Origin of the sequence: Nostoc sp., from assembly GCF_036917615.1 — a bacterium.
In the GTDB taxonomy this organism is placed as follows: Bacteria; Cyanobacteriota; Cyanobacteriia; order Cyanobacteriales; family Nostocaceae; genus Nostoc.
The window spans coordinates 57672-160205 of record NZ_JBALCZ010000040.1; the positions used below are offsets into that span (position 1 = coordinate 57672).

At 42.8% G+C, this 102534-nt stretch carries 82 protein-coding genes and 3 pseudogenes; 52 read left to right on the forward strand and 33 right to left on the reverse strand.

Going from position 1 to position 102534, the window contains the following annotated elements; genetic code table 11:
• Nucleotides 1-159: 159 nt before the first annotated feature.
• The 3 genes from V7K85_RS14160 (at nt 160) to V7K85_RS14170 (ending at nt 2173) form a co-directional block, all read left to right on the forward strand.
• Nucleotides 160-927, forward strand: coding sequence for an aryl-sulfate sulfotransferase (locus V7K85_RS14160; protein WP_334814282.1), 768 nt, complete (start codon nt 160-162; stop codon nt 925-927).
• A complete protein-coding gene (locus V7K85_RS14165; protein ID WP_334814283.1) occupies nt 924-1247 on the forward strand; it encodes a hypothetical protein in 324 nt (107 codons plus the stop codon). The genes V7K85_RS14160 and V7K85_RS14165 overlap by 4 nt, the downstream gene beginning before the upstream one ends.
• Nucleotides 1248-1501: 254 nt before the next feature.
• Nucleotides 1502-2173, forward strand: coding sequence for a glutathione S-transferase family protein (locus V7K85_RS14170; protein ID WP_334814284.1), 672 nt, complete (start codon nt 1502-1504; stop codon nt 2171-2173).
• A gap of 124 nt (nt 2174-2297) precedes the next feature.
• On the opposite strand, the gene V7K85_RS14175 is transcribed toward V7K85_RS14170, so the two are convergent.
• Together V7K85_RS14175 and nrdJ are read right to left on the reverse strand one after the other, a co-directional pair.
• Entirely contained in the window at nt 2298-3317 is a 1020-nt protein-coding gene (locus V7K85_RS14175) for a zinc-dependent alcohol dehydrogenase family protein (protein WP_334814285.1), read from the reverse strand.
• 202 nt (nt 3318-3519) lie between these two features.
• Complete coding sequence (nrdJ, locus tag V7K85_RS14180; RefSeq protein ID WP_334814286.1) at nt 3520-6807, reverse strand: ribonucleoside-triphosphate reductase, adenosylcobalamin-dependent; 3288 nt, start codon at nt 6805-6807, stop codon at nt 3520-3522.
• A 244-nt stretch (nt 6808-7051) separates the two neighbouring features.
• Here nrdJ and V7K85_RS14185 point away from each other — a divergent pair, with 244 nt between their 5' ends.
• From V7K85_RS14185 to V7K85_RS14195, 3 genes are all read left to right on the forward strand, one after another.
• On the forward strand, nt 7052-7561 hold the full coding sequence (locus tag V7K85_RS14185; protein ID WP_334814287.1) for a GNAT family N-acetyltransferase: 510 nt from the start codon (nt 7052-7054) through the stop codon (nt 7559-7561).
• 85 nt (nt 7562-7646) lie between these two features.
• Entirely contained in the window at nt 7647-9233 is a 1587-nt protein-coding gene (locus tag V7K85_RS14190) for a GMC family oxidoreductase (protein ID WP_334814288.1), read from the forward strand.
• A 464-nt stretch (nt 9234-9697) separates the two neighbouring features.
• The gene (locus V7K85_RS14195; protein ID WP_334814356.1) at nt 9698-9958 is read left to right on the forward strand and encodes a tetratricopeptide repeat protein; all 261 of its coding nucleotides are present in this window, start codon (nt 9698-9700) and stop codon (nt 9956-9958) included.
• A gap of 74 nt (nt 9959-10032) precedes the next feature.
• On the opposite strand, the pseudogene V7K85_RS14200 reads toward V7K85_RS14195, so the two are convergent.
• Nucleotides 10033-10161 (reverse strand): annotated as a pseudogene (locus tag V7K85_RS14200) (IS5/IS1182 family transposase); the annotation flags it as partial.
• A gap of 414 nt (nt 10162-10575) precedes the next feature.
• On the opposite strand from V7K85_RS14200, the gene gntT reads away from it, so the two are divergent.
• Entirely contained in the window at nt 10576-11934 is a 1359-nt protein-coding gene (gene gntT, locus V7K85_RS14205; protein ID WP_334814289.1) for a guanitoxin biosynthesis MATE family efflux transporter GntT, read from the forward strand.
• Nucleotides 11935-12274: 340 nt separating this feature from the next.
• Here the strand turns inward: gntT and V7K85_RS14210 are convergent, their stop codons facing one another.
• Nucleotides 12275-13270: an SDR family oxidoreductase gene (locus tag V7K85_RS14210; protein ID WP_334814290.1), complete on the reverse strand. Its 996-nt coding sequence runs from the start codon at nt 13268-13270 to the stop codon at nt 12275-12277.
• Nucleotides 13271-13364: 94 nt separating this feature from the next.
• Here V7K85_RS14210 and V7K85_RS14215 point away from each other — a divergent pair, with 94 nt between their 5' ends.
• Nucleotides 13365-14273, forward strand: coding sequence for an AraC family transcriptional regulator (locus tag V7K85_RS14215; RefSeq protein WP_334814291.1), 909 nt, complete (start codon nt 13365-13367; stop codon nt 14271-14273).
• Nucleotides 14274-14418: 145 nt separating this feature from the next.
• Entirely contained in the window at nt 14419-14679 is a 261-nt protein-coding gene (locus V7K85_RS14220; RefSeq protein WP_334814292.1) for a hypothetical protein, read from the forward strand.
• A 31-nt stretch (nt 14680-14710) separates the two neighbouring features.
• On the opposite strand, the gene V7K85_RS14225 is transcribed toward V7K85_RS14220, so the two are convergent.
• Entirely contained in the window at nt 14711-16111 is a 1401-nt protein-coding gene (locus V7K85_RS14225) for an AtzE family amidohydrolase (RefSeq protein ID WP_334814293.1), read from the reverse strand.
• A gap of 158 nt (nt 16112-16269) precedes the next feature.
• Here V7K85_RS14225 and V7K85_RS14230 point away from each other — a divergent pair, with 158 nt between their 5' ends.
• Nucleotides 16270-18138 (forward strand): bifunctional serine/threonine-protein kinase/formylglycine-generating enzyme family protein, encoded by a 1869-nt coding sequence (locus V7K85_RS14230; protein WP_334814357.1) that lies wholly within the window; start codon nt 16270-16272, stop codon nt 18136-18138.
• A gap of 51 nt (nt 18139-18189) precedes the next feature.
• Here the strand turns inward: V7K85_RS14230 and V7K85_RS14235 are convergent, their stop codons facing one another.
• Together V7K85_RS14235 and V7K85_RS14240 are read right to left on the reverse strand one after the other, a co-directional pair.
• A complete protein-coding gene (locus V7K85_RS14235; protein ID WP_334814294.1) occupies nt 18190-18378 on the reverse strand; it encodes a DUF4089 domain-containing protein in 189 nt (62 codons plus the stop codon).
• Nucleotides 18379-18691: 313 nt separating this feature from the next.
• Nucleotides 18692-19375 (reverse strand): hypothetical protein, encoded by a 684-nt coding sequence (locus V7K85_RS14240; protein ID WP_334814295.1) that lies wholly within the window; start codon nt 19373-19375, stop codon nt 18692-18694.
• 243 nt (nt 19376-19618) lie between these two features.
• On the opposite strand from V7K85_RS14240, the gene V7K85_RS14245 reads away from it, so the two are divergent.
• The 3 genes from V7K85_RS14245 (at nt 19619) to V7K85_RS14255 (ending at nt 23071) form a co-directional block, all read left to right on the forward strand.
• A complete protein-coding gene (locus tag V7K85_RS14245; protein WP_334814296.1) occupies nt 19619-19906 on the forward strand; it encodes a glutaredoxin family protein in 288 nt (95 codons plus the stop codon).
• Nucleotides 19907-19959: 53 nt separating this feature from the next.
• Nucleotides 19960-21459 carry a UDP-N-acetylmuramoyl-L-alanyl-D-glutamate--2,6-diaminopimelate ligase gene (locus tag V7K85_RS14250; protein WP_334814297.1) on the forward strand — a complete coding sequence of 500 codons (1500 nt, stop codon included), beginning with the start codon at nt 19960-19962 and terminating at the stop codon, nt 21457-21459.
• A gap of 175 nt (nt 21460-21634) precedes the next feature.
• Nucleotides 21635-23071 carry a DICT sensory domain-containing protein gene (locus V7K85_RS14255; protein ID WP_334814298.1) on the forward strand — a complete coding sequence of 479 codons (1437 nt, stop codon included), beginning with the start codon at nt 21635-21637 and terminating at the stop codon, nt 23069-23071.
• A 63-nt stretch (nt 23072-23134) separates the two neighbouring features.
• Here the strand turns inward: V7K85_RS14255 and V7K85_RS14260 are convergent, their stop codons facing one another.
• The gene (locus tag V7K85_RS14260) at nt 23135-24616 is read right to left on the reverse strand and encodes a sensor histidine kinase (RefSeq protein ID WP_334814299.1); all 1482 of its coding nucleotides are present in this window, start codon (nt 24614-24616) and stop codon (nt 23135-23137) included.
• Nucleotides 24617-24903: 287 nt separating this feature from the next.
• Here V7K85_RS14260 and V7K85_RS14265 point away from each other — a divergent pair, with 287 nt between their 5' ends.
• Nucleotides 24904-25743, forward strand: coding sequence for an SDR family oxidoreductase (locus V7K85_RS14265; RefSeq protein WP_334814300.1), 840 nt, complete (start codon nt 24904-24906; stop codon nt 25741-25743).
• A gap of 771 nt (nt 25744-26514) precedes the next feature.
• Nucleotides 26515-28419, forward strand: coding sequence for a molecular chaperone DnaK (gene dnaK / locus V7K85_RS14270; protein ID WP_334814301.1), 1905 nt, complete (start codon nt 26515-26517; stop codon nt 28417-28419).
• 174 nt (nt 28420-28593) lie between these two features.
• Here the strand turns inward: dnaK and V7K85_RS14275 are convergent, their stop codons facing one another.
• Nucleotides 28594-29046 (reverse strand): DUF421 domain-containing protein, encoded by a 453-nt coding sequence (locus tag V7K85_RS14275; RefSeq protein WP_334814302.1) that lies wholly within the window; start codon nt 29044-29046, stop codon nt 28594-28596.
• 22 nt (nt 29047-29068) lie between these two features.
• The gene (locus V7K85_RS14280) at nt 29069-29581 is read right to left on the reverse strand and encodes a hypothetical protein (protein ID WP_334814303.1); all 513 of its coding nucleotides are present in this window, start codon (nt 29579-29581) and stop codon (nt 29069-29071) included.
• A 231-nt stretch (nt 29582-29812) separates the two neighbouring features.
• On the opposite strand from V7K85_RS14280, the gene V7K85_RS14285 reads away from it, so the two are divergent.
• Nucleotides 29813-29980: a hypothetical protein gene (locus V7K85_RS14285; RefSeq protein WP_334814304.1), complete on the forward strand. Its 168-nt coding sequence runs from the start codon at nt 29813-29815 to the stop codon at nt 29978-29980.
• A 174-nt stretch (nt 29981-30154) separates the two neighbouring features.
• Here V7K85_RS14285 and V7K85_RS14290 read toward each other — a convergent pair whose 3' ends face one another.
• Complete coding sequence (locus V7K85_RS14290; protein ID WP_334814305.1) at nt 30155-30946, reverse strand: SAM-dependent methyltransferase; 792 nt, start codon at nt 30944-30946, stop codon at nt 30155-30157.
• Nucleotides 30947-31366: 420 nt separating this feature from the next.
• On the opposite strand from V7K85_RS14290, the gene V7K85_RS14295 reads away from it, so the two are divergent.
• Nucleotides 31367-31948 (forward strand): acetoacetate decarboxylase family protein, encoded by a 582-nt coding sequence (locus V7K85_RS14295; protein WP_334814358.1) that lies wholly within the window; start codon nt 31367-31369, stop codon nt 31946-31948.
• A gap of 42 nt (nt 31949-31990) precedes the next feature.
• Here the strand turns inward: V7K85_RS14295 and V7K85_RS14300 are convergent, their stop codons facing one another.
• Nucleotides 31991-33715 (reverse strand): tannase/feruloyl esterase family alpha/beta hydrolase, encoded by a 1725-nt coding sequence (locus V7K85_RS14300; protein WP_334814306.1) that lies wholly within the window; start codon nt 33713-33715, stop codon nt 31991-31993.
• 248 nt (nt 33716-33963) lie between these two features.
• Here V7K85_RS14300 and V7K85_RS14305 point away from each other — a divergent pair.
• Nucleotides 33964-34366 (forward strand): annotated as a pseudogene (locus V7K85_RS14305) (transposase); the annotation flags it as partial.
• Between the two features lie 15 nt (nt 34367-34381).
• Here the strand turns inward: V7K85_RS14305 and V7K85_RS14310 are convergent.
• From V7K85_RS14310 to V7K85_RS14320, 3 genes are all read right to left on the reverse strand, one after another.
• Nucleotides 34382-36268, reverse strand: a complete 1887-nt coding sequence (locus V7K85_RS14310; RefSeq protein ID WP_334814307.1) for an ABC transporter ATP-binding protein — start codon at nt 36266-36268, stop codon at nt 34382-34384.
• Nucleotides 36269-36933: 665 nt separating this feature from the next.
• A complete protein-coding gene (locus V7K85_RS14315) occupies nt 36934-37884 on the reverse strand; it encodes a GUN4 domain-containing protein (RefSeq protein ID WP_334814308.1) in 951 nt (316 codons plus the stop codon).
• 16 nt (nt 37885-37900) lie between these two features.
• Entirely contained in the window at nt 37901-38836 is a 936-nt protein-coding gene (locus V7K85_RS14320; RefSeq protein ID WP_334814309.1) for a CHAT domain-containing protein, read from the reverse strand.
• Nucleotides 38837-39019: 183 nt separating this feature from the next.
• Between V7K85_RS14320 and V7K85_RS14325 the strand changes: the two genes are divergently transcribed.
• The 9 genes from V7K85_RS14325 (at nt 39020) to V7K85_RS14365 (ending at nt 49443) form a co-directional block, all read left to right on the forward strand.
• Entirely contained in the window at nt 39020-39184 is a 165-nt protein-coding gene (locus V7K85_RS14325) for a GNAT family N-acetyltransferase (protein ID WP_334814359.1), read from the forward strand.
• 551 nt (nt 39185-39735) lie between these two features.
• Nucleotides 39736-40758, forward strand: a complete 1023-nt coding sequence (locus V7K85_RS14330) for a tetratricopeptide repeat protein (protein WP_334814310.1) — start codon at nt 39736-39738, stop codon at nt 40756-40758.
• Between the two features lie 364 nt (nt 40759-41122).
• The gene (locus tag V7K85_RS14335; RefSeq protein WP_334814311.1) at nt 41123-41341 is read left to right on the forward strand and encodes a hypothetical protein; all 219 of its coding nucleotides are present in this window, start codon (nt 41123-41125) and stop codon (nt 41339-41341) included.
• Between the two features lie 673 nt (nt 41342-42014).
• On the forward strand, nt 42015-43208 hold the full coding sequence (locus tag V7K85_RS14340) for a pyridoxal phosphate-dependent aminotransferase (RefSeq protein WP_334814312.1): 1194 nt from the start codon (nt 42015-42017) through the stop codon (nt 43206-43208).
• A 99-nt stretch (nt 43209-43307) separates the two neighbouring features.
• Nucleotides 43308-43745, forward strand: coding sequence for a secondary thiamine-phosphate synthase enzyme YjbQ (locus V7K85_RS14345; RefSeq protein WP_334814360.1), 438 nt, complete (start codon nt 43308-43310; stop codon nt 43743-43745).
• 183 nt (nt 43746-43928) lie between these two features.
• Nucleotides 43929-44978 (forward strand): aromatic ring-hydroxylating dioxygenase subunit alpha, encoded by a 1050-nt coding sequence (locus tag V7K85_RS14350; protein ID WP_334814313.1) that lies wholly within the window; start codon nt 43929-43931, stop codon nt 44976-44978.
• A 648-nt stretch (nt 44979-45626) separates the two neighbouring features.
• The gene (locus V7K85_RS14355; RefSeq protein ID WP_334814314.1) at nt 45627-46340 is read left to right on the forward strand and encodes a 2Fe-2S iron-sulfur cluster-binding protein; all 714 of its coding nucleotides are present in this window, start codon (nt 45627-45629) and stop codon (nt 46338-46340) included.
• The gene (locus V7K85_RS14360; RefSeq protein WP_334814315.1) at nt 46337-47332 is read left to right on the forward strand and encodes an FAD binding domain-containing protein; all 996 of its coding nucleotides are present in this window, start codon (nt 46337-46339) and stop codon (nt 47330-47332) included. The genes V7K85_RS14355 and V7K85_RS14360 overlap by 4 nt, the downstream gene beginning before the upstream one ends.
• Nucleotides 47329-49443, forward strand: coding sequence for a xanthine dehydrogenase family protein molybdopterin-binding subunit (locus tag V7K85_RS14365; RefSeq protein ID WP_334814316.1), 2115 nt, complete (start codon nt 47329-47331; stop codon nt 49441-49443). The genes V7K85_RS14360 and V7K85_RS14365 overlap by 4 nt, the downstream gene beginning before the upstream one ends.
• 127 nt (nt 49444-49570) lie before the next feature.
• On the opposite strand, the gene V7K85_RS14370 is transcribed toward V7K85_RS14365, so the two are convergent.
• From V7K85_RS14370 to V7K85_RS14380, 3 genes are all read right to left on the reverse strand, one after another.
• Nucleotides 49571-50248, reverse strand: a complete 678-nt coding sequence (locus V7K85_RS14370) for an SDR family oxidoreductase (RefSeq protein ID WP_334814317.1) — start codon at nt 50246-50248, stop codon at nt 49571-49573.
• Nucleotides 50249-50259: 11 nt separating this feature from the next.
• Complete coding sequence (locus V7K85_RS14375) at nt 50260-50388, reverse strand: hypothetical protein (protein ID WP_334814318.1); 129 nt, start codon at nt 50386-50388, stop codon at nt 50260-50262.
• A 320-nt stretch (nt 50389-50708) separates the two neighbouring features.
• Nucleotides 50709-51227 (reverse strand): hypothetical protein, encoded by a 519-nt coding sequence (locus V7K85_RS14380; protein WP_334814319.1) that lies wholly within the window; start codon nt 51225-51227, stop codon nt 50709-50711.
• 1015 nt (nt 51228-52242) lie between these two features.
• On the opposite strand from V7K85_RS14380, the gene V7K85_RS14385 reads away from it, so the two are divergent.
• Both V7K85_RS14385 and V7K85_RS14390 read left to right on the forward strand, forming a co-directional pair.
• Nucleotides 52243-52638, forward strand: coding sequence for a hypothetical protein (locus tag V7K85_RS14385; RefSeq protein ID WP_334814320.1), 396 nt, complete (start codon nt 52243-52245; stop codon nt 52636-52638).
• A 412-nt stretch (nt 52639-53050) separates the two neighbouring features.
• Nucleotides 53051-54814, forward strand: coding sequence for a WD40 repeat domain-containing protein (locus tag V7K85_RS14390; RefSeq protein WP_334814321.1), 1764 nt, complete (start codon nt 53051-53053; stop codon nt 54812-54814).
• A 540-nt stretch (nt 54815-55354) separates the two neighbouring features.
• Here V7K85_RS14390 and V7K85_RS14395 read toward each other — a convergent pair.
• From V7K85_RS14395 to V7K85_RS14405, 3 genes and pseudogenes are all read right to left on the reverse strand, one after another.
• Nucleotides 55355-55543 (reverse strand): annotated as a pseudogene (locus V7K85_RS14395) (CRISPR-associated endoribonuclease Cas6); the annotation flags it as partial.
• Entirely contained in the window at nt 55533-56153 is a 621-nt protein-coding gene (locus V7K85_RS14400) for a 2OG-Fe(II) oxygenase (RefSeq protein ID WP_334814322.1), read from the reverse strand. The pseudogene V7K85_RS14395 and the gene V7K85_RS14400, both read right to left, overlap by 11 nt.
• A gap of 204 nt (nt 56154-56357) precedes the next feature.
• Nucleotides 56358-56591 carry a DUF433 domain-containing protein gene (locus V7K85_RS14405; RefSeq protein WP_334814323.1) on the reverse strand — a complete coding sequence of 78 codons (234 nt, stop codon included), beginning with the start codon at nt 56589-56591 and terminating at the stop codon, nt 56358-56360.
• A 749-nt stretch (nt 56592-57340) separates the two neighbouring features.
• On the opposite strand from V7K85_RS14405, the gene V7K85_RS14410 reads away from it, so the two are divergent.
• The 3 genes from V7K85_RS14410 to V7K85_RS14420 all read left to right on the forward strand — a co-directional run bounded on the left by V7K85_RS14410 (nt 57341) and on the right by V7K85_RS14420 (nt 60773).
• Nucleotides 57341-58600, forward strand: coding sequence for a phosphotransferase (locus V7K85_RS14410; RefSeq protein ID WP_334814324.1), 1260 nt, complete (start codon nt 57341-57343; stop codon nt 58598-58600).
• Between the two features lie 151 nt (nt 58601-58751).
• Nucleotides 58752-59840: a T3SS effector HopA1 family protein gene (locus tag V7K85_RS14415; RefSeq protein WP_334814325.1), complete on the forward strand. Its 1089-nt coding sequence runs from the start codon at nt 58752-58754 to the stop codon at nt 59838-59840.
• A 603-nt stretch (nt 59841-60443) separates the two neighbouring features.
• A complete protein-coding gene (locus V7K85_RS14420; RefSeq protein ID WP_334814326.1) occupies nt 60444-60773 on the forward strand; it encodes a hypothetical protein in 330 nt (109 codons plus the stop codon).
• A gap of 137 nt (nt 60774-60910) precedes the next feature.
• Here V7K85_RS14420 and xth read toward each other — a convergent pair whose 3' ends face one another.
• Nucleotides 60911-61693, reverse strand: a complete 783-nt coding sequence (gene xth, locus V7K85_RS14425) for an exodeoxyribonuclease III (RefSeq protein ID WP_334814327.1) — start codon at nt 61691-61693, stop codon at nt 60911-60913.
• Between the two features lie 458 nt (nt 61694-62151).
• Here xth and V7K85_RS14430 point away from each other — a divergent pair, with 458 nt between their 5' ends.
• The 3 genes from V7K85_RS14430 to V7K85_RS14440 all read left to right on the forward strand — a co-directional run bounded on the left by V7K85_RS14430 (nt 62152) and on the right by V7K85_RS14440 (nt 64602).
• Nucleotides 62152-63222 (forward strand): glycosyltransferase family 4 protein, encoded by a 1071-nt coding sequence (locus V7K85_RS14430; protein ID WP_334814328.1) that lies wholly within the window; start codon nt 62152-62154, stop codon nt 63220-63222.
• A 55-nt stretch (nt 63223-63277) separates the two neighbouring features.
• On the forward strand, nt 63278-63463 hold the full coding sequence (locus tag V7K85_RS14435) for a hypothetical protein (protein ID WP_273765094.1): 186 nt from the start codon (nt 63278-63280) through the stop codon (nt 63461-63463).
• A 116-nt stretch (nt 63464-63579) separates the two neighbouring features.
• A complete protein-coding gene (locus tag V7K85_RS14440; RefSeq protein WP_334814361.1) occupies nt 63580-64602 on the forward strand; it encodes a zinc-dependent alcohol dehydrogenase in 1023 nt (340 codons plus the stop codon).
• 109 nt (nt 64603-64711) lie between these two features.
• Here the strand turns inward: V7K85_RS14440 and V7K85_RS14445 are convergent, their stop codons facing one another.
• A complete protein-coding gene (locus V7K85_RS14445; RefSeq protein WP_334814329.1) occupies nt 64712-66331 on the reverse strand; it encodes an ArnT family glycosyltransferase in 1620 nt (539 codons plus the stop codon).
• Nucleotides 66332-66953: 622 nt separating this feature from the next.
• On the opposite strand from V7K85_RS14445, the gene V7K85_RS14450 reads away from it, so the two are divergent.
• Complete coding sequence (locus tag V7K85_RS14450) at nt 66954-68138, forward strand: hypothetical protein (RefSeq protein ID WP_334814330.1); 1185 nt, start codon at nt 66954-66956, stop codon at nt 68136-68138.
• Between the two features lie 59 nt (nt 68139-68197).
• On the opposite strand, the gene V7K85_RS14455 is transcribed toward V7K85_RS14450, so the two are convergent.
• The 3 genes from V7K85_RS14455 to V7K85_RS14465 form a co-directional block, all read right to left on the reverse strand.
• Complete coding sequence (locus tag V7K85_RS14455; RefSeq protein ID WP_334814331.1) at nt 68198-68785, reverse strand: hypothetical protein; 588 nt, start codon at nt 68783-68785, stop codon at nt 68198-68200.
• 50 nt (nt 68786-68835) lie between these two features.
• Nucleotides 68836-70152: a recombinase family protein gene (locus V7K85_RS14460; protein WP_334814332.1), complete on the reverse strand. Its 1317-nt coding sequence runs from the start codon at nt 70150-70152 to the stop codon at nt 68836-68838.
• A 106-nt stretch (nt 70153-70258) separates the two neighbouring features.
• Nucleotides 70259-70618, reverse strand: coding sequence for a VOC family protein (locus V7K85_RS14465; protein ID WP_334814333.1), 360 nt, complete (start codon nt 70616-70618; stop codon nt 70259-70261).
• A gap of 141 nt (nt 70619-70759) precedes the next feature.
• Here V7K85_RS14465 and V7K85_RS14470 point away from each other — a divergent pair, with 141 nt between their 5' ends.
• Complete coding sequence (locus V7K85_RS14470; protein ID WP_334814362.1) at nt 70760-71215, forward strand: hypothetical protein; 456 nt, start codon at nt 70760-70762, stop codon at nt 71213-71215.
• A 180-nt stretch (nt 71216-71395) separates the two neighbouring features.
• On the opposite strand, the gene V7K85_RS14475 is transcribed toward V7K85_RS14470, so the two are convergent.
• The 3 genes from V7K85_RS14475 to V7K85_RS14485 all read right to left on the reverse strand — a co-directional run bounded on the left by V7K85_RS14475 (nt 71396) and on the right by V7K85_RS14485 (nt 75181).
• Nucleotides 71396-71800 carry a GFA family protein gene (locus tag V7K85_RS14475; RefSeq protein ID WP_334814334.1) on the reverse strand — a complete coding sequence of 135 codons (405 nt, stop codon included), beginning with the start codon at nt 71798-71800 and terminating at the stop codon, nt 71396-71398.
• 389 nt (nt 71801-72189) lie between these two features.
• A complete protein-coding gene (locus V7K85_RS14480; protein WP_334814335.1) occupies nt 72190-73887 on the reverse strand; it encodes a tetratricopeptide repeat protein in 1698 nt (565 codons plus the stop codon).
• Nucleotides 73838-75181 carry a P-loop NTPase fold protein gene (locus tag V7K85_RS14485; RefSeq protein WP_334814336.1) on the reverse strand — a complete coding sequence of 448 codons (1344 nt, stop codon included), beginning with the start codon at nt 75179-75181 and terminating at the stop codon, nt 73838-73840. The genes V7K85_RS14480 and V7K85_RS14485 overlap by 50 nt, the downstream gene beginning before the upstream one ends.
• Nucleotides 75182-75922: 741 nt before the next feature.
• Between V7K85_RS14485 and V7K85_RS14490 the strand changes: the two genes are divergently transcribed.
• Complete coding sequence (locus tag V7K85_RS14490; RefSeq protein WP_334814337.1) at nt 75923-77827, forward strand: adenylate/guanylate cyclase domain-containing protein; 1905 nt, start codon at nt 75923-75925, stop codon at nt 77825-77827.
• A gap of 171 nt (nt 77828-77998) precedes the next feature.
• Here V7K85_RS14490 and V7K85_RS14495 read toward each other — a convergent pair whose 3' ends face one another.
• Nucleotides 77999-79174, reverse strand: coding sequence for a homospermidine biosynthesis protein (locus V7K85_RS14495; RefSeq protein ID WP_334814338.1), 1176 nt, complete (start codon nt 79172-79174; stop codon nt 77999-78001).
• Between the two features lie 372 nt (nt 79175-79546).
• Between V7K85_RS14495 and V7K85_RS14500 the strand changes: the two genes are divergently transcribed.
• Nucleotides 79547-80431 carry a ParA family protein gene (locus V7K85_RS14500; RefSeq protein WP_334814339.1) on the forward strand — a complete coding sequence of 295 codons (885 nt, stop codon included), beginning with the start codon at nt 79547-79549 and terminating at the stop codon, nt 80429-80431.
• Nucleotides 80432-80660: 229 nt separating this feature from the next.
• Nucleotides 80661-84044 (forward strand): EAL domain-containing protein, encoded by a 3384-nt coding sequence (locus tag V7K85_RS14505; protein ID WP_334814340.1) that lies wholly within the window; start codon nt 80661-80663, stop codon nt 84042-84044.
• Between the two features lie 228 nt (nt 84045-84272).
• Here the strand turns inward: V7K85_RS14505 and V7K85_RS14510 are convergent, their stop codons facing one another.
• Entirely contained in the window at nt 84273-85424 is a 1152-nt protein-coding gene (locus tag V7K85_RS14510; protein WP_334814341.1) for a histidine decarboxylase, read from the reverse strand.
• A gap of 754 nt (nt 85425-86178) precedes the next feature.
• Between V7K85_RS14510 and V7K85_RS14515 the strand changes: the two genes are divergently transcribed.
• Nucleotides 86179-86316, forward strand: a complete 138-nt coding sequence (locus V7K85_RS14515; protein WP_334814342.1) for a hypothetical protein — start codon at nt 86179-86181, stop codon at nt 86314-86316.
• Between the two features lie 38 nt (nt 86317-86354).
• Here the strand turns inward: V7K85_RS14515 and ileS are convergent, their stop codons facing one another.
• Nucleotides 86355-89237: an isoleucine--tRNA ligase gene (gene ileS, locus V7K85_RS14520; protein ID WP_334814343.1), complete on the reverse strand. Its 2883-nt coding sequence runs from the start codon at nt 89235-89237 to the stop codon at nt 86355-86357.
• A 502-nt stretch (nt 89238-89739) separates the two neighbouring features.
• On the opposite strand from ileS, the gene V7K85_RS14525 reads away from it, so the two are divergent.
• The 9 genes from V7K85_RS14525 (at nt 89740) to V7K85_RS14565 (ending at nt 100162) form a co-directional block, all read left to right on the forward strand.
• Complete coding sequence (locus V7K85_RS14525) at nt 89740-91548, forward strand: multicopper oxidase family protein (protein ID WP_334814344.1); 1809 nt, start codon at nt 89740-89742, stop codon at nt 91546-91548.
• A gap of 383 nt (nt 91549-91931) precedes the next feature.
• Nucleotides 91932-92297, forward strand: a complete 366-nt coding sequence (locus V7K85_RS14530; RefSeq protein ID WP_334814363.1) for a Lin0512 family protein — start codon at nt 91932-91934, stop codon at nt 92295-92297.
• 447 nt (nt 92298-92744) lie between these two features.
• Nucleotides 92745-93539, forward strand: a complete 795-nt coding sequence (locus tag V7K85_RS14535) for a DUF3598 family protein (RefSeq protein ID WP_334814345.1) — start codon at nt 92745-92747, stop codon at nt 93537-93539.
• 9 nt (nt 93540-93548) lie between these two features.
• Nucleotides 93549-93743 (forward strand): hypothetical protein, encoded by a 195-nt coding sequence (locus tag V7K85_RS14540; RefSeq protein WP_334814346.1) that lies wholly within the window; start codon nt 93549-93551, stop codon nt 93741-93743.
• Between the two features lie 78 nt (nt 93744-93821).
• Complete coding sequence (locus tag V7K85_RS14545; RefSeq protein ID WP_334814347.1) at nt 93822-95753, forward strand: S9 family peptidase; 1932 nt, start codon at nt 93822-93824, stop codon at nt 95751-95753.
• A gap of 253 nt (nt 95754-96006) precedes the next feature.
• A complete protein-coding gene (locus tag V7K85_RS14550; protein WP_334814348.1) occupies nt 96007-97365 on the forward strand; it encodes an aromatic ring-hydroxylating dioxygenase subunit alpha in 1359 nt (452 codons plus the stop codon).
• 180 nt (nt 97366-97545) lie between these two features.
• Nucleotides 97546-97884 carry a hypothetical protein gene (locus V7K85_RS14555; RefSeq protein WP_334814349.1) on the forward strand — a complete coding sequence of 113 codons (339 nt, stop codon included), beginning with the start codon at nt 97546-97548 and terminating at the stop codon, nt 97882-97884.
• A 405-nt stretch (nt 97885-98289) separates the two neighbouring features.
• Nucleotides 98290-98607 carry a hypothetical protein gene (locus V7K85_RS14560; RefSeq protein ID WP_334814350.1) on the forward strand — a complete coding sequence of 106 codons (318 nt, stop codon included), beginning with the start codon at nt 98290-98292 and terminating at the stop codon, nt 98605-98607.
• A gap of 370 nt (nt 98608-98977) precedes the next feature.
• Nucleotides 98978-100162 (forward strand): AbrB family transcriptional regulator, encoded by a 1185-nt coding sequence (locus tag V7K85_RS14565; RefSeq protein WP_334814351.1) that lies wholly within the window; start codon nt 98978-98980, stop codon nt 100160-100162.
• A gap of 70 nt (nt 100163-100232) precedes the next feature.
• On the opposite strand, the gene V7K85_RS14570 is transcribed toward V7K85_RS14565, so the two are convergent.
• A complete protein-coding gene (locus V7K85_RS14570; protein WP_334814352.1) occupies nt 100233-100598 on the reverse strand; it encodes a hypothetical protein in 366 nt (121 codons plus the stop codon).
• Between the two features lie 219 nt (nt 100599-100817).
• Between V7K85_RS14570 and V7K85_RS14575 the strand changes: the two genes are divergently transcribed.
• Both V7K85_RS14575 and V7K85_RS14580 read left to right on the forward strand, forming a co-directional pair.
• Nucleotides 100818-101087 (forward strand): hypothetical protein, encoded by a 270-nt coding sequence (locus V7K85_RS14575; RefSeq protein WP_334814353.1) that lies wholly within the window; start codon nt 100818-100820, stop codon nt 101085-101087.
• A gap of 110 nt (nt 101088-101197) precedes the next feature.
• On the forward strand, nt 101198-102013 hold the full coding sequence (locus V7K85_RS14580; RefSeq protein WP_334814354.1) for a DUF1838 domain-containing protein: 816 nt from the start codon (nt 101198-101200) through the stop codon (nt 102011-102013).
• The last annotated feature ends 521 nt before the right edge of the window (nt 102014-102534 follow it).

The following is a 102534-nucleotide window of genomic DNA, read 5'->3' on the forward strand; positions in this document are numbered from 1 at the left end:
TTAAAACATCCTCTTAGATTAGGGACTTCCAAATAAAAAAATATCCAAAAAACTCTCTCTTCCTCATTCCTCTGTGTTCTCTGTGTCTCTGTGGTTCGTTTATTTGGGTAATTTATTTCTTATAAATCCCTTAAAAACTAGATATTTAGTAGGTAAGATATGACTTTTACAGCAACATCAGTTGACCAAAATACTATTCGTCGTCGGGGTACTGGTTTAAAGGCTTACAATCCCGAAAAAGCCTTCAAAGGATACACACTTTTTACACCCCTAACAGGTCAAGGTGAAGTCTATCTCCTAAACCTGGAAGGAGAAGTAGTACACCAGTGGAATCTGCCTTATCCACCAGGGTTATACGGTTATCTCTTACCCAATGGCAACCTTTTTTATAACGGTAAGACTCCACCAGAAGAATCATTACGTTTTGCCTTGTGGGCTGCATTCAAAAGTGGGGTTGTTTTAGAGGCAGATCCCAAAGGGAATATTATCTGGGAATATAAGCATCCAGACCACCATCATGATGGACGCAGACTAGCCAATGGCAACACAATTCTACTAGCGATTGAAAAGATACCTCAGTCTTTGGTTAAGAGCATCAAAGGTGGCGTACCAGGTACAGAACCAGATGGTGATATCTATGCGGATGTGCTTTATGAAGTGACTCCAGCAGGTGAAATTGTTTGGACTTGGCACGCCCACGAATACCTCGATCCAGATATATTTACGATCACACCCCAGGATCATCGACATGAATGGACTCATGGGAATACTGTCGGGGAACTCGCCGATGGCAACATTATAGTCAGCTTTCGCAATATCTCTACAGTTGTCATTGTCGATCGCAAAACCGGAGAAATTATCTGGACGTTGGGTGATGACGTGCTAGCACAGCAGCACTTCCCGAACGAATTAGCTAACGGTACTTGATTTTCGACAATGGCGCACATCGCCGTCACATCGCTCTCAATTTCTCCCGTGTGATTGAAGTTAATCGCCAAACAAAAAAGATAGTTTGGGAATACATCAATCCCCACTTTGCATCTCGGAATATTCCAGGTGAGAAATCGCTGGTAACTAGTGGGGAGCAAAATACAGTCTTCCGCGCCTTCCGTTATGCACCTGAAGAAGTGCCCTGGCTTGAGGAGAAGGCAAGGGAGCAGGGGGAGCAGGGGGAGCAGGGGATAAGAAGAATAACCATGCCCAATGCCTTATACCAATTCTGTATGAAGATGCGTCAAACCAAATGAGGAACGAACCGCAAAGGACGCAAAGGACACAAAGAAAGAAAGAAATAAGAAGCTAAGGAAATTTGGCGCAGCCTTATAAAGAAATGGTATTACCTAGTAGTCAAATTTAAAAGTTTGGTTAGTGTCGAGAATTTTTTACGCTACATTCGCTTCAAAAGGATTTTGTGACACTAACAATTTAAGATTTGGGCTTTTGGATGAAAATTCAATTCCCAATGCCGATTAACAAGTGCTATTTACCAAGGAACTTAAACATGGCCCAAATCAAAGTATACAGTGCAGTTGTTTGTCCTTATGCTCACCGTACCCGCTTGGTACTCCAAGAGAAGGGCATTGACTTCGATTTGATTGAGATTGATTTGCAGAATAAGCCTGAAGGGTTTAACAAAGTTTCCCCCTATGGGAAAGTGCCTGCACTAACTCATGGTAATGAGCCAGTTTGGGAGTCAGCAGTTATTAATGAGTATCTCGATGAGGTATTTCCCAATCCACCACTGTTACCCAATAGCTCCCTTGCTAGGGCACAGGCTCGCATTTGGATCGATTTTGCTAACACTAGGTTCGTTCCCGCTTTTTCTACCCTGCTGCGGAGTTCAGATCCCCAAAAACAAGAAGAAGCTAAACAAGAACTATACAAACACCTGGAATTCATTGAAAACGAAGGTTTGGCAAAGCTATCTGGGGAAGGCCCTTACTGGTTTGGTGAATCCATAAGTTTAGTTGATTTCACCTATTTCCCCTGGTTTGAGCGTTGGGCTGCACTGAAGCAGTTTCGCGGGTTTGGAGTGCCAGAGGAATTTACCCGTCTACGCCAGTGGAAACGTGCTTTCAAAGAGCGTGAATCTGTGAAGGCGATCGCTCACTCTAAGGAATTCTACATCGAGCGATATGCTAAATTCGCTGCGCCTACTCTCGCTACTGTTTAAATAACTTTCTTTATCCTCTCGTTCCTTGGCTGCTGCCAAGGAATGGGTTTCTGGAGGCTCCGCCTCTTTAGACTTGAGGCAGCAGCCCACATGAATGCATTCCCACGCAGAGCATGGGAACGAGTTAATTAGGAATTAGGTTGATAACTACTTTACCGAAGTGAGCCGCACTTTTGAGGTAATGATAAGCTTCTCGTACTTCAGTGAAGGGGAAAAGTCGATCAATAATCGGTTTGATTTGATACTCTTGCATTGTCTGATTCATCGCCTCAAATATCTCCCGACTACCAACATAAATGCCCTGAACTGTTAAACTCTTAAAAAGTATTGGCATGGGGTCAATTTCATTTCCTCTGCCTGACAATACGCCAATTAAACTAATACGTCCCCCAATACGGACTGCTTGTAATGATTTTGGCAAAGTACCTGCACCGCCTACCTCAACTACATGATCTACACCCGTGCGATTGGTTAATTGGTAAACTTGCTTTTCCCAATCTGGCGTTGTTTTGTAGTTAATTATTTCGTCAGCACCAAGTTGTCTAGCTCGTGCTAATTTCTGATCACTGCTGGAAGTAATAATCGCTCTAGCACCATGTATCTTGGCAAACTGAAGAGCAAAAATCGAAACTCCCCCAGTACCGAGTAATAAAACACTATCACCTGCGCGAATATTGCCTTTTGTCACCAGTCCATGCCAAGCTGTGACTGCTGCACAGGGCAAAGTTGCTCCTTCAATATATGATAGGTGGTCAGGTAATATCACTAAACCATCTTGGTGTAATAGGACATACTCAGCCAGCATTCCATCGATACCGCCTCCCAGATCGGATTTCATTTTCTCTTTGGTTAAAGAGCCATAAATCCAGTTTTGGAAGAAAGTAGCAGCGACGCGATCGCCTATTTTTACCCGTGTCACACCTTCCCCCACCGCCACAACTTCCCCCGCACCGTCACACAGGGGAATTAACGGATATTTCTGTCCAGCACCGTAAGATCCTTCGGCGACAAGTAGATCACGGTAATTTAGGGATGTTGCTTTGACTTGAATCAGAACTTGTCCCGCAGTTGGTTTTGGTTCAGGGCGATCGACTAATGCCAAGGCATCAATCCCGCCGTTGCTTTGAATTTCGTAAGCTTTCATTGGCGGACTCCTTTTGCTAAAGATCATAGTGTAGAGAAATTTTGTGCTGCTTTTCTCCACCAAAATAATTACCAAGGAGGGGAAAAGGAGAAAGGGGAAATTTGAGTTGATATAAAAAGCGGTGGTTAAATATCATATAAAACCACCGCTTTTTATTGGAATAGATAAATAGTACCTACCCGAAGTTGATAGTCATTTCGCCTTATGAACTTGGTTGCTGATCGGGAAACATACACTTATCAGAGTCACAACCACTAGGCCCAGCCTCTGTCATTTCGCCTGAATCGTAGCGGCTTAAGACTGCACAGAAATCATCTGTTTTACGCCGTGCTTTCACCTCTTGATTCAAGCGATCATAGGTTGGTTTATCTATTGGTTCAAACGGTAAACGTGGAAATGATTGCAAATCGTCAAAACGGGCTAAAAGAGCTGCTGAAATATATCCCTCATCATTCTGGATAGTTTCGTAGATCCGCTGTCCCAAAGGTTCGATTTCATCAGAGCGAAGTTCCAAAGTAGCTGATGTGTTGTGAGTCACATACCAACGTTGAACCTGGAGGACAAAATCAAATTGGGCTAAGACTGAAAACTTAGAAACATCAATTTCATCAGCTGCTGGTAAATCAGCCCAAGGTACAGAAACAGGGATTTCTACTAACCACTCACTCACCCTTTGATCAAAGGGATCGTTGAGCAAATTGCCTTGTTCATCTTTGTCTGATTGAGAGGGAATGACGTTGTAACCATAGTCAATACAAGCTAAGGCTACTGGGTCATTTTTGCCGAAGGTGATCCGGCGAATAAATCTTTGCGCTTTCGGGGGATGCCATCCTGAACTAGCATTAGTTAATAAAGCCTTAGTACCACTAGGTTGGACTGTAGTACAGCGATTTGGACGTTTGAGATTGTGGCGATCGCAGTAATCCCAAACCACCCGATGTACAATATCTTTCCAGGAACTTAGATATTTTTCTTCCTCACGCTTGAAAGCTAATCCTTGTGCAGTAGCTGGTCTTCCTTCTGCCCACCAGCGTAGCCAATCAACACCAAAAGCATGGACAAAGAAATCAAATAAACCTGTAAAAGAAACACCTACAATCGGGTCTAATTCACGGCTATATTGATAGCGTGGTTCCAGGAATTTGTGATTTAAAAGTGCTGCTACAGATAGCGCTCCAGCAGTGAAAGCCTCTTCTTGTTCTTTGTAGTTATATGGGTCGATTTGATTAAGGTGAACCTCAGACAAATTACAGTTCCCAGTTAGGGTATTACCAAATACTCCTTTATGATGTTCCGGTTCATTGAAGCAATAAGTATCGTGCAAACCTGGTAATTCTTCCACACCTCTGACTATTTGCCATTTAGCTTTGTATTTGGCGTCACATCCTTTGCTCACATCCAAACGCTGGCAAGGAATTTGTCCACAGTCAGTAATTTGCAAGTAGTATAAATCTTGACTGCGAACACCATAGTTAGTTACTGACCCTTTATGAGCGCAGAGATTTAAAGAAGAACGGATACCGCATTTAGTTAGTAATAATTGCACTCGATACGCACGTTCGTAATTAGAGATGTAAATCCTAATGCCATTACTATGTGTATTTGTGCCATCGGTATCTGCTAAACCAGCGATAAAGTGCAAAATTGCTTGGCGATTCCAACTAGCAATTACATTCAGTGATTCTGGATTTGTTTTTAAACTTTTTAAAAATTCTCCGGAAAAACCTAAGTCTGTTACATCTGTAAAAGTCGGTAAGCAGTCATAGTTTCTTTCAGGATACTTACTTCCGATTACAGATAAAGCTGCTTTCTGTTCATATCTAATTTTGGCATTACCATTTTGGTCTGTAGTTCCATCTCCTACAGCTATTCCCAAAGTATAGGCATAACTTGGATTGATATTTAATCCATCTTCGTACTGAATAGTAAAAGGCTTAGTATGAATGTCATATCTACTAACATCCATCAAATCCTTGGTTTGTACTTCTTTGTATTCTTTACCAAATCTATCTTTCACAAAGAAGCGATGATACTCGGTTGCATCTAAGTAAGTACCATCTGCAAATTTAACTCGATACAGCTTGCGATCGCTACCAGTTTTAAAAGGTGTTACTTGGCTCCATTTTTGACCATTCCAAATCTCAATTTCACCTCCGATAACATCTTTGATTTTATGTATTCCATCTCTAGTGATGAGTAAGGTATCACCACTCACACAGTGGAAGTTAGCACCGATGATTTCTCCGCATGGATTTAAAGCATATCGCTGCAAACGATGTTCTAGCTCATTAGCGTCAAGATTTGGAAAACGTTCTTTTAACCACTGTTGTGCTGTTCCTTGTTCATAGGCTTTCAAGAAATCAATTTTTAAGTTAGCAGTTGGCAGCAAATCAATGTTTGATCGCGCTACAGCTTCACCAGCCCATTGAATCGCTCCCTCACCGCTATAATATTGTTTGCGGACGGCACCAATACATTCTTCTAAGGTTGGCTTGCGGTGAAAAACTCTGGTATGATTTGCCATCCTGAGTGCATCGCGTTCTGGATCAATTCGCCAGTTGCCACTTTCATCTTGCTGCCATAAGTTATCTTTGGCATCGGCGAACAAACTATCTTCACTAGAACCTTGCCTCATGCCAGCTGAACGCCTAATGTTGCCGGCAACAATTGTGACAGCACCTTGATCGATTAATAGACAACATTCAACTGAATTTAATTGTCGTCCTAAAGCTTTATTAAGAATAGATGCACAACCCTGATAAAGTCCAGGCAACTTTACAGGATTAGCAACTCCTCCAAAGCCGTTAAGTGTTTCTCCTGCTTTGCGGACATCGCTGATATCGACTAATACTTGTACAGACGCAAAATTTTGCGTCTCTACCTTGACAAATTGTTGATCAGTGGAGAGTTCCAACAGGGTTTGATATGATTCAACCCAACCTTCACGGCTATCTCCAACGTGAATAGTGACATTATTGCCTTCTATATGAGTTTCAGTATATTCACGCCGCTGGTGTTGAGGAGTGCTGCCAATTTCACCTTGTACGGTGACATTCAGTCGATTACGGATGGGGGGTAACTGATTAATAAATTGTGATTCTAGGACGGCTCCAGTGCCACAGCCCATCATTGCCAAATCCATCATTAATCCGAAGGCACTCCAGTCTTCGAGATTGGTAGAGGTGCAATTATAAGCGCCGGAGAAGTTCTTTGGCTTGGTTATCCAGTCTGTACCACCAACCCATAGCCAGCGCCCACTGGGCATAGCTTTCAAGTTGCGTTGCATCTGATCCAGTATGGCTGCTTCTTCTTGAGTTAGCTTTCCCAGCTTGATTAAGCCGAGTAGAGTGCGATCGCATACTTCATCCCATGTTTCCCTTAGTCCCGCCTTTGTCCGGCGGCTATAGGTTCTAAAAAATACGGGATTAGCAGCCGGTGCAGTTTCAGGAAACCTTGCACTCTGGCGTGTTCTTTCGAGATTCTGAACCATATATCAAGTGTCTTGCGTGCGGACAGATTATGACTATACGCCAAGTAGTTTGAGTATTAAAGATTGTCAAATTGTCCACTTTACGCTAGCTCTAGCCGGACTATTTGCAACAGAAATTTATGATGTATAATGTCCCTCACCCTTGGGAGAATCTCAATATTTAGTTTTAATTAGCACAAATTGACTTATAAGTAAATTCTCTTGATAGCGATTCTTATTCAATTACTTAGCGGAGGCATAAACTTTGTTTAAAATTATCCAGGTAGAGACTGACGAACATAAATTTCATATACAGAACCTGTTTTGGGAATATTTTAACGAGACTAAGTTGATATTCAGCCATCGGTTCGGTATCAAGTTAGATGTTGATACATTCTTTGAGCAATATATGACTCAACTTCACGAATTTATACCCCCTTCAGGACGCTTGCTTTTGGGGCAATCCGAGGCACAAATAGTCAGCTGCGCTTGCTTACGAAAAATTGGTGAAGATGTTGGCGAAATTAAAAGGATGTATGTAAGACCAGAATTTCGCTCAAAAGGAATCGGTCGGTCTTTATTAGAAGCTATCATCAATGAAGCTGTTTACATTGGTTACTCAAGGATACGTTTAGACAGTGCCCCTTTTGCAAAGGAAGCACAGGCACTTTATCGGATATTTGGCTTTCAAGATATCGAGCCGTATTTGGAAAAAACAGAGATTCCTCTAGAACATCGAACAAACTGGGTTTTTATGGAATTGGTTTTAAAATGACGCGAGATTCTTAACATCGTCACTCTCCCGTTCATTGCTAGCATTACCATTTCTTAAAGTAGTTGAATTTACAAGCGAGGATGTCATGACTCAATATGACTATATTGTGATTGGTGCAGGTTCGGCAGGCTGCGTTGTCGCCAACCGGATGACACAAGATAGTGAAACAACTGTGTTATTACTCGAAGCTGGCAATCCAGATACTAAACCTGAGATTCAAATCCCGTTGGAATCTCCCAACCTACCTCGCTCGGAACTGGACTGGAAATATTTCTCGGAACCAGAACCGTACCTGAATAACCGCAAAATCTTTTGTCCTCGTGGCAAAGTCTTGGGTGGCAGCAGTTCGATTAATTCCATGATTTATATCCGGGGCAATCATCACGATTATGACCACTGGCAGTCATTGGGGAATCCTGGTTGGAGTTACCAAGATGTATTGCCCTATTTCAAGAAATCTGAGAACCAGCAACGCGGTGCCGACGCATACCACGGAGTTGATGGGGAGTTGAGCCTCACCGATATTCAACCCCCTACTGTGGCATCCCAACGATTTGTAGAAGCAGCCGTGGCAATCGGATATAAGCACAATCCTGACTTCAATGGAATACAGCAAGAAGGTGCGGGAATTTATCAGTTGACGGTCAAGGATGGTAAACGTCACAGTACTGCTGCTGCATTCTTGGTGCCAATTCTCAAGCGTCCCAATTTGACAATAACAACAGGAGCGTTCGTGACTCGGTTATTGTTTGAGGGAACCCGCACCGTTGGCGTGGAATATATGCACGAGGGAAGGCTGCACCAAGCCAGGGTCAACAAAGAAGTGATTTTAAGTGCTGGTGCATTCGATTCGCCCAAGCTGCTGATGCTGTCCGGCATTGGTGATGCAGAACAACTGCAAGCAATGGGGATTCCTGTCGTCGTTGATTTGCCTGGTGTCGGTCAAAACCTCCAAGACCACTCTCTCGTTCCTGTAGCACACCAGATAATTACCAATCCTGTGGCACACGAGGTAGTTGCTGGGTTAGACCCGGCAACTAGCAGTAATGGTAACGCTGAAGCCGGATTATTTTTGCATACCGAAGGTAATCTGGATGCCACGCCAGATTTACAGTTTTTCTTCGGTCCCATTCTGTGGATATCTCCTGGCAAAACCCTCTCTGGTTTGGGATTCACTGTTACAGTCAGTTTGACTCATCCTCAAAACATTGGCAGTGTCAGTTTGCGATCGCCTGACCCCAAAGACCCACCGATTATTCGGATCAACTTTCTACAAAGTCAATCCGATGTCCAAAAGCTAGTTGAAGGGATTAAAATAATGCGTAAATTATTTCATACAAGTGCCTTTGATCAGTTTCGAGGTGAGGAAATCAGTCCCGGTACTGAGGTGATTAGCGATGAAGCACTCGAAGTTTACATCCGGGAATTTTGCGTTACGGGGTATCATCCTGTCGGCACCTGCAAAATGGGAACTGACCCAATGGCGGTTGTCGATCCCGAACTGCGGGTACGCGGTGTTACGGGGTTGCGGGTTGTTGATGCATCGATCATGCCAACTCTGGTCGGGGGCAATACGAACGCGCCCACGATTATGATCGGCGAGAAAGGAGCCGATTTAATTAAAGCCGCAGGTGGCGTTTCATCGCAAGTAGCTTCAGCAATGGCAAACTAATAATTAAGTGCAATTTGAGCATTCATAACCACAGATGAAACTGTATTAACTACAGCTTCAACATTCATAACCACAGCTTAAGCTGTATTAACTACAGCTTCAGCATCTATAACCACAGCTTAAGCTGTATTAACTACAGCTTCAAGTTTACTTATTACATCATGGGTATTTATAAATAATGCTTAAGCTGTATTAACTACTGTTTCAAGTTTACTTATTACATAATTAGCATTTGTAACCACAGCTTAAGTTGTATTAACTACAGTTTTAACTTTACTTATAAAAAGTTTAGTGTTCCGAATGTATTGTCTTAAAACTGGTAAGCCGATACAGCAAAGTAGTGGGTATATGCTCGTGCGATCGCTCTCAAATAAAATAGCGATCGCAGTTACAGAGTTTTTCAGTTGAGTAGACTGCAATAACCACGCTTAATCTTCAACCTCAGTAATTGAGCTACAACTAAACTGCAATATAGTGACAACGGGCTTGCTTACGCTGGAAAAATGGAATGGGACAAAGCAATAAAAGATTTAAATCAAACTCTCAAATTTAATCCTAATTATCCCGATGCTTACTATAACCGAGGGCTTGCTCACGCTGGAAAGATGGAATGGGATAAAGCAATAAAAGATTTAAATCAAACTCTCAGATTTAACCCTAATTATCCCGATGCCAAACAACAACTTCAAGAGTTGCTCAAGAGCAGCTTGACGGGTACTGTTTGATGGCTCCAGTTCAATAGACCTCTTGCAAAAAAGTTTTATGGTATGGTGGAGGATTGACTAAATCCAAGAGAAATTTAGGCTTCTTTTTGAACTTCGTAATTATAAATCTCAGCAATTAAATGACAGCGCAATCCAAAACGTTTCCTGCGATTGCGGTAGCGCTGACTCAAAATCTGAAAAACTTTTAAACGCCGATTAATATGTTAAATCAATACTCGACGACTCGCTAGCGACTTGACAGGGGTTAAGAGACTTTCAAATAAAAAAATATCCAATCGCTATGGAAGCAGTTCTTGAGCAAGGGAAGAAGAATCTGATAGTTGCATTGGATACAATAATTTGGATAATTTAATTTTTGGAATTCCTTAAAATAGTTAGTAATTAGATAATATTCGCCAAAAATGAGAAGTAAGCTACATAATTCGTAATTAAATTAGTTTAGGATTTATTTACAACTAATTCAAGACCACCAATTTGACAATTTAGTGAGGCAGCGTGGTCTTCTCTACAAGACACTTTACGTAGCAAGATCCCCGTAGGGGTACGTAGTGGGGTGTAGCCCATTAAGAATTAGTAATTAGTTAAATACCTCAATCGCATCAGCTAACCGATTCCAAATGTTAGTAAATAATGATTTGCAAGACCGATGGATTCCTCGCTATTTCAGATTAGCGATCGCCAATATGCTCTCCAATTTAATGGTACCGCTGTCTGGAATGGTTAGCGTTTCCTTTTTAGGGCACTTGCAAGACATTCGTCATTTAGCTGGCGTTGCACTGGCGACGGTTGTGTTTAATTACTTCTATCGAGCATTGAATTTTTTGCGTCTCTCTGTCACCGGCACGACTGCCCAGGCGACTGGAAGAAATGATCAACAGGAAGTGCTGCTGCTAGGCTTACGGAATGTTTTAATTGCCCTCGGCTTAGGGTTTGCTGTTTTGCTCTTGCAATACCCACTGCGAGAGTTAGGGTTTATTGTCTTAAACAATACTCCAGAGGTGAAAGCGGCTGCGGTGGACTACTTCAACACGCGGATTTGGGGTGTACCTGCGGTTCTGGTGAATATGGTGCTGTTCGGCTGGCTAATGGGGCGTGAACAGAGCCAGAAAGTCTTAGTCTTGTCGGTTTTTGGCAACGTCGTCAACATCGTCTTGAGTTACCAGATGATTGTGCGAGCAGGTTTGGAAAGCATGGGAGCAGGCTTGGCACAAGCTTTTAGCCAATTTCTGATGATGCTGCTGGGACTAATTTGGGTGAAGAGTGAAATCCAGTGGCAGGAGATCCGTGCTGTCACGCCTCAGCTTTGGGACAAATCTGCCTGGTATGAGACTTTTGCCCTGAGTCGGGATCTCTTTATACGGACACTGGCGATCGGGTTTACCTTTTGGGCTTTTACCAATCTGTTTGCTGGGATGGGAAGAATCGCCTTTGCGGAAAATGTCTTGCTGATTGAGTTCATGACGCTAGGGATTCAAATACTCAATGGCTTGTCTTATGCAACGGAAACCTTGACGGGCAACTTTCATGGCACAAACGAGCAGGGGCAGATGGTGCCACTGCTTGGCGTTTCTATAGGCGTGACTCTAATGTTTGCAGTCATCATGTCCCTTACCTGCATCCTGTTTCCTCAGACGGTATTTGGGCTACTCACAAATCACACGGAAATAACCACCCACATTGATCCCTACATTCCCTGGCTAATGAGCGTGCTGGGGCTGTATGCGTTTGCCGTCTCAATTGAGGCTTATTTCTTTGGTTTGGCAGAAGGATTAATCCTCCGCAATGCGGCTTTTATCGCAACTGGGTTAGGGTTTATTCCCACAGCAGCCCTTGCTTGGAAGTTGCAAAGTATTCATCTGTTATGGTTGGCGATGTCTTTGTTCATAGTGACTAGAATTGCAGTGCAGGGAATTCAGATCCCTAGAACCTTGAAACTAGCGGCAGATATTCCTCCTGCTGAAAAGACTCAAAGCTAGTAAATCGAAGGCGTAATTTTTCCATTTTACAATCACCTGATTCACAGCATCGGAAACGATTATATAGCAATCCTAAATGAGTCGTGAAAATCTCCGATTCCTCTCTCTGCGCTGCGCCAGTTGCTTCTCCCTTGGCGCTAGCCTCTCCCTTTGGGAGAAGGGGAGACGCTGCGCGAACAAGTCGGGGAACCCGCCCAACGCACTGGCTTCTCTGCGCCTCTGCGGTTAATTTATTTTTACAAATGATTTAGGACTGCTATAGCAGTCCAGGGTGAGAGCATCTCAATTAGGCTTGACACAAGGGATGAGAAGATGACAACAGCATTGAAGTTTTCTCATTTCAGTTTTTGAAATAGCTCCCTCGTTCGAGGTCAGTCATGAGGTCGGGCTGCACGGGCCGCCATCCTAACTGTTGCTGAGTTTGCGTGCTCGAGGTCGGATTGTCGATTGCTGCGAAGTGTGCAAGCCAGCCAAAATGATTAGCTGCCTCCTCGGGTGATTTGGTTACCACTGGCATGTTTAGGCGTCTTCCGATGACTTCAGCAATATCTCGCAACGCAACGCCCTGTTCAGCAACCCCATGAAACCTAGCCCCTGCAGCAGGAGCCTTCTCAAGTGCAAGCCTAAAAAGATGGGCCGCATCGAGTCGGTGCACCGCAGGCCAGCGATTGAGTCCGTCGCCTATATACGCCGAAACGCCTTTTCCACGTGCAATGCCGATCAGATGTGGAACGAAGCCGCCGCGATCGCCGTCACCGTGGACTGATGGTGAAAGACGTACCACTGACGCGCGCACGCCACGTGACGCAACCGTTGCTGCTGCCTCTTCCGAAGCTACGCGGGGAATGGAACTGGAAGCGTACACATCTTCTTCGGTCGCGAGGCGACCTGGCGTAAGTAGCGCAGTCCCGGAGGTGACGATTAAGGGGCGGTCAGAGCCAGCAAGCGCGGCGCCGAGAGCCTCAATGGCGTGCCTATCTGTCTCGCAGTTAGCCTCGAATTTCGAGAAGTCATGGTTGAAAGCGGTGTGAATCACGCCATCCGAGGCGGCGGCTCCACTCCGCAAGCTGTCTAGATCCTCGATATCACCTGGATGCACCTGGGCGCCAGCGGCGATAAGAGATTTGGCGGCGGCATCTGAGCGAGCGAGGCCGAGCACCTGATGACCCGCAGTGATGAGTTCCTGAACGATGGCAGAGCCGATGAAGCCTGTAGCTCCGGTAACAAAGACACGCATATTTGAACTCCTTTGGTTTTGTTCTGGATGGACATACTGTTTTATGGTTTCACCAACCAGAATGTCTTCTGAGATTGAATAATACGCCTCTTTTTTCATTGGGTAAATTCACAGAAGTCCAAATTTCTTGCCTAATAGTCCACGAGAAACTATAATGGCTCTACATGGGATAGCTCCATACTTTGGAGACTTTATGACGGACTTGCAATCAGATCTAGGAAAAATAATCCATCTCTTCTGCCACGAGGATGGCTTACATGAATCGCCCCTTTCAGGCACTTATTGCAAAAAATTCTCTCAAACAGATCGTTACACGAAGCGACACTGGCATGCATGCTTTGCTATCGTCGCTCAGGGCTGCAAGGAAATTATCCTGGATCGCGAAGTCTATCGATGCGATGGAGGTCATTACACCGCCACTCCGGTTGATTTGCCCGTCACCAGTCGCATCTTTTCGGCGACGCCAGAAAAACCGTTTCTAGCCTTGCTAATAGATTTTGATCCGCTGACTTTGAGCGAAGTCGCGGCTCAGATCGAAAAGGACTTTCCGAAGGAGATTGAGAATCTTCTGCGTGCGGTATTCGTCGGAAAAGCCAGTGATAAAATGCTGGAAGCCGCGATTCGGCTGGGAAAACTTTTTCAAGTTCCCGAAGACGCGCCCGTGCTCGGGCCTTTGGTGGTCAAAGAAATACTTTATCATCTCTTGAAAGGAGCAGATGGACCGGCGCTCTGGCAGTTTGTTCGCTCTGGAAGCAAAACGCACAAAATATCTCAGGCAATTTACCGCCTAAGATCCGAACTCACTGATGATGTTGATGTCGCAGCTTTGGCAAAGGCTGCGAAAATGAGCCGTTCTGCTTTTTTTAAGCACTTTAAAGAAGTGACATCAATGAGCCCAATTCAGTATCAGAAGCGTCTCCGTTTGCTACAGGCACGGCATCTGATGACCGATGAAGGTGAAACCGCCGAGAGTTCGGCCTTTAAGGTAGGGTACAATAGCGCATCACAATTCAGTCGAGAATATTCACGCATGTTCGGCAACTCTCCTTTGCGGGATGCAATGAAAATTAAAAAAACCGGTCATCCCATTCATCAAATTTAGTGTGTGGCTTGCAAGGATCATTGGAGATGCCACTAACACCCCAATGCCAGCAGTCCTTTATAAGGATTGGGTCCGATTTCTCCTAAGTTGGAAATTTTCTCTAAAGCTTACAGTATTTTAGAAGTCTGCAACGAATAAAATTCAGATGCATACTACTCCTGTCGTTGTCCGCTTTAAAAATGTAGCTCTCTGGAGTTTGAAGTCAGTGCGTGAGGAGTTTTACCGTTCTTTGGAGAAAACCTTTGCTGACTATTTCCAAGTGCCATTTAGCGGCAAAAGCGATAGGTGGCGTAGCTTAGGTGTGTTGGAAGTTGAGTTCAAAGCTGTCAAAGAGGGCGAAGGTAAGAATAAACACGACTGTTGTAAGACTGTAGCTTCTACCAAACCCACCGTTGAAAATCTGTAATTTTTACAACTCAAATAGGATTGCTATAGCTTTAGTTGAGAGCGTTGAAAATCACTGGTGCTGAAACTACACCCTTTGCCTCCAACACAGCTGCAACCCGTAAAATTAACGCTTCATTATATGGTGCTGCTATCAATTGCACACCCAAAGATAAGGCATTTGGGCGCAAAATTGGTACTGATAAAACGGGTAAGCCAATAAAAGATAATGGTTGAGTAAATAACCCTAAATGAGGACGGACAATAATTTCTTCGCCATCCAAAATCATGGTTTGTTGACCAATTAGCGGTGCAGAAATTGGTGTAGTTGGGGCAAGAATTACATCGATATTTTGTAAAACTTCCCGAACGCGATCGCGATACCATCTTCTAAACCGTTGGGCTTGGATATACCAGTTACTTGGAATTAACGCCCCAGCCAAAAAGCGATCGCGTGTTGCTGGATCAAAATCTTGGGGACGACATCGCAATTTTTCCAAATGCAGATTTGCGCCCTCGCTAGCTGTAATCACAAAAGCTGCTGCACGGGCGCGGTGTGCTTCTGGTATCGTTACGTATTCAGTGACATTTAAAGCATCAGCTACCTTTTGGACTGCTGCTAAAGCTTCCGATTCTGCACCTTTGGTGAAATAATCAGCTGCGATTGCAATTCTGATATCAGAGATATCTTGTTTGAGTTGTGGTAAAACCAATTCCGGAGGACGCTTTGTACAAATTGGATCGCGATCGTCTTCTCCCTGAAGCACATCAAACACCGTAGCAATATCCTGCACCGAACGCGCAAAAGGGCCAATGTGGTCAAAACTGCTAGAAAATAAAGCTACTCCAGCACGAGATAACCTTCCATAAGTCGGTTTAAAACCAAAAACGCCACACAACGCCGCCGGAACGCGAATTGAACCATTCGTATCAGAACCCAGTGTCAGCGGTACTAACCCAGCAGCAACAGCCGCCGCCGAACCACCCGATGAACCACCAGCAACTCGCTGTAAATCATGGGGGTTGTGAGTAGCACCGTAATGGAAATTTTCCGTCACAAACCCATAGGCGTACTCATCCATATTCAAAGCGCCAACCAGCACAGCACCCGCTTGTTTCAGCTTCGCTACTGCGGTTGCATCTTGAGTAGCTGCTGGGTTTTCTGCATTGATTTTTGACCCCGCCAGAGTCGTTAAACCAGCGATATCGAAGAGATTTTTCACCGCAAAAGGGACACCAGCAAGCGAACCTGGATTATTACCTTGGGCAATTTCCCGATCAATGCGTGCTGCATCTACTAAAGCTATCTTGGCAGTCACAGCCGTAAAACAGTTGAGTTGATGATCCCGCGCTGCTATTCGTGCTAACGCAGCCTTGGTAACATCCACCGCGCTAACTTTACCTTCCCGTACAGCAGCAGCTATTGTTATGGCATCGGCTGAATCAAAATTCATGCTGGAATATTAAGAGATGTGCATTTACTTGATTACATCTAAAGAAGGGTATTATACAGAAAAATTGGTATAATACGTCAAGTTGATTTGTCAGATGCGATTAGTAACAATTATGCTCAAATTCATCAGATTTCTAGGAGTATGAGATTGTTGTGGGCATGCTGGTTGGACGCTACGAAATTATTCGGGAATTGGGTGGCGGCGGCTTTGCGATTACCTTTTTAGCAAAGGATTATCTACAACCCAGTCAGCCGTTATGTGTTGTCAAGCAATTGCGTCCTCAACATACTGAACCTCGGATTGTGGAGTCCTTTGAAACAGAAGCGACTGTTCTGGAAAAGTTGGGTAAATATTCCCAAATTCCTCAATTATTAGCGCATTTTAGAGAAAATAAGAACCTTTATATTGTTCAAGAATTTATCGAAGGACATGACCTGAAGCAAGAAATCATTCCAGGTAAGCAGTTAAATGAAGATTATGTCACTAAGCTATTACAAGATGTTTTGGAAGTTTTGTCCTTCGTACATAATCAGCAGGTAATTCACCGCGACATCAAGCCGGAAAATTTGATGCGACGGCATCAGGATGGGAAGATTTTTCTGATTGACTTTGGGGCAGTCAAGGAACTTGGCGCTCTGATAGTAAATGTACAAGGTAAAGTGACTTCTAGTGTGATCATAGGTACTCCTGGCTATATGCCTAATGAGCAAAAGAATGCTAAACCCATATTTGCTAGTGATATATATGCCTTGGGAGTGACGATGATTCAAGCATTGACGGGTGTTTCGGCAGTGGACTTTGAAGAAGATGCCAAAACAGGTGAAATTCTCTGGCGTCATCAAGCACAGGTAAGCAAGCATCTAGCTAATGTGTTAACTAAGATGGTGCGTCGTCATTACACTTTACGCTACGCCAACGCAACCGAAGTGCTACAAGACCTTTCAAAAAAACTGCCTCCACCGGCAACACGACCACAACAACCAGTTAACTGGTCGCGGCGCAGAGTTATTCAAACCGTGGGGTTAATGGGAGCTAGTTTTAGCTTTGCAATTGTGGTTGAGAAACTCTTGTTCAACAACTCTGCCCAGAAAAAAGCTTTGCCATCAACCTCATCTATTCCCGCAAATAATATTCCAGTACCGTCCCCGAATCAGACTCCAGCATTACCGAAGATAAGTGTAAATCCCAAGGAATTTCCTTTAAAAACCTTCCAGTTTGAAGTCATGAAGGTAGATCAGCAAGGAAACAGCACCACAATCAGTCCTGGTCAGGCAAATTTTTTTATAGAAGACCTTGGTAACGGTAACACACTGGAGATGGTAGAAATTCCTGGCGGTCAGTTTCTCATGGGTTCACCACTAACAGAAAAAGAGCGAAACCCAAATGAGGGGCCGCAGCATCCTATGACCGTTAAACCTTTTTTCATGGGTAAATTTACGGTCACTCAAGAACAGTATCAAGCAGTTATGGACATCAACCCCTCTTACTTCCAAGGGGCTAAACGACCTGTCGAACAAGTAAGTTGGAATGATGCAGTTAATTTTTGTCAAAAGCTGTCGCTCATGACTAGCAAGAGTTATCGTTTACCCACCGAGGCAGAGTGGGAGTATGCAGGTCGTGCTGGAACGACTACCCCGTTCTATTTTGGTGAGACGATTACGACTAAGATAGCTAACTATAATGGCGAGTATACTTATGGTTCTGCTCCCCAAGGTGAAAATCGTCAGGAGACTGTGGATGTTGGTACTTTACCTGCGAATGCTTTTGGTTTGTATGAGATGCATGGCAATGTTTGGGAATGGTGCCAAGACAAATACCACAATGATTACCGTGGAATGCCTGCTGATGGAAGTGCTTGGGTAAGTGGAAATAATAATCCTTGGCTGCTGCGGGGTGGTTCATGGTTCAGTCAGTCAAGCGTTTGCCGTTCATCTGCCCGTTTAGATGGAAGCAATTCGGATGTAGCGCCCGACTTCGGTTTTCGGGTGGTTTGCACACTTCTAAAAGGTTTTGTTGCACCCAATTAGCAAAGGAACCTCAAACCCCTAACAGACTGGCATTTCAACTAAAGTTAGCTATTATGGTTCAAATATAGGTGCAGCTTCAATTTCTTCAGCCAAAGGAAACTCATTAACAAGATTAGCGATCGCCCTAATTCTCTCAAAATTTGCCACCACACCATCTCGATACTCATCTTTTAGCTGCAAATCCAACAACAACGCCATTTGATCAATATACTCACCCAGATTAAACCCTTCTCTTTTCATCTCTCCTCCTCCGTCCCCTCTGCATTCAGTATATTCTCTGATGCACTTGAACAAGCAGGTGACTGATAGTAGAATTTTTAATTATTGCTATTTAAAAAATCAGTAAAAAGTATGAATTATATGGTTTGAGATATGCTTTGTAACCAATAACTAAATTACCTAAATGCTATGAAAAATGATGGTATTGATTGGAAAATTTCAGTATTAGTTTTTATTGTTATGTTGTTTGGTCAAAACTTATTAAGAAGTTGTGGCAAAACTAAAGTACCAAGAAATTACAGTCCTTACAATGCTATACGAGGAAGAGAGTATTCTAATCGTTGTGAATGTCCTTATGATATTGCTGAAGATCATAGTATATGCGGAGATCGTTCATCTTATAGTAACCCTGGAGGCAGGGAACCAAACACAAACCCCGATCAATTCTCCAATATTGTAAAGTATCTAACCATTTTTGCTGCTTTGATTGAGAAAGTGTACCTTGAATAGTAGTTATTTGAACAGAAAGAGGTAAATTGTTTTGTCCAGAAGCGAATAAATCTGTTGCCATTGATAGATCCGCAATATAAGAATGAAATGTATCACCTCCAAGAAATTCTATTACTTGGCATATCTTCTCAACTAAAAAAGTATCGTTTCCTTGGAATTTACCAGCCATTAATTCTTTTTTCCAGGTTTCTTTTTTTGGATCTCTCTCATCAATCCAAAGGGGGAATAAATATTCGTACCAATACATCTCTATTGATGTCAGTGAGGACATTTCAGCGTCCTTGTCCTCTTTAAGTATTAATTGTAGTTCTAACCAAAATATTGCATCTTTTATAAACTCTTCCAAAAGAAGCATTACGTGTTTTTTAGATACCAATTCTCCAGATTTTTTATCAGCAATCCATCTACTCATTTCCCTTAGCCTTGATGCCAAATTTGGATAAGTATCTTGAGAATCTTGAATTAATCTTACTAAGTTAGACCTGATTTCATGTGGAGATTTTTGCACGCTAAATTTACTACCTAAATAAATAATCGATTTGCCCTGGTGACAGCTATGCTAGTTGAGCGCCAATCGTAAGGATTCGGTTTTGATAACCATACCGTAATTGCACAAGCTTGAGCAGAAAGAGCGCAATCACCCTCTCGCAACGGTAATTATATTTAAGGATAATGCCCTGACCAATGTCTTTGAGTCCATTGTTCGCTTCTGGTGATGTGTAGAATAGTCTTCATAGTAATTAATTAACAAATGCGATTAATTTTATACAGTAAACCCGGCTGTCATTTATGTGAAGGCTTGCATGAAAAGCTAGAACAAATCCAAAATCTCAGTTTCGAGTTGGAAATTAGGGATATTACAACTCGTGAAGATTGGTTCGCTGCGTATGAGTATGAAGTGCCGGTACTTTATTTATCGAACCACAGAGGCGCAGAGGGCGCAGAGGAAGAAATTATAGAAGCACCATTGCCGCGTCCTTCTCCTCGTGCTAGTGTGCAGCAGTTGGAGCAAATGTTGCGTAAGTATTTAGCCAATTAGAAAAAAATAATGCAGAATAAGCCCAAGATTAAGAATGTGACGAGGTTCACAAGATGAAATTGCGGGAATTACTAACAGCGGTAGATAGTGTTGAGCAATTGCCTAGCCATCCGATGGAGGATGTGGAAGTTAGGGGTTTGAAGACGAATTCCCATGCTTGTATTGTGGGAGATTTATTTATTGGGATGCCAGGAGAACGGGTTGATGGTGGGGAATTTTGGCAAAGTGCGATCGCATCGGGGGCTGTAGCTGCGATCGTCTCCCCGGAAGCTGCACAGAAAAATCCTCCTACAAATCAGGCTGTGGTGATCAGTGCAAGTAACATAACTCAAGCTTGTGCCCAGATAGCCAGTGCTTTTTACGGTTATCCGGGGCAAAAACTCAAGCTGGTGGGTGTAACTGGTACAAATGGCAAAACTACAACTACTCATCTGATTGAATTTCTGCTCAACAAAGCTAATCTAGCTACAGCTTTAATGGGAACTCTCTACACTCGTTGGGCAGGTTTTGAGCAAACTGCTGCCTACACTACGCCGTTTGCGGTGGAACTGCAACAGCAGCTAAGAGAGGCTGTTAATGCTGGTAGTGAGTTCGGGGTGATGGAAGTAAGTTCCCACGCTTTAGCGCAAGGTAGAGTGTTGGGTTGTCAATTTGAGGTGGCGGTGTTCAGTAATCTTACTCAAGACCATCTCGACTATCACAGCGACATGGAAGATTACTTTGCTGCCAAAGCGTTGTTGTTTAGCCCTGATTATCTCAAGGGACGGGCAATAATTAATGCTGATGATTCCTATGGCAAAAGGTTAATTGCCTCGTTGGATTCCGAAAGGGTTTGGAGTTATAGTGTCAACGACAACAGCCCTGATTTATGCATGAGTGATTTAAGTTACCAGCCGAATGGTGTCAGTGGTACATTACATACACCAAAAGGTGACGTGGCTTTTCGCTCGCCCCTAGTCGGACAATATAATTTAGAAAATCTTCTAGCAGCCGTAGGAGCAGTTTTACACTTAGGGCTAGATTTACAGTTACTGGCATCTGTGATCCCTGATTTTCCCGGAGTCCCTGGACGGATGGAACGGGTACAAATTAGACCTGACCAAGATATTAGCGTGATTGTGGATTATGCCCACACACCCGATAGTTTAGAAAATTTACTGAAAGCAGCACGTCCGTTTATACCGGGTAAAGTGATTTGCGTGTTTGGTTGTGGCGGCGATCGCGATCGCACTAAGCGCCCAAAAATGGGTAAAATTGCTGCTGAATTAGCAGACGTAGCTGTGGTGACATCGGATAATCCCCGGACTGAAGACCCAGAACGGATTTTGAAAGATATTTTGGCGGGAATTGCTGACACAGTGCAGCCAACTGTAATTTGCGATCGGGCGATCGCAATTAGTACCGCTATTTTACAAGCACAACCCGGTGATGGAGTGTTGCTTGCTGGTAAAGGTCATGAAGACTATCAAATTCTCGGTACTGAGAAAATCCATTTTGACGACCGAGAACACGCACGCGACGCTTTACACCAAAGACTGAACATACAAGCCTAATTCCAAGTAGGGTAGCACACCTGTGCTACCCGAAAATGTGTATTTTACACAACAAAAATCGCCCATAATTCATAGTTCATATTTCTTTCCGTGGGGATTTTGTAAAAAATGCACATATAAAGGTGAAAATCGAAGACAGAATTATTTCTTGCTTCATCCTTGTTGTGCTTGACTCATGAATGTTTCTCTGGCTAAGGATCTGTCTGTTTATCAACTGGTTATGGGAGTGCAAGTGCCTCCTAAACCATTGTCCCTCAGTCCTGCTACTCTGCTATCACTGGTGAGAGCGCAAATTGACTTACTAATTGAGCAGCAAATTGCAGCCACTTTATGGGTGAAGCTACCACCAGATAAAATTTGGCAATCAGAATTAGCGCGTTATCAATCCTCCGTAGGTGCGTCTAGTCTCATTTATACTTGCCAGATTGAGGAGAGCGGCAGAACGGCAGCAGGGGGAACAGGGAAAGAAAATACCCTCTTATCTCCCCATCATGTCTCTGTTCACCTACCACCAGATAGCCAACTGCGACGGGAAAACTTTCTGATGGTGTTATCGCCCCAGTTTTGCAGTTTAATTTTGGCTCATCGACCACTTAAAAAACGCAAAAGTCAGACATCGGGGAAGGTAAATACTAATAAAAACCAGCCGTTGCTGATTATAACTACTGTTGAGGGGAGAATAATTCAGCAAGTATTAGATGGTATCCACCAAGCGATTGCCCCAGAATCATCCCCAATACCTGCTAGTTTTATTTGTCCAACTGTGCCCCAAGCTGGACTTATGAATCAACTGTTGGCAAAACAACTCTTGCGACAAGATGAAATTAATCGTCAAATCATTACAGTACGTACCACTAAGTTGCAGCAGCAAAATCAAGAACTACACAACAAAGACCAACTCAAAGATGAATATCTGAACAATGTATGTCAGGAATTGCGTATACCCTTGACGCATATGAAGACAGCACTCTCGTTATTGAATTCCCCTAATCTTAAACCCCCCCAGCGACAACGTTATTTACAGATGTTAAATACCCAGTGCGATCAGCAAAATTCCCTGATTACTGGTTTGTTGGAACTGGTGCAGCTAGAACGGAATTTGGAGGGGACGACTTTGGAGTCGGTGCGTCTTGCTGATATTGTGCCTGGAGTAGTCAGTACCTATCAAACTGTAGCCCAAGAAAAAGGGATTATGGTAGCCTACACTATACCGACTGAACTCCCATCTGTTTGGTGCGTCAGTGGTGGTCTGAGGCAAATTGTGATTAATATACTGCACAACAGCATTAAGTTTACCCCTAATGGTGGTCAAGTATGGGTGCGTGCCCGTATTCAAGGCGATTATGTCCAATTAGAATTCCGCGACACAGGTATCGGTATTGCCGAAAGCGAGATTCCCAAAATCTTTGATCGGTTTTATCGTGTGCGTACAGCAGCAACTGAAGATTATGGTGGTGCTGGGTTAGGATTAACAATTGTACAGCAATTGCTGCTGCGCTGTGGCGGGTCTATTTCTGTAAAAAGTAAATTATACGAAGGTTCCACATTTACAGTGCAACTGGCAAGTATTGGCGATACCCCAAAAGCGATCGCTACAGAAAATGAGTTGTGAGTTATGAATTTTTAACTCCTAACTCCTAACTCATCACTCCTAACTCCTAACTATCGGCTTCTGCTAGCTAACTTCTAAAGGCAGGAAAATCGTCAAAACTTCCCCATAGTGTGGACGCTGGCGCACAATCAGTTTGCCACCGATCGCCTGAAACAAATGCTTGGTTGCGGCGATATTCAAACTAATCGTACCCGTTTCTGGTTGGAACATCAGCAGTTGACCTAGAGCTTTGCGAATTGGTGGCGTTGCAGGTGTGGCGGCTTTATTGGAATCTTTGCACCCGAATTGGGGCGATAATTGTAACTTCAGTTGATCTCCAGCTGGGATAACTTGTACTTGAATATGGCTACCAGCAGGTAAGCTGCGAGTGAAATTCTCTATCAAACCAGTCAGTACCTGATCCAGCATCATGGGATTACTTACCACTGTTGGTAATTGCTGGGGTAAAACAACATTTAAAGTTAAGTTCCGCCGATGCGCTGCTTGTTCCCAACGGGGAATGCTCTGCTGCAACACTTGATCTAAAGACATCGGCGTGAGTTGGGTTTTTGAGGGTTTTGCTGAGGCAGTAGTTTCCAGTTCTGCTGCCTTAAATAGCAACTCCATGCGGTCAATTTGCTCGGTACACTCGTGATCGATAATTTTTAAGCGATTGATCACAGTGGCATCTAAGTCTCGCCGCTTCAACAGCAGGCGAGTTATGGTGCGAATAGTTGTTAAAGGTGTGCGGACTTCGTGAGCGAAGGCTTGGAGCAATTCCACATCAGGATTTGGGCATTGGGGATTGGGCATTGGGGATTGGGCATTGGGGATTGGGGATGGGTTATTCTCCTTGTCCCCCTTGTCCCCAGTCCCAGTCCCTAGTAAAGAGTCCCTAGTATCTTCTGCTTCTGTTAATTCCTGAAGCAACAACTGGCTAAACTGAATCGTGATCCGGCAATCTGGTGCTACCGGGGAATACTGTTGTACTAATGCATCCAGGCGGGCGAAAAATTCTGGATTAGCCAGCATTACCCTTGCTCCTAGCGATCGCCAAGCCTGCTGCACTACTTCTGGCTGAAAAGAAAATGAAAAGGTTTTTTTACCGTTCTTGTGGGTTGCTAAAACCAGCACTAATCTAAATTTATCTGTAAAAACTAAGCAAAACTGTTCTGTTCCCAGTGGATCGGCAGGTAATAAAGGAAGTACTGATTCATGAGGAGCAATTTCTTCATTTACAGATGCGTTGGCGTAGCCCGCCCTTGGCATCACATCTGGCATCTGAAATGGCATCAGCGCCAAGGGGTTAAATGGTTTTGCTGTAAAAGTTACTGTTTGTAGGCTTTGAGTCAGTTTTGGCTGACTAAATAAGGGTGCTGGTGCAGCTAAAACTAATCCTTGGGTTGTAGCAGGTGAAGCAGTTGCTAAAGTATTTAATAGCAAATGTTCTGTCGCTGCTAGGCTGACACGCCACTGCCGCTCTGCTTTAGCAGATGAACATTCAGCTACACTTGATTGATTTTCAGCCAAGATTTCGCTCAGGCTTGGCAATATCCATTCGTACACAACTTTTCACCCCTTAATTCAAGAGCGACTAACAGCGTCTAGGGTAGACATTTCACTACTACTTAAGAGGTTATAGCCATTTGTGTACTGATGACAGTGGTAGAACCGAACAATTCGGGCGCAATTTCCCCTCTAAGTGCGATGTCTACGACGGGCTACGCCTACGCACTTAGGGGCTGAAAAACACTCGCGCTTAACCTGTTAGCCGATCATGGCGATACCTACGGCTGGCTACGCCTACGCATTTTTTTAAGTAGATTAGCAATAGACTATCTCAAAGACACTTTATGACTTCTTTTGATTCAGTTGAAGATTTGGTACTAGTTACTGGTGCTACTGGTGGAGTCGGGCAATTGGTGGTAGGCAAGCTGCTGGAAAAGGGTTTGAAAGTTCGTGTGCTGACACGCAATGCTGCAAAAGCTGAAGAAATGTTTAACCAGAGAGTGGAAATTGCCGTTGGTGACATCCGCCAGCCAGCTACACTACCAGCCGCTATGCCAGATGTCAGCCACATCATAAATTGTACCGGAACCACTGCTTTTCCCTCTACGAAATGGGAGTTTGACCAATCCCCGAACTTGCTTGAATGGGGAATAATTTTTCTTAACCCCCAATCTAGTCAGGCAAAGGCAAAGAATAGTCCGGCAAAGGTCGATGCCCAAGGTGTCAGCAACCTAGTGGCAGCAGCACCCCGGAATTTGCAGCGATTCGTTTTCGTCTCTTCCTGCGGAATTCTCCGTAAAAATCAGTTTCCTTTTAGTATTCTTAATGCTTTTGGCGTGTTGGATGCCAAACAAAAGGGTGAGGAGTCGATTATTAATTCTGGATTACCCTACACTATTATCCGCGCAGGACGCCTCATTGACGGACCATATACCTCATACGACCTCAACACGCTCTTGAAGGCAAAAACCGGGGGTAAATACGGTGTGGTAGTAGGCACTGGGGATACACTTTCGGGTGATGCCAGCCGGATTGACGTAGCCAGCGCTTGTGTAGAATGCCTTTTTCAGCCAAGTAGTTCGAGACAAATTTTTGAAATAGTCAACCAGGGACAAAGACCGCCTGTGATTGATTGGGAAACTCTTTTTTCTGGGCTAGGCAAATCCTCTGCCTTTGATTCCTAGAGTGGGTTGTGAGTCACCAAAGTTCAGATGCCTGTCTTGAAAAGTGAGGCTCGTTCCGAGACTCGATGACTCGCTAACCGGAGATTTCGGAATCTTTGGCTTTGGGCTGCGCTAACAGAGCGCTAGAAGCCGCCGCTCCACGCCAGTTACTTTCCGACGCAAAACGACAGGAACGCACTGGCTCGACTTCTAGCGCTCATGCGGAGTAATAATTTGCTCAATGCCCAATGACGCCAGTTGCCTCTCCCTTTGGAAGAAGTGGACACCAAGGCGAACAAGTCGGCAGAGCGCAAGGGCGCACATCACCTAATTCCCAATGACTAAATATTGCAATTACCCTGAATTACGGAAGCGATGCCTGCTTTGGGCGTAGCTGCGACGCCTTTTAATTTTGTTTTATCCTCAGTGTTTCTATAGTTTGTTACCTCTAAAGACGGCAAACACCACTCTGACGTTACGGTTCACCCTAATTACTGAAAGTATTAATTCTCATACATTAGACAAAGTGAAGGCAAATTAATCCATGAACCAACTAAAAAAAGTATTTAGTTAGTTTAACCGTCCCAAGTAAGGTTCGGGAAACCACCCTTCATGGACTGGCTAGCACTAAGCTTCAGTATATATATCAGCATAGTCTGGAGTTTTAACTCTAGATAGCCAAACTAAAGGTATTCATGCTGAACTGGCTGATTTATTGACCCTGTTGGTTCAAAATTTAGTCCTTTATATTCTCATTCATTCATTTGTAGTTATACGGAGCCAGCCCCTAAAATGGCAAAAGTAGTTGGAATTGACTTAGGAACAACGAACTCCTGCGTGGCAGTGATGGAAGGTGGTAAACCCACAGTAATTGCTAATGCTGAAGGTTTTCGGACAACGCCATCAGTAGTCGCATTTGCGAAAAATGGCGACAACTTGGTTGGTCAAATCGCCAAACGCCAAGCGGTGATGAACCCCGAAAATACGTTTTACTCAGTCAAACGCTTTATCGGACGCCGCTACGACGAAGTGAGTAACGAAGCTACGGAAGTTTCTTACAAAGTCCTCAGCAGCAACGGCAATGTCAAATTAGATTGTCCTATAGTTGGTAAACCGTTTGCTCCTGAAGAGATTTCTGCAAAAGTTCTTCGCAAACTAGTTGAAGACGCCAGCAAATACTTGGGCGAAACCGTAACCCAAGCTGTAATCACCGTTCCGGCATACTTCAACGACTCCCAGCGGCAAGCGACAAAAGACGCTGGGAAAATTGCAGGTATTGAAGTTCTACGGATTATCAACGAGCCTACCGCTGCTTCTCTGGCATACGGATTTGATAAGAAGAGTAACGAAACCATTCTCGTATTTGACCTTGGTGGTGGTACCTTCGACGTATCCGTGCTGGAAGTAGGAGATGGGGTTTTTGAAGTACTAGCCACATCTGGTGATACCCACCTCGGTGGTGACGACTTCGATAAAAAAATAGTTGACTTCTTAGCTGAGAAGTTCAAGAAAGCCGAAGGTATTGACCTGCGGAAAGACAAACAAGCCTTACAACGTCTGACGGAAGCCGCAGAAAAAGCCAAAATTGAGCTTTCTAGCGTCACCCAAGCAGAAATCAACTTGCCATTTATCACCGCTACCCAGGATGGGCCGAAGCACCTGGATACAACCCTGACTCGCGCCCAGTTTGAAGAACTTTGCTCTGACTTAATCGACCGTTGCCGTGTTCCTGTGGAAAACGCGCTCCGGGATGCCAAGTTAAACAAAGGCGATATTGATGAAGTGGTGTTAGTTGGTGGTTCTACTCGCATTCCCGCAGTCCACCAGATTGTGAAGCAGGTATTGGGTAAAGACCCCAACCAAAGCGTCAACCCTGATGAAGTCGTAGCAGTTGGTGCAGCCATTCAAGCTGGGGTATTGGCTGGTGATGTAACTGGCATCTTGCTGTTAGACGTGACACCGCTATCTTTGGGTGTAGAAACCTTGGGCGGCGTGATGACCAAAATTATCCCCCGCAACACGACAATTCCCACCAAGAAATCCGAAGTCTTCTCCACCGCTGTGGATGGTCAAACCAACGTAGAAATTCACGTCCTTCAAGGTGAACGCGAATTCTCTAACGATAACAAGAGCTTGGGAACCTTCCGCCTGGATGGTATTCCTCCTGCACCACGCGGCGTTCCTCAAATTGAAGTCGTGTTCGACATTGATGCTAACGGTATTCTTAACGTCACCGCTAAGGACAAAGGCACTGGTAAAGAACAGTCCATCAGCATAACTGGCGCTTCCACCCTGGATAAATCTGACGTTGACCGGATGGTGAGAGAAGCTGAACAGAACGCTTCATCTGACAAAGAGCGGCGTGAGAGGATTGAACGCAAGAACCAAGCCGACTCCTTGGCATACCAAGCTGAGAAGCAGCTACAAGAATTGGGCGATAAAGTTCCCGCTGCTGACAAGACCAAAGTCGAAGGTTTAGTAAAAGAACTGCGGGAAGCAGTTGCTAAAGAAGACGATGAGCAAATCAAAAAGCTCACCCCAGAATTGCAACAAGCGCTATTCGCTGTTGGTAGCAACATCTATCAACAAGCTGGTGGCGGTGCTGCACCAGATGCTGAACCTCAAGATGGCGGTTCTACATCTAGCTCTGGTAGCGGCGATGATGTGATTGACGCTGATTTTACAGAGAGTAAATAATTCCCCTACTTCTTTTGGGAAGATTATCTTGTCTTGCTTCATATTACCCACTCAGGCAAATGCCTGAGTGGGGATTTTTTTAGAAGTTAGGAGTTAAGAGTCAGAAATAATATTAGTAACTCTTAACCTAAATTTTAAACTTTATTTTTAAATTAACTATCTTGGCAAGCACAATTAGCTCTTTTCCTGCTTGGGAATAATCGAAATCCCACCACTGCGCTCCAACACAGCATACTTGATCTGATCCATGCGTTCCAAGCCTTGCAATTCGCGGGCTGCGGTCAGAATATCGTCCTCATCCACCCGTGCCTTTGCCATGCGGTCTTTTAGGGGGCGACCTTCTTCCACAATCACTAACGGCACACCATCGAGGAACTTTTCGATTTGGGGCGATCGCTGCTTGCAAAGCGACAGTGCAATATCGATTCCGACTAACGTCATAATCACCAGAAACCCATTCGTTAGCGAGTAATCATTTCCAATCATCGCGTTCTGGGTAGCTTCGCTGATAATCAGCAGCAAGATGAAGTCAAACGTGGTGATTTGCGCTAATGATCGCTTCCCTGCAAGGCGAAAGAGAATAAATAAAAAAAGGTAAACAGCAACGGCACGGAGAACAGCACCCACAACAAGCTCCTGACATTTCTAATTAAGGATAAACTAACTGATTAAATGGTATGGGTGATCCCGTTTCCAGACCCACTGAACCCGATAACGCACCGATTTGATCTGGCTGTAGGTAGAACGTAACCGTGGTGGGTTGATCTGGTTTGGGATTGGCAAAGGTGTATATGAAGCGATTTGATTGCGCTTCAACGCTTTCTGGCTCTGGTGTCACTTGCTGAAGTTGAACGTTTTCTAGATAATCGCGCTTGAACCAAACCCGAATTTTGCCTGCCTGCTCTGCGTTGGGGCTAAAATGCAGCCGGAGTTTGGCTGGCGACTGAAATCGTTCAAACCGTTCATACTCTAGCCATAATGGATCGGTTTGCTTACCTGCCTTGGCGTTGCTTAACAGGCCAGTTCCGAACACTCCTAGTAGTCCTGCGAAAGTGACCAGTGCGATAACCAGCCAACCGATGCGTTGGATAATCCACGCTCGCTGCTGATAATCCAGATCCTGATCAATTTCCAAGTCTCCCACTCGTTTTAAGTTTGCCATTATTCCACTATTCCACTGCACTTGCTGGATTTCAAGTACTTTGCTGGTTATTAAGAAAGAATTTTTTTTAAAGCTGGAGCCAGAATGAGCGGATGAATTTTATCCGACTGGTAAAGCCGCGAACTCCCAAAAGGCGAGAGTTGAAAGCGCGATCGCATTCTTAAATCTCTGACCACAGGGCGTGGGAGAATCGCCCCGTCAGCCCCTCAATATAAAAGCGCAGTCAAAGTGTTGGACAGGTTTATTTCTGAAATCGAAGGTGTCACGCAATCAAAAGAATTGAAAGAGCGCATTCAGCAGGCAGTCCCAGAATCTCAAGTTGAATTACCGAAAGAAAATAGCGAAACTTCCAAAAAGCGCGCTCACCCAAAAAAACAGAGTGCTGATAGTCATGATTAAATAGCTAAATTCAGGCTAATCTGGGAGCTTCAATGCCAAAAAGCAGAAATGCGAATTCAATAGTTTTATAAAAATATATAGAGAAACAACGCTACTAAAAAAATAATCCCTCTTCCAGATGTTTGAGGGATTTGTGGGAAATTTTTCCCAACTTAGCTATTTAGAGAAATGGAGCTATTCTTTCAATGCTGTGACAAAAAAGATGCGACCAACATCTGGAACATCTCGTGGTGGAAATTTAGAAATATAACGATCAAAATGGGCTTGTTCGTCTCCTGGCTGAACAACTGATGCCTTCCATCCATAATTAGCAAATAAGGTTTCTGGCTCCTCGCATCCATAACGCCAATATTTAGATAATCCGTCGTCGGTCTGTAATATCAATTTTGTATTTATTAAATCAGCCCCTAAGCAACTGGTGGGCGCACTTAAGTTAGTAATTGTCTTGATTAAGTCATGTACCTCATTCTCACTGAAGTAGTAAAATACTCCCTCCAGTAACCAAACTGAAGGGATATCAATTTGATATCCTTGAGCAATGAGCAGATCAGACCAAGGTTCTTTAAGGTTAATTGACAGCGAATGCCGATTGCATAAAGCTTGAGAATTTTCTAAAAGAGATTCTTTAAGTTGCAAGACTTCAGGTTGGTCTACTTCGTACAAATGAGTGTCAGGATGCCAAGTAAGGCGGAAAGCCCTGGTGTCCATCCCAGCTCCTAAAATGACAATTTGACTTCTTTGATGGGCAACAGACATCAAAAAATCATCAAAAAATCGTGTTCGTGTAGCAACAAAGGGTGTGCCTTTATTTTGGTGTTCTTTGGCTGTTGGCATAACTTCTGCAATCATTTCATCCCCAGCTAATAAAGCCGCCAACGGATCTGAAAATAACCTATCTGGTCTTTGTGTTTCTATGGCCCGTATTGCCGCCATAATACGAGAGGTTAAAGCGACAGAATCCTTCATCTATTGCATTATCCTTTTGTTACTAAAACGTAATTATGTAAAAACTAGTCTAAAGTCATATCTTCTCATACAACAGCTTCGATTTTTTACGTGCATGGTTTGGCTAGCGCAAACAGATTAGACCTTTTGCAAAAGTCCCCAACACCCCACCCCCTAAGAGCTTGCTCTTAGGGGAGACAAAGCTACGCTTTGGCTGTTTGGGATTTTTATTTTTGATTTATGCAAGAGGTCTATTCCAGTCTTAGCAAACAAATACCACGTTATCGTCCCCGATTTGCGAGGATAGGAGATAGTCAAAAACCCCCTGACTTGATTGCTGGGGTCAATTCTTTAATCTAAAATCCTCTGGTTGTGTGACTCTCAACTCTTAACTTTTTTATGCCATATCCCCAAGCACCTTGGACACTTTAAGGCAACGCTATCCAAACTCTGCATTTGGTAAATATTCACCAAGTGCGCCCTTTGATTCCCTTAGAGTTAGAAATTATTTCTGTATGGCCTGGTAAAACCCTCGGTAGCGTGTATTTATCTAATTACGGGTCAGGCTCAGTACTAGAGTACAGTGAGTTAATTATTGTCTCAGCTTTGGTTAATTACCAGAGGAAAATCGGCGCTTGGATTTCTCACATTTATGTAGATAATCCTGATTCGGTCGCTGGTGGTCGAGAAATTTGGGGACTACCAAAGGAACTAGCTGAGTTTACCTGGGAACAAGGAAAGCATGTCGCTGTACATCAAGGAAACCAGAAGCTGTGTAGTCTTAACTATAATCGGCAGAACTTGGCATGGCGACAATGGTTAAGTGCCTCTAGTTTCAGCGCCAAGGGTGCTGATTTGCTAATATTCCCTGCTGAATTTGAGTCTGTATTAGGTTTGATTAGTTCTAAGTTAGAAATTCCCGCCGAAAGTCCTTTTTTTGGAATAGGTTTAGGTCAGCCTTGGTTAACTGTGCGTTGTGAGCAGATGAGTCTACGGGTGGATGCGCCAAAAGTGGTAGGTTAAATGGGCATTTAGGCATAACCATAACTTTGACACTTTATCAAATTACTGAGGCTCAAATAAATCATTGCCAATCCAATCAATGCGAGCGCTTGGGATTGGGGAAGGCATTATCCCGACAAAGTTGGCGGCATTGTCGATGCTTCCCTTGCCCTGATACTTGGCTTGCATCGGGTAAGGAAATATCGGTCTGGTTCTGATAATAACTGCCTTGCTGCTCGTTGCTCTTGCTGTCGGATTACTGAACCCACCACTGGTTGAGTCATCAGCCTTTTGCGAGGCAATGATTTTAGTTGGGGGAGTGCCTTGTTCCACCCATGCTACCATCGGTATCAGCCAATCCACGCGACTGGGATTAGTTCCGCCCTGACAGTGATACATTCCAGGCAGCATGAACAACCTAGCAAACGATTGTACCTTGGTAAGACCGCCCATTGTATCTTGAACTGCTTGATAATAAGCGATTGTGCCTTGAGGAGGAATCGCTGGATCAGACCACCCATGATAGAGAATGAGCTTGCCACCGCGATCGCGAAATGCTTTCAGGTTAGGGTTAGTTGCATTGTACACTTTGCCTAGAGGACGCAGCTGATTAAAGCCCTCAACCGTAAATTGCCAGTCTTTGTAAGAGAAGGATGGGGGCGGACTCTTGGAAAAAGCCAGATATTTCAGATAGCGGTTGGAAATCTGTGCTGCAAAGGGCGGCATTCTATCTGTGACGATGCTTGCTGCCCACCCCAGTTCTGAGCCAATTGTTTGGCTACCAGGGTAGAGCAATCTACCCTGGCTGTCTACCACACCACCGTATAGTTTTTTCACAACTGCAATCTGAGCCGTCGTTAAACAATTTGCCTGTTCGCCATCGCCACTACAACGGAGTGATTCTGGCTTAAAGGTACAAACTCTGGGATCGGTAATTTGCCCATCTAATAAACCATCTTGACCATCACAATTGGCGATCGCTGCTTGATGAATCAGCACAAGTTTATCGGGGGACAGAATAGAATTTCCTTGAGAATCTTGGTTTGCGCGTTCGTTCCAGGTTTCATATTCGCCATTCAGGGGTGCTTGGATGGCGGCGGGTGCGCCCGCAATAATGCCATTAAAGTCGTTGGGGTATCGCTGTGCTAGCATCAGAGCTTGTCGTCCGCCATTGGAACAGCCCTGAAAGTAAGAATAACTGGGACTTTTGCTATAGAACGCGGTGGCGATCGCTTTTGCTGCTAGTGCTGTAACGTGTTCCGAGCGATAGCCGAAGTCAGCCCGCAGTTGGGGTTGATCCAGTCCCCACAGTGCGCTCGGAGTGCCTATACCGCCGCCAATATGTCCAGTATTATCGAAAGCCACGGCAAAGTTTTGATTGAGTGCAGTAATACATTCTGGTGAAGCGTTCAAACTGCCACAATATCCGCCGCAGCCTACCTGGAGATAACGACGATTCCAATTTTGGGTGGGTAGCCGCACCTCAAACTGAATCTGTGGTGTAACGTATCCTTTCACCTCACAGTATTCAAGAGTCTTATCCTTAGAAGGAATGATTTGAGCCGAAACAATTGCGGTGGGGGCATCGGGAATGGCTGCAAAATCTCTTTGCATTAAAGCACTACAGGGATTAGAAGGCATCGATTGCATCGGAACTGCAATTACAGAAGTCTGGAACAATCTTCCCTGAAAGCTTAACAGTAGGACTGAAAATACAAGGGTGATGAGCGAGAAGCGCAAAATGATCGAGCCGTCCCGGAATAATGATTGCAGTCTTCGATATCTCACAACAAATCTCCTGTGATTCTTTGTAGTCTAAATTCTTAGTATTCCATAGGCATAGTACTAAGAAAAGCTCTAAGCTATGCCGAATAAAGGCTACAGCTTTTAATGCGATTAAGCAGTAATCAGATGAGTCAGGCGATCGCTCACTGTGGCTTGCAGAGACAGCGAAATGGATGGGGCATAAAGCAGAGATGTTCCAAAAACTTTTTGTAGGTAGAAAAAGCGGCGTTGCTGAATCATGGGATGATTTCGGGCGTAAGCGACATATAGTTGTAGATTCTCAAGGGTTGTTGATTGGTGTTCTAGTGACTCAAGCCAATGCATCGGAACGTTTGGGTGCTGTAGTTGTACTGCATGAAGCGGCTGTTGAATTGTCCAAATTGGAAGTTGTTTGGGTAGATCAAGGCTATTCAGGAGAAAACTTTGCTCAAGCCGTCAAGAAAGTTTGCAAAGAACAGGTTCGTGTTGAGGTTATTTCAAAGGAACTCGAAAACATTTGAGCGATTGCCGAAACGATGGATTGTGGAACGGACATTCGGGTGACTCAATCGATTTCGCCGTTTGAGTAAGGATTATGAGTTGTACACAGAGTTAAGTGAAGCAATGATTTATGGTTTATTGATTCGTTTGATGATAAAGCGGATGGTATCTTAAGCATTTGTTTACGAATCAGCTCTCAGTTCCCAACATCTGCAAGTTATGTAAAGTAGCGTAAAGTCCTCCCTGTTGCAGTAGTTGCTCATGACTTCCCTGCTCGATTAATTCGCCACGCTTGAGAACAAAAATCCGGTCTACATTGCGAATCGTAGACAGGCGGTGAGCGATAATAATCGCGGTACGTCTGAGCAAAAGCTGGTTTAATGCCTCTTGAACTAAAGCTTCTGTCCCAACATCTAAACTAGCGGTAGCTTCATCTAGTACCAAAATTTGGGGATTGCGAATGGCAGCCCGCGCAAAGGCTAAAAGTTGCTTTTGACCACTAGAAATATTTGTACCCCGTTCTCGAAGTTGAGTATCATAGCCTTGGGGTAGTTCTTCTATAAACTGGGCAATATTGGTTTGCTCTGCTGCTTGTTGAATCTGTTCAACGGTATAGCCATCTCCTAAAGAAATGTTGCTTTTAACGTCGCCAGCAAACAAAAAGCCTTCTTGTAGAATTACTGCCATGTAGCGCCGCAGTTCTGCCTGTGGTACCTCTCGAATATCGACACCATCTATGAGAATCCGTCCTAGTGTGGGTTCGTAGAGGCGGCACAAAAGACGGATGATCGAAGTTTTACCCGCACCTGTGGGGCCGACTAATGCTATTTTTTCACCAGGCTGAATGGTGAAATCTAAGTCTTTAATTACGTAATCATCATTTTTGTAAGCAAACCAGACGTGATCAAAGCGAATCTCTCCCAATTCAGGCAGGGAAGTGATATCTGGGGATTCTAGATTTGCAACTATCTCATCTATGTAGCCGAATTTAGCATCAAATATTGAGAAGCGCACATTGGCGCGATCGCGGATTTCTATCGGTTCATCTAATATATTGCCTACGCGTTCAATGGCAGTGAAACCAGCTTGAATTACCGTAAATTTTTCCGCAAAATCCCTTAAAGGGTCAAATAATCGCTGGGCATACAATATAAACGCAGATAAAGTCCCAAAAGTCAAGTTTTTTCCCAACAGTAACCAACCACCTACCAACAAAACACCTGCGATCGCAATCAGACCAATCCATTCCAAGGTTGCTGAAATAAATGAATCATAAAAGATGGTTTGATCCATTTGCTGAGTGTAGCGGGTGTTCGTGGCGCGAAACAATTCGGCATTAAATTTTTCCCTGCGGAACAACTGCACCACGTTAATGCCAAGCACATTTTCTTGTAGCTGTGAGTTCAGGATAGAAAGTTCGTCCCGCCCTTTGTAATTGGCTTTGCGGTACTGTTGCTGAATGTAAACAATTAACCAGGTAATTGGAAACAACATCAATAGCAGCAAGCAAGTGAGTTTCCATTGGATGGAAAACATTAAACCCAAAATCACTAGCATAGAAAACAAATTGGACACAATGCCAATTGCCCCAGTAGAAAAGACATCGCCTAACACTTCCACATCGCTGGTGATTCTGGTGATTAATTTACCTACGGGCGTGCGGTCAAAAAAGCGGACTGCTAAAGATGTCACATGCTGGAATAAGTCTTGGCGAATTGCTGCGGTGATTTGTTGCCCTAACTTCTGGACTAGATAACCCTGGTAGCCTGTCAAAATCAATCGGATTGCGATCGCTATCACCAATAATCCCTCCAGGATATTTAGCCCTTGCGACAAGGGGCGATTCCTGAGAAATTCGTAAGTGCTTGGTTCATGGCGAATTAGGGAGATAGCTTGGCCAATCAACAGTGGTTGTATGGCATTCGCTAGCGCGATCGGTACGAGTAGGGACATCGACAGCGTTAACAATCGTCCGCTACGACGGGCATAAGGCACTAAACGCAAAAACAACCGCCAGTCATTTTCACTGCGACGATGTTGCGTATAAGATTTTTTGAGAGATTGGTAGATGCTCATAGTAAGAGCATTATATTAATGTTTGTAAAAAAATACCCTTGTTTAAAGTAGCGTTTGGCCTTTTACTCTGATATCATGCCTGAGATAGAAACCGCAAGACTGCTACTAAGACCTTATACTCCTCAAGACCTGGATGAACTTGCTCCCATTTTGAGCAACCCAGTAGTTATTAGGTATTCACCTGGCTAACTTTTCCCGTTAAGTCTCGAAAAGCTTGCTCACAAAGGATTCAGAATAAATTAATCTCCTTCAGCTTCAGGTAATGAGCGCTAAATCACCCAAACTTACCAAAAATATTAACAGTTAGTTGGGCTGTTGAAGCGTTGGCGCAGCCCGCCGCAGGCATCGCTCGATATGGCGGTTACTTAGAACATCGACGTAATACTCTCATTGGTATCCAGGTACTATAACCTGGCTGGTTAAAACTACACGACCTTTGTATTTGCGTAGCGTCTCGTTGAGAGGGTTGGCAGCTTGCTAGAGATACTTAACGGGAAAGTCAGGAGTATGGGATTACCTTTGTCTTATTTGGAGTGTCTATTTTGGAAAGATAATTATAAATCGGCGTTGCATAAATGCGGGATAAATTGGCGGTTGAAACCATTGATAACTCGTTCTAAATTGAGCGAAATCATCCCATGATTCAGCAACACCTATAAATCATACTATATGCGACACTTTATAATTCTAGATATATATGCGTTACGATCACCACTACCTTGATAAGTTACTATCCAGGGGAGCTCTCCTTCTGGACTGCTAAGAGAATATTCAGGTAATGGCACGTACGAAAAAATACCCTTCTCATCTAACTTTCCCCACCCAATTTGACTCATAAACTTCAAAAGATCATTGTTTACATCGCTTGATTGGAAGATGCGCTTCTGAATACTAAAACCAAAGTGTTGTTTAGAGTATTTTGTCCAGAGATTATCTATAGTACGTAAGTCTTCGCACGAAAAATTCTCAAAGTCTTTTGCTTGAAGGCTGCGTTCTTCCCATTTGCCAGCCAATTCCCACATCCTATTAGCGGTTTCACGATCAGCGTCTTGCCATCTCTCCTGTGATAGTAAATTTTGTAGTTGAATGTAGCGTGAGTTAACCGATTGCGTTCTAGAAATTTGAAACCCTGCCAAACTAGCTAACCCAATTAAAAAAATTGCTCCACCAGCCAACCAATTAAGTCTTGTTGATTGAGATTTTGCTCCATCTGGTTGATTAGAGGAATTTATTCTGAATTCAGTAACAAGACTAGGTGTTGGAGAAGTTTGTTGTTCTACAGTGCTTGGATTTGGATAATTATGTCTAAATTCCTGATTACAATTAAGTTTTACGGCAATTTCTTTTAAAAAAGATTCATGTTTTCCTCCCTGAAAAATAGGCGCTAGCTCCTTACAACAGAGATGACAGATGGCTTTTGTATTTCCTACTGTATTTAAGTAGTTAATTAAATTTATAGCGAAGCTATCTTCTGAAGATTCGTACATAAAACCAAGTTCCTTGTAGTGGCTTATTCCAATCTTTATACATAGTGCTTCTCGTGCTTTTCCTTTCTGGCTAATAACTAATAGGTTTGCTAATGCATTTAGTTCATCTTGGTTTAAATCTTGTAACATATATTTAACTTACAGATTACTTACAATTTAATTTTGATTTAATATTTTCTAAATCAGCTGAGTACTTCCCTCTTTTAAAGACAACTTCAAGTTCTTTACTTATTTTACAAAGAGCTTGTTTATCATCTATATTATGTAAATAATTAATGAGCTGTAAGGCAAAGTCAGTGTCAGCAGATTCTCTTATAAATCCAAGTTGATTTGGTTCAATTCCAGTTTTGATACATAGTGCTTTTCGTGCCGAATATTCTGCACGTCCACTACGTATCAAGAGTTCTGTAAGTATCTCTTTGTCGAACTCGTTTAGTTCCTGATCTGACTCAGACGCAGATTCATCTGAGACTGGAGGCTGGTCTTGAGACCAACTTATCTTAGCAACTGTCTCCCGCATATTTGGTTTCTTCTTTAGAGTCGGGGTTAGTTGCTCTGGAATACCTGCTAACCGAATTGCAGCACAACCAAATTTGTAGGCAAATTCAACGGAGCGTCCTGCTCCTAGAGCATCGTAAAAACCTACAGCAAATTCAATTGCTGCTCTATCTCCGATTGCCTTTTTCATGCCAATTACATAGTTAATCTGTTGAGAGATTGCTTCTGCCTGCATTTCCGAGTAACAGCCGTTAAGAACAATACATTCAACCTGATCAGCAAACAAATCAAACAGTCCCGCTAGAGCTTCTCCATTGACTAGCTTTGCCGAACCTGTTTCATCTTCAAATACCAGACCCTCATCTTTCGTTCCATGCCCAGAAAAATGAATAATCTGTGGATTAATATCCAGCATCGCCCGCTGAATATCTCTCGGTCGCACTGCCCACTTCTGCTCTAAGACAAACTGATCGCGGTGTTTTGCTCGCTGCAATCCAGCATCGATTTCACGCACTTCCTCATCTAAACGCAGTGGTGTTGTGCCTTGAGGATTTGCTGCTAAAATCAAGATTTTTTGCTGCATAGATTAACTCCATTTATATGATGAAAAGTTTTTTTACATAACTAACTTCCTTACTAGCAAGGCTGTTCAACCGCATTTAGTGGTAACTTCTTACCTATTTCCCTATCAGCTTGTGAAATTTCGTTTGTTAACAGCCATTGCTGGATTAGCTCAGTGACTACCTGATTCATCTTTTTACCCTGTATAACGCCGGAAGTTGATCTTGGCTATCTGTTTGACAAGTCCTATTGGAACATGGGACTAGGGACTGAAGCCTCTCAAGTAACTTTAAAGTTTGGATTTTGGGAAGTGAAGCTAGATTGGATAGTAGCGATGCCGAAGGCGGGCTACGCCTACGCTCATCGGTGAAAACATCGCTTCAGTGGGTGTGATTCAAAAGGTAAGAATGAAGTACCAAAAGAATGCTATCTATTATGGTCATGATGTAGTGTACTACGCTATCTCATACACAGAATGGCAGCCGGGATGATTCTCTTTACATTTTACAATCTTAAAACTATCAGTCCTCAACCTAGAAATTTTGCCACTATTTGGTGCTGACCTTGGCTTGCCTAATTTAATTTGGTGGATCAAAACGATTCATAGCCGTGCCCACAGAATCATGGGAGAACTAACTGCCAAAAATCAAAACCACTGCTGCAAACTCAATGGATCTGTAGAGAATACATGGTTTAGGTCTTTGGTAGGGGTGTATAGCTGTGCATTACTACTAGGTAATTTGTATTAATTGCTTCATAGATATCCCTGTAAGCATGAAACAACACCACAGTTCTCTCTTTTCGTCTTATATCTAAAGGTAGAAGATAAATATTAACTCAATTTTGGGAAACCTAACCTAAGAAGGGTTCATTCCCAAAAGATGTCCTGCTTATGTATCACAGAATGCAACTGAGGTTCAGATGACGCAACCTTTAAATCAAGTCAAAGAGTGGGAACAACGTCGTGAGCAAGCAAACCGCTACTACCAGTGCGGGAAATTTCAAGAATCTCTCGATCTTGCAACCAAAAATTTACACTTGGCTAGAGCAATTCCAGACCGAGTTAGGGAAGGTTATACATTGAACGACCTCGGTTTAGCTCACCTCAGTTGCTGGCAACCTCAAAGAGCATTAGAGGTGTTTCATCAGGCACTTTTGGTTGCTGTCGAAATTGGCAACGCGCCAGCACAAGCAACTGCACTTAGCAATTTGGGTTCTACCTACAGCCGTCTTGGACGCTTTTCGCAAGCGTTGGAATATTTTGATCAAGCACTGCCAATCTTTAGGCGATTGCAAGATATTGAAAGTGAAGTTTCTATTCTTAATGATGTAGCGCTAATTTATACCCACTTAGGAGAACCGAAACGGGCACTGTTACTACAACACCAAATTTTGAGGATGCGGCGATTGTTAGGTGACTTTTCTGGTGAGGCAACAACCCTAAATGCCATTGGCTTTGCTTACAATATCTTAGGCAAGTTTGAGCAAGCTCTAGAATTTTTACAAGCAGCACTTCCAATTCAACGAGCTGTCAAGAATTTGGTTGGTGAAGCAACCACTTTGAATAATATTGCCTCAATCTATAGTGATTTAGGAAAACCGAAACAAGCGTTATTACTCTACTATCAAGTTCTTTTGACACGTCGAGCAATCCGCGATCGCTCTGGCGAGGCAACAACGCTTCACAACATTGGTTTTACCTACAGCACCCTGGCAGAGCATCGGCAGGCAATGAAGTTCTATAAACAAGCCATTACGATTTATCAACAACTAAACGATTGTCTCGGAGAAATTTCAACTTTGCTGAATATGGGAAGCCTTTACGCCACAACGAAACGCAAAAAATTGGCGCGATCGTGCTACCAAAATGCCCAAGAGTTAGCAGAGAAAATCGAACATCAGCCACTCCTGGAAAAAGTACAGCAGTTTATAGATTCTCTCTAGTTAAATGCAGCAGGCTCAGATTCTCGATGTCTTTAAGAAGTTGGGAATTTTGGTGTTCGAGCTGAAGTTCAAAAAGTTCGCAACTTGGTATAACTATAAGTAAGCTGTTTGCCAAATAAGCCGCGCCTAATTTTATTTGCTAGTAAAGTTCATACTTAAGTAATATATAAATTTTATTAGTAACTGTGTACTTTAAATAAAGACAGTTTTATTCATAGAAGCACAGTCTTCCAATATTTAGCTATTTATTTCATCTTTACACCCAGTTAATTGTATTTTTTGTTACCGCTAACTAGATATTGCTCAACAGGTTACGATCAATTAAGAAGTAATAATTTTTTACGGCACCGCCAGGAGTCTTTTAATGTTCATTAATGAATTGTCACCTATATTCAGAGAGTTTATCCAGCATCCAGTCTCATTTGTGGGTGGGTTATTCTCTGGTGTGCTTCGGCTCAATCTTGCAGACGATCCTGTTAAAAGCTGGCTGGATCAACAGATCCGCTCAAATAGTTACACCAATATCACAATAGACGCACATAATGGCAAAGCCACTGGGCCTCAACAGATTTCGATTGACTAAATTTTTGGGTAATCGCAAATCCGGTGAATTATTTTGCTAAACCGAACCATTTCACCCCATTTGTAACTCTTCCTTACCTTCTTTGCTAAGAGGGAAATGAACAAAAAGACACAAACAGAAGTCTGAGTCTGCCAAGTTTATTTGATCGGTTCATAGTTGGCACTGTCTTCAAAGACAGCGCCAACTATGAACAATCCGCACCCCTCAATTATTTATTGACAGACCACTAGGGACTGTTTTCAAACCCCAAATTAGATAGGACTTACGCAAAAAAACTCTCAAACTCTTATTCCCACCGAAGTTCAGATCGGCGGAAGCCGCCGCTCCGACTTCTCTTTGTGTCGCGCCAGTTGCTTCTCCCTTGGCGCTAGCCTCTCCCTTTGGGAGAAGGGGAGACGCTGCGCGTAGCTTGCTTCTCCGTAGGAGTACAAGTCTCTTAACTCGCCCAACGCACTGGCTTCTCTGCGTCCTCTGTGGTTCGATTTTCCGTTGCTAGTGCGTAAGTCCTATTAGACTTAAATGTAGGTTGGGTTGAGGAACGAAACCCAACATTTGCGTTGCTTTGTTGGGTTGCGCTACGCTTAACCTAATCTACTTTTTGAGTTTGAAAACACGCCCTAGTCGGTTGCTTCCTATTAAGAGATACTAAAGCCAGGTAGATAGGCATGGAAATATGGAATCCCTAACCTCTCGTATGCAGGCGGTACAGTCGCCAATTATTCCTGTGGTTGGGGAACTGATTAAAAACTCTCCTGGAACAATCTCTCTAGGACAGGGTGTTGTTTATTACAATCCACCACCGGAAGCTAGAGAATTTTTAGCTAAATTCTTCGCCGAACCCGCTAATAATTTATACAAATCAGTTGAGGGAATTCCCCCGTTGCTGACAGTACTTGCAGGAAAATTGCAAGCCTTCAACGGCATTGAAATCAACCGGGAAAACTGCATCGTCGTCACAGCCGGGAGCAATATGGGATTTATGAATGCCATTCTTGCGATCACTAACCCAGGCGATGAAATTATTCTGAATACGCCCTACTATTTCAACCACGAAATGGCGATCGCAATGGCTGGTTGTCGTGCAGTGTTAGTGGCGACGGATGAAAATTACCAACTGCGTCCAGAAGCGATCGCTCAAGCAATTACACCCAAAACACGGGCTGTAGTCACAATTTCACCAAATAATCCGACTGGAGTTGTCTATTCAGAAGCGGCATTGCGCCAAGTAAATCGAATCTGTAGCGTTCAGCGAAGCTGTGCCGAAGGGACTCGCGGCATTTACCACATTAGCGATGAAGCCTATGAATACTTTACCTATAACGGGGTAAAACACGTTTCCCCTGGTGCATTTGGGAGTAGTAGCGAGTACACTATTTCTCTCTTTAGCCTTTCCAAAGCATACGGTTTTGCAAGTTGGCGGATTGGCTACATGGTGATTCCCAAACACTTATTTGTCGCCATCAAAAAAGTGCAGGATACAATTTTGATTTGTCCACCAGTAATTTCTCAATATGCAGCTTTAGGGGCATTGCAAGCAAAAGAGGAGTATTTGAAGAGTAATATAGGTGCAATCGCTCAAGTTCGGCAACTAGTACTCGACTCGCTCAACCACCTACAAGGTTTATGTAGTATTACACCCGCCAATGGCGCTTTCTATTTTTTCCTCAAAGTTAATACCCAGATGGATGCTTTTGAGTTAGTTAAAAGACTAATCCAGGAACATAAAGTAGCCGTCATTCCAGGTACAACCTTTGGCATGAATGACGGATGCTACCTACGCGTTGCCTATGGGGCGCTGCAAAAAGAGACGGCAAAAGAAGGTATAGAAAGATTAGTGCAAGGTTTGGAAACTATAGTTAGGAGTTAAGAGTTAGGAGTTAGGAGTTAGGAGTTGATATTTAATTTATGAGGGCGTTAGACTATGTTGGCGTACCTCGTTTGCAATCTCAAATATAAAATTGAACAGATGCCAATTATTAATCAGTTAATTGAAATTGAAACTGAACCAAAAATTAATATTTATAATCTCACACCACAAATCAAAGACTTTCTGGCTTCAACATCGCTTAAAAATGGACAAGTTTTAGTATTTTCTCGACACACAACAACAGCTTTAGCTATCAATGAAAATGAAGTCAGATTGTTAGAAGACATAAAAATGTTCTTGCAAAATTTAGCCCCCGAATCAGACAGTTACTTGCATAATGACTTGCATTTAAGAGATGTCCCAGAAGATGAGCCGATTAATGCGCACTCTCACTTAATGGCAATGATGCTGACCACTAGTGAGATAATTCCCATTGTGGATGGTAAATTAGCTTTGGGAACCTGGCAATCTGTGTTGTTTTTTGAGTTGGATGGGCCGCGCAAAAGAACGGTATTTGTCCAAATTTCTGGTGAATAATTCGACTTTACACCTGCAATCCTCCCAGAAAAACCCAAATCTGAGAGAATTACGAGCATAACTAAAAAGTGCATCAGTTAAATTTACTTACAGTAATTAAGAATCTGAAAAAATGTTTTCAAGCATAACCTTCCTTTCCACAAACCAGGACTTTCGTTGTGTCAAAGGCAGAGGCAATTAGTTATGAATAACGTTAACTTTGTATTACGTAATACTTGGTACTATGCTCTGCCTAGTAATCAGATCAAGCCAGGGATGATGATCAGCCGGATTTTCTTAGGAGAACCGGTGCTGTTAGTCCGCAGCCAGGATGGCAAAGTCTCTGCGATGCGGGACATTTGTCCTCATCGGGCCGTGCCTTTGAGTTGTGGTAGATTCGATGGGCAGGAAGTGGAATGCTGCTACCACGGTTGGCGCTTTAACTCCGGTGGGCGCTGTACTGCGATCCCGTCTCTTGTAGAAGAACAGCAGATGGATTTGAGTCGCTTTGATGTACAATCCTATGCAACTCGGGAAGCCCAAGGGAATATCTGGATATATATGACTGATCCCGATAACCCTCAGCCTGCTTCTGAGATGGAGATTCCGGTAATTCCAGGGTTTGATGAGCGATCGCCGCAGTTTGTAGAAGTCATGAGATTCCCCTGTTTTGTAGATCATGCAGTGGTAGGTCTGATGGACCCTGCCCATTCACCCTACGTTCATCGTGCTTGGTGGTGGCGAAATGAGCAACTGCACGAGGAAGTAAAGCAATTCGACGCTTCGCCCTACGGCTTCACGATGCGACGACACCGATTACCAGCGAATGGGGGTCGATTATACTGGCTGATTGGCGGTGGTGTTCCGGAAACGGAGATTTCTTTTCGTTTACCTGGAGTCAGAGTCGAAGAAACCACCATTGGCAACCATCGAGTCGTTAATTTAACGGCAGTTACACCCATTTCAGACACAGAAACTGAGGTAACTTTTGCTCTTTACTGGACACTCCCTTGGGTGGGATTTTTTAAACCACTGATGCATGTGCTGGCGCGGACTTTCCTTGGTCAAGACCGAACGGTTGTGGAAAAGCAGCAGATTGGTCTGAAATATAATCCTGTGCTGCGACTGATTAAGGATTCAGATATGCAGGCGCAGTGGTACTACCAGTTAAAACGGGAGTATGCTCGGTCTGTGACTGAAGGACGAGAATTTGTGAATCCTGTCAAGGGTCAAATACTCCGGTGGCGTGCTTAAAATTAAGATTTATAGCGTTGCATATTTGCGGGATTGATTTAGCAACTAAAGCTTATTTCTCCCCCTGCCTTTCCTGCTTGCTCAAATTAATCCCACTGTTTTGCAACGCCAGATTTTCTTCTCTTGCCACGTCGTAGACATCGCCTAAAAACCAAAACTGAGAATTTAGCCTCAAATAGACATTTTAACCCAATACAGTTCAGTTAAGCATTTTTTCTCTTCTCTCTGTTTCGCGCCAGTTGCTTCTCCCCTTGGGAGACGCTGCGCGAACAAGTCGGGGAACCCGCCCAACGCACTGGCTTCTCTGCGCCTCTGCGGTTCGTTAAAAAAGTTGACTTTGATAAAGAGTTTTAGCCTTAACCCAAGCGTATTGCATTTTAACCCAAGACAAAATATTTCGTTTTGCTAAGAAATACTTAGTAGAACTATCGCTTTAGTCAATAGAGGTGGGACAAACAGCAATATCATGCTAAATCCACGGCTGAGAAGATGATCCGGCTATTTGGGAAAGCGTACTTTGTCTGATTTTTTCCTTATTTCCCCAGACCTTACCTGCACTCGACCTTAATTATGTACACAATATTAAATAGCTATGCATATCCCTAAGTTCTCAAAATTACCGGATTATTCAATCTAGAAGGACGAATTATGGAACACAAAAAAAGGGTGGAAAAAACATCTCAACCCGGTTTTTTGGGACAGGCACTGACTGCTGCCGGAACAGCTATAGCCGCTCCCTCATTGCTTAATCAGGCAGGCGTAGCAAAGGACGCTAGCCAAAGTAATCCAGGTGAGATGAATGTGAAACTTACTGTTAACGGTGAGCAGCAAACCCTCGACCTTGAGCCGCGTGTCACACTCTTAGATGCCCTGCGCGATCGCCTGGGGCTAGTGGGCAGCAAAAAGGGATGCGATCATGGGCAGTGTGGGGCCTGTACTGTTCTGATCGATGGTGAGCGAGTTTATTCCTGCCTGACTCTGGCAGTGATGCAGGAAGACAAGGCGATCGTCACCATTGAAGGGCTGGCGATGGGCGATACTCTCCATCCAGTGCAGGCAGCATTCATTGATAACGATGGCTTCCAGTGCGGCTATTGTACCCCAGGACAGATTTGTGCTTCTGTTGCCTTACTTGATGAAGTCAAACGCGGCTGTGCCAGCGTTGTCACACCAGATTTGGCTCGTCCCCCACAGTTGGCTGAACTTTCTGAAGCTGAAATCAAGGAGCGACTGAGTGGTAATCTCTGTCGATGTAGCGCTTACAACGGCATTGTGGCAGCAGTTCAGCAGGTAATGGGACAAAAACCGCCCTCTCCTGCCGCAGATGTGATGGTCAATGAACCCCAGGAGATGCTCAGATGAACAACTTCACTTACACCCGTGCTACCTCTGTGAAAGATGCAGTTCAACGGGCAACGGATGACCAAAATGCGATATTGATTGCAGGCGGTACGAATTTAGTTGACCGTCTCAAAGTCTTTCTAGATGAGCCATCGCAACTAATCGACATCTCTCGATTAGAGATGAAGCGCATTGAACGCACAAGTGAGGGTGGTCTAAGTCTTGGAGCGCTGGTAACTAACACAGCAGTGGCAGACCATCCTGATGTTCGCCGCGATTATCCAATCCTGTCTCGGGCGATTCTTTCTGGTGCGTCTCAGCAAATCCGCAATATGGCAACCGTCGGGGGCAACCTACTGCAACGCACTCGCTGTCCCTACTATTACGATACCGCCTTCCCTTGCAACAAACGGCAACCGGGAAGCGGCTGTCCGGCAGCAACGGGCATCAACCGGATGCACGCCATCCTTGGGGCTAGTGACCAATGCGTGGCAGTTCAACCCTCAGATATGTGTGTCCCTCTTGCGGCTCTGGATGCTGTTGTTATTGTGGAAGGCCCCAAGGGTAAACGGGAAATACCATTGACAGACTTTCACCGACTACCAGGGAACACACCCCAGCGAGATACAAACTTAGAGCCAGGTGAATTGATTAGCTCTGTGGTTTTGCCCCCAGTGCCATTTGCCAAATCAGGGGTTTACTTAAAGTTACGCGATCGCACTTCCTATGCCTTTGCGTTAGTCTCTGTGGCAGCTGCGATTGACTTAGCGGGTGAGCAGATTCAGAATGTACGCTTGGCAATGGGTGGTGTAGCCCATAAACCTTGGCGCTCAAAGGAAGCAGAAAAGTTTTTGATCGGCAAGAGTGCCAATACTGCAACGTTTCAACAGGCGGCAGAAATTGCACTTCAAGAAGCTAAACCATTAACTCATAACAGTTTCAAAGTTGACTTGGCAAAGCGGGCAATTCGTCGCGCACTTGCGGTATCAGCTAAAGGAGGAGGCGTAGTATGAACAAAGTAATTGGGACTGCCGTCGACCGCAAGGATGGACGGGCAAAGGTTACGGGCACGGCAACCTACGCCGCAGAACATGAAATTCCAGGTCTGGTTCACGGTTATCTTGTCACCGCCAGCATTGCCAATGGGCAAATTAAAAGCATCGACACCAGGGCAGCAGAAAAGGCAATAGGTGTCATAGATGTTTTCACGCATAAAAACTCGCCTAAAATGTTGATGCCAGCCAACGACTTTATGACCTCGAAAATCTACGAGGCTCGTCTGCCGTTGTCGGATGACAAAATTCACTATGCAGGGCAAATTATCGGTTTGGTAGTAGCAGACACCTTCGAGCGGGCGCGTGATGCGGCGCATTTGGTCAAGGTGGAATACACAAGCCAAAAGCCAGTCGTGGAAGCTGCACTCGCCACCTTCAAGGAGGCACCACCGCAGATGGGTCAAGAGCTAAAGTTTGAAAAGGGCAATTTTGCGGCAGGGGTGGCGAGTGCAACAACGAAACTTACAGCCACCTACAAGACAGCCATCGAACTGCACGCGGCGATGGAACCCCATGCGATCATTGCCCACTGGCAAGATGCAAATTCTCTCACTGTTTACGAACCGTCTCAGTGGGTGTTGGCAACTCAGCGCACCTATGCACAACTCTTTGAACTCCCAACTGAACAGGTTCATATCGTCACACCTTTTTTGGGTGGAGGTTTCGGCTCTAAAGCCTTTCCCTGGCCCCACGGTATTCTCTGTGCTGCGGCTGCCCGTGAACTTCAGCGTCCTCTGAGAGTCGTCCTCAGCCGACGGCAAATGACAGCGAACGCCGGACACCGCTCCGAAACCGAGCAAACTATGCGCTTGGGAGCAACTGCTGATGGTAGTTTAACTGCGATCGCTCATGAGGTTAAATCCTCTACCTCACCAGTGGATGTCTTTACAGAACCCTGTACCGCGGTCACGCCAGTTATGTACACAGCGCCGAATTTGCAACTGAAGCAGGAACTAGCGGTACTGAACATCGGTACACCAACATTCATGCGCGGGCCAGGAGAGAATCCTGGAATGTGGGCGATGGAGTCGGCAATGGACGAGCTGGCCTGGATGCTAAAGATTGACCCGGTAGAACTGCGCCTGAAAAATGAAACTAAAGAACACCAACGCGAAGGTCAGCCATTCTCAGCCAAACATTTTGCTGACTGTTTGATCTTGGGTGCGGAGCAATTTGGCTGGAAAGACAGACCAAAACAGCCGCGTTCTTTGACATCCGATGGCAAACTCGTTGGTTGGGGGATGGCGGCAGCAACCTACCCTGGCAGGCGGGGGAAAGCATCAGTCAAGGTACGGCTGCTACCAGATGGTACTGCCCATGTTCTCACCGCCGGGAATGACATGGGCACTGGCACATATACCGTTGTTGCAGCCACAGCAGCAGATGCATTGGGGCTACCCGTCGAACAGATACACGTAGAGTTAGGCGACTCCTTACTACCAGATGGAGGCATGGCGGGTGGTTCCATGATGACAGCATCTCTCCTCCCGGCGGTGATGTCAGCTTGTGAGCAAGTTCTGAAAACTGCTAATGCTAAGACTGCACAAGAGGCGTTTGCAACTCTGAGTCAGTCCGGCCAAGCAGCAATTGAGGCCACAGCATCCTCTGCTCCTGGCGATGAAACCAAGAAATGGGCATTCCAATCTTGGGGCGCACACTTTTGCGAAGTCAGCGTGGATGAAGAAATCGGACGTTTGCGGGTGACGCGTTGGGTGTCAGTGATGAATATCGGGCGAGTGATCAACTCTAAAACAGTAGCGAGTCAAGTACGTGGTGGCGTGATCATGGGTATTGGGCAAGCCTTAATGGAGGAGTGCCAAGTTGATCCAAACATCGGCTATCCCGTGGTTTATGACCTTGCTACCTATCACTTACCAGCCCATGCAGATATTCCTCGCATTCAGGTAGCCTTCGTCGGCGAACCTGACTTCAACTTCAACCCAGCAGGTGTAAGAGGTGTAGGTGAAATTGCGATCACAGGTGTTTCAGCTGCGATCGCCAATGCAGTTTACCATGCCACAGGTAAGCGCATCCGTGATTTACCCATTACACCTGACAAGTTGATCTAAAAGGCATTGGGCATCTCCAGAAAAGAATGTAGAGACGCGAAATTTCGCGTCTCTATAAGGGTTTGGGTGAACGCATAATTAATTTTCCCAGATGTCTATTGGGCATTCAAAAGAAGCTTTAGGGGCACTAACCCAAACTAAATTCTGTAAATTCTCTTTGCCCAAACAGCATGTTTCGGTCTACGGCTGATAAAATTTTATTATTGGCGCGATCGCTATTTAAACAGCGACCAACTAACTGCGCGACATCTGCACGATTAATGCTACCAATAATCTGCGGATCTTCGGTTAAAACGCCATTGCCTGTTGCTGGTTCTGACTTGAGTCCACCAGGACGGATGATTGTATAGGTGAGTCCACTGGCAATTAAGTGTTGTTCAGCTTTGTCTTTCTCAGCTAAAACTTTTCCCAGTACCTCTAAAACTTGGGGTGACGCAGCAACAACACTATTGCCAGCACCAATGGAAGATACAAGAATAAACTTTTGTACTCCAGCTTTAACTGTTGCATCGATCAGATTTCTATTACCAGGGTAATCCGGCCTTTCTACATCTGTTGGTAAACCGCCAATTGTACTGATAACAGTGTCAATAGGTTCATCTGTCAGGATTGCCCGTTCGACATCGCCAACATTCAAGGCATCTCCCAGAACTACCTCAATACCGATTCCTTCCAGTTCAGCAGCAACTGCTGCCTTTCTCAGGAGTGCTTTGACCTTTAGCTGTTGTCCTGTGAGGGATTGGGCAATTTCTCGACCAACACCACGACTTGCTCCAGCCAGAAAAATATAAGATGCACTTGTCATAATCAGCCTAACTACTTACGCTCAAAGGATTTTATCAGAGGATTGGCAGTATTTAATAATTGCTCAAGCTCCTGGGATGCTTCTGGTTGATGGCGAACATAAGTGTCAATAAATAGACCAATAATTTCACTTATCAGCAAACGTAAGTTTTCTTGGGGTTGAGTAGCTTCTAAGTCGAGAGAGGGTCTACCGGTAGTGAAATCTGGCTAATCAACTATCGAAAAGTGATTTGCTCCCTTTAAGATTACTAGATAGCTGTCATTTCGTCCGCCAGTAATTGCTTGTTGAAATATACGTATGACTGGGATGGTAGCATCACTAGGACTTACACCATAGCGATTTATTCTCGTTCTGCCTGTTATTGAATGTAGGCCTTCACTACTACTGGAATTCCGTTATTTAAAGCTTAACGATATCTTCTATAGATATCTCGGTGACAAAATTTTTATACGACCTCGATTTATCCTTTTGCCACGTATTGAAGAGTTTCAATTTGCTCAGATGCTGTCAGGTCTTTACCATTTGCCCAACTAGTAGGCGGTTTAGAGTGATTCAATGCTCCAAACATTTTAAGGCAGTGCGAGTACGTGATGGCCCACATAAGCCGATAATTTACATTGTATTTTTTATCATTTGCAATAAAAGTAGATTTGATAGTTTGATTGCGAATACCATTTAGGATTGTAATTGCTAGTTCTTCCGAATCCTTGATATCTAGATCGAAATGGCGATGGTTAGCTGGATAAAAATTTAAATTATTTTGAGGAGTAAATTCATAGCGGGTTGTTTTTGGGAGACAGTTTACTGGAATAATTAAAGAGCCTCTAGTAGCCTTTGAGTCTCGTTTGTTGCCTTTGCTAGCACGAAGCTTGCTTTGATTTATACCTTCTGCTACTACCCCAAGAGCGTGTCCGATATCAAAAGTATCGATTGTATCGGCTTCATAAGTAGAGATACCTGAAGCTTCACCTCCTAACATAAATGTATGCTAAAAAATAATTTCTAGAGTAAATAACAAGACTCAGTAAAGAAGATTCTTCACCTTGACAAACTAAATTGATTGTCTTGTCTCATCTTATTGTAAGACGACAATGGATTGCTGTTTTCCGCACTGGAAGTAAGTATTTTATAATTTCTTTATAAAATTCTCAATAGAGAATTTAAGGCAAAAGCCAGTCTAGCAATGACTTTTAACGTTTAAACCATAACTGTATTTTTCTTAAAACTTTTATAATCTTCAAGTATCATGACTTGCACTTGCGCTTGTCTGTTATCTGTTTTGTCAGTAAATGTCTTCTTTGTCGTTACTGCTTCTAGATCGCCTCTACCCTTCTATATTGATTTGTCTTCTTAGCTCAGTTGTATTGAAAACAAGCGATGAGTCGTTTTATAATTGGATTTGTGCTATCCAATCAAGTAGAGCCTTAGAGACAAAGTGATCGCTTCACTAAGAAGAAGAATTTTTTAATCACTGTGCCTCGTTATATCTCATACCGAGCATTGGGATATTGCGACGGTGGCGATCGCCCTCGCCCAAATCCCCCATTTCCGCTTCCTGTTTTGAGTAACTTAAAGTTATTGAATCTTGCTCTCTTTTTGCTTGGATATCTAGGTATCCAATAAACTAGGCAAATATTGTGTGGGCATAGCCAGCCCTTCATGCCATCCCTTTCGCCACATCCATGCCAAGGGGCGGTTCGTGGGTGCAAGATTGTGAAAAGTTTTTCAGGAATGGAGACTAGAACTTACGCATTGACAGAAAAATGATAATGTGCCAGGACTTACGCACGGGTTATGAAAGAACGAACCACAGAGACACAGAGTACACGGAGGAATGATTTGAGAGGTTTTTTGCGTAAGTCCTAATGTTGAATTATGTTTACCTACTGGTAATTAAAAATATTAGTACAATAATTATACTTAACCCAATTGTAGGGAGTATTTTATTAAACAATTGTGGCAATCTAGCAAATAACTTTTCAATGGGTTTACTTATGGCTAAAAAATCTCAACCAAATCTAGAACAATACCAAGATGTCAGATTATCTGCCACCACAAGAATTTGGGTAATTACAGTCGCCATTCTCGGAGTTTGCGTCCCACTATCAGCCGTTACTAGAAGCGGTGCTATTCTTCCTTTAGTTGCTATTGGTGGCGCAGCTGTTGGTACAGTTGCTGTTTGGCGTTCTGATGAGCAAAAATCAAAAACTAACTATTTGCAACAACAGCAAATAGAACTGTTAGAGCGGAGATTAGCGAATTTAGAAACAATTGTTAGCAGTGATGACTTGAACTTGCAAATGAAAATTAAACAAATCGAAGCAAAGGATACTTTTGGGGACTCTTCTGATCTAAGTACTACACCCAGACAACCAAAACGCAAAGGTTAAAATTAGCTAATCTTCACAATTTATACCGATTTCAGATGATATCCCCGATAATCATAGTTACTAAGTCATTTTTGTGTAGGCATTTGTTGACTTAACGTTACTACAACCTTTGAAATCCCTTTTAGATTAAACTTTCCTTTGCAGCTAGAACTGTTTCTAGGGAAACAGTATCTTGTTCTCCATGTCCGTTAGAATTAACGGACATCAACTAATTCTATATACTTCAGTTGCATCAGTTAATGAAATATCTAAGTGCTATTCATCTATCTCTTTGCCGCAAACATCTGCCAATGGCTGTGTTTTATTAGACTACTAACATTACTGAATTTTTAATTAACTAAGGTTATAAACTTGAGTAATTGCATTGGTATAGCTTACCGTAGGTATGCAATAGTTTTCCGCAGGAATGCAGATGGATTGGATTAGCTTACTCAAAGCTCAACAAACTGACTTCCTTCAACGTGTGAAAAAACCTAAAACTTATGACTTATCTTTGCTGGAAAGTCAAGTTAAAGGTTGTCACACTGAAGTTATGGCCTTTTGGGGGGAGCCATTGGCTAGACTCCAAGAACTTTCTCGCCAACAAGCAGAAGTTCTCGCCAAAAATCCGCCGCCGACGCCGCCGGAATATCCTGAGCCTCCTGACTGGACGATACCTTTTCCCAAATACTTCCAACAACAAGCCCAAGATTATCTTTTACGGGAGCATATTGTTGACAGAGTAATAACTGAACGCTTGGGCAAGTTAGTAAAAAAGGTGTCACAAGATACTTTGCAAAACATGATTTTAGATGATGAGGGAAATTTGGGTGGCGAAAGTAAATTTCCTTATACGATCAAAGATCATCCTCAGCTAAGTGTTCAAGTTTACGTTGCTGATGGAGAAAGTTTTAATGGTATTAAGAAAGACAAAATTAAGTGGTCAGTTACTCAAGAAGATTTAAAAAATCACCAAGTATTAATTTTTCTCTGTTTGTTTTATCCATCTACAGGTAATTTAGGTTACGAAAGACAAAGCATAATTACAGGTTTTTTACCTACAAATGAACTTGAATTTTCTGAACCAAAACTGTATGTCACTCCGAGTAATTTGTTATACGCGGGGGGGTTGAGTTGGTATTTAGAATCACTTATGGGTAAAAAAGACACGTCGCCAGTAATTAATGAGAGAGCGATCGCAGATACAATACAGACTCTACCATCAGAGCATTGCCTCAAGGGTATAGTCGGTGACTGGGAATGCTGGCAGACTTTGCAAGGGCACAACAGAGGGATTAATTGCTTGGCTTTCAGTTTTGCGTGTAATAATGGCAAAGCCTTACCCATATTGGCAAGCGGGAGTCGGGGAGAGACGAAGCTCTGGGATTTAAGCAAGGGTGAATTAATAGATACATTGTCAGAGTATCCTTGGGTGATATCTGGGCTGGTGGATGAAGTGAATTCCCTCGCCTTTAGTTCAGATGGGCAGACTTTAGTGAGTTGTGGTGCAGATTCCACAATTAAGCTTTGGCATGTAGGCGCACTAGATTTGATAGATATTTTGCACAAACATAATGGGGTAGTGCGGTGTGCTGCCTTCACCCCAGATGGCAGAATGTTAGCTACTGGCGGAGATGACAGAAAAATTCTGTTTTGGGATTTGATGCAACGTCAGGTTGCGATCGCCCTGTCTTTAGATGATACAGCTGCTCATTCCCTGGTTTTAAGTCGAGACGGGGAAACTCTGGTTACAGGTAGCTACCGCAAAATCAAAGTCTGGCGCACCTTACCGAAGACGGGGATTAAAAGTTTAAAGGACGCACAACCACTGCATACCCTCATGGGTCATTCTCACATCGTTCGGTCCTTAGCAATCAGTGCAGATGCTAAACTGCTCGTGAGTGGTAGCTGGGATCAAACGATTAAAATTTGGCAATTGGAGACTGGGGAATTACTTCATACTCTGAAAGGACATAGAGATAGAGTATATGCGATCGCTTTAAGTCCCGATGGACAAATTATTGCCAGCGGTAGTGCTGATAAAACCATCAAGTTATGGCATCTACAAACCGGGGAATTGCTGGGTACGTTTACAGGTCATGGGAATATAGTCACAGCATTAGCTTTCACAGCTTCCGGCGAAATGTTGGTTAGCGGGAGTTTGGATAAGACAATTAAAATTTGGCAACGGAGTTAAACTAATTCGTAATTAATTGTCGAGTTTTTGAGATTCGTGGATGAGGTTCAGAAGTCCGTTGACGAGTGTTTGATACTCGTTCATCTACCTTTGATACTCGTTAACGAGTCTTTGATACTCGTGGACAACAAACTTTAAAAACTTTTTGCGTTTGGGTGCCTCTGCGTGAAACTTAAAACTCTGCTATAGCGATTCCCATTCAGATGCGGTACAACATTATATTGCAAGGTGAAGAGGCGGCAGTGCCCATAGGTGTCAACTTAACGTGAAAGCCTGTCTAGATAAGTCCTTCAGAGATTGCCTCGTCAAGAGTCTCTGACTCTTAAGGGACTTCCAAATAAAAAAATATCCCATCGCTTTTAGGGCAGGGGGCAGGGAGCTCTTAGCAGGGGGAGAGAAAGTCGTTTTGATTCGGTGAAATTGGATAATTTATTTCTTGGAAGTCCCTAAGGGAGACGCTACGCGTAGCTTGCTTCCCCGGAGGGGTACAAGTCTCTTAACCGCAAGGGCGTACTGGCTCCCCTTTCAAAGAGGGGAGTTTGTATTACTAATTTGTAAGGGAGAAAGGGTGAAAGCTTTATCAGCAGTGGAATCGTGCAAGCGATCGCCCAATGTGGTATCTACAGAACTGATGAGGGTTAAAAATAGGGCGTGGAGATGTCTACCAGTAAGAAACTGTGGCGGAACAGGCGCTTGAGGTAGCAAATTCAACACTAAACTATGAGGCATACTTTCTCTTTTTGGTTGTAGACTGAGTGCTTCTTGACTCTACAGTGAACTCAGGTATTTCCCGGAGTTCAGCTTCACTCAAACTATACTGCTCACAAACTAAACTTAAACGATTTCCCGGAGTTTTAACAGCGTTAACCGAATGGGTTAAATCACCTTGAAAATAAAGTAAAGTATTGATTTGGGGCTTAATTTGCCCAAGTTGGCGTTTATGCGATCGCAATATCAGTTCTCCCCCTTCCATATCCGCAGGTACTCGCACATAGAGGACACTGACAACCGCGGGCGGTTCAATGGTTTTGGAGTAGGAACGCAAGGAGCGATCGATATGCGGATCGACACGGGAGCCTTCCTTTAGCTGTAAAGGATTGAGGTAAAAAGCATTACAATTCGGCTGGAGAGCCAAATCAAGGTAAGGCTTGAAGTAGGGAAACTGCTGCTCTACCTTTGGTAATCCAGAACGCTGAAATACTACGGAAAATCCTTTGGTGGCGACAAAATCGCGGTTGAGGTTGTTGATAGCAAAGTAAGGACAAGCTTGGATTTCTCCCCACAAGTTATTTAGATAGTCGCTGGGGAAGGCGTTGAGTTGTTGTTGATAGTGTTTCACGATAGATGTGGGGAGCGTACAGAACTAACAGGGGTTAAAAATTGTAGCGTAATTTGTGACTGTGGAAAAGGTTAAAGACTATAGTAAAATCATAAAGTTACAACGCGCGAGTCGATATTTTCATCCAGCTTTAACTTCACGCACTTGCAACATTTTTTTTGTCAAAGGAAGTTCTACAAAAATATCCCGCGCCATCTCTGCACCTTAGGCGATACAAGCCAACACATCTTCTCTTTCTATACTTGGATAACCTTCAATAACTTCTTCAATTGTTGTACCACCAGCTAAATAATCCAAAATTAGTGAAACCCAAATACGGTGTCCGCGAATGTACGGTTTACCGAAACAAATGTTCGGATCGATGGAAATGCGAGAAAGCAAATCATTGTTTACAGCTTTACCTCTAATAGCCCTAGTTTTAACATATACATCCTTCATCCTTTTTTGGCTGACAATGCCAATCTCCCAACCTTGAACTTTCCTTCAACTCTTTCCCTCTCCGACTCGGAGAGGGACGTTTTACGTAGTAAAACCTCTTAGAGGTTTTTTATTTGGAAGTCCCTTAACATACTTGACAAAAGTACATTCCCATAAGATGCACTCATGTAACCGTTGCCTGCGATCGCCTATAGTCATCTACAATACGTAGGTAACACAAATGAGGTGATAACAAGGTTTCCAGACATCAATTCGGAAAATTAAAGAAAAAAATAATTACTAATTGCCTAAAAATTCCGGTTTTTTTGGCTTTGTGATGATAAATAAAAATAATAGCCTTGAATGTCATGCTTGCTAACGCGAAGGATTACTGAAATTCTTCGCTGCTTTCAGGATGACTACTGAACATTAAACAACATCTGCCGCCAATCAATTTTTTTGCTGGAGATGCTTTTTTGCCACAAAAAAAGGAGATACAGCTACATCAAAAGGCTCTACCACAAAACTTGCTCTAGATGTATCTAAGTAACTATGCTAATAAAGTGTAAAGATGTCAGGGTATCTAAGAGGAAATTTTAAAGCAATTGTAAAGGACTTGGTGCCATTTTGGCAGGTTTTTATCGGAAAGATGGGATATTAGTAGATTGTACAAATCTTTATTGTTATTCACTATCTACCGACAACTGCTAAGTACAAGCAAATACCGACACAGATAAGTTGAAGTAATTTAATGAAGTAGGAAATAATACATGGTATTATCACTGTCTTCTCATAACGTTATCCAGTATCTGCAAGACGCGGGGCTGTGTAGCTCAGAAGATGACGCATCAGATAAATCTGAGTTGCCAGGAAGTAGTAAGAACAATTTCGATTTACTAGTGACTCTAGCAGATAATCGGAAACTGCTCATTAAACAAGAACGTAACGTTAAAAACAATGACGCCGCGCCCCATGAATTGTTTCAGGAGTGGCTGTTTCACCAGTTGCTCCAGCAGTTTCCAGTTCTTGGCAATATTTCCGCGATGCCTACGGCGGTAGACTACGCACCATTGGTAGTGCATTTTGACGAAGAAAATTCTATCCTTGTCCGCACCTACTTAAGTGAATATCGTGAGCTTGCGACATTCTACCACAACAATGATATTTTTCCACAAGAAATTGCCACTGCGATCGGCACTACTTTGGCGGGACTACATCGCGCAACCTACAACCGCCGAGAATATAGGGATTTTATGGCAACTGCTCCCCAAGGAGAGTTTCGCTATGGCTTTTACAATCCAGCCCAAGGGGTAGAGTCAATTGGGCCGGAGATTTTTGGAACTGTTCCCACGGATGCGCTGAAATTCTATCTACTCTACCAGCAGTCGGAGAGTTTGGAATCAGCGATCGCTGATTTGGCATATAACTGGAATCCTTGCTGCTTGACTCACAACGACCTGAAATTGAACAACATTTTGGTTCATTCCAGGTGGGAGAAACTAGATAATTGCTTAGTACGACTAATTGATTGGGAAGCTTGTGCTTGGGGAGATCCAGCTTTTGATTTAGGAACTTTATTAGCAAGCTATTTAGGAATTTGGCTCAAGAGTCTGGTAGTAGACCCCACTATTGAGTTAGAAGAATCTCTACATCTGGCGTTGACACCGTTAGAGAGTTTACAACCTTCAATCATTGCCCTAATTCGGGCTTATCTAAATGCTTTCCCTATGATTTTAGAATACCGCAGTGACTTTATTTTGCGCGTTATCCAGTTTGCGGGGCTGGCACTGATTCATCAAATTCAGGAGATGATTACCTGGCAGAAATCCTTTAATAATGCTGACATCTGTATGCTGCAAGTGGCTAAAAGTTTACTCACTATGCCGCAGCAAGCTGTACTGACTATTTTCGGGATATCAGAGTCAGAAATTCTGAATCCTGTGGCAAAAATCCATAAACTTCCTCAGCCTGTAAAAGAGCCGCAGCTACTTCGGATTTATTACGAAAAAACTCGGCTTCGTGGTTGTTAATGGCAGGGAGCAGAACAATTTAAAAGCCAGATAACTTCAATTAGACATTTTGAATTGTTCTGCGTATTCTCCTATCATAATTTTTCGATAATTTTTCCCCCAGAGGGGTTTCATAATTTTAGATTTTCCAGTTTGAGTTCTAAATGGATTAATGCTAAATTCCTCTATCAATCAACCGCTAACTTCTCTATTCGACATTGCTAAAAATATCCAGATTGAGTCAAATTTTTGTATTTACCATCCCAATTATCAACCCTTTGCTCTGCCGACTAAAGTAGCCGACAGATTTCAGCAAAACTCGGCAGATTTACAACATAAATATCTCACGCTCTTACTGCGAAACTTTCTTTATGGGATCTATTATAATGGCTCTCTACAAAGTACTTTAGCAGTCAATACTGATAGTACTAATCACCCGCCAAAGCAGAATTTAGCAGATAATTCCACCTTAGAAATTGATTGGAACTTTTACGAACATCTGCACGCCAGTAATCACGGCATAGGTTACTTTGACCCTCGATGGCAGGTGTTGCGGAAAGAACCTGATGGCACTATGGCGGTAACTAAAGGCGGTTTAACACTTTATGTTGAGCCAGACTGCCATCTAGAATCCAGTAAGAAATCTACCAAAGTGGGTGATATGGTAGCAATCTGGATGCCCAAAAATCGACTGCAAAATGGCTGTTACTTGGCAGTTAGTAATGTCGGACAGGAACGCCAGAGCAACCCCGATGCTGATTTAGGAGCAGGGCGAATTTACTTTAACTTTAGGGCATCTGGTGCGATCGCTCTCATGGAAAGCCTGACACTACAATTGAATGCAGCCTCGATTCCCTTTAGCTTTCAGGTTCTTCACAATCCCTGTGCATACGGACGCTATGATTCGGGGCTACTCTACTTTGAACTCCCCAACTATCCAGCAATTCGCACAATCCTTCAGGCTGTTTATCCAGAAAATCAATCGCATTTCCAACCCGAAATTCCCTTATTTACAAAATTTTTAGCACCAGGGTTAGGTTTAGCCGAGGAACCAACCCAAAAATTTGCAGCACAAGAAAGTTTTGGGATGAACCGTTGCCAAATTGTCGCTAATGCTTTATTAGAAGCTTGGCAAAAAGGTAAAAATGCGATGGAGGAACGGATGAGGGTTATTGACCAACACTTTACACGCCATACAATCGACTTGCAGCGTCCCTATCTTAATCCCAATTCTAAGGATATATATTACCCGCTAAATTGATTGACGGGGATTGAATAATTTTTAAATTATCGGATATCTTGCATTAATAATTGCGATCGCCAATCTGATTTTTAGTTTGTTCCTCAGAACGATACCTTCTCTACGAGACGCTACGCATAGCTTGCTTCTCCGTAGAGTACGGTGAGCGTTCCGTAGGAAAGCTCACCGTTCGCTAACGCAAAAGTTTTCGGTCTACTGACTATCGCTGTGGCAACATTTAATGGTATTAGTCAACGTGGATGAGGGTGATCGCTTTCTTCACCTCAGTTCTGGGGGAAGGTAGTTAATTGCATAGCAAATCTTAACCGCACTTATAGAATAAAAATAGTGCGACCGTTTGTAGATAGACTTATAGCCTGGAGAAAAAAGGCTGTATTGCCTGCTCCTACAACTTCCCCTTGGTTTTTTCGACTATCTATTTGCCGCAGTTCGACCGAGATAAATAGGTCGGCGTAAATAATTATTGTTGGGATAAGGCAGGGGGCAGGGAGCAGGGAGCAGGGTGAGAAAGAGTTTGAGCCTTATTTACTTTTCTTCACACAGTTTGGTTTGATTGCACCGATTTACTTAAACAAACCGATCATATCATTAGGAGTTGAAGCAATGGTTACAACCGTCAACACAGATATAACTGTTGAGCGTGTTCAAGCAGCTGTAGAAGCCATTCTGAATGTATTGGGTGAACCAGCTACAGAGCAACAAAAACAAGCTATAGAAGCCTTCCACAGTGGTGATGGTGCCACAATCAAACGTCTCTCACTGTTAAACCTTACAGATAACTATCTAAAGTGTTTAGGCTACCTAGTATCAGCCCCCAAACTAACGCCTAACACAGATACAATTTTGGCTGAGAGTGCTCGTAGTGCTGCCGAACACGCTAAAGATGTTGTTCTGGCTACACTTGGCACTGAGTTAGGGAATGCTTTTATTTGATCAGTAAAGGAGCAAGCTGTTTATGGCATTCAGCCCAGATGTGAACGAAAATAGAAATAGGGACTGAAAAAGCTTGATTTTTCGTAGCTTAGAAAGTTTTTCTTGGTTAGGTTTTTTTAAAAACTTAGCAGCCCCATTTAAAATTCCACAATTACTGGCACATGATCGCTAGGTTGGGTTAATTTCCTGGGTGCGACATCAATGATGCAACTTTTAGCACGCTCATATAGCATGGGTGTAAGATAGTGATGGTCAATCCGCCAACCTAAGTTGCGACGGAAGGCAGCGGCGCGATAATCCCACCAGCTATAATTTCCGCCTTCTGTGGTGAATTTGCGAAAAGCATCGGCAAATCCCAGTGTCAGAATATCCCGTAAGGCTTGGCGCTCTATATCTGTTGCCATAATATGATTTTCTGTACTCACTTGCTCGTGAATATCCTTGTCTTCCAGTGCGATGTTGAAGTCTCCGCACACACAAATTGCAGGTTGTGACAGCACGAGCAATCGCAAATACTCGCGTAGCGCTGTCAACCAGCGCAGTTTATATTCATATTTTTCAGTTCCTACTGCTGCGCCATTGGGAACATATAAGTTCACAATCCGAACACCATCAATTACACCTGTAATCACCCGCTTTTGGTCATCCCATTCGGGATGTAAATCTGGCAAAATCGCCCTCAAGCCGCTACTTACGTCTAGGAGTGGCTGGCGGCTAATCAGGGCTACGCCGTTATAAGATTTTTGTCCTGATATATAAAGGTTATAGCCTAACTGCTCAAAAGGCGATCGCGGAAACTCCGCATCCACAACTTTGATTTCTTGCAAGCAGAGAACATCAACGGGATTCAGGGTTAACCAGTCGGTAACCTGTTCAAGGCGAGTGCGAATTGAGTTGACGTTCCAAGTAGCGATTTTCATTAGTTAGTTATCAGAGTTTTTATAAATTACTAATTACAAATTATGTAATCTTTGTACAATTATTTAACATTTATAATTTCTGTTCCATTTCCCAATTGCATTTAAACGAAGCTTTAATCACTTGATCCCATTGAGTATTTTAGTGTTGTCAACTACAAAATATTCAATTTGGTAAGTTCTGCTACAAAACATTCTACTTCATTATGATCCCCAAGACAGATGCAACAATTAATTGATTGGCTCTAGGCTAGAAGTATAGCTCAGTGTTGACTTTTGCCGATAGTCCTTACGATTTGTCGGGAGAAAATTTGCGGTACGGTTAACCGTTATTACGCTTTTGGTAGCCTGTTAGGTTAATTTAAATGTCAAAAGAGTAAGTACAAATGCTCTGTTCTCATACAATAATGACGCAACTCATTATATTGAGAACAATTTCATAGAGTGAACCGAAAAAACTTATGAAAATCGCTCAAGTCGCCCCCTTATGGGAAAGGGTTCCACCTCCTAATTATGGAGGAATAGAACTGGTAGTGAGTCGCTTGACCGATGAACTTGTTCGTCGCGGTCATGAGGTAACTTTGTTTGCCTCTGGCGATTCTCAAACTTTGGCTCATTTAAAAGCAGTTTATCCGTGTGCATTGCGCTTAGACCCAAATGTCAAAGAGTATGCAGTGTACGAAATGCTGGAACTGAGCGAAGTTTATCAAGGTGCTGCCCAATTCGATATTATCCATTCTCATTTAGGGATTTCGGCATTACCTTTAGCGAGTTTGATAACAGTAACTTCTACAGTGCACACCCTGCACGGTAATTTTACAAAAGACAACCGTCACGCATTTAGCTACCACCAAAAGCAACCATACGTCAGCATTAGTAACTCACAGCGTCAAATCGATCTTAATTATATTGGCACGGTTTATAACGGCATTGAGCTAGCAGATTACCCATTCGTAGCTCAACCGTCAGAACCTCCATATTTGGCATTTTTAGGTCGTTTTTCGCCAGAGAAAGGGCCACAACATGCGATCGCTATTGCAAAGCAGAGTGGTTGGCGCTTGAAGATGGCAGGAAAGGTTGATTTAGTAGACTCTAAGTTTTTTGAACAAGAGATTGCCCCCTATATAGATGGTCAGCAAATCGAATATCTAGGCGAAATTAACCACGCCGAAAAGGCTGAACTTCTGGGCAATGCTGCCATAACTCTTTTCCCCATTAGCTGGCAAGAACCTTTTGGCTTAGTAATGATTGAATCAATGGCAACTGGTACACCAGTAATTGCCATGAATTTAGGCTCCGTACCTGAGGTAATTGCCCACGATAAAACAGGTTTTATCTGCAAAAGCTATGCAGAAATGGCGGCAATGATTCCACTAGCTTTGGAACTCAATCGTGAAACCTGTCGAGAATATGTAGAAAACAACTTTAGCGTTAGCCAAATGGTTAACGGATATGAAGCTGTTTACAGACAAGTTATTAAAGACCGCATAGAATCGAATGGCCGGATTCATGCAGCTAACATCCAGTTTTAATCAATTGCTTTTTTATCCAGCTTAAACAATAACTTTTTTTAAGGAGAACATTAGTATGAGTACGAGAGCCAACACCTGCCCATGTTGCGGTGGTTCCCTGCTGCGTCATGCCCGTCATGGTGAACTATATTGGTTTTGCCTGTCGTGCCGACAAGAAGTACCGCTATTAACTGTTACTCGCTTGCCTAATGTGGAAACCCGGAACACCGGAGTGGTTCCTCAGCCAGTGGTGAATTCCTAGTTTTACGGCATTTGAGATTAATAAAAGCCTACTAGAAATCAAGACTAATTTGTTTAAACCTATTAACTATCTTCAACTGATAAAATCGGATGGAGCTAATTGATAGGTTTAAAGCTTTGTTAGCAGCATTACTTTATGGTCAAGAAGATTTACGCTTAGAGAAAGTTGCTGACCCCACTCCGGCGGCTGGCGAAGTTGTGATCCAGGTGGGGGTAGCAACAACTTGTGGTACAGATTTGAAAGTTTGGCGGCGTGGTGGTCATGCCAAGATGCTGATACCGCCGACGCTATTTGGTCACGAAGCTGCTGGACGAATTGTTGCCTTGGGTGCAGGTGTGACCGGTTGGCAAGTGGGCGATCGCATCGTCGCTAATAATTCCGCTCCATGCTGCCATTGCTTTTTTTGTCAACGCCAAGAGTATTCATTATGTCCGAATCTTACCTGGAATAATGGAACTTTTGCGGAATACATGAAAATTCCCGCAGCTATAGTACAGCATAATTTGTTACAAATTCCCGATGAGTTGCCGTGGGAATTGGCAGCGATGACAGAACCCTTAGCTTGTGTGTTACATGGTGTAGCCCGTTCTAATATCAAAGCCAAAGATCAAGTAGTCGTCTTAGGAGATGGGGCGATTGGGCTGATGTTTGTGGCGGTCTTGAGTGGGAAAGCTGAGGTGTTGCTGTGGGGAGGTAATAACCACAGGCTAGAAATTGGTCAGAAATTGGGTGCAACCCAGACCTTTAATTATCATCAAATCCCGGATATTCCCAGTGTGGTGAAAGAACTTACTCAAGGATGGGGCGCAGATGTAGTGATTGAAGCAACTGGTGTACCAAGTGTTTGGGAAACTGCGATCGCCTGCACCCGTCCTGGTGCAACAGTCAACTTATTCGGTGGATGTCCACGGGATACCAGCATTACCGTGAATACAGAACAGCTACACTACAGCGAACTTACTATTAAAGGCGTGTTTCATAATACACCAGAATATGTGCGGGAGGCGCTGGCACTGATCGCTAGTCGCAAAATTCCCTTTGAGTTACTTATTAGTGAACAGCGGCCATTAAAAGATTTAGAACAGGTGTTTTGTGAGATGAAGGCGCGTCAGGTTATTAAGGTAGCGATGATTCCTTAGTACAGCATTTGATTAATTCGTAGCGAATTAATTAAAGGCAATACCCCGCATTGTTAATGCGTCGGCTTGCATTAACAATGCATTCCCTTGGAATGTTAATGATGATTTTCTACAATCGATTAGTATCTTTTGTAATTAACTTCCAGCCTTCAGCTTGGTCAATTAGCTTCATCGACTCTAGTTGGAGATTGTTGAAAGCAGATACATGAAGGAGAAAGTAGGGTTGGCCGTTGTAGTGCCAATAATATTGCAGTTCACCAACAGAAGCGGGAATAATCGTGCGATCGCTATAATAATCCAACGAGGGACGAGAGTAGGGAAAAGATGTGTAAATCTTCTTCGTAGCTGGATTTGCCCGCACGATCATCGCAGCGACTGGTTTAACTGGATAGGCTTCAGATAATTCCCAAACCCAGTAGTTAGATTTCATTAACAGCAGCAGCGAAATATAACTTCCCCAAAACAAAATCTTTAGAAATTGCCCGTCGCCTCGTTCTGCCAAAATAGCTGCCAAGGTCATTGTTAAAGCTATCGCGGCAAAAATCAGTTGTAAGTCTGTTTTCGGTGTCGTACCCCAACTAAAATAAATGCTACCAGCAGAAGCGACTACAGCAAGTATCGCCAAACCAGCGACCCAAGCACGGGGATAGGATGAGAGTAAAGGCGAATTTTCCGTCTCTGATAACTGGATGCCAAAAGCTAAGGCTAAACTTGGGTAAATCGGGAATAAATACCAGGGAACTTTGGTAATCATGAAGGAAATTACCAGCAGATAAACACCACTCCACGCCATTACTAGTTTTGCCCAGCTAAGATTGCGATTTTCCCAGGTTAAGCGGATAGTTTGCGGTAAGAATAATAACCACGGCCATGTGTACTTAAGAAGTTCAATCACATAGTACCAAGGTGGTTCAGAATTACCCTCTACAAATGAGCCAATTCGGCCTAGTGATGGGTTTACAAGGCCAATCTGAGCGAAAGTGTAACCATAGTGAATTAGTTGGGCACTATACCAACCAGCTACAGGCAGAATGCCAATGAAGATTGCTATCCACAGATAGTAACAGGTGAGCAATCGTGGCGTATCCCAAAACAGAAATACGATCGCGATCGCACCTAGTAATACGCCTAGCAGTCCTTGAGTCAGGCAAATCAACCCAAAACTAATACCAACACCCAGGCAATAACGTAAATCTCGGCGCGATCGCAACACGCACAACATCATCACCATCAAAAAACTTACCATCGCCCCATCCAACATTGCCAACCGCCCATGACGCACCACAGGTAGCATTGTTAGATAAATCAAGGCGCTATAAATAGCAGCCCAACGCTGGCGAAATATCTCTCTAGCAATGCAATACAGTAAAGGTACAGATGTCGCTGTTAAAATTGCTCCAGGTAGGCGCGTTGTCAACTCATTTTCGCCTCCTAGAGAATAAGCCCAAGCAATTAGTAAATGCATCAAAGGCGGCTTGTTATAGTATGGTTCGCCTCCTAGCGTTGGGTAAAGCCAACGCATTGAACCTGCTGGTGCGTGCCAAATTTCACGAGCAACCTGTGCCACAGTCCCTTCATCCCAATCTCGCAACGGCAATCCTCCCAGATTGATGCTAAATAGTAACATTGCCGCCAACAGCAATACTATTAGCCATACCCAATCAATCCATTTGCCAACCGTGCGATGCTGTTTTTCTAGATGACTCCAAATAAAGCTTCCTTCTTGCATATTCTCTGGTAATCATTTTACTTGCTGGTTTGATTACATAGAGACCAGAGCGAATCTCCAATGTTGCCACCCAGTAGCAACGTATATTCTTAACAATTGCTAGTTTCCAAGATTAACTCAACTTTCTCTAATTAGCGCTATTTTTTGAAAAATTTATCTTAGTTAGTTAAATAACATTTAAGCCAATAAATGATAAAAACAATACAGGTAATTAATTATTTATTACCTATTGAGTATTCCGTAAATTAACTTGTATTTTATTTTTAAGGTGACGCTTAGTTTAAATTTTACCTACTTAATTTTCATCTGGCTAAATTCCGAAAACTAGGAAATAATTGCTACAGAGTTTCAATGCTCTGCTGAACAACTAAAGAAATTAGTTGTAATCTCTCTAGATTTTTATTTTAATAATAATACATAGTTATTTAGCTTTTAAAAAAACCAAATTTAATTATCAATAATTGAAATCAAGATAATTATTGAATAAAATTATTTAAATGAGCAAATTTTAATATTTTAATTTTAATTAAGCGACTCTTTAATTTTAATCTTTCTGTTATAATTTTATCTAAAAGCACTTGAGCATCATAAAAAATAGCTAGAAAATTATGGGAGCCTGTCAATGAATTTACCTGTAGTTGTGGATATTACTATTGGCTTAGTTTTTATTTACTTGATTTTGAGCTTAATAGCTTCCGAAATTCAGGAACTGATTGCCACATTTTTACAATGGAGAGCTAAACATTTAAAACATTCAATAGAATTACTTTTAGCAGGTGGTAGCGAAACTGAAAAATCAGAGTTTGAGAAGGCACAAGAGTTAGTGCAGGAGCTTTATCAAGATCCTTTAATTAATACTTTAAATCAACAAGCTAAGGGAAAAGTAGAATATCTGTTACGGGAGAATGCTAAAAATAGTGACAAAAAAACCAGAAAAGCATTAGGAAACAAACAAAGCGCCCCTTCATATCTTCCTTCGGAAACATTTGCAAGTAGCTTATTAAATGCCTTAAAAATTCCCCAGTTAATTACTTATGTAAAACATCCTAGTGACGAATTTAAAACTAACTTGTACATGATCTTAGCATCTTATAAGGAACTTAAAACAGGAATTAATGATCCCAATAGTGAGAGTTACAAAAAAATTAAACAAGTTTATGGAGATTTTGATCAAAAGTTTATAGACTTTGTTAATAATGATTTACCTGATTATGTACCTAATAATTTAATTACGAGTCTTGGGATTATTGGTCAACGTAGTCGGATAAAAATTGATGACCTCTCAGAAGAAGTGAATCAGTTTAAAAATGAAGTTGAAACATGGTTTGACCGCTCTATGGATCGAGCAAGTGGTGTTTATAAGCGTAATGCCAAAGGAGTTGCAATTTTAATTGGAATATTAGTTGCAATATTAACCAATACTGATACATTTCACCTCGCGAAAAGACTGTCGCAGGATTCGGTTATCCGCTCTGCGATTACTCAAAGTGCAAGTCAACGAACCGATTTTATCAAAGATCCAGAAGCCAGAAAGGAAATTGAGAAAGTTTTAGGAAATGCTTCTATACCTATTGGATGGCAAAATATCAATCAACAGTTTGAGCTAGATACTCAAGGCTCGAATAGGGGAAACGTTTTATTAATCATTTGGCAGGGTTTGAAATTAATTTGCGGTTGGATACTGACTGGTTTAGCTGTTGCGATGGGTGCGCCTTTTTGGTTTGATATCCTTAATAAAGTTATCAATGTGCGGAATTCAGGGCCAAAACCTGTTGCGTATACTAAGGATCAACCTTCTCAGAAATAGAGTTTTACAGCAGTTTTCATTTATTTGAACCATATCTGTGGTAGAGAACATTGCTGTTCTCACCTACAGACCAAATTGGGCTGACTACCGTACAACCGAAACAACGGCTGGTGACTGGCTTTTACATTGCTATGCCGCAGATTGAAATCTGTTGGTTGGAGTCGATAATCGGCAAAAAGCCGCAGCAGTTCCGCTTCGTGTTCGACGGCAAACACCAAGAATAGATCTGGTCGGCGATCGCCAGTCAGAACATTGATCGCCTGATGCACTGGCTCAGGGATGAAGAACGGGGGATCAACGACAATCACATCAAATTCCCGGTTAATCGGCTGTGGCTCCCGCAAATCATAAGGGAGGAACTCCGCGAATTCGGCAAACTTCGGGTCGATGTCTAGAAGCGTCACCCGGCGCCCTCGTCGAGACCATTCGGCTGCAAGCCGAGGCGTACAAAGGCAACAGGGATTCGCATATACATCCAGCGCACACACGAGCGCGGAAGCAGTTTGTTGTGTGAAGAAAATCTGGCTGAGTGTGAAGTCAGGAGGCACGAACTGGTCGATGGGGTCTACCCCAGACTCAAACCACGGCTGACCAGGACCGATCGCCATCCGCTCCGTCAAAACCCGCTTCAGTTGATCTTTGTCCATATGTAAACCTCTTTATCCTGAAATTATTAGTCGGTACTGACAAAAAACGCTTAAAAAATAAAAATAATTTCTAGTTTTAATTCTTTATTCTGAAGAGTAATCTGAATTTGCCTGATGAATTCTCGAAAGTAAAATCGTCGCTCTGTTTCTGACAAATCTAACCAAAATTGTGGTATGGAAACAGCTTGAGCAACAGAACGCAAGTTAACTGGAGGAAGAGTCGCTAACTTTGCTTCGAGTGCAGAAATTTCTGTGCGGAGTTTATAAGCCCTTAACTTTGCTGTTTCAACATCTAAAATTCCAGTTTCAATCAAAGCGGGTAACTGAGCAAGTATTTCTTGCTGACGAGCGATCGCTTGTCCTAAACTATTCTTGACTGCATCCAATTGGGGAAAATTCATCCCCGCTACAGCTAAGGGTAAGTCACGGCAAACCGTTTCAATTGTATGTTCTAAAACCTCTTGATAGGGAATAGCCTTACACTTGGGGCTTTGAGGACAGCTAGTAGAACGTAAATAAAGATACTCCTTATCTTGATTGCGTTGGGTGACACGAGTAACTGTCATGTGTGATTGACACTCAGCACAGACTACCAACCCAGCTAAAGAACGTGGCGCACTAGCAGTTCGGGATGGTAAACGGCTGTTACGGCGTAAAAGTCGGTCAACTTGGGCTGCTTCTTCTTTAGAAATTATCGGAATATGGGTATTGGAGATAATTTCACCATTTTGGTAAGCTGTATTGCCGCGATAAACTGGATTAGTTAGCCAGCGTCTTCCTGTGGTGACAGAGATTTTTTTGGCGTATTTTTTCGCCAAGTAACGAACTGAACCCCGCAGGGAACCATAGAGTAAAAAGTGTTCAAAAAAATCTTTGACTACTGGTGAAGTACTGCGGTCAATGGTATATTTTCCCTTACCTCTGCGATAGCCGTAGGGAACTTTGCCGGGTGGCGGTGCAACATCGAGACGATTACGGGCGTGTCCTTCACGGATGCGACGACTACGTTGCTGACGTTGGATTGCGTGTAGCAAATTCAGCAAGTCAGCGCCCAGAGGGTAATTTTCGGAAGTGTAGGGCTGTTCAGTGGCGATGATCGCTACTCCCATTGCTTCGAGTTGATGCAAGCGATCGCTAATTTCCTCTACAGTATCCCCTAATTCTTCCAACCGACGAATCAGGAGATAATCTGCTCCTTCAGTTTGGCAATCGGTAAATAATTGTTGTAATTGCGTTCGCGTAGCGTGTCCAAAGGACTCTGGCTTACCCAAATCTTCATAAACCTGATCCACCTCCCATCCCCAATCAGCTTGATCGGGAGAAGATTCTAATAGCGGATTGGTATAAGAGTAGGCAATGATTTTCATTAGTCATTAGTCATTAGTCATTGGTCATTGGTCATTGGTCATTGGTCATTGGGACAAAACAAGGTAGAGACTTTTTCAATAATTCCCCCTTGTCCCCTACTCCCCCTTACTGCTGACTCAACTCGATAATATTTCCATCTGGGTCTTTAGTGAACAGGGCAGCGCGACCGGAAGCGCTGGCTTGAATGGGATAATTATGATTGAGGAATTGCTGTTTGGCGGCGTCTAAGTCAGTTACTGAGAAGGCGACGTGGGGATTACGTCCCCATTTTTCGTTGGGGTTTTCGGTGGGGACAGTAGGTGCGACTATCAGGTGAATTTGATAGTCGCCGACTTGATACCATGCACCAGCGTAGTTTAAGGAACGATCTATTTTGGATAATCCTAATACTTTGCCATAAAAGTGTTCGGAGCGTTCTAAGTCAGTGACAAGAATCGCTGTATGGAGACTTTGGGTAATTTGCATTGTTGGTAAGTGCGATCGCGTTTATTTAAATTTTGACGTAGTTTCAACCCTTGCGGGGAGTGGGGAAGCAAAATAGCAGGGGAGAATAATAATAACTGATGCTCCATGCCTAATAACCAAACTAAAAAATGAGGATAAATGATGGATGCTCAATTAAGTCATACGGAAATGAATGTTGCACGGGGGATATTACAAGATTACGATCCTGCACAACACGCATTGAATCACTTGGAAAAACACAATGGCAAAGTTGAAACCGCTTTTGAGGATTTGTGGATTGAGAAAAATGGACAACCGTTGATGCAGCAAAGAAAATCACTTTGGCAAGTAACACTAAAGGTATTGCGTGAGGAACTCTGTGGCGATGATGGTTTTCGCGGCCAACTTCAAGATTACACGAAGAATCCAGGGAGTTCGCCCTTGCTGACAGGGTTGATTATCTCCCTTGTTGGTGTAGCGACGGCACACGGTTTGCCAATTGATCCAGCGATCGCAACTGTTATTGTTTTATACATCCTCAAAATCGGCTTGAATATTTTTTGCGAATACACCGAAGCACCCGTTAGCAATTCTGGAACTCTAGCGCCAGGAAACTGATGTGCTACTTTGCAAATCATTGCCTTTTTTGGATGCTTTGTGTATGGTGTACACTTTGACCTCTCTCCAAACCTCTCTCCTTTTAGGAGAGAGGCTTTGAATCTTACTCCCCTTCCTTTGTAGGGAAGGGGCTGGGGGTTAGGTCTGTATTGGACTACCGTGAAAGCGGCGTCCACGCTTCTATAATTGCCTTGTCTCCGCTGGAGGCGCATCCCAGTTGTTGTTACGGCCATCAGCAAATCGAATGGGCGCTTCAATGAGTTCCGTTGGTTCGGCGTTGTCAAGGGCAGCCAATTGGACTGAAACGTAGTCACCGCCAATCTCTTCAACGTGCCCACGAGCAAACGATCGCACGCCGCAGTGCTTGCAAAAGAGATGATGTCCAACTTTTAGATTGAACTGGTAGTCGCTCAAGTCGCCCTCGCCGGATAGCAATCGGAATGCGCTGGGCTTGATGATTGCGTTCCAATTCCGCGTTTTCGTGCAGATTGAGCAGTTACATTTGTTTGTACCCAAGCTCAGGTCGATGTCGGCTTCAAATCGAACTGCGCCACAATGGCAGCTTCCAATAAAGGTTTTGAGCATCACAATTTCCCAAGAGATTGTTGTCCGAAAAACGTACAGGCTTTTGTATAGTGACAAATTAAATGGCGTCGAAACAAATTCGTGTCATCAAGCTGGGTCTTACCCCCTTTTAGGCTTGCAACAATTTGTGTTGATGCCTGTAAGTTTTCTGTGCTGATTCTAGTCTGAATGCTAGAGATTCCAGCCTTCACACCCTTGATGAAACTAATTTGGCACAGCGACAAATAAAGAGTCTACTGGATAAGTGAGTAAGTCCTAGTAATCTCTTGCAACTTGATTGTATCGACTGACAATGCCATTGTATCGACTGACAATGCGATTGTATTGACTTGCTACACTTGCCTAATGAGTATGATCTGGTCACGCCCCTGTTAAATGCCATCACTCAATCACTCCGGTAATCTCTTTAACGCCTCCCGTGCGATCGCCCCCCAATATTCATCCTCATACTCAACATATATCTCCAAGGCTGTCTGCAAATTAACCCTCGCCTCTGCGTAGTTTTCTTCTGCTTCTGCAAGCGTTCCTAATTGACCGTAGGTACTGGCTTGGGAATAGCTATCACCAAATTCGATATCGATTGCCAAAGCTTGTTGGTAATTGCGCCGCGCTTCTTCAAATTCAAACAAATTTTGGGCAACTCTTCCCAACTCGTGGTAGGTGTCAGCTTGAGAATAGCGATCGCCAAATTCGATATTGATTGCCAAAGCTTGTTGGTAATTGCGCCGCGCCTCTTCAAATTCCCGTAAATCTTGGGCAACATATCCCAACTGGTGGTAGGTGTCAGCTTGCGAATAGCGATCGTCAAATTCAATGAAGATTGCCAAAGCTTGTTGGTAATTGTACCGCGCCTCCTCAAATTCATCCAATTCTTGGGCAACTCTTCCCAACTGGTGATAGGTGTCAGCTTGCGAGTAGCGATCGTCAAATTCGATGAAGATTGCGAAAGCTTGTTGGTAATTGCGCCGCGCCTCTTCAAATTCTCGCAATTTTTGGGCAACCATTCCCAACTGGTGGTATGTGTCAGCTTGTGAATAGCGATCACCTATTTGTTGTTCAATTTCTAAACGCTGTTGATAAAAAGTTGTCGCCTGTGTAAATTGTCTCAATTCCAAGTAAGCATTACCAAGTTTCAACAAAGCAGCAATTTCGCCGCGAGGATTCTGAAGTTGCTGTGAAATACTTAAAGATTTTTGATAATAAGCGATCGCTCTATCAAATTGCCTTTGCTGAGAATAAGAATCTCCTAATGTATTGAGGACTTCAGCATGGAAGGTGGAATCTGGAAACTCACTAGCTATTTTTTCAGCTTCTTCTAAATATTCTCTAGCTTTGATAGGTTCTATCTTACTTAGATACGCGACTCCTAGCTGATGCAAAATATTACTACAGTTGCGGAGGTTTTCTCCTGTCGGATTATGTCCAGTAGGTTTATATTCCATTAGCAGGCGGTGTAATAAATCGATTCGCTCTTGCTTTTCTGAAGGTTCTAATCTGTTTATAATTCTCTCAGTAGTTTGAGCCTCATTAATCGCATAATCTTTAGTAATTTGAGGTGTTTTAAACCGAAATATACCCGATTGCCAAGCCCAAAAATCAGGAGCAAATTTGGCTAACCGAGTCAGGGCATAATCTGGCAGAATAAACAGAATCGGATGAGGAACAGTTCTTTTATAAGCATCTCGGACAAAGTTGAGGTCTTGTAAAACTGGCGGATAGTCTCCATAAACGCCAATAGACTTTTCTAAACCTTGTATAATCAAGACTAATTTTCTGTTAGATTCTATCTCAATAGTTGGTAATATCTTGATAATTTCATCCCGGAGAAATCGCAAATTTGCATCAGAAAAACTCAGACTAACAAACTGAATATGCCGACACTCAGGATTTGTCTTTAGCGCCTCAACTAATATTTTTACATCTGGGGGAAAATTAATTTCCACAAAACCAATCGTAAACTTTTCTGCAAAGTCTACAAAGGTGAGTAATTGAGCAAATATCTCTTGATTAAGGGCGATAAACGGCCCGATTTCTGAACTAAGGTTGCGCTGCGAGTGCGGATGCGAGGGCTTTCTGGAAGAATTCATTTTGCTTCACCACTGGATTGGGGTAATTCCATCGTTTATCGCCGTTGTATTCCAAAACTGAAGTGTTGAACAGCATTAACTGACCAATATCATCTTTGCTGACATTCTTGGTTATACACACTTGGGCTAAAAACGCATAATGTTCTTCAGGAATAAACCTTTCAAAACTAAATTGCTGTTGTTTCACAGCATACATAATATCTTCGGCAATAATTTTGGGATGTTTACGAGTACTAGCAGTTTGGCAAGCAGTCCGCATCATCTGCATTAATTGGCGGACATGTCCTCCACTGGCTTTGGCTAAATCTAGCAATTCCTGGCGAGATTCAAATACAGCATCAATATCTACGCGCTTTTCAATGACGCTGGCAACTGCTTCTAGTCCCGTTTGATTGTAGTTTAAATGGCAGCGATCGCGTTCAAATTCATAAATATTCACCATTGGGACAATATGAGGATTACCATCAAACTGATTGAGTGGGTTTTTAGGCGAACAAAGCACAGAAATTGGAACTGTATAAATTATCGTGCAGTCTAATTCTTGTAACTGAGCCGCATAGTCAAAAAATAAATGTTCTGCAATTGTCGGTGGTACACGATCCATGTTATCAAAAATAATCAATAAACCCTTACATTGAGGTAATTTTTTTCGGAGTTTAACATAGGCATCTCCTAATAAAAGGTTAATATCTGCTTTGAGACGTGATAGGTCTTTTTCTAAAGTTTGGCGAATAGTAGTTTTTTGCTTATCAGAACCTTTAATTTGTGCCAGTAATTTGACCATCAATTTAGCGATAAATGGAGCTTCTGGTTTCAGAGTCGCTTCTCCCTGAATACTGACAGACTTTTCTACAGTTTCTTCTGTTTCTTTAGTAATATCCTTAAACCAAGATTCAAAGTTTTCTAAAAGTTGAGGATCAAATTTTAAACCTAATTTACGCAACTCAAATTCTACTTGCTTGATGACGATTAAATATAAATCTGTATAATTAGCATCATTAATATCTGTTTCTTCGTTCACTTCTAAATAAATTACGTGGTATTGTTTTTCCCATTGGTTCTGAATGCGTTTTAACTCTGTACTTTTGCCACAGCCGCGATGTCCGGTAAACAAAATTGTGCTGAAATCTGCGGGTTCTTGAAAGTCTAAAATCGTACTAACGCTGTCAATTGCTGAAGTTTTGCGGACTGCTGATAAATCAACATAGTAACGCTCCATGTCTGCACCCTCTAGCGGTTCAACATTACAAACTTGAAATGCAGCTTTGAGAGTATTAGCACGCTGGTGATTCATTGGGTTTTGACTAACTTTATAAATATGACTTTCTCAATCTTAAATTTTAGGCGATCGCAGTGCGATTTTACATCTGATCAAAGTTTACTTCTTGATACTACATCGTAATATGTTATACATAAATCAACTAAATAACGATATAACCTAAAAAATTTTTACCGGATGGCTGCGATCGCGCTATCTTGAAAAATGAACTTTCAAGTATGTAAAACTGATGAAAGGCTAAAATCCATATATATATAGATATATATCATCAACGAACAGCATGAAAATAAATTAATTGTCTTGATTGAGGATGTTTCCGATAGGCTAGTACCGCAAGGCGGAAGTCACTCATTCAAAAGTCACTCATTCAAAAGTATTATGGAATAAGCTCTTTAGGGCTTTTCAATGGTCTATTTATTTACGCCGTGCTGTACTAGTTTTAAAGCAAAACTTAGCACAGCAAGCCAATGAAATAAATCTGCTATCAAGCAATACACTTGGGTTAAGGATTATTTGTAGTTGGGTTGAACCTAGACGCCGGAGGCGGCTTAAGGCAGGTAGTGAAACCCAACAAACCACGAAAAATGTTGGGTTTTGTTCCTCAAACGCCACTTGCTAAAGAGCGGGAAAGCTAAGAGCGAACAACTCTTGGAAAATACGCAACGCAGTGGCTCCCCAACCTACGCTGGTTTTGGTTTTTGGCTTTAACCCAAGCGTATTGTGCTATCAAGTACTTTAATTTTATACAAAAATTACATGGATCAAGTAATTACTGCAATGGCAGATGCTTTGTTTTTAACCAATAATTTAGGAAAAATCAAAAAAGTAAATCGTGCTGCTCAACAATTATTTGGTTTTAGTGAAGAAGAATTAATTAATCAACCAATATCACTGATAATTGATGATGATCAAGGATTAATCCCAGCCATTCACCAGCATTCTTCTTTTCAGAAAGATTTTCCGAATTTCGAGGTAGTTTGTCGAACCAAGACAAGAGAAAAGCGGCTAATTGCTTTTTCTTGTTCAGTAATTCCGAAAAAAATAAAAGGATTAGAAGATATTGTCTATATTGGTCGGGATATTACTGCTCGGCAGCAGCGGGAACAGCGTACAAGTACCCAGTATGCTATCACTCATATATTATCAGAATCCGAGAGTGTAAAGCAGGTAATTCCGCAAATTTTGCAGTCGATTTGTCAAAACTTGGGATGGGATTTAGGCGAACTTTGGACACCAAGTCAATATATTGGCACTTCGGTACCGAGACACAGCATCAATGCAGTACTAAGGTGTGTGGAAATTTGGTCAAGTCGAGTAATTTCTATCCGAGAGTTTAAAGCAATCACCTGGCAAACTACCTATACACCCGGTGTTGGCTTACCTGGTCGAATTTGGATCAGACGTTTGCCCTTGTGGATTCAAGATATCACAGAAGATGGAGACAAAAGGCGATCGCAACCTGCTGCTGAGGCGGGATTGCACGCAGCTTTTGGCTTCCCCATCTTAGAGGATAGTGAAATCTTAGGAGTGATGGTTTTCTTTAGCCGGGAGGTACAACCAAAAGATAAAGACCTATTGCAAATGGTGGGTTCTATTGGTAGTCAAATCGCCCAGTTTATTAAACGTAAACAAGCTTTATATGCTCTTGTAGAAAGTGAAGAACAATATCGAGATTTATTTGAAAATGCTAATGATCTGATTCAATCCGTCAATGCCTATGGTCGTTTTTTGTATGTCAATCGTGCATGGCGAGAAACTTTGGGATATAGTGAAGCTGAAATTGCAAATATGACTGTTTTTGATATTATACATCCAGACTTTAAACAAGACTGTTGGCAAAGGTTTTATCGCGTGCTGTCAGGAGAAAAGTTCGAGCAAGTAATAGTCGCATTCGTTACTAAAGACGGTAAAACAATCTTTCTAGAAAGTAATATTAACTGTAAATTTGTCGAAGGTCATCCAGTTGCGGTTCGCGGCATTTTTCGCAATGTCACCCAGCGACTAGCAGTAGAAGAAGCGCTGCACCATCATCAAGAAGAAACCGAACGTTTATTGCTGAATATTTTGCCAGCCGCAATCTCCAAACCCTTGAACGAAGAACCAGCTAACATTGCCGAAGATTTTGCTGATATCACAGTTTTATTTGCAGATATTGTCGGCTTTACCGAAATTGCTGCTTCTGTGAGTGCAATTCAAGTGGTAAACTTACTAAACTCGATTTTCTCAGCCTTAGATCGCCTCGCCGAGCAATATAGTTTAGAGAAAATCAAGACGATTAACGATGCTTATATGGTAGTTGGTGGCTTATCCACACGCCGCCTAGATCATGCCCAAGCGATCGCCCAAATGGCACTGCACATGCAAACTGCGATCGCTCTATTTAATACTGAGAATAACCAAAACTTCAGCATCCGTATCGGCATCCATAGCGGTTCCGTAGTGGCGGGAGTAATTGACCTCAACAAGTTTACTTATGATCTTTGGGGAGACACGGTAAACATCGCTAGCTGTATGGAATTCCAAGGTATTATTGGTAAAATCCAGGTTACAGAAGATACTTATAAGTGTTTGTGTGATCAATTTTTATTTGAAAAGCGGGGCGAAATCGAACTTCAAGGCAAAGGGAAAATAACAACTTATTTCTTGATTGGGCAAAAGTGAGAAAAGGGGAGTGGAGAGTGGTGCATATAGCGATCTGACCTCACTTCCATTCCTCTCTCCTTTTAGGAGAGAGGCTTTGAATCTTACTCCCCTTCCCTATAAGGGAAGGGGTTGGGGGTTAGGTCTCTATTGGACTCAACCCAGAAGCGCTATATTAAAATTCCCTACTCCCTAATTAGCATTCGGAATCAGCCGACCACAGGGATAAGTCGCTGTTTGCTTTTGGGCACTTTGGGACACTGCTGCTGGAACCTGATCCGATGGTTGGGTTTTGGCTGCTAGATAGTCTTTTTGCAGTTTCTCCAAAATGGCTTCTCGCCTGTCGTACACACGCTTCAGGGGACGAGGCTGGCACTTGTTCAAGACGTATGCTGTCACCAGTGGTAGAGCGATCGTGCTATCGGTATAACAAACAATTGCGTTAGGTAACTCTTCCGGGTCAATCTTCCCCCAGCTGACGGCTTCCGATGGGGTTGCACCAGACAAACCGCCTGTATCTGGACGCGCATCGGTAAACTGCACAAAGTAATCGTGTCCTCGTTCTTCAAGTCCCAATACTTCGTGAAGTTGCGGTTGGGTTTGTAGCAAAAAGTTTTTAGGACTACCGCCACCGAGAATTACAGCCGCACTTTTACCTCCTGATTCACGGGCATTATATGCGATCGCAGCCGTCTCATTTACGTCAATTGATGGATCTAACACCAACTGCGAACCTTCCAAAGCCAAAGCCGCCACGTTCATCCCAATTGAGCTATCTCCTGGAGAAGACGTATAAATCGGTACGCCATACTCATAAGCTGTAGCAAGCAAGCAAGAATGCTGCACACCCAGCTGCTTTTCTACTTCTCGAACATACTTACCCAGTAAATAGTGAAACTCAGCAGTTCCCATCCGCTTCTGAAATGCTTCCCCTTGCAGAATCTTGCGGATGAACGCATCAGTTTCCAGCAGCACATCGTAACCAAAGATAATGTCATAAATGCGAATAGTGCCTTCCTGGCGCAGTTTCACATCATCCAAAAACGGATTACCAGCAAAGAGTTCAAAACCCAAACCGTAGTGCATATCGTGGTAAAGATTTGCACCAGTGCTAATCATCCAGTCAATAAAGCCGTTGCGAATTAAGGGTGCAAGTGCTGAAACCCCAAATCCGGCTGGTGTCATCGCACCCGAAAGGCTAACTCCCACCGTGACACCTGCCGTTAGCACATCGCGACTCAGAAGTTGGCAGATTTCCCGCAAACGTGCCGAGTTGTAAGCGGTGAAGTATTGATCAATCAAATCCACCACATTGATATCATTTGATATGGGTGTCGGTGCGATTTTTTGACCCAGCTGTTTAGACATTTTGGCACTCCCGAACAGTAAACACGCCGAATCTAATGTTATCTAGCTTTCAACCAAAGTGACAGCAATTTAACTAGTACAGCGGGCGCGTAAATAAACCAACCATACCCTCCGGGAAGCCGCTTTGCGTCTACAAAATGGCGCAAGAGCAAGGAATATAATTCTTTTGACTTCCGCCTTACGGTACTAGCCCATTTCATCAAAAAACAGTCCGACGGCTGAGATTAAATCGTGTCACCTACCTCAACGCCTACAATTAAAGCAATCTCACTGAAAAGAGTTTCCGAAAATATTAAATTTAATGGAAGATTTTATAGATCGAGAGAGGTGTACGCTACCTAGATGGGAATGCGTCAACAGAGGACTCAACCAATGGGATATGTAATTGCTACTGCAAATATGAAAGGTGGCGTTGGTAAAACCACCCTCACTGTCAATTTAGCTACCTGTTTAGCTAAAAATCATGGCAAGCGGGTGCTTGTCCTGGATTTAGACAGCCAAATTAGCGCCACACTCAGTTTGATGTCGCCTTTAGATTTTGCCAAGCGCCGTAAACAAAGTAAGACATTTAGGTATCTGATAGACGAAATTATCAATCCAGACCCGCAAGCAAAACTGACAATTCAGGATATCGTTCAATCCCAGGTTTGTAATCTTCCCGGACTGGATTTATTACCAGGAGATATCGACTTGTACGATGAATTTGTTGTGTCAGAAATGCTGCATAAACAAGCAACTGCTTTGGGGGAACAGGACTTTGAAACTATTTGGAATCGTTTTGAAAGAGTTCTGATTAATAACATTTTAAAATCAGTACGTCAAGAATATGATTTTATCCTTCTCGATTGTGCCCCTGGCTATAATCTATTGACTCGTAGCGCTTTAGCCGCCAGCGACTTTTACATACTTCCTGCTAAACCAGAACCCTTATCTATAGTGGGTATTCAACTGTTGGAAAGACGGATTGCCCAATTAAAAGACAGTCACGGACATGAAACAAAAATAGATACAAAAATGCTGGGAATTGTATTTAGTATGTCCAGCGCTAACCTTCTTACTGGCAGATACTATAAACAAGTAATGCACCGCGTTGTTGAAGATTTCGGCGTAGAAAAAATTTGTAAGGTACAAATACCAGTTGATGTTAATGTTGCTAAGGCTGTTGATAGTTTTATGCCAGCTGTTTTAATTGCTCCGCAATCAGCTGGTTCAAAAGCTTTCTTTCAGTTAACTCAGGAGTTGTTGCAAAAGCTATAGTCAAGTTAAACAATTCGTGAATAACATGATTTCCGACTTATTAAATAAGTTGGAAATCTGAAACTTTCGATTTTCCCAAATCAATTATAGTTACTATTTAATTGTGTGGAAAAATAAAAGGTAGTAATAAGTAAGTTATCTTTTTGCAAAATGCAGTATTTATACGCAAGCCATGTGCATTGAGATTCAGCTATTGAGTGAAAAGGCCAGTAAATTTCACTAAGAAACAATGCTTACTAACAATTCTGTACAGGCAGAGAAAAATCAGCACTTGATAATACGCCTACCACGGACTCTGAGTTATCTCGAAACCTGGGGCTTTGGCTTAACAGGTCATGTGGGATGGATTGGTACTGCCCCGATTATTCATGCAGCGTTAGGGCCTAAAGCGATCTTAGTTTGGTTTTTTGGCACGATCATTTCCTTTTTACTTAACTTGCAAGTACAAAGTCTAGGTAGACATTGGTCAGATGTCGCTGGAGGAACACCAAACTATACCACAAGGCTATTAAAGAACTTTCCTGGCTTAGGCCGTTACGTAGCCTTAGGATACTTTTTTAGCTGGGCAGCAGCACCGGCACTGTATGCAATTATTCTTACAAACCTAATTAAAGGCAATTTTGATCAAATAGGTATTTCTTGCCCAGAAACTTTATTAAAAGTTGCATTTACAGCAATTCCTTTTATTGTGGCATTCAGTGGCAGCCGTGCTTTAGCGCTCCTGCATTTATTTTTTGTATTCCCAGCGATTTTATTACTGCTTTTGTTTTGTACTCAAGGTGTAATATGGTTAGCCTCCTCAACTACTAGTTTTAAATTTATCCTAACTAGCACACATAGCCTGAGCTTTGAAGAATGGTTAAAGTGGTTTTTTCTGGCTAGCTATTCAATTTATGCTTGTGAAACCACTTCTTCTTTTGTTGCTGATAGCCGCCACCCATATAAAACTTTAAGGTTCTTAAGCGTAGCTGCTTGGCTAATTCCTCCAGTGTTTTTAGGTGGTTCTTGGGTATTAATGTGTTCGGTTCAAAATCAAAAAATAGGTGACGATGCGTTCTTAATTCTGGTAGCGGCTTCTAAGCCTTTTTGGGGTGAATATGCCCCCTTTCTAGTAACACTTCTGATTTCTCTATCCTGCCTTCTAAGTTCTGCTACGGCAGTTTCCAACTCTCCTCGGATATTATACCAACTTGCTTTAGACAGACAGCTTTCTCCCATCTTTGCAGTAGTTTCCCGTCAAGGTGTCCTTGGACCTGCTATCCTAGTTACTTTTCTACTCAGTTTGCTTTGTCTAAATTTGGGAAATATACCTCAACTTGTCACAGTAGCAGGCACTTGTTATCTCATGTCCATTATGGGACTACATCTGGGATTATGGCTATGTCGGGACCAACCGCAGGTGTTATGGCCTTGGTGGTCACTTGGTTTTTTCTTTGTAGAAGCGGTAGTTCTAATAGTGGGAGGTTTAGCTTGGAATTGGAGAGATTTCTCAGTGGGATTATTATTACCCATTGTTCTGATCATCGGAGATGTAGCGCTACGTCGCTTAAGATTTGCGCCATTACACCCGGAATGGTGGACACAGCATTACGACACTAGGTTTAGTAAAAACAACCCAGACTTTGTAGTACTACAAGTGATTGTCTTAGTATTATTAATTTGTATTACTGCCACAAGCAGTTGGGTTCTCCGCAATTTATTAGACAAAGTTTCTAATAATCCTCAAAACTCTTTACTAGCTATTCTATTAGTGACGCTTTCTTTTTCAGGGGTAGCGATCGCTTGCTGGACAACTCTACCACAAATTGTTGCTATTGATGAGGCACGCAAACAAGCAAAAAACCTATTTATCACTACTCTTAATACTGTTCCAGATACTGTTTTAGTCTTAAATGAAAACGGTATAATTTGCCAGACAAATGCCGCTGCTGAAGAATTATTTCAAACGACTGTTCAGCAGTTGCTTGGGCAAAACTTGAATCAACTCTTAATATGCTATCGCGGCAAACCGGAGCAATGGTCTATTAGAAGTGAGCAAACCTTAAAAATAAACCAAAGTCTACGAATTGTTGAATCGACTATTTCACAGCCATTTAATTCCCAGCTACGAGAGTATGTTGTTATTGTCCGTGACATCACTAAGCGGAAGTTAGTAGAGGAAGAATTAATCCAGTATCGTTATCAGCTTGAGCAGATGGTGCTAGAACGCACCATTGAACTTATTAGAGTTAATCAACAACTTGAACAAGACATTATCAAGCGTCAACAAACACAAGAGCAATTACTGCACAATAGTCTTCATGACGGACTAACTGGATTACCTAACCAACCATTATTTCTGAAGCGGGTGCAGTGGGCAATAGAACGTACTAAACAGCAAAATAATTATTTATTTGCCGTACTCTTCTTAGACCTAGACCGCTTTAAAGTTGTTAATGACAGCCTTGGACATCTAATAGGAAATCAACTTTTGATTGCAATTTCTCGTCGGCTAAAGTCAGTTCTGCGAGTTGGAGACATAGTTGCCCGTTTTGGCGGAGACGAGTTCACAATCTTAGTTGAGGAAATTGAGGATATCAGCACCGCCATACAGATAGCCGAGCGAATTAAAAGGGTGCTAGCTTTGCCATTTCAATTAAATGAGCATAGGGTGTTTACTAATGCTAGTATTGGCATTGCCTTAAGTAAAGCAGATTATCACCAAGCAGCGCAGATTCTCCGGGATGCCGATCTGGCAATGTACTATGCCAAAGCACTTGGTAAGGCACGCTATGAGGTATTTGACCAAAAGATGCACGAGGGTGCATCTTCGCTCTTAGAGTTAGAAACTGCTTTGCGAAATGCGTTGCTCAAGCAAGAAGAATTTCGCCTTGATTACCAGCCAATTATTTCACTGACAACTGGCAAAATTATTGGATTTGAGGCACTCATCCGTTGGCATCATCCCAAACGAGGACTTATTTCCCCTCAAGATTTTATTCCCCTGGCCGAGGAAACTGGAATGATTGTTACTATCGGGCGATGGGTGCTTTATCAAGCATGTCAACAAATGCACATATGGCATAAACAATTTCCCACTTCACTACCCCTGACAATTAGCGTGAATTTTTCTGGTAAACAGATCACGCAACCCGATGTGTTTAAACAGGTTAAACATATTTTGCAGGAAACTGGACTGAAGCCATGCAATTTGAAATTGGAAATTACTGAAACCTTGTTGATGGATAATTTTGAATTAGCTACCACCGTACTTTCTCAGTTAACAGCGCTGAATATCGAGTTGCATATGGATGATTTTGGTACTGGGTATTCATCTTTGAGTTATCTGCACCGCCTACCAATTAAAACCCTTAAGATTGACCGCTCTTTCGTCAGCAATATAGGTAGTCGAGGCGAAAATTTAGAAATTATTCGAGCTATTGTGACATTAGCTCATAATTTAAATATGTCTGTAACAGCAGAGGGGATAGAAACTGTAGAGCAATTAGCACAGTTAAAGGCTTTACAATGTGATTATGGACAAGGGTATTTTTTCTTACCACCTATGGGAAGTGCAGAGGTAGAAATACTACTTGCTGCCAACTTGTGCGGCAAAAACTTTTTAAAGAGATAAAATCTTGGGAGCAAATTCTGTTTAGAGGATGTCTGAGAAGTTAAAAATGTCATGCTGAATGAAGCGATAGCCAAGTGTTGCATCTCATAAACCCACGGTGAATTGCTATTTTTCGCTCCACTTCGTTACGCTCAAAATGACAAATTATACCTTTCGTACACTTTTCAGACATCCTCTTAGAGAAACACCTCGTCAAATTGGGCGATTAATTTCACTTGCTCATCTATATTAGTGTACTAATGGCTGTAGCTGTAAATCTTCTGGATTATTAACTAACCCTTCTTCTAACAAAAGTTCGTTAACAAAAGTATCGATTTTCTCTCGATCAATATTCTGCATGACTACAATGTGTACCCAATTCTCAAAAATTGCTAACTGCCACTTTTTAATTAATCTTTGAGAAGGTTTTTGAAACACTACGGTATTGGAAAAATTATTGAGCATACATGGATATTCTCTGATTTTCAGTTGTTGGAAAAGATATTGGGCATTAGAAATACAGGTATTTGCTTCTCTAGCTAATCCATCATAACCTCTTGTTTGCAATGCATACCAGAGAATCAAAGAGGTATGACCGTTTCTAGAACCCAAAATAGTTGTATCCTTTGAACCAATATATTCAATTACTATTTCAACTTTTTCTACCCATTTTTTCTTAGTTAAAACTACACCGCAAGGCAATGGAGAACCAATGAATTTAGCAGAAATAGCTATACTATCTATGGGTTTTTGAAAGTTAACTTGCGGAGCGCCATCTAGAAATGGTAATATTAATCCTGAAAGTGCGGCATCACAATGAATATAATAATCTTTAATCTGATTGCGCTCTAAAATTTCGAGAACTTTGTCTAAGTTATCAATCGCACCTTTGACAGTAGTCCCAATATTTAAATTTATGATCGCTGGATAATTACGATTTTCGCTAATTAGTTGTTCAAAATGTTCATAATTTATCTCTCCATTAATTTGCGAATTAACAACATTATGTGGAATGCAAAATAATTTGGCTGCTTTGGGAATTGAGTAATGAGAGTCTTGTGATGAGTAAAGAATCCCATTAGGGTAGATTTCTCTTGCTAAGAACATTCCATATAAATTACCTTCAGTTCCCCCAGCAGTAACATAACCCCAAAACTGATTTTCTGGAATCTTATAAAGGTGAGCAAAAAAAGATAATACTTCTTGCTCAAACTTACGAGAATGGAGACCAAAATCTGGCTCAACATATGGATCTCCAGCATTGTTTAACATAAAATTGAAGAATTTTGCCAGCAAACTGTAATCACAACTTAAATTATATGGATAGCCTGCATGAAACTGCGATCGCTGTTCTATTTGCAGCAAAAAATCTGCCAACTGTTTAGCAACTCTATCTGACATATCTCTGTATCTCTTGAAATTTGATTTAATGGATGTTCTAATCTAAAATTTACGTATTAATCCGTACCTTTATATTTTCTTAACAATCTCTCGATTTGGCTTTCTATCTAAGGCATTTATAGTAAAAATACGTAGATATATCTAGTAATAATACCCAAACTTTTTGCTTAAAAGTATATTACCCTTAGACTTAACCACTGTACAAAATAACCATCATGTGTATTACGCAAAATATCTATTTCAAGCGCTGACTGCAACCTAATTTAATCGTATATTTACTGTTTTGGGTGTTAGATCATATCCGGCAAATCACTTGTGATATGTCATTGCGAGTGAAACGTACTCCTAAGTCGAAGCAAGCTACGCAAAGCGTCTCCAAGAGTTGTGGAATGCAGCAATCACAAAGTCTCTGCAATTGCTGCGCTTCGCTTGTAATTGATATTATGTCCTGTAAATTAGTTGTGATATGACTTGTATTCAAGCAGACATCATCAGGACTTACGCAAAATTATGAAAAAACGTAGACGCGGAGCGGCTTGCCGCAGGCTACCGCAAAGGACGCATTCGCGTAGCGTCTCGTAGAGAAGGACACAAAGGAATGGAGTTTTAAAGGGTTCTTGCGTAAGTCCTAATCATATTAGACATGCCTCAAAAACCGAAATTTTGATAGTACATATGTATGATGTGTAAGTCCTATACTACGCAAGGGACGCGGACTCGTTGGCGCAGCCCAAGGTAGAGAAGAGGCTGCGCTATGCGCGGCATCGTCTCCCCAACTCTACAAGACGCTACGCCAAGGCAGAAGACCGCACTGACTTGGCTACACAGGGGCGGACTTCATGAAGTTAAAAAGCATTTAGCCTACAAAGCTACGGCTTTGTTTGTCAGTTAGTGACTTCTAGTCTGTTAGTGCCGTGGGATTATTTGCTTTTAGAACTCTCCGGCTAAGGCTGCAACACACCGTTCGCAAATTAGCGGATGTTCTGGTGATTCTCCCACGTAAGTAGAGTAGTTCCAACAGCGATCGCATTTTTGCCCATCTGCGTTCACTACACCAATTCCCCAGCTATCTGATTGCAACTTATATTTCAACCCTTGCAGTACTTCTGGAGTATCTAATACTTCCACTTGGGAGGTAAGGAACAGATAGCGAAGTTCATCGATACCGTTTCCAAGAACTGTATCTAGTGCTTTTACTGAAGCACGTAAATGCTCATCAGCTATATAAAGCAAGGATTTTGCTTCGAGAGACGAACCGATCAATTTTTCTATCCTGGCTTGCTCTAATACCTTATTCACCTCAGTACGAATTTGCCGGACTTGTTGCCAGAATTCGGCTAATTCAGGATTACGCCACTTTTCGTCTACCTGCACCCAACCGGCTTCAAACACCGATTTGTAAGGTGTTTTGTAGGGGAGAAATTGCCAGATATCTTCGGCGGTGTGGGATAATACAGGAGCGATCGCTCGTGCTAAATTATCTATTGCTATCTTCAGCACTGTTTGACAACTGCGACGGCGGAAAGCATTGGTTGCGCTGATGTACAACCTATCTTTGGCAATATCTAAATAAAAGTTGGATAAATCCACCACGCAGAAATTCTGCACCGTTTGGAAAAAGCGGAAGAATTGGAAACTCTCAAAGGCTTCCGTCACTTCTTCAAACACCTCGGTGATGCGGTGCAGCATATAACGGTCAAGTTCAGGCAATTCCTCGAAAGGGACTGCATCTTTTTGAGGGTCAAAATCATCCAAGCTACCCAACAAAAACCGCGCCGTATTGCGAATTTTGCCTCTAACATCATTCATCTGCTTGATGATGTTTTTACCAATGCGGACATCGCCGGAATAGTCAACCGATGATACCCACAATCTCAATACATCTGCACCGTAGGGCGGTTCTACTTTTTGATTTTTCCCGCCTTCAATGATTGTATTTGGGTCAAGCACATTTCCTTCTGACTTACTCATCTTCCGCCCTTGCTCGTCCAAAGCAAAGCCATGAGTTAGCACAGTTTTGTAAGGCGCAATGTCATTCACTGCTACACTGGTGAGCAAGCTTGACTGGAACCAGCCACGATGTTGGTCGGAACCTTCTAAGTACATATCAGCAGGGTAGCGTAACTCTGGACGCTGGTTGACGACAGCTGCCCAAGATGAGCCAGAATCAAACCATACATCCATTGTATCTGTACCTCTGCGGTAAGACTTACCATTTTGACGATAAGATTCTGGTAATAATTCCTCAACTGATAATTCCCACCAAGCATCAGAACCAATTTCTGCGATGATTCCTTGGACGTGGTTGATAATTTCTTCATTCAGCAGTGGTTCTCCAGTGGCTTCATCATAGAAAACGGGAATTGGTACACCCCAACTTCGCTGACGAGAGATACACCAATCGGGACGTTCCGCCACCATTGGCGTGATCCGATTTTCACCTTGGGCTGGAATCCATTTTACCGTTGCGATCGCTTTTAGTGCTTCTTCTCTAAATCCTTCCACGGAAGCAAACCATTGTTCAGTAGCGCGGAAAATCGTCGGCTTCTTCGTCCGCCAATCATAGGGATACTTGTGGGGGTATGCTTCTTCCTTCAACAAGGAACCAGCCACCGTTAAGGCATCAATCACCGCCTGATTACCATCTCCCAGCACATTTAACCCCGCAAATTGTCCCGCTTCTTCGGTAAAATTGCCATTGTCATCCACTGGTGCAAGGATGGGTAAACCATAACGCTGACCAACAATGTAGTCTTCTTGACCATGACCTGGTGCAGTATGTACCAACCCAGTACCTGACTCAGTAGTAATGTAATCACCGCCCACAACAATTGGACTTTCACGGTCATATAGGGGATGACGGTAAGTAGTATGTTCTAAGTCATTCCCCTTAAAGGTGGCTTTGAGAGTTAACTCAACTCCCAACGTCGAACATAAACGTTCCACTAAATCAGCAGCAACAATGAGGTATTTGAAATTACTCTGCGCTTTTGCCTCTGGGTGGGAAACTTCCACGACTGCATAATTCAAATCTGCATTCACCGCCACAGCCAAATTCCCCGGAATTGTCCAAGGTGTAGTTGTCCAGATAGCCACACCTAAATCTGACTGATATTCTGCCAATAGTGGTTTTACAGCTTCCGCTAAACCTGTGATTGGAAAAGCTGCATAGATACTGCGGGAAATGTGACCTTCTGGATATTCCAACTCAGCTTCAGCCAAAGCGGTTTTAGAACTGGGACTCCAGTGAACCGGCTTCAAACCGCGATAGATGTAGCCTTTTAAGAACATCTGACCAAACACGCCAATTTGAGCCGCTTCATATTCCGGCTTCAGAGTTAGATAAGGGTTATCCCAATCACCCCAAATACCGTAGCGTTTAAAATTTCGGCGCTGGTCATCTATTGTGGTTAGGGCAAATTCTTTCGCTTTTAAGCGCAGTTGTAAAGGCGTTAAATTTTGCCGTTCTGCTGACTTCATGTTCTGCAAAACTTTCAATTCAATTGGCAATCCGTGACAATCCCAACCAGGGACGTAGCGAACTTTACGCCCTTGTAGCAGTTGGTAGCGATTAATAATATCTTTGAGAATTTTATTTAAGGCATGACCAATATGGAGTGAGCCGTTAGCGTAGGGAGGCCCATCGTGCAGTATAAATAATTCGCCGGGGTTATTTTTAGAGAGGCGATCAAAAATTTTATTTTCTTCCCAAAACTTTTGGATTTCAGGCTCACGCTTGATGGCATTTGCCCGCATATCAAAGTTAGTCTTGGGTAGGTTTACAGTATCTTTGTAACTTCCTGATTCGGTCACAGTCTCATGCCTAAAATTAGGTGTGCAGGTTTTATCAATTATAGAAGATGGGCTGAAAATCAAAATTTGCTATTTTACCTTTTTTCGAGAGAAGGCTGCGGCCATAATCTATTGATTTGGCGGCGATAGGGCACTCGCTTCAATTCGGCAGACCTTGCTAGTTAGCTGCAACGCTTCTAGGCAATTAAGGGATTAATCAGGAATTTTGCGGAGGTTGAGAGTTAATCAACAGAAAGTAGTATATTTTTATGGATTCGCCTATTACCTATCCAAAGGTTTCGTTTGATTAAAAGAACATTCCCTAAAAAAAAGTCATGTATTGCAAAAAAATAAATCATTTTTTTTTAGTTCCACTTAAGTTATGTATAACTTAAGTAAAATTCACGTAATTTTATTTAAGTACAGGTAAAATCATTCTTAGCAAAAAGGCAGGAGCAGCATTTTTTAATTGGATATCCACTAGCTTACTATCAATAAGAATTTTTGAAGGAGTAGATTAATTATGACTAGCAAGTTGTTACTGAGTAAGTGGAGGCGAAACTTCAAACTGTATCTCCCCTTTGTCTTTATTGTAACACTACTGGCTGGAATCATCTTTTCCAAATTGAGTTTAACTATGGCTGCTGATTCGCGGCTAGATGCAAGAACTCAACCGAAGTTCATCAATTCATTGCCGTCTCCAGCAAGGATAGATGCTACAAAGGGTGGTCACTTCGATGTAGAGATGGGAGAAACTAAGCAATGGCTTGGATTATATAGCAGTCCTGGTGCAGATGGCATATATGGTACAGACGATGATGCACGCTTGAATACAAAAGTTTGGGGGTATGGCTTAAAAGGGCAAAAGGCTGTTACTTACCCAGGTTCCACATTCGTGGCGCGAAAAGACGTACCGATTGAAGTGCTGTGGGACAACAAACTACCAAAAACCGGACATCTTTTTCCAGTAGACAAGAGCATCATTACAAAATCGGTTGAAAACGCTCTTTCCAAAGGGCTTGTACCTACAGTAACGCATGTGCATGGTGGTCATACTGAGTGGACTAGCGACGGATATTCCGAAGCTTGGTTTACCCAAGATTTCTCACAAACCGGACCCAGTTGGGTTAAAAAGAACTATAGTTATGCAAATGACAACAGGCGGGCAGCGACACTCTGGTATCACGACCACATTCTCAGTAACAATCGTTTAAGTCTATACGCTGGTCTTGCAGGCTTCTACCTGCTAAGGGATAACAACGAGATTAATCTGATCAATCGCAACATTTTGCCCAGTGGTAACCACGAGAAAGAACTCATCATCCAGGATCGGAATTTCACTGCGAAGGGTCAGCTTTATTACCCACCTGGTTCAAATTATCCAGATACTTCATATCCAAGTGTAGTGCCCAATTTCTATGGTGATTTCATCCTAGTAAATGGTATGGCATGGCCAAAGTTGGCGGTCGAACCGAGAAAGTACCGTTTACGTTTGGCAAACGGTTCAAATTCGCGCTTCTACAACCTGAATTTCAACGACTCAAAGGAAAAGTTTTACGAAATCGGCACCGAGCAAGGCTTATTAGAAAAACCAGTCGTACTTGAAAATTTAGTTCTTGCTCCAGGTGAACGCGCTGATGTGATTGTTGACTTCACTGGCGATTCGGGAAAAGAGTTCATCATCAGGAACTTTGATGATAAAGCCGATTCCGAGCTTACAGGTCAGATAATGAAGATTGCAGTCGATCAACCACTTTCAAATGTTCCAAATGCTACAGTCGATACCAATGAAAGTGATGGACTGACAACACGGTTGCTACCTAACAAGATTATACCTCCTGCTCAAACCGGACTGACTCGGCAACTGGTTCTTTTTGAAAATAAGGATGAATTCGGTCGCAAGCTTCTAGAGCAAGGTACATTGGCAGACGGCTCATTGCGCTATGACGAGCCAACTACTGAGAAACCAAAACTCGGCACAACTGAAGTTTGGGAATTATACAACACGACACAGGAGCCACACCCAATTCACTTGCACTTGGTTTCCTTCCTGATTCTAAATCGACAGAACTTTGCTGGCAGTGCAGTCCCAATTATTACAGACCCTCGTAAGACTAAGCTATTTCTACAAAATGCTGGCCTAATCGGCAATCCTGAGCCTCCACCACTTTATGAGAAAGGTTGGAAAGACACCGTAGTTGTTAACCCAGGTGAAGTTGTTCGCATTATTGCCACCTTCGATAAACCGGGGTATTATCTCTGGCACTGTCACATCCTAGAACACGAAGACTTCGATATGATGCGACGCTTTCAAGTTGTTGCAACTCCCTAGAACACCAATTCAGTAATCCTTAAAGAACCTCTCAAAAAGGCCCCTCCCCTACAAGGCTACGGGGTGTTTAGCTTCCCCTTCCTTGTTGTCTGTCCCTCTCCCAAGCTTGAGAGAGGGATTGCACATAAAACAATAGACATATTCCAGAAATTAATTATCTGTTGCTGGAAATCCTTGGTAGGCACAATTCATGAATTGTGCCTACGTCATTTTCACGCTCTTGTCTAATGCCTGTCCCCTTCTTAGTCAGAAATCAGGATTTAGGATAACTGTAGATTGGACTCTTGACTTGTTTAATGGTGCATTTCATTCATCCGAGAATTCCTGTATTGCTATCCAATAGAAAGATAAAGTGAAAGGTGCAGGATTTACCAAAGGTAGCAATGGCGCGTAAACGGTTGATTATCGAGATGGGGATGGGAATAGATCAGCATGGACAAGAACCAACAGTAGCAGCATCTAGGGCAGTACGGAATGCGATCGCTCACAATGCTTTACCTGGTGTTTGGGAAGTTGCAGGCTTGAGTCACCCCAATGAAATGATTATAGAGGTTCAGGTAGCAGTACCATATCCAGAACAAGTCAGGGAAGAAGAGGTACTAGCTGTCCTACCATTTGGTAGAAAAACTCTTACCGTAGAATCTGGGGGGATGGTAGTTCAAGGGCGGGCTATTCCCGAACTCAACGATAAAAATGACGAAATGTTGATTGCGATCGCTGCTGTTACAGTTCTGGTTGAAAATGAGTAACTGAGGTCAATACCTGACGCGATGTACAACTTATTCTTGGAACTCCGCTTCCATTCCTCTTTCCCCCAATCCCCAGAGGGGGTATTGAGTCCCCACTCCTGAGAGGCTTTGATTTTTGCTCCCCAACCCTACAAGGGTTGGGGGTTAGGTTTGAGAGCAAGTCGTACATGGCGTAATATTCTTTATCTTCCAAGTCTTGCAAAAAATCGTGACTTTAAGAAAAAACTCAGGACTTTAAGAAAAAACTCAGGACTTTAAGAAAAAACTCGTGATTTTAGTAACGACAGCTTTTAAATTCTGGGTGAAAGATCCTGAAATGGTGACAACTTGCTTAACAGCCAAGCATACGCTTATCTTGGGCTGTTTCGGCAAGAAGTTAGACACACCTTTGTTTCTGGCAAAGGTATTGTAAGGTCAAAACTGCAACATTTACTTATACTTAAAAAAATGACGCATCTCCAAGAGCAACACTGGGAAAAATTATTTGGATACCTGCCCACAGAAGGCCAGTCTATGTATGGTATATGGACTGTTTACTCCCCAGAAAAAGAAGTCATCAAGTCTTCTCAAGGTATCAGAAATTTGCGTCCCAATGCCGATAAAACGGTAATTACTCACACAAATCAGTTCCCTTCACCAGACGGGAGTACGCTAGAAAAACAATGGCAAATTGAGAAGGAAACTTGCAATCAGCCTGATGGATTATTGCATCCAGCAGACCCATCTAAGAGGGCATTAGCTCTTGTTGATTATGGTTCCAGTACTTGGGTTCCCAGAAAACTGGAATCGGGACATAGTTTCTCAGTCGAGTTATTTTTAAAGCATGAAGATTGGAATACTAGCATAGGTAGTATATATACAGAAAATGGAGATTTAGAGAAAATTCTACATCTGCGCGAACATCTAAATAGTTTTCCCAATCGCAAGACAAGCGAAGAAATAACCAGTTTTTCAGGAAGTTGGATTGGTACAAAAGAATCTATCACCTCTGATTTAAAAATTTCCGACACAGAAGAAATTAGTGAAATTATTTTAGACCCCACCAATGGGAAAAACGACACTTTCTACTTACTTGATGGTGTTGTTGTGAATATTCCTAAAAAGTTGCCTGTGGGAGAGGAGTTTGAGATAGTAGCCGGAAAGCTGGTTGCCGAAAATGAGTATAAACGCCTTACTGCTAAATATGATCGTTCAGGTGCATTTACATTGTTGATTTCTGAGGTATTTCGGTTACAAGATTAGCAGTTACAGTTGGGTGATAATTACCAGCTTTTACATTTTTCTGACATATTTGGCGCTCCCAACTACGGAACTTCTATTTCACCAAGCAAGGAGCGATCGCCTGTGGTAGAGGTAGCCGATCGCAGGCGTTATGCTCACAAGTGCTGTCAAGCCTGCCAATCGCTTGTAGTAAAGGTTTTGGGCAGCTGCAATATAGTATTATGAATTAGTATAAGTGGGTGTGCCTGAGTTTTGCCTCTACACACAATGCATAATTCTTGGGAGCAGGGAGCAGAATAGAGCGTGACTAAACCAGAGGTAGTATCTTACGGATCTTGGCGATCGCCCATCACAACAGACTTAATTACCGCACGCACAATTGGGTTGGGACAAATTGCTCTCGATGGCGAAGATATCTACTGGAGCGAGCTGCGACCGTCAGAGCAAGGTAGAAATGTCGTAGTCCGCCGGGGTGCAAATGGTGAAATTTATGATATCACACCTACTCCCTTCAATGTGCGTACCCGTGTGCATGAATATGGTGGCAGTTCTTTTCTTGTGGTAGATGGCACTGTTTACTTTTCTAACTTTATTGACCAACGCCTATATCGTCAGGATAGTGATACACAGCCGCAAGCCATCACCCCGTCAGCAGCCACACGTTATGCAGATGGTATTTTTGACCGCCAACACAACCGAATTATTTGCGTGTACGAAGATCACACTGATGCTGCAAATGAGGCGATCAATACTTTAGTCGGCGTCGAACTAGACGGAGATCACAAAATCCAAGTATTAGTATCTGGAAATGACTTTTATGCTTCGCCTCGCCTTAGTCCCGATGGTTTACGATTAGCTTGGCTGACTTGGAATCATCCTAATATGCCTTGGGATAGCACTGAACTATGGGTTGGGGAATTAAAAGCAGATGGTTGTTTGGGAAATACTCAAAAAATTGCTGGCGATTTAGATGAATCTATCTTTCAGCCAGAGTGGTCGCCGGATGGCAAATTGTACTTTGTTTCTGACCGTACAGGTTGGTGGAATATATATCGTTGGCAAGATGAAAATGTAGAAGCGCTAACTCAAATCAAAGCGGAGTTTGGTCAGCCGCAATGGAATTTTGGGATGTCCACTTATGCTTTTGAGTCTGCTAACCAGATTATTTGTACTTATACCCAGCAAGGTATTTGGTATTTAGCTAGCCTTGACACAGTAACAGGTCAACTAGAACCAATAAATACGCCCTACACAGCTATTAGTTCTCTCCACGCCACCTCTAACCAAGTGGTTTTTCGCGGAAGTTCTCCAACTGAGTTGGCAGCTATTATCCGTCTGGATTTGACAACCAAAAAGCTGGAAGTACTACGGCGTTCCAGCGATGTAACTATTGATGCTGGTTATCTTTCTCTCCCTGAAGCTATTGAGTACGAAACAGCTGATGGTAAAACAGCACACGCCCTTTTCTACTCACCTCAAAACCTTGATTATACTGCTCCTGCGGGCGAAAAACCGCCTTTGATTGTCAACAGCCACGGTGGTCCCACCGCAGCAACTTCTAGTAGCCTCAGTTTTGGCGTTCAGTATTGGACTAGCCGAGGTATAGCAGTTCTGGATGTAAATTATGGTGGTAGTACAGGTTACGGGCGGGAGTATCGGCAACGACTGGATGGACAGTGGGGAATTGTAGATGTAGATGATTGTGTTTTTGGTGCGCGTTACTTGGTGGAACGGGGAGATGTAGACGGCGATCGCCTGGCAATTTCTGGTGGTAGTGCAGGTGGTTACACAACGCTTTGTGCCTTGACTTTTCGAGATACTTTTAAAGCAGGAGCCAGCTATTATGGTGTCAGCGACTTGGAAGCTTTAGTCCGGGATACACATAAATTTGAATCGCGGTACTTGGATCGTCTGGTTGGCGCTTACCCACAACAGCGTCAGATTTATCAACAGCGATCGCCAATTAACTTTAGCGATCGTCTAGCCTGTCCAGTGATTTTTTTCCAAGGATTAGAAGATCGAGTGGTTCCGCCCAACCAAACTGAAGCAATGGTTACAGCACTGCGAATTAAAGGTGTACCTGTGGCTTATCTTCCTTTTGAGGCTGAAGAACATGGCTTCCGCAAAGCCCCAAATATCAAACGTTCTTTGTCAGCAGAACTCTACTTTTACTCACAAATTTTCGACTTTGAAATTGCTGAATCAGTCGAACCTGTAGTCATTGAAAACTTTTAGCTCCGTAGCCGTGATCATCACCGAAAGTGACATCTTGACCGCGCCAGAAAGGTGCGAAGTAATGGCTCTCGAAAGTATTGCTATTGTTTGATTGTGGCTACCAAAGTCAGAAAGTCCAGCAAGAAATTTCTTACTTTAGGCGTTCTCCAAGGATTTTTACCATCTTGCCGCTGCTTTGGCTACACACTTCGTTACAAACAGTGAGGTAGGAGCTAATACAAAGGTATAAAATCATAGAAACCTGGAGAAAACTATGTCATTAGAAACAGAGACACTACAGGCTACACCACCAACTTCTACCTTTGAGACACCTGACCAGAAGCAAGAATTTAACTGGAGGCAATGCTGGTATCCCGTTACCTTCGTGCAAGACTTGCCTGCCAACCGCCCTTATAGCTTTTCCTTGTACGATGAACCTTTCGTTTTGTTCAAAGACCAAAATGGACAATTTATCTGTTTAACAGATCGTTGTCCCCACCGTGCAGCTAGACTTTCTGATGGACAAATTATTGACGGCAAAATTGAGTGCTTATATCACGGTTGGCAGTTTGGCAATAATGGTCAATGTCTGCACATTCCCCAGTTACCAACCAATGCCAAAATTCCGGTAAATGCTTGCGTATCATCCTTTAAAGTCTTGGAACGTCAAGGGATCATTTGGATGTGGGCAGGGGAAGCCGAAACGGCTATAGATGAGCTAATTCCATATCTACCAGATTGGGAAAACCCGGAATGCTTCAACTTAGATTATGTCCGTGACCTACCTTACGACCAAAGCTATTTTATTGAAAACGTTATTGACCCGGCTCATATTCCAATCAGTCATGATGGCATCATGGGAAGTCGAAAAGATGCCCAACCGTTGGAACTAGAAGTCATTGACAGCAACATTCAGGGAATTAAGGGAAGGTGGCGGCGAACACAGACAGCCAATCTGCCTTGGATGTCATTAGATTTCATCGCTCCTAATTTGATTCTCTACAAAAAAGTTGGTAATGAACAGCAAGGTAAGTTTGGAGGCACAGCCTTGTATTCAATTCCATTAGGTAAAAATAGATGTCGGATTCTACTCAGAAATTATGGTAACTTTTTTACCCAAAAAATCAAGCTCATGCCTCCCTGGTTAGATCACATCTTGATCCGAAACAAAATCTTAGAAGGTGATTTGCAATTAGTCGTTGAACAAAAGGCCCAAATTGAGCGTTTGGGAAAAAATCTCAAAGAAGTGTATTTACCGCTGAAAACATCTGATTCTCTTGTGGTTGAGTATCGCAAATGGCTAGATAAATTTGGATCATCTTTGCCCTTTTATCAAGGTTATTCCACCTCAAAAAATGTCGGTAGTAGCGAGTGTGATCAAAAGTTGATTACATTAGACCGATTCTCGCAACACACACTTATTTGTCATTCCTGCAATCAAGCTTATCAAGTTACAAATAGGGTCAAACAAAGTTGTATAGGGGTAGCGATCGCTCTAGCTGCTGTAGCAATACTTGCAGATGATTCTAGAATCCGAATAGCAGCAATATCGCTTTCTATACTAGCAGTTGTAATGTCCACTATGGCTCATACACTCAAAACTCACTTTCAGCGTTCCTACACTCGTCACTAAAATAGTAACTGGGGATTAGGGATTGGGGACTGGAATCGAAATTCTTCCCAATACTTAATCTCTAATTTTATAATCTTAGTCATGATCAAGTTAGCGGCTCTGCGCTAAAGTAAAAATATTGGGATAAAAATCTCTGGCAGTAAATTCAATACACGACTAATCTTTACCACTGCGGCGATCATGTCTCAAGAGTATAACGAATCACTCCAAATTCAGGAGATCACCAAACTCAAACCGAAACACTTTGCTGATTTAGTCAGATCAGCACAATTGATTTTCGACCCCACAGCAGGAGTTTCGGGAAAAAATATCAAAGTTGACTGGGAACAATTCGGAATTCCCTATGATGTAGCAGACAATCTCAGATCACTTGGTCAGCAGTACCAATATGCATCTCCTCACATCCCTGTTGAAGTTATTTGGGGTAAATTAACTCCAGAAACTCGTATTTGGTTTGTTGAAAATAAAGATAGGTTGTGGGAGCTTGAAGAAGCTTTCCCAGCCCAAGACGAAGATTAAACGGCTGAACCATTGAAAGGAATACAAATTATTTGTAGGGGTACAACGATCATTGTGCCCCTATCCTCTCTCTATAGAGATTCTTGTTTAAAGCACCACACGGGAAATTGAACAAAGACACCCTTGGACTTTGGGATAGTTACGGGGGCGCAAAACTAAGACATCTGTGGAAAGCTTATGATTCTATGGAGTTAAAAGCTGACCCGTGTTTTGTGTGTTTAACTGAAGAGTAGCTCACTTCGCCTCATCAAGCTTGAATGTCTGTCTTTTGGAAGTTATCAAAACCTGAGATTTTTTTAATTACCAGGTAGCTTCCGCTTTGATAATCGCCATAGCAGTAGGCGATAAAGTAACAGTAAATTTGTATTCTTTTGCAAACCCAACACAACCAAAGGAATAACCCCAATGACTGAATACCAAGACTTCATCGTCAACGCTTCTAAATTGATTGAGCAGGACCCTGACGCTAACTGGCTATTTCGCTACATCGGTGATGGACTCACCGAGCACGGATTTAGCAGTAAGATGTCTGAAACTTATGCCGCACTAGTCATCGGGCAAGAGTTCTTCAATCCCAGTGAAAATGATTTTACCTCTTATATCAGCAGCGTCAGATCAGCGTTCCCACAGGTAAGTCCTGAAGGTCACGATAAACTGCTAGAAGTGACTAGTAAATACGTTCAAGACTACTATCATGCCCAAGTAGATACACAAGAACTGTAGTCAGTAGAAAGCCGCTTTAGAGTAGCGGCTTTCAAGCCAAAGCAATGCGATTTTGTCAGGTTGGGTAAAAAACAGGCGTTGCTGAATCAAAGTATGAATTAGGCGATCACAGTTTTTTGGGTTCATCTAACTTTAGAGCATTGCTCCGAATAGAACGTGAGTTCGACGGGTAATATGGTGTTCGCCTAATTAGTCCAATAAAAACCTTTCCCTGGTTTTACTACATAAAACCAGGGAAAGGGACTGACTTAAACTTTAGTTCAAGACAGAGAGAGGTTCATCGAATTCACGTAAAATTGAGAACTGGGCCTGTTGTGCGATCGCCTTAGCTTGAGTACATAAGTTAAATTAATAATAAAAGCTTATATAGATGAATCAAAGCCTAAGTGTTGCTCCCAGCTTGGAAGAACACACTCATGAAAATCCTGTTGTTACCAAAAAACAGCTATTTGCAAAGCAACTAATTGTCCTTGTCTTGGAAATGGTTCTGGCATTACCTCTGGGTTTACTGCTAGCAAAATTCCAAATTGGCAGAATTGCTTGGATATTTGGCGGGATTGCCGCTGGTACAGTGGTTCTTCAAGGATGTCGAATTTTTTATCAATATTCCCCCCAACCTAACCGCACTGCGAGAAAAGTGGGAATGGCACTTGTAGGCTTAACTGTCGGCGCTTCCAATGCCCACGGTAATCTAGCTAGTGTTGTTTCTGATATTCCGATATTTATTTTTCTTACCTTGTTTCTGCTGCTGAGTGGAAGCTGTATTGGTTACATTTACTCCCGCGTTAGCCAAACTAACCTATTGACAGCAATGCTGGCTACAGTTCCTGGCGGTGTCGGAATTATGGCAGCGATCGCCGCCGATTACAATAAAAATGTTACCTTGGTTGCCCTAGTTCAGGCGATTCGTGTCACTTCAGTAGTTGTTCTAATTCCCTTCATCGCTAAAACATCAGCTGGTAATTACTATCCGCAAACACTCCCAATCAACGCTGCTTGGCTCAATCTTGATCCATCTCAACTAGGATTACTATTGTTAGTGTTGCTAATCACTGGATTAGTAGTTTATCCAGCTATATTATTTAAAATTCCCGCTGGCGATTTCTTTGGTGCATTGTTGATTGGTATCGGGTTTAATCCTTTGCTACATTGGTTGCCTTTTGTGGGTGATATTAGCTTTAGCCCGCCACCTTTAATTAACTTATTGGGTCAAATGCTCCTGGGAATTACTATCGGTGAGTATTGGGGAGACAAACCCAACTTTAAGAAGCGGACTGTCGGCTATGCCTTGATGTCTGTGGGGATGACTCTTGTAGCCGGAGCGATCGCTGCTATACTTGCCATGCAATTAACCTCTTGGGACTGGTTAACCTGTCTCTTAGTCACAGCACCAGGAGGATCAGCAGAAATGATCCTGGTTTCCCTGGCATTGAATCATAATGTTGAAATTGTCACAACTGGTCATTTAGTGCGACTAATTGCAATTAATAGTTCCCTACCACTTTGGCTGTTTTTGTTTCGCCGTCTCGATGAGCAAGTTTCAAAGCCAGTTTAATTGATAAAGGCATTGGGCAGAGGGGCAGGGGATCCAGGGGGCAGAGGAGAAAGGGGAGAAAGGGGAGAGGCTACAAGGTAGAGTTATAATGTGCGTCCACGAGTAAAAAAAACTCATTAACAAAATTCAAAGACTCGTTGGCGAGTATCAAAGACTTGTTGGCGAGTATTAAAGACTCATTCACGAGTATCAAAGACTCGTTGGCGAGTATCAAAGACTCGTTGGCGAGTATCAAAGACTCGTTGGCGAGTATCAAAGACTCGTTGGCGAGTATCAAAGACTCGTTGGCGAGTATCAAAGACTCGTCGGCGAGTATCAAAGACTCATTCACGAGTATCAAAGACTCATTCACGAGTATTAAAGACTCATTCACGAGTATTAAAGACTCATTCACGAGTATCAAAGACTCGTCGGCGAGTATTAAAGACTCATTCACGAGTATTAAAGACTCGTTAACGGAGTTCAAAGACTCGTCGGCGAGTATCAAAGACTTATTGTTGCATTCTATAAATATATTTCTTGTGTCTTTTTACCCTCGCCTGCCTCTGTGCTTCCTTTCCTTTAAACTGTAAGCTTCAAGGATTATTCTAAATTTAGATGTTGCCGTTTTTGTCAACTACTTTTAAGGGACTGGCGCTTTCGGAGTTAGGAAAGAATGGAAAGAACAGCAAACCCAAGAGTCAAAATTTGCTGTATTAGCAGCATAGAAGAAGCATGGATTGCCATTCGTTGCGGTGCATCTGCCCTCGGCTTGGTTTCTCAGATGCCAAGTGGCCCCGGTGTCATCTCTGAAGAATTAATTGCAAAAATTGCTGCTTGTGTACCACCCCCGATCGCCACTTTTTTACTTACTTCAAGCCACCAGAATTTAATTAAGACAACAAAAATATGTGAGTGTAAATTAGTAGCTGACATTAGCTACTGATTGCCATGCAATTTACAAACAGAGGTCTTTAAGGTTTGGAAATCCAATCCCCAATCCCCAATCCTCAATCCCCTGTCCCCAGTCCCTTTCAAATACTAAGGATGCTTTAGATGGTTGCCCAAATCCAAGAACTTGAAGCCCAGCACTGGGTTAAAACTCGTTCTTCCCTTGACCCTAGCGAATCCACTTTCCTGATTTGGAAAGGTAAAATTTACGCCTTTATCCCCGGTGAGAAAAGACAACTCCTGTTTAAGATCCTGGGATTGAGCGTTAGCCGATGTATTCCCACAGCAGAAGGTAGCTGGGATTTTACTTCCAGAGAACTGACTTACTACCTCAACCCAAAAACAGATGAGGTTTTGCCCAAATGGGAGAATCCTTGGACAGGCGAGACAGTTCCGGTAATTCACGTTGCTAATAATCCAGTGCAGGGTAAGTTTGAGGGAAATTTTCCCGCACAAGTAGATGGTGACAGCACAACTTTCGTTTTTGATATATTTCCCTATTACCCCAATCCTTTAGCAGACGATCCAAAATTTGCCGAATACAGCCCAAATCCAATTTATCAGGCAGCGGAATTGTTTAAATTAACTGTGCCAACCGCAGATTTATTCAACACAGCCCTCTCCTCAGTTTCTCAACTAAAACTGAGTTGGGATCGGATTGGTCAATGGCTTCCCTGGATGAAAATGGGCGATCGCCCCGGTCATCTGATCTATAGTGCTGTTGGCAGCAAAGTCAATGGTTTAACAGAACTTCCCCCAGTGCTGCAAGACGAAATTAATAACCGTATTCCTCTATATAAGCAAGCCCCAAAAGCATTGACAGATGGCGAAGATATGACTTCCTGGTTGTACTTCCAAAAGCACTTTCAAGCTTACTTGGCTGGTGAAATCTTCCCGCTTCCTCAAGCAGAAGAATTTTGACATCCTCCCCTCTTGAGAAAAGGGCAGGGTGGTTTCATTTGATGGGAGACTGTTCTGGCAGTGGCTAAGAGATAAATTGGGGGACTTTAATTCCGGTTCCCCCCTTTTGAAGGGGGGTTAGGGGGGATCAATAACTGCCTAAAATCACAGCCAAACACTTTTAAAAAATCCTCTTAGAAAATGGGGGATTCTAGGCTTGAACAGCAATATTTGAGATCCAATTAATATCTCATTTAAGAGGATGTTTTACTCTCTTAGTTAGCACAGCTAAGTATCTCAGTACATGGCTAAAACCTTGATTTATCGTCGAAGTTAACCCAAGTGAGAACAGCAAATTATACCTTCTAAGACTTTTAAAACATCCTCTAAGCTGGTGGCTCTATCTTTTTTAATTCCTTATTGACTTTGACATGGGCTTGATTTACCTTTAGAGCTGATTCGTAAACAAAAGCTTAAGATGCCATTCGCCTGACCATAAGACGAATCAATGATCCATAAATCATTGCTTCACTTAACTCGCT

Excerpts from the sequence above, each read along its gene's own strand:
- V7K85_RS14535 (WP_334814345.1), top strand. The coding sequence starts at position 92,745 with ATGACGCATCTCCAAGAGCAACACTGGGAAAAATTATTTGGATACCTG.
- V7K85_RS14320 (WP_334814309.1), bottom strand. The coding sequence starts at position 38,836 with ATGCAGCAAAAAATCTTGATTTTAGCAGCAAATCCTCAAGGCACAACA.
- nrdJ (WP_334814286.1), bottom strand. The coding sequence starts at position 6,807 with ATGGTTCAGAATCTCGAAAGAACACGCCAGAGTGCAAGGTTTCCTGAA.
- V7K85_RS14475 (WP_334814334.1), bottom strand. The coding sequence starts at position 71,800 with ATGCTCAAAACCTTTATTGGAAGCTGCCATTGTGGCGCAGTTCGATTT.
- V7K85_RS14220 (WP_334814292.1), top strand. The coding sequence starts at position 14,419 with ATGCATACTACTCCTGTCGTTGTCCGCTTTAAAAATGTAGCTCTCTGG.
- V7K85_RS14245 (WP_334814296.1), top strand. The coding sequence starts at position 19,619 with ATGCGATTAATTTTATACAGTAAACCCGGCTGTCATTTATGTGAAGGC.
- V7K85_RS14495 (WP_334814338.1), bottom strand. The coding sequence starts at position 79,174 with ATGTCTAAACAGCTGGGTCAAAAAATCGCACCGACACCCATATCAAAT.
- V7K85_RS14225 (WP_334814293.1), bottom strand. The coding sequence starts at position 16,111 with ATGAATTTTGATTCAGCCGATGCCATAACAATAGCTGCTGCTGTACGG.
- V7K85_RS14435 (WP_273765094.1), top strand. The coding sequence starts at position 63,278 with ATGAGTACGAGAGCCAACACCTGCCCATGTTGCGGTGGTTCCCTGCTG.
- V7K85_RS14565 (WP_334814351.1), top strand. The coding sequence starts at position 98,978 with ATGAATCAAAGCCTAAGTGTTGCTCCCAGCTTGGAAGAACACACTCAT.
- V7K85_RS14505 (WP_334814340.1), top strand. The coding sequence starts at position 80,661 with ATGCTTACTAACAATTCTGTACAGGCAGAGAAAAATCAGCACTTGATA.
- V7K85_RS14280 (WP_334814303.1), bottom strand. The coding sequence starts at position 29,581 with ATGGCAAACTTAAAACGAGTGGGAGACTTGGAAATTGATCAGGATCTG.
- V7K85_RS14410 (WP_334814324.1), top strand. The coding sequence starts at position 57,341 with ATGGTATTATCACTGTCTTCTCATAACGTTATCCAGTATCTGCAAGAC.
- V7K85_RS14530 (WP_334814363.1), top strand. The coding sequence starts at position 91,932 with ATGGCGCGTAAACGGTTGATTATCGAGATGGGGATGGGAATAGATCAG.
- V7K85_RS14330 (WP_334814310.1), top strand. The coding sequence starts at position 39,736 with ATGACGCAACCTTTAAATCAAGTCAAAGAGTGGGAACAACGTCGTGAG.
- V7K85_RS14215 (WP_334814291.1), top strand. The coding sequence starts at position 13,365 with ATGACGGACTTGCAATCAGATCTAGGAAAAATAATCCATCTCTTCTGC.
- V7K85_RS14380 (WP_334814319.1), bottom strand. The coding sequence starts at position 51,227 with ATGTTAGGAGGTGAAGCTTCAGGTATCTCTACTTATGAAGCCGATACA.
- V7K85_RS14170 (WP_334814284.1), top strand. The coding sequence starts at position 1,502 with ATGGCCCAAATCAAAGTATACAGTGCAGTTGTTTGTCCTTATGCTCAC.
- V7K85_RS14365 (WP_334814316.1), top strand. The coding sequence starts at position 47,329 with ATGAACAAAGTAATTGGGACTGCCGTCGACCGCAAGGATGGACGGGCA.
- V7K85_RS14490 (WP_334814337.1), top strand. The coding sequence starts at position 75,923 with ATGGATCAAGTAATTACTGCAATGGCAGATGCTTTGTTTTTAACCAAT.
- V7K85_RS14345 (WP_334814360.1), top strand. The coding sequence starts at position 43,308 with ATGCCAATTATTAATCAGTTAATTGAAATTGAAACTGAACCAAAAATT.
- V7K85_RS14460 (WP_334814332.1), bottom strand. The coding sequence starts at position 70,152 with ATGAAAATCATTGCCTACTCTTATACCAATCCGCTATTAGAATCTTCT.
- V7K85_RS14510 (WP_334814341.1), bottom strand. The coding sequence starts at position 85,424 with ATGTCAGATAGAGTTGCTAAACAGTTGGCAGATTTTTTGCTGCAAATA.
- V7K85_RS14555 (WP_334814349.1), top strand. The coding sequence starts at position 97,546 with ATGTCTCAAGAGTATAACGAATCACTCCAAATTCAGGAGATCACCAAA.
- V7K85_RS14190 (WP_334814288.1), top strand. The coding sequence starts at position 7,647 with ATGACTCAATATGACTATATTGTGATTGGTGCAGGTTCGGCAGGCTGC.
- V7K85_RS14250 (WP_334814297.1), top strand. The coding sequence starts at position 19,960 with ATGAAATTGCGGGAATTACTAACAGCGGTAGATAGTGTTGAGCAATTG.
- V7K85_RS14455 (WP_334814331.1), bottom strand. The coding sequence starts at position 68,785 with ATGGACAAAGATCAACTGAAGCGGGTTTTGACGGAGCGGATGGCGATC.
- V7K85_RS14290 (WP_334814305.1), bottom strand. The coding sequence starts at position 30,946 with ATGAAGGATTCTGTCGCTTTAACCTCTCGTATTATGGCGGCAATACGG.
- V7K85_RS14360 (WP_334814315.1), top strand. The coding sequence starts at position 46,337 with ATGAACAACTTCACTTACACCCGTGCTACCTCTGTGAAAGATGCAGTT.
- V7K85_RS14335 (WP_334814311.1), top strand. The coding sequence starts at position 41,123 with ATGTTCATTAATGAATTGTCACCTATATTCAGAGAGTTTATCCAGCAT.
- V7K85_RS14310 (WP_334814307.1), bottom strand. The coding sequence starts at position 36,268 with ATGAGCATCTACCAATCTCTCAAAAAATCTTATACGCAACATCGTCGC.
- V7K85_RS14210 (WP_334814290.1), bottom strand. The coding sequence starts at position 13,270 with ATGAAAAAAGAGGCGTATTATTCAATCTCAGAAGACATTCTGGTTGGT.
- V7K85_RS14385 (WP_334814320.1), top strand. The coding sequence starts at position 52,243 with ATGGCTAAAAAATCTCAACCAAATCTAGAACAATACCAAGATGTCAGA.
- V7K85_RS14355 (WP_334814314.1), top strand. The coding sequence starts at position 45,627 with ATGGAACACAAAAAAAGGGTGGAAAAAACATCTCAACCCGGTTTTTTG.
- V7K85_RS14580 (WP_334814354.1), top strand. The coding sequence starts at position 101,198 with ATGGTTGCCCAAATCCAAGAACTTGAAGCCCAGCACTGGGTTAAAACT.
- V7K85_RS14485 (WP_334814336.1), bottom strand. The coding sequence starts at position 75,181 with ATGAATCACCAGCGTGCTAATACTCTCAAAGCTGCATTTCAAGTTTGT.
- dnaK (WP_334814301.1), top strand. The coding sequence starts at position 26,515 with ATGGCAAAAGTAGTTGGAATTGACTTAGGAACAACGAACTCCTGCGTG.
- V7K85_RS14445 (WP_334814329.1), bottom strand. The coding sequence starts at position 66,331 with ATGCAAGAAGGAAGCTTTATTTGGAGTCATCTAGAAAAACAGCATCGC.
- V7K85_RS14255 (WP_334814298.1), top strand. The coding sequence starts at position 21,635 with ATGAATGTTTCTCTGGCTAAGGATCTGTCTGTTTATCAACTGGTTATG.
- V7K85_RS14340 (WP_334814312.1), top strand. The coding sequence starts at position 42,015 with ATGGAATCCCTAACCTCTCGTATGCAGGCGGTACAGTCGCCAATTATT.
- V7K85_RS14415 (WP_334814325.1), top strand. The coding sequence starts at position 58,752 with ATGCTAAATTCCTCTATCAATCAACCGCTAACTTCTCTATTCGACATT.
- V7K85_RS14560 (WP_334814350.1), top strand. The coding sequence starts at position 98,290 with ATGACTGAATACCAAGACTTCATCGTCAACGCTTCTAAATTGATTGAG.
- V7K85_RS14575 (WP_334814353.1), top strand. The coding sequence starts at position 100,818 with ATGGAAAGAACAGCAAACCCAAGAGTCAAAATTTGCTGTATTAGCAGC.
- V7K85_RS14350 (WP_334814313.1), top strand. The coding sequence starts at position 43,929 with ATGAATAACGTTAACTTTGTATTACGTAATACTTGGTACTATGCTCTG.
- xth (WP_334814327.1), bottom strand. The coding sequence starts at position 61,693 with ATGAAAATCGCTACTTGGAACGTCAACTCAATTCGCACTCGCCTTGAA.
- V7K85_RS14470 (WP_334814362.1), top strand. The coding sequence starts at position 70,760 with ATGGATGCTCAATTAAGTCATACGGAAATGAATGTTGCACGGGGGATA.
- V7K85_RS14230 (WP_334814357.1), top strand. The coding sequence starts at position 16,270 with ATGCTGGTTGGACGCTACGAAATTATTCGGGAATTGGGTGGCGGCGGC.
- V7K85_RS14465 (WP_334814333.1), bottom strand. The coding sequence starts at position 70,618 with ATGCAAATTACCCAAAGTCTCCATACAGCGATTCTTGTCACTGACTTA.
- V7K85_RS14265 (WP_334814300.1), top strand. The coding sequence starts at position 24,904 with ATGACTTCTTTTGATTCAGTTGAAGATTTGGTACTAGTTACTGGTGCT.
- V7K85_RS14370 (WP_334814317.1), bottom strand. The coding sequence starts at position 50,248 with ATGACAAGTGCATCTTATATTTTTCTGGCTGGAGCAAGTCGTGGTGTT.
- V7K85_RS14160 (WP_334814282.1), top strand. The coding sequence starts at position 160 with ATGACTTTTACAGCAACATCAGTTGACCAAAATACTATTCGTCGTCGG.
- V7K85_RS14550 (WP_334814348.1), top strand. The coding sequence starts at position 96,007 with ATGTCATTAGAAACAGAGACACTACAGGCTACACCACCAACTTCTACC.
- V7K85_RS14175 (WP_334814285.1), bottom strand. The coding sequence starts at position 3,317 with ATGAAAGCTTACGAAATTCAAAGCAACGGCGGGATTGATGCCTTGGCA.
- V7K85_RS14450 (WP_334814330.1), top strand. The coding sequence starts at position 66,954 with ATGAATTTACCTGTAGTTGTGGATATTACTATTGGCTTAGTTTTTATT.
- V7K85_RS14420 (WP_334814326.1), top strand. The coding sequence starts at position 60,444 with ATGGTTACAACCGTCAACACAGATATAACTGTTGAGCGTGTTCAAGCA.
- gntT (WP_334814289.1), top strand. The coding sequence starts at position 10,576 with ATGTTAGTAAATAATGATTTGCAAGACCGATGGATTCCTCGCTATTTC.
- V7K85_RS14525 (WP_334814344.1), top strand. The coding sequence starts at position 89,740 with ATGACTAGCAAGTTGTTACTGAGTAAGTGGAGGCGAAACTTCAAACTG.
- V7K85_RS14235 (WP_334814294.1), bottom strand. The coding sequence starts at position 18,378 with ATGAAAAGAGAAGGGTTTAATCTGGGTGAGTATATTGATCAAATGGCG.
- V7K85_RS14515 (WP_334814342.1), top strand. The coding sequence starts at position 86,179 with ATGCGCGGCATCGTCTCCCCAACTCTACAAGACGCTACGCCAAGGCAG.
- V7K85_RS14480 (WP_334814335.1), bottom strand. The coding sequence starts at position 73,887 with ATGAATTCTTCCAGAAAGCCCTCGCATCCGCACTCGCAGCGCAACCTT.
- V7K85_RS14430 (WP_334814328.1), top strand. The coding sequence starts at position 62,152 with ATGAAAATCGCTCAAGTCGCCCCCTTATGGGAAAGGGTTCCACCTCCT.
- V7K85_RS14390 (WP_334814321.1), top strand. The coding sequence starts at position 53,051 with ATGGATTGGATTAGCTTACTCAAAGCTCAACAAACTGACTTCCTTCAA.
- V7K85_RS14405 (WP_334814323.1), bottom strand. The coding sequence starts at position 56,591 with ATGAAGGATGTATATGTTAAAACTAGGGCTATTAGAGGTAAAGCTGTA.
- V7K85_RS14500 (WP_334814339.1), top strand. The coding sequence starts at position 79,547 with ATGGGATATGTAATTGCTACTGCAAATATGAAAGGTGGCGTTGGTAAA.
- V7K85_RS14315 (WP_334814308.1), bottom strand. The coding sequence starts at position 37,884 with ATGTTACAAGATTTAAACCAAGATGAACTAAATGCATTAGCAAACCTA.